The organism is Angustibacter peucedani (genome assembly GCF_054779595.1).
Window position 1 is genome coordinate 1 of record NZ_BAAGXY010000039.1, and the last position, 93,614, is coordinate 93,614.

Sequence of the window (93,614 nt, forward strand, 5' to 3'; positions counted from 1 at the left end):
GGTCGCGGCCGCCGCTGCTGCCGCGGTCGTCGTCGCCGGCACGGGCGTCGCCGTCGCCACGCGCGGCGGGCACCACGGCCCGCGCACCGCGGCCACCGCGAGCGTCGACGTGCAGCAGGTCGTGGCCCTGGCCCTCGCCAAGGACGGCCAGCTGACCGGCATCTCGCTGCTGGCGAGCGGCTCCGGCACCCCGCAGCAGGTGCTGGTGCCGAGCCGGCTCCTGCTCGACGTCCCGGGCGCCGGCCGCCTGCCCGTCGCCCAGTCGCTCGCCCCCGGTGCGTCCGCGCCCGGCGCCGCCGTGGCCGACGCGCTCGAGATCCGCGTCGCCGGCACCTGGGTGCTCGACTCGGCGTCCCTCGACACGCTGGTCGACAGCGTCGGCGGCATCACGGTGGACGTCGACGCCGACGTCCCGGCCTCGGCCGACCCGGGTGCCGCGATCGTCGTCACCGCCGGCGCCCACCAGAAGCTGAACGGCGCTCAGGCGGTGGCCTTCGCCCAGCTGCTCGTCGACGACGACCCCGAAGCCACGCGGCTGGCCCGCCAGGAGCAGGTCGTCACGGCGCTGCTCGCGGCGCTGCCGGCCGACCCCGCCCAGCGGCGCGCGTTCGTGGTCGGGCTGCCGGGTGCGCCGACGGGCGCCGTGCTCGACGCGGTGCTCGCCGTGACCGGTGACCTCAAGGAGCCGGCCGCGCAGGACGCGGTCGCCTCGACCGTCGTCCCGACCCACGACCTCGACACCGGCGGTGCCGTCACGGCCTACGGGCTCGACAGCGCGGCCGCCGCGACCATGGTGCACGCGCGGTTGGCCGGCGCCGAGATCGTCAGCCCGCCGGGTGGTCGGCTGCGGGTGCTCGTGCAGAACGGGGTCGGCTCGCCCGGCCTCGGCGACGGTGCGCGCTCCAAGCTCGTCGCCGCGGGGCTGCGCTACGTCGGCGGCGGCAACGTCGACGGCTTCGGCGTCACCGAGTCGCTCGTGCTGCTGCCCGACGGCAGCTCGGACAGCCGGGATCGCGGCCTCAGCGTCACCAAGGCGCTCGGGCTGCCCGACTCGGCGCTGCGGATCAGCGACAGCAGCCCGACCGTCGCCGACCTCGTCGTGGTGCTGGGCGCGGACTTCAAGGCCAGCTAGCGGGCGTGGGAGACTGGAGCGCCCCGGACGACCGGGGCGTCCGTCGTCCCCACCCTTCTCGAGGAGCACCCGTGCCAGCGTCCGACCGCGCCCGCGAGCTCGTGCTCGCCGCGGCGCACGCCGCGGCGGACAAGCTCGCCACCGACGTCGTCGCCATCGACGTCAGCGAGCAGCTCGTCATCACCGACGCCTTCGTGCTGGCCTCGGCCCCCAACGACCGGCAGGTCTCGGCCATCGTCGACGCCGTCGAGGACGCCCTGCGCCAGCACGACGCGAAGCCGCTGCGCCGCGAGGGCGAGCGCGACGGCCGCTGGGTGCTGCTCGACTACGCCGAGGTCGTCGTGCACGTGCAGCACGACGAGGAGCGCACCTACTACGCGCTCGAGCGGCTCTGGAAGGACTGCCCGCTGATCGAGCTGCCGGACGACGCGCGCGGGCGTCCGCGCTCGGCCGGCGACGCGTTCGGGCTGGGCTCGACCAGCGGCGGGGCCGGCGCGGAGCAGGCGTGAGGTACGGCCGCCAGGTGCTGCTGCTGCGGCACGGGCAGACGCAGTGGAACGCCGACGGCCGGTTCCAGGGCCAGACCGACATCGACCTGGACGACGTGGGCCGGCTGCAGGCCGAGCGCGCGGCGTCCGAGCTGGCCCGGCTCTCGCCGTCCGCGATCGTCTCGTCGGACCTGCGCCGCGCGCGCGACACCGCGTTCCCGCTCGGCCAGCTGACCGGCCTGCCGGTGACCACCGACGCGCGGCTGCGCGAGACGTACGCCGGGCAGTGGCAGGGCATGCTCGCCGCCGACATCCAGGAGGCGTTCCCCGACCTGCGGGCCGCCTGGCGGGCCGGCGAGGACGTGCGCCCCGGCGGTGACGGCGAGCGGCGCGTCGAGGTGGGTGCCCGCGTTGCCGCCGCGGTCGACGAGCACGCCGCGCAGCTCCCGGACGACGGCCTGTTGGTCGTGGTGACCCACGGCGGCTCGATCGCGACCGGCGTCCAGACGCTGCTCGGCGTCCCGCCCGAGTGCTGGCCGGTGGTCAGCGGCGTCGGCAACTGCCACTGGAGCGTGCTCACGGCGCAGCGGGCGGGCGGCTGGGTGCTCGAGGAGCACAACGCCTTCTCGCTGCCCGAGGAGGTCGTGGGCGACGAGTCGTGAGCCGGTGGGGGCCGACCCCGTTTGGACCGGACGGCGGCCGTCGGGCTAGACTTGCTCCGCTCCTTCGGGAGCAGCTGGGGCTGTGGCGCAGCTGGTAGCGCACTTCCATGGCATGGAAGGGGTCAGGGGTTCGAGTCCCCTCAGCTCCACCCGATCGACGAAGGGCCCGTCACCTGGTGACGGGCCCTTCGTCGTGCCCGGGCGCGGTGCGGTCGGCGGCGTGGTCGGCGGCGCGGTCGGCGGTGCGGTCGGCGGTGCGGTCGGTGGTGCGGTCGATCTCGGCGAGCAGCCAGTCGCACCAGGCCAGCACCTGCTCCTCGTGGCCGAGCCCCTGGCGCAGCGTCGCCCACGCGCCGAACGTCGGCGAGCCGATGCCGAGGGCCACCTCGTCCTGGTCGAAGGTCGCCCCCTCGGCCCGGTAGGTCTCGAGCGTCGCGGCGTGCTCGGCCCGCACCTGCTCGACGAACGCCCTCGCGCGGGCGGGCTCGACCATCCACAGCGACCGGACCCGCAGCATCAGCTCGGAGCGACCGGGCTGCGGCGGCACCGGGGTGTCGACCCAGGCGCGCAGGGCGGCCCGGCCGGCGGCGGTGATCCGGTACTGCTTGGTGTCGCGCGGGCCCGGGCCGTCGACGACGCGGTGCCGCACCAGGCCGTCGGCCTCGAGCCGGGCCAGCTGCGGGTAGATCTGGCTGTGCTGCGCGGTCCAGAAGTAGCCGATCGGCCGCTCCATCCGGCGGGCCAGCTGGTAGCCGGTGCGCGGCCCGTCGGCCAGCAGGCCGAGCAGCGCGTGGCCGAGGGTGCTCACGCGCGCTACGCTACCCGGCTATGTCACGGTTGACATACACCCTGGTGGTCGTGTCGCTGCTGGCCGCGTGCTCGGGTACGGCGGACGGGGGAGCGGCAGCCCGCTCGACGACGACCGCGACGGCGTCTCCGACCCCCAGCGCCACCCCCACCGCGTCGCCGACCGCCACCGAGGTGCGGTCGGTGCCGCCGCCCGAGCAGCCGTCGTCGGTCAGCGAGCGGTGCGGTGGACCGCAGGGACCCACCGCCCGCGACGTCGTGGTGCCCGGCCCCGCCGGAGCGCGGCTCGCCGCCTACGACGTGGGCACCGGGTCGACCGTCGCGGTGCTGCTGCACCAGACCGGTGCCGACAGCTGCGGCTGGTGGCCGTACGCCAGCTACCTCGCGTCGACGCAGCGCCTGCGGGCCGTCGCCGTGGACTTCTGCGGCTACGGGCGCAGCACCTGCCCGGCGGCGCTCGAGCGCGACCAGGTGCGCCAGGTGGCGCTAGTCGTGCGGTGGCTGCGAGCGCACGGCGGACGGCGCGTGGTGGTCGTCGGCGCGTCGATGGGCGGTGCGGTCGCGCTGGCCGCCGGCGCCACGGTGCCGGTCGAGGGCGTGGTCGACCTGTCCGGCCCCTCGCACTGGCCGGGCGTCGAGGTCGACCGGGTCGCGCCGCGGGTGCGGGTGCCCGTGCTGGTGGCGATCAGCCCGGTCACGGACGGCGTCGAGCACGACCTGGTGCAGCGGGCCTTCGCCCGGATCCCGGTGCGCGACAAGGAGTTCCTCAGCGCCGACGAGGGACACGGGTGGGGACTGGTCACCGGGGTCGTGGCCGGGAGCCCGGGGCTGCTGCCGCTGGCGCCGGTCGTGGCCGAGCGGGTGCGGGGTCACCGGGACGACGGCTGACCCACACCCGACCGAAAGATGCGCTTTGCCCTGTCTTGACCGATCCGTCGTTAGCGTGAGCCAGCCTTCACGGCACCCACACCGCTACGGACCGGAGACCCCGATGATCCTGGCCAGACGTCGCGCCGCCCTGCTCGCGACCACCGCCCTGCTGCTCGGCGCCGCGCCGACGGCCGCCCCCGCGGCCCTCGCCGCCTCGGCCCCCGCCTCGACCCGGACGACGACCGCCGCCGCGGCCGCACCCCTGACCGTCGCGCAGGCGCGGGCCACGCAGAACGGCTCGACCGCCACGGTGCGCGGCTACGTCGTCGGCCAGCCGACGTCGTCCACCACCGTGGTGACGTCCGGGTTCCCGAGCGACTACGCGATGGCGCTGGCCGACCGGGCCGGCGAGACCAGCACCGGCTCGATGCTCTACGTGCAGATCCCCTCGAGCTTCCGGGCGCAGTGGGGGCTGAAGAGCAACCCGTCGCTGATGGGCCGCCAGGTCGACGTCACCGGCGCGCTGGCCGCGTACTTCTCCCGGCCGGGCCTGACGTCGTCCAGCGCGTTCGCCGACGCGGGCGGCGGTTCGACCGACCCCGGTGGCGGCGGTGACCCCGGCACCGACCCGGGCACCTACTACGCGGCGGCCGCCGGCAAGAGCGGCAACGACCTGAAGGTCGCGCTGCACCAGATCATCTCGACCGGCGTCAGCAAGCTCACCTACGACCAGGTCTGGGACGCGCTGAAGGTCACCGACGAGGACCCGGACAACAGCGCGGACGTGATCGAGATCTACAGCGGCCGCTCGATCGCCAAGTCCAGCAACGGCGGCGGCGTCGACGACTGGAACCGCGAGCACGTGTGGGCCAAGTCGCACGGCGACTTCGGGACGGCGACCGGCCCCGGCACCGACGTGCACCACCTGCGGCCCGAGGACGTCAGCGTGAACTCGACGCGCGGCAACAAGGACTTCGACGAGGGCGGCAGCGCCGTCTCGCAGTGCTCGGGGTGCTTCAGCGACGCCGACTCGTTCGAGCCGCGCGACGCCGTCAAGGGCGACGTCGCAAGGATGATCTTCTACATGGCCGTGCGCTACTCCGGCGACGACGCCTGGCCCGACCTCGAGGTCAACGAGTCGACGTCGAACGGCTCGGCGCCGTACATCGGCAAGCTGTCGGTGCTCAAGCGCTGGAACGACGAGGACCCGCCGGACGCGTTCGAGCAGCGTCGCAACCAGGTCATCTACGACCAGTTCCAGCACAACCGCAACCCGTTCGTCGACCACCCGGAGTGGGTCGACTCGATCTTCTGACCGACCGCACCCGGCGTCGACCCGGCGCCGACACGGCGTCGACCGGGTGGCCCCCACGGCTCAAGGTGGGGGCCACCGGTGACGACACAGCACGGGTGACGGAACCGCTCTCCCGACCCGAGCGCAGCACCAGCGTCCCCGGGTGGACCTTCGACGCCGTGGCCGGCGTGCTCGCCGCCGCCGGCGCGGTCGGCGTCGGGCTGACCCTCGACCCGGCCTGGGCCGTGATCTGCGTCGTCGCCTGCGCGGTGGCGGCGCTCGGCTCGTCGCGGCTCGCGCAGCTGGCGGCCGTGCTGGCGCTGGGCGGCACGGGGTGGCTGGCCGGCTTCGGCCGCGACCTCGTCGAGACGTCCGACTGGTCGCTCGACCGGTCCGTCGGCTGGGGTCGCGCGCTGGGGGCGCTGCTCGTGGCCGGCGCGGTGGCGGTCGTGGTCCACCGGCGGTTCCACCGCAACGAGCAGGAGGTCGAGCAGGCGTTCGCGTTCGCGCAGGACGCGACCGTGCACGACCCGCTGACCGGCCTGGCCAACCGCAAGGGCCTGGCCATGCTCGGGGCGCAGATCCTCGAGACCGCCCGCCGTCGTGGCGACGCGGTCTACTGCATGTTCCTGGACGTCGACGGGCTGGCTCGCGTGAACGCCGAGCTCGGCCACTCGGCCGGCGACGACGTGCTGCTCACGGTGTCGGAGGCGCTCTCGCGCTCGACCCGCGCCACCGACGCCGTCGCGCGCTGGGGCGACGACGAGTTCGTGGTCGTGGGGCCCGGCACCGGCCTGGCGCCCCTGGAGATGGAGCGCCGCGTGCGGGCCCGCTGCCTCGAGAACTCGCCCGTGCCGCGCGAGCAGTGGGCGGCGCGGATCAGCGCGGGCGGTGCGGTGCTCGAGCCCTGGGACGACGGCGACGTCGACTCGTTGCTGCGCCAGGCCGACCGCGAGATGCACTTGCGCCGGGCGCTGCGCCGCGAGGCCGCCGCCCCGCCCTACCGGCCCGTGCGGCTGGACCCGAGCCCGCGGCCGCCGGACTCCCGTCGTCCCGCCGGCTGGCCGGACTGACCGGGCGCTGAACGTACCTGGCACGCCGCGCTAGCGTGCGGCGCGTGACCGGTCGGCTGCTCGTCCTCGGCGACTCGCTGACCTACCACGGGCCGTCCGGGCCGGTGCTCATCACCGACCCGCGGCTGTGGCCGCAGCGCGTCGGTTCGGCCCTCGGCCGCGACGTCGACCTGCTGGCCCGTCAGGGCTGGACGGCCCGCGACGCCTGGTGGGCGCTGACGAAGGACCCGGTCGCCTGGTCGGTGCTGCTGCCGCGCGCCGACGTGCTGGTGCTCGCCGTCGGCGGCATGGACGCGCTGCCCGCCAGCCTGCCGACGTACCTGCGCGAGGGCATCGCCTACCTGCGTCCGGCGCCGCTGCGCCGTCGGGCGCGGCGGTGGTACCGTGCGGCACACCCGGCCGTCGTGCGCGCGGTCGACGGCCGGTGGCGGACCCTGCCACAGACCGCGACCGACCACTACCTCTCGCGCGTGGTCACCGGCGCCCGGTACTACCGGCCGGGACTGCGCGTGCTGGCGCTGGCGCCGCCGCCGTGGCGCTCGCAGGACCACCCCTCGCAGCGCTCGCACGCGCCGTCGGTGCGGGCCGCGCGGGCGTGGGCGGCCCGCGAGGACGTCGCGCTGGTCGAGCTCGACCCGGTGGTCGGGCCGGCGCTCGCGGCGGGAGGCGGCAACCCCGACGGGCTGCACTGGGACTGGCCGACGCACGCCGCCGTGGCGGACGCGGTGCTCGCTCGCCTGCGCGCGGACGAGCACGGCACTGCGCTAACCTGAACGGGTGCGAGCCGTCCTGCTCCTTAGCCGGCCGCGCTGACCTCGAGAACGGGTGCGTCCCTGCCGGGCCCCGCACGACTCCGCGTCAGCGCGGCAGACCCCTCCTGCGCCCTCCTGCGCCCAGGGGTCTTCGTGTGTCTGGCAGGCGCACGCAGGTCCGGCACCGTGACGACGACAGGACCATCATGAGCGACACGACCGACACGAGCGCCGCCGGCACCACCTCCGCCGGCGAGGGCGCGGACGTCCCGGCCCACCGTTACACCGCGGCCCTGGCCGGGCGGATCGAGCAGGACTGGCAGGACCACTGGGAGTCCGAGGGCACCTTCGTGGCGCCGAACCCTGCCGGACCGTGGGCCGACCCCGAGGGGGTCGCCGGCCGCGAGAAGCTCTACATCCTGGACATGTTCCCGTACCCCTCGGGCAAGGGCCTGCACGTCGGGCACCCGCTGGGCTACATCGCGACGGACGTCTACGGGCGCTACCAGCGCATGTGCGGCAAGAACGTGCTGCACGCCCTGGGGTACGACGCGTTCGGCCTGCCGGCCGAGCAGTACGCGGTGCGCACCGGGCAGCACCCCCGCAAGACGACCGAGGACAACATCACCACCATGCGACGCCAGCTGCGCCGCCTGGGCCTGGCCCACGACCCGCGCCGCTCGCCCGCGACGACCGACGTCGAGTTCTACCGCTGGACCCAGTGGGTGTTCCTGCAGGTCTACAACGCGTGGTTCGACGCGGACGCCGACGGCGGCCGCGGCCGGGCCCGGCACGTCGACGACCTGGTGGCCGAGCTGGCCGCTGGCACCCGCCCGGTGCCCGGCGGCAAGCGGTGGTCGGAGCTGAGCCGGCGCGAGCAGCGCGAGGTCGTCGACGGCCACCGGCTGGCGTACGTCGCCGAGGCGCCGGTCAACTGGTGCCCCGGACTGGGCACGGTGCTGGCCAACGAGGAGGTCACCGCCGACGGTCGCAGCGACATCGGCAACTTCCCGGTCTTCAAGCGCGACATGCGCCAGTGGATGATGCGCATCACCGCCTACGGCGACCGGCTGCTGGACGACCTGGACCGGCTGGACTGGCCCGAGCCCGTGAAGCTGATGCAGCGCAACTGGATCGGCCGCAGCGAGGGCGCCCAGGTGCGCTTCGGCCTGGTCGGCCACGACGCCGGGATCGAGGTCTTCACCACCCGCCCGGACACGCTGTTCGGGGCGACGTTCATGGTGCTGGCGCCCGAGCACCCGATGGTCGGCGACCTGGTGCCGTCGACCTGGCCGGACGGCACCCGCGACGCCTGGACGGGAGGCGCGGCCACCCCGCGCGAGGCCGTCGACGCCTACCGGGCGCAGGCTGCCGCGAAGTCCGAGCTGGAGCGCCAGGCCGAGGGCCGCGACAAGACCGGCGTCTTCACCGGTGCCTTCGCGATCAACCCGGTCAACGACCAGCCGGTGCCCGTCTTCGTCGCCGACTACGTGCTGATGGGCTACGGCACGGGCGCGATCATGGCCGTACCGGCGCAGGACGAGCGCGACTGGGCCTTCGCCACGACCTACGAGCTGCCCGTGGTGCGCACCGTCCAGCCTCCGGAGGGCTGGGAGGGCGAGGCGTTCACCGGCGACGGGCCGGCGGTCAACTCGGCCAACGACGAGGTGTCGCTGGACGGCCTGCCCGTGGCCGAGGCCAAGCGCACCATCATCGAGTGGTTGCAGCGCAAGGGTTCTGGCGAGGGCACGGTCACCTACCGCCTGCGCGACTGGCTGTTCAGCCGGCAGCGCTACTGGGGCGAGCCGTTCCCCGTGGTGTACGACGACGACGGCCTGCCGGTGGCGCTGGCCGAGAGCATGCTGCCGGTCGAGCTGCCCGAGGTCGACGACTACAGCCCGCAGCAGCTGGACCCGGACGACGTCACCTCCGAGCCGGTGCCGCCGCTGGCCCGGGCGGGGGAGTGGGCCGAGGTCGAGCTGGACCTGGGGGACGGCCCGCGCACCTACCGCCGCGAGCTGAACGTCATGCCGCAGTGGGCGGGCTCGTGCTGGTACGAGCTGCGCTACCTGGACCCGGCCAACGAGAAGGCGTTCGTCGACCCCGAGAACGAGGCGTACTGGATGGGACCGCGGGGCCTGGCGCCCAACGGTGCTCCCGACACCGGTGGTGTCGACCTGTACGTCGGCGGCGTCGAGCACGCCGTGCTGCACCTGCTGTACTCGCGGTTCTGGCACAAGGTGCTGTTCGACCTGGGCCAGGTCAGCAGCGACGAGCCCTTCCGGCGGCTGTTCAACCAGGGGTACATCCAGGCCTACGCCTACCGGGACGAGCGCGGCCAGACCGTGCCGGCCGCCGAGGTCGAGGAGGTCGACGGCAGGTTCACCTGGCACGGCGAGAGCGTCACCCGTGAGTACGGGAAGATGGGCAAGTCGCTGAACAACATCGTCACGCCCGACGACATGTACGACGCCTACGGCGCCGACACGTTCCGGGTGTACGAGATGTCGACCGGCCCGCTGGACGCCTCGCGGCCGTGGGAGACGCGGGCCGTCGTCGGGTCGCTGCGCTTCTTGCAGCGCCTGTGGCGCAACGTCGTCGACGAGGACTCGGGCACGACGACGACCAGCGAGGACGCGCCGTCCGACGCCGACCTGCGGGTGCTGCACCGGACGATCGACGGCGTGGCGCACGACTACGCCGGGCTGCGGTTCAACACCGCGGTGGCCAAGCTCATCGAGCTGAACAACCACCTGACCCGGCTGGACGCCGTGCCGCGCGCCTTGGCCGAGCCCTTGGTGCTGATGACCGCCCCGCTGGCCCCGCACGTGGCCGAGGAGCTGTGGCGGCGGCTGGGGCACGGCGAGTCGCTGGCCCACGAGCCGTTCCCGCAGGCCGACCCGGCGCTGCTGGTCGACGAGACCGTGACGTGCGTCGTGCAGGTGCAGGGCAAGGTGCGCGAGCGCCTGGAGGTGCCGCCCGGCATCGACGACGACGCGCTGCGCGAGCTGGCGCTGGCGAGCGAGAAGGTGACGGCTGCGCTGGCCGGTCGCGCGGTGCGGACCGTCGTGGTGCGCGCGCCCAAGCTCGTGAACGTCGTCCCGGAGTAGGTCGTGGGCGTCGCCGTCGTCACCGACTCCACCGCGTACCTCGACCCCGAGGACGTGCAGCGGCACGGCGTGCGCGTCGTGCCGCTGCAGGTGGTGGTCGGGGGCACGGCGCACGACGAGGGCGTCGAGATCACGTCGGCCGAGGTCGCGGCGGCGCTGCGGTCGTGGACGCCGGTCTCGACGTCCCGGCCCAGCCCGCAGGCGTTCCTCGACGCGTACACGGCTGCGGCGGAGGACGGCGCGGACGCGGTCGTGTCGTTGCACATCTCCGCCGACATGTCGGGCACCTACGAGTCCGCCGTGCTCGCCGCGCGCGACGCCCCGGTGCCCACCACGGTGGTCGACTCGCGCTCGATGGGCATGGGCCTCGGCTTCCTGGTGCTGGACGCCGCGCGGGCGGCCGCCTCGGGTGCGGACGCCGAGCAGATCGCGCAGCAGGCGCGCGAGCGGGCGGCGCGGTCGAAGGCGTTCTTCTACGTCGCGACGCTCGAGCACCTGCGTCGCGGCGGGCGGATCGGCGCGGCCGCGGCCCTCGTCGGCTCCGCCCTCGCCATCAAGCCGTTGCTGGTGCTGGACGACGGGAGCATCTCGCCGCTGGAGAAGGTACGGACGTCGAGCCGTGCGCTGGCGCGGCTCGAGGAGCTCGCGGTGGCCGCGGTCGGCGACAACCGCGCGTCCGTCGCCGTGCAGCACCTGGACGCGGCCGAGCGCGCCGACGCCCTCGCCGCCCGGCTGCGCGAGCGGCTGCCCGACCTCCCCGACGTCGTGGTGGCCGAGGTCGGCGCGGTGGTCGGCGCTCACGTCGGACCCGGCATGGTGGCGGTCGTGGTGGTGCCGGGGTGAACGACCCCGCGCCGTGGGTGGTCGCCGCGCTGGTGGTCGGCGGCTACCTGCTGGGGGCGGTGAACCCGGCCGCGATCCTCGCGCGGGCGCGCGGCGTCGACCTGCGGGCCTTCGGGTCGGGCAACCCCGGTGCGACCAACGTGGCGCGGGTGCTCGGCCGGCGGTGGGGCGTCGTGGTCGGGCTGCTCGACGTCGCGAAGGGCGCGGGCCCGGCGCTCCTGGCGCTGGCGCTCGTCGGCCGGCCGTGGGCCTACGCGGTGGCGGCGGCGGCGGTGCTGGGTCACGTGACCTCTCCGTTCCTCAAGGGTCGTGGTGGCAAGGGCGTCGCGACGTCGCTCGGGGTGCTGCTCGCGCTCGGCTGGCTCTGGCTGGTGGCCGTGGTCGTCGTCTTCGTCGTGGTCGTGTCGGTGACCCGCTGGGTGGCGGGCGCCTCGGTGGCCGCGGCCATGGCGCTGCTGCCCGTCTGCCTCGTGCTGCCGCCGGTGTGGGGCGGTGAGGCGGACCGGTGGTCGCGGCTGTTCGGGGTGCTGCTGGTGCTGGTCGTCCTCGGTCGGCACCGCACCAACCTGCTGCTGCGCTGGATGGCTCGCAAGACACGCATCAGCACCTGAGGACGACCGCACCCTGGGTTGTCCACTGTGGACGACGGCTCGTCCCGTCATCCACAGACCCGCTGCGGCGCAACGGACCTGGTGGCGGCGACGACCTAGCGTCGCCGGCATGGACCTCGACACCGCAGCCCGCTCCTCCCGCGACGACGGGCCGGGTCGCCACCGCGTGCTGGCGCGGCTCGACGACGCGGCCGTGCGCGTTGCGGTGCGCACCGGGGTGTCGCCGCGCGCCGTCGTGGGGCTGCTCGTCGTCGCGCTGGCGGTCGCCGGGGTGCTGGGGGTGCGCGTGCTGCTGGCCCGTTCGCGGTCGGCTCCGGTGCCGATGGCGCCCGCCGGGGTGCAGACGCCGCTCGTCCCGGTCGCCGCCGTCCCGTCGGCGTCGGTGACGGCGACGGCGACGACCGCGTCGGCCGCGGGGGCGCGCGCCACGGCGGCTGCGCCCCTGGTGGTGCACGTCGTGGGTCGGGTCCGCCACGCGGGCGTGGTGCGCCTACCACCCGGTTCCCGAGTGGAGGACGCCGTCGAGGCCGCGGGTGGTGCCGCACCAGGTGCCGACCTGGCCGCGGTCAACCTGGCGCGGCTGGTGGTCGACGGCGAGCAGGTGGTGGTGCCGCGCCCGGGCGAGCCGGCCGTGGCAGCGGCCGGACCTGCCGCCCCGGCGGGAGGCGCGGCAGCGAGCAGCTCCGCGGGCGGGACACCGGGCGGCGCCGCCGGGGAGGTCGTCGACCTCAACACGGCGACGACCGACCAGCTCGACGTGCTGCCAGGCGTCGGCCCGGTGCTCGCCGGACGGATCGTCGAGTGGCGGACGACGCACGGCCGGTTCAGCACGGTCGACGAGCTGAGCGAGGTCAGCGGCATCGGCGACAAGGCGATGGAACGGCTGCGGCCGCTGGTCCGGGTATGAGCCCCGGCGACCTGCGGCTGCTCGTCCCGGCGGTCGTCGCCTGGGGCGTGGTCGCCGCGACGCTGGGGACGGCTCCCGGGCTGCGGGCGGTCCTGGCCGCGTGCGCCGCGCTCGTCGGTGGCCGCCTTGCCGTCCGGCTGCTGCGTGGTCCGCGCCGGCCCGGGCGGCACGCCTGGCACGTCGCCGGTGGGGGAGCGGCGGCCGTCGCCCTGGCGCTGGTGGCCTCGGCGATCGCGCTCGGCGCCGCCGGACTGCAGACCTGGCGGCGCGAGGCGGGCACGACCCGGTGGTTGGCCGACCAGGGGGCGGTGGTGCGGCTTCGGGCCACGGTCGCGAGCGACCCGCGGGCGGTGGCGCCGCAGCCCGGGTCGCGCGGGACGGCCGGGACGGTGCTGGTGCAGCTGTCCCTGCACGGGGTGGACGGCCGGGGGCTGCGGTCGGCGGTGCGGGCGCGGGTCCTGGTCTTCGGCACGCCGGACTGGCGCGGCCTCCACCTCGGCGAGCAGGTCGAGGCGACCGGACGGCTCGCGCCGGCGCGGCGCGGGGACGACGTGGTGGCGACCGTGACGGCTCGGGGGCCGCCGCAGGTGGTCGGTCGCGCGCCGCGGGTCGACCGGGTGGCCGAGCGGCTGCGGTCCGGGCTGCGACGCGCCTGCGCCGGGCTGCCCGCCGACGCGCGCGGCCTGCTGCCGGGGCTGGTGGTGGGCGACACCTCGCTGCAGCCGGCCGACCTCGGCGAGGCGATGCGGGCCACCGGGCTCACCCACCTGTCGGCCGTGAGCGGCACCAACACGACATTGGTCTGCCTCGTCGCGCTGGCCCTGGGGCGGGGCGCCGGCCTCGGGCACCGGGCCCGGCTGGTCGTCGCCGGGCTGGTGCTGGTCGGGTTCGTCGTCCTGGCCCGTCCCGAGCCCTCGGTGCTGCGCGCCGCCGTGATGGGCGCGCTCGGGCTGCTGTCGTTCGGCACCGCGCGCCGCCGGGCTGCGCTGCCCGTGCTCGCGGCGACCGTGCTGGCGCTGCTCGTCGCGGACCCGTGGCTGGCGAGGTCGTTCGGGTTCGCACTGTCGGTGCTGGCCACGCTGGGCCTGCTGCTCGTCGCGCAGCCGTGGACGGAGGCGCTGTCGCGCCGGCTGCCGCGCCCCCTGGCGGCCGCGGTGGCGGTGCCCTTGGCGGCGCAGGCGTTCTGCGGTCCGGTCGTCGTGCTGCTCTCAGGCCAGGTCAGCCTGGTCTCGGTGCCCGCGAACCTGCTGGCCGAGCCGTGCGTGGCGCCCGCCACCGTGCTCGGCCTGGCCGCGGCCGTCGCCTCCGTGACCGCACCTGGGCTGGCCGCGCTGCTCGCGCACGTGGCCGGGGTGGCGTGCTCGGCCATCGCGCTGGTGGCGCGCGCCGGTGCGAGGGTGCCCGGCGGGCAGTTGGGCTGGCCGGGGGGTGCAGGCGGCGCCGTGCTCCTCGCGGTCCTCACCGTGGCCGCTGCGGTCGGCGCGCCGCACCTGCGCCGCACCGCGCAGCGCCGGCCGCGAGCAGCCGCCCTGGCTGTCGGGGCCGTGCTGGCCCTCGTGCTGGCGGCGCGAGCGCCGGTGCCCGGCACGCGGGGATGGCCGCCGCCCGGGTGGGTGCTGGTGGTGTGCGACGTCGGGCAGGGCGACGCCCTGGTGCTGCGCACGGGCACCGGGCGGGCCGTGCTGGTCGACGCCGGTCCGGCGCCGGACGACGTCGACCGCTGCCTGCGCGAGCTCGACGTCCGCACGCTCGACCTCGTGGTGCTGACCCACTTCCACGCCGACCACGTCGACGGGCTGCCCGGCGCGCTGCGCGGACGGCGGGTCGGCCAGCTGGTCACCACGATCGTCGACGACCCGGCCGAGCAGGCGCGGCAGGTCCGGCGGCAGGCCGCGGCCGCCGGCGTCCCGGTGCGCACCGTCGTCGACGGCGAGCGGGTGCGGCTGGGCGACGTGTCGTGGCAGGTGCTGTGGCCGGCCCGCGTCGTCCACGACGGATCGGTGCCCAACAACGCCAGCATCGTGCTGCGCGTCGACGCGGGCGGCCTGCGGCTGCTGCTGCTCGGCGACGTCGAGCCCGCTGCCGCGCGCCAGGTCGCCGCCCGCGTGGCCGCGCTGCCCGGCGGTCCGCGGGTCGACGTCCTCAAGGTGGCGCACCACGGCTCGGCCCAGCAGGACCCGCAGCTGCTCGCCGAGACCGCGCCCCGGCTGGCGCTCGTGAGCGTCGGCGCCGACAACGACTACGGGCACCCGTCACCCGCGCTGCTGCGCCTGCTCGCCGGCCAAGGCGCCACCGTCGCCCGCACCGACCGGCAGGGCGACCTGGCCGTCGTGCGGCGCGCGGGCGGCCCCGCGCTGGTGGTGAGCGGACCGCGCCCGCACGCCGTCGGTCCTCGGCGATAGCGTCGGACCATGACGCCACCGCCCGCCAGCCGCCGTCCGCCTGCCGCGGCGGGCGAGGCCGACCCGAGCGGTCCGCTGCACCTGGTGACCGGGCCGGAGGACCTGCTCGGCGACCGCGCGGTCGACCGGGTCGTCGCCGCCGCCCGGGGCCGCGAGCCCGACGTCCAGGTGGTCGACGTCGACGCCGCCGGGTACACGGCCGGCGACCTGCAGGCGCACGCCAGCCCGTCGCTGTTCGGCGAGGGCACCGTGCTCGTCGTCCGGGGGCTCGAGGACGCGCCCGACGAGCTCGTGGTCGACGCCAAGGCGCTGGTCGAGCAGCCCGAGCCCGACGTCGTCCTGGTGCTGAGGCACCGCAGCGGCCAGCGCGGCAAGGCCGTGCTCGACGCCGCCAAGAAGGCCGGCGCGGCCGTGCACGACTGCCCCAAGATCACCTCGGACGCCGACAAGACCTCGTTCGTGACGCACGAGTTCCGCCAGGCCCGCCGGCACGTGACGCCGGACGCCGTCGCCGCCCTGGTCGAGGCGCTCGGCCAGGACGTGCGCGAGCTCGCCAGCGCCTGCGCCCAGCTCATGGCCGACACCACTGCGCCCGACGGCAAGGCCGAGGACGCGCCGTCCATCGACGCCGCCGTGGTCGAGCGGTACTACGGGGGCCGCGTCGAGGCCACGGGGTTCAAGGTCGCCGACGCGGCGATCGGCGGCCAGACCGACCAGGCGCTGGGGCTGCTGCGGCACGCCCTGCAGTCCGGCGTCGACCCGGTGCCGCTGGTGGCGGTCCTCGCGATGGGCCTGCGAGGGCTGGCCAAGGTCTCGAGCGCCGGGTCGATGCGCTCGGCGGACGTCGCGCGCGACCTCGGCATGGCGCCCTGGCAGGTCGACAAGGCGCGGCGGCAGCTGCGCGGCTGGTCGCCGCAGGGGCTCGCCGACGCCATCGAGGCGGTCGCGTCGGCCGACCTCGCGGTCAAGGGCGGCCTGCCGGTCAAGGGCAAGCGGGCCGGCGACCCGGTGTACGCCGTCGAGAAGGCGGTGCTGCAGATCGGCGCCGCGCGCCGGCACCGCGACTGACCCGCCAGCGCGACCGAGCCCCGACGTGAACACCGCAGGCCCCGGGACGACGACGGCGCCGGTCCCGTCACGGGACCGGCGCCGTCGTCGACGCGGGGGCTACCTCAGAGCGAGGCGGCCTTCGACGCGAGGGCGGACTTGCGGTTGGCCGCCTGGTTCTTGTGGATGACACCCTTGCTCGCGGCCTTGTCGAGCTTGCGCGACGCGGTGGCCACGGCGTCCTTGGCCTTGGCGGCGTCACCGGACTCGATGGCCTCGCGGGCGTTGCGGATGTGCGTGCGCAGCTCGCTCTTGACCGCCTTGTTGCGCTCGGTGCGCTTGGCGTTCGTGCGGATGCGCTTGATCTGGGACTTGATGTTCGCCACGGGTTGGACTCTCTCAGTCAGCTTCGATGTACAGGTCAGGTCGAGGGCGTCGAGCTGCTCCGGACCGGAGGTGGTGGGGACACCTGTGACGGGAGTCGCTCTGCGCACGCACGACACGGCGTGCACGCGACGACCAAATCTACCAGCGAGGACCCCTCGCGACCAAAGCGAGCCTCAGCGCCAGCCGTGCCGGGCGCGCAGCGCCGCGGCGACCTCGTCGAAGCGCGCCCGGTCCAGCCGCCCGCCCTCGCGCCGCACCGCGCCCTGCTCCACCCGCAGCACGCGGTCGACCCGCACCTCGCTCGGCCGCCCTCGGCTGTCCCAGGCCCCGCTGCCGAGGTCGAGCCACTCGCGCCCGTGCCGGGCCTCGTCGGCCGCGTCGCGGTCGTGGTCCTTGCTGGTCAGCATGAGCGCGAGCAGGTGGTGACCGTCGCGGCCGACCACCAGCACCGGCCGGTCCTTGCCCTGGGAGTGGTCCTCCTCGTAGGGCACCCAGGTCCAGACCACCTCGCCCGGGTCGGCGACGCCGTCGTCGTGCGGGTCGTAGGTGACGGTCGCGCGGCCCTCGAAGTCGCCCGCGTACCCGCCGTGCGGCGCGGCGGACGACGAGCGGCCGGCTGCACCGGCCCGGCCGCGTCGCGACGGCGCGCTGCGGCGTCCGGACGAGCGGGTGCGGCGACGCAGCTCGCGCTCGCCCTCGCGGGCGGCGGTGCGCGCGAGGGAGCGGCCGAGGCTCAGCAGGACGTCGCGCAGGGGCACCGGCCCAGCCTAGCCAGCCCCGGTCGGATCAGCGCTCGTCGTCGTGGCGCTGCACGTGCACCTTGCTCAGCCGCACGGTCTCGCCGTCCTGGCAGCGCACGACGTGCCGGCTGCTCGTGGCACCGCCGACCTCGACCAGCGTCGCGCGGTGCCCGCGGTGCGCGCCCGCGATCACCTGCACGTCGTCGCCGATCTCCAGCGTCTGGTCCGTCACGGCCATGCGTCCTCCTCGTCTCCTTCGTCATCGTGGTGCAGGCCCCGTCCGGTTGCACCCGCGAGAGGGGCCAATTCGTTGCAGCCGGCCTTGACCCCTGCGCGCGCCCTCGCGAGGCTGGCCCCGTGGCCGATCCCGAGCAGCTGCGCGAGCACGCCCTGGCCCAGCCGGGTGCCTGGCCGGACGAGCCGTGGGAGGGCGATACCGTGGCCAAGGTGGGCGAGAAGATCTTCGCCTTCCTGGGCCGGGAGACCATCGGCCTGAAATGCGGACGCACCCGCGACGAGGCCGACGAGTGGCTCGAGCGCTACCCCGGCGCCGCCAGCGTCATGCCCTACATCGGGCGCTACGGCTGGAACACCCTGCGCCTGGACGGCCCGATCCCGGACGACGAGCTGCTCGAGGCGCTGGACGCGAGCTACGCGGACGTCGTCGCGCGCCTGCCGAAGAAGCAGCGCCCGGGTGGCGGCAGCTCCTAGGCCAGAGCCGGGACCAGCGCCTCGACCAGCGGGCGCAGCCGGTCTGCCCGGGCGGCCTGCCACGGCCGGAAGGTCGGCAGACCGGAGTGCGCCGGCAGCAGGCTGTTGCGGCGCATCATGCCGGCCATCGCGACCGCGAAGCGCGAGGCGTCCGCCGGCAGAGGTGCCAGCAGCTCGAGGGCCGCGGCGACCGGGTCGGCCGCCGGGTCGTCGACCCCCGAGCCGACCACGTCGCACGCCAGCAGCGCGACGTCCAGCCACGCCGCCCCGGCGCACGCGAAGTTCCAGTCGACCAGGGTGGCCAGCCCGTCGTCGTCCACCAGCGCGTTGTCGCAGCGGCAGTCGTGGTGCACCAGAGCGTCGCCGACGGTCCAGCTCCGCCATCCCTCCACGAGCGCGGCGCACCGCGGGGCCAGGGCCTGGTCGCGCGGGTCGAGCGGTGCGGACGGGTCGTTCGCCAGCACCGCCCAGCCGTCCAGGTCGGGCAACCGGTCCAGGGCGGGGGGCAGGCCGGGCGGTGCCCGGTGCGCGGCGACCTGCTCGACCGCCCGGACGACGGGGGCGACGGCACCTGCTCGCCAGGGCGGGCCGGCCGATCGTCCCGGTGCCACGGTCAGCACCAACCCGATCCAGGGGCCGATCATGACCGTCCCCAGCAGCGTCGGGCGTGGAAGGGTCGTCAACGCCTCGATCGCCCGGTAGGCGGCGATCTCGTCGGCGTAGAGCTGGTACGACCGCTCGTTGACCTCCCGGGTGCTCACCTTGGCGAACACCTCGCGGCCGTCGTCCAGCGAGAGCACCGCGGCCGGGCCGGGCGACATCCCGCCGTGCACGTCCCGCGCCTGCCGGACGTCGGCGCGGACGACGTGCTGCACCGCGGCGACGACGGCAGCGGGCAGCTGCGCCCAGGGCAGGCGGGACGTGAAGCCGCTCACCCGACGTCCCAGCCACGGCGGGCGCCGAGCCAGTCGAGGAAGGTGCGGGCGTAGCGGCGCTGGTGCACCCGCACGAGCTCCGGACCTCCCGGCCAGAGCGGGTCGTCGGCGTGGGCGAGCATGTACGCCGCGATCGTCGCGAGCCAGGTGTCGACCGCGGCGGGGTCGACGTCACGGGTCAACGGGCTGCGCGCCAGCCAGCCCTCGGCGTCCAGGCCGTCGGCGCGCACCAGCGGCAGCAGCCCGACGAAGTCGGTCCAGGCGGCGCCACGCACCAGCCAGTTCCAGTCGACGAAGACCGCCCCGTAGGGGCCGACCAGCACGTTGTCGGCCCGCAGGTCGAAGTGGCACGCGGTGTCCCCGGTCAGGTGCTCGGGCACGGCGGCCACCAGCGCGTGCAGCTCCGCGTACCGCTGCGGCAGCCACGCGGGCTGGCCCCAGGTCAGCGCCAGCTCGCCCGAGGCGAGCCGCTCGAAGCAGCTGACGATCTCGGCGTCGCCGCTGAGGTCGTCCGCCAGCTCGGGCAGGTCCAGGTCGTCCGGCGCTGGCGTCAGCGCGTCGACGCTCGCCCGGCAGGCGGCGTGCACCGCCTCGAGGTCGGGCTCGGTCCAGGGCTGGGGGAGCCGGCCGTCGAGGGCCTCGGCGACGACCACCTGCCACTCGTGCTCGTCGGCGGTCCCGGCGTCCAGGTGGCCCTGGCCGACGTAGCGGGCTGCCGGCGCGCCGGACGGCAGGGCGGCGAGCACGCGGGCCTCCTGCGCGTAGGCCGCCACCAGGTGCGGGTTGCGCGACGAGCCCGCCTTGGCGAACACCCGCCGTCCGTCGGCGAGGTGGACGACGGCCGCGAAGCCGCCGGTGAAGCCGCTGCCGGGCGGGTCGTCGGCCCGCACGACGGGGGAGCCGGCCGCGGTGCCCACCAGCTGCTGCACCGGTGCCGGGAGCTCGGACCAGCGCGGTCGCTCGCAGGTGGCGGTGTAGTCGACGGTCGGTACGTCGTCCTGGATCCCCATGCGGCCCCATCCTCCCTGCCCGCCCCGTGCGGCGCACCGAGGTTTCCGCGCGGCGTGGGAGGATGGTCCGTCCGCACCTGCGCCGTCCGGCGCCGCGCCCCGAACCTGACGAGGTCCACCGCTCGTGTCCCCCATGGCCCGCACAGCGCTGCTCCCTGCCGCGACGCCACCGGACCTGATCCGGAACTTCTGCATCATCGCCCACATCGACCACGGAAAGTCGACGCTGGCCGACCGCATGCTGCAGATCACCGGCGTCGTCGACGCGCGCGCCATGCGGGCGCAGTACCTCGACCGCATGGACATCGAGCGCGAGCGCGGCATCACCATCAAGAGCCAGGCCGTGCGGATGCCCTGGGAGGTCGCGGGCCAGGCCTACGCGCTCAACATGATCGACACCCCGGGCCACGTCGACTTCACCTACGAGGTGTCGCGCTCGCTCGCCGCCTGCGAGGGCGCGGTGCTCCTCGTCGACGCCGCGCAGGGCATCGAGGCGCAGACGCTCGCCAACCTCTACCTGGCGATGGAGAACGACCTGGCCATCGTGCCGGTGCTCAACAAGATCGACCTGCCGGCGGCCCAGCCGGAGAAGTACGCCGACGAGCTGGCCCACCTGATCGGCTGCGAGCCGGACGACGTCCTGCGCGTCTCGGGCAAGACCGGTGAGGGGGTCGAGGTGCTGCTCGACCGCATCGTCGACGAGCTGCCCGCCCCGGTCGGCGACGCCGACGCCCCGGCCCGCGCCATGATCTTCGACTCGGTCTACGACACCTACCGCGGCGTCGTCACCTACGTGCGGGTGGTCGACGGCCACCTGAGCCCGCGCGAGCGGATCGTCATGCTCTCCACCAAGGCGCAGCACGAGCTGCTCGAGATCGGCGTCAGCTCGCCCGAGCCCGAGCCCACCAAGGGACTGGGCGTCGGCGAGGTGGGCTACCTCATCACCGGCGTGAAGGACGTGCGCCAGTCGCGGGTCGGCGACACCGTCACCAACGCCGCCAAGCCGGCGTCCGAGGCGCTGGGCGGCTACCGCGACCCCAAGCCGATGGTGTTCTCGGGCCTGTACCCGATCGACGGCTCGGACTACCCCGACCTGCGCGACGCGCTCGACCGGCTCAAGCTCAACGACGCCGCGCTGGTCTACGAGCCCGAGACGTCGGCGGCGCTCGGCTTCGGCTTCCGCGTCGGCTTCCTCGGCCTGCTGCACCTCGAGATCGTCCGCGAGCGGCTCGAGCGCGAGTTCGGCCTCGACCTGATCTCGACCGCGCCGAACGTCGTCTACGACGTCACGATGGACGACCGCACCGAGGTCGTGGTCACCAACCCGTCGGAGTACCCGGTGGGCAAGATCTCCGACGTCCGCGAGCCGGTGGTGCGCGCGACGATCCTGGCGCCGTCCGACTACGTCGGCGCGATCATGGAGCTGTGCCAGACCCGGCGCGGCACGTTGCGCGGCATGGACTACCTGTCCGAGGACCGCGTCGAGATGCGCTACACGCTGCCGCTGGCCGAGATCGTGTTCGACTTCTTCGACATCCTGAAGTCCAAGACGCGCGGGTACGCCTCGCTCGACTACGAGCCGGACGGCGACCAGTCGGCCGAGCTGGTCAAGGTCGACATCCTGCTGCAGGGCGAGCAGGTCGACGCCTTCAGCGCGATCGTGCACAAGGACAAGGCGTACGCCTACGGCGTGATGATGGCCGGCAAGCTGCGCGAGCTCATCCCGCGCCAGCAGTTCGAGGTGCCGATCCAGGCCGCCATCGGCTCGCGCGTCATCGCGCGCGAGACGATCCGCGCCATCCGCAAGGACGTGCTCGCCAAGTGCTACGGCGGTGACATCACCCGCAAGCGCAAGCTGCTCGAGAAGCAGAAGGAGGGCAAGAAGCGGATGAAGATGGTGGGCCGGGTCGAGGTGCCGCAGGAGGCCTTCATCGCCGCGCTGTCCAACGAGGCCGTGCCCGACAAGGCGAAGAAGTAGGTCAGGCGCCCTTCGGCCGGCCGGCCAGCTCGTAGGAGTCGGCCAGCAGCTCCTCGAGCTCGTCGGCGCCGACCCGCCCGAGCCGCACCAACACCAGGTCGGGGGAGCGCTCGTGGTGCGGCGTCCAGAAGTACGTCTGCGGGTCGGTGCCGTGCAGCGCGTCGCGCTCGCGGGTCTTGACGGTCAGCACGTCGTCGTCCCACATGCGCGCCATCAGCGTGCGCGCGAACCACGCGGGGCGCTGCCAGCTCGGCCGCTCGACCACGCCGGGCAGGTCCAGGCAGAGCCGCCGGACGTCGTCCTCGCTCGTCATGGCACCACCCTGGCGCACGCGCGCGCTCGTTGACAGGGGGCGGGGCCAGGACCACGCTCGTGCCACGCCGGACGCCGGGCCCGGCCGTGCGCGGGAGGCGACCGTGGCTGCAGGCGACCAGAACGAGCCGGACCCGACGACGAAGCCGCTGGACCACACCGTCACCGAGCTGCGGCTGGCGCTGGTCTGCTACGGCGGCGTCTCGCTCGCGATCTACATGCACGGCGTGGCCAAGGAGCTGCACAAGCTGGTCGTCGCCTCGCGGCGGTTCGACGAGCTCGGCCCGATGGCGGCCAACCCGTTCGACCCTGCCACCGAGAGCGAGCACGCCTACTTCGAGGCGCTGGGCGACCTGGCGCGCGACCAGGTGCTGCTGTCGGTCAACGTCGACATCGTCGCGGGCACCTCGGCGGGCGGCATCAACGGCGTCTGCCTCGCGAAAGTGCTGGCGCGCAACGGTTCTCAGGACGCCCTCAAGCGGCTGTGGATCGACGAGGGCGACCTCACCAAGCTGCTGCACGCGCCGCCCCTGCTCGGCTGGCGCACCCGCGCCGTGCTCGCGGCCGGGCGCACGCTGCGCCAGCTCGACAAGCCGGTGTCGCCGCTGCGGGGCGAGCGGATGTCGCAGCTGCTGTACGACGCGATCGCCGACATGGACCGCCCGGTCGACCCGGCCCGGCGCTCGCTGCTGCTGCCCAGCACGCCGCTCGACCTGTTCGTCACGACGACCGACCTCGACGGGTTCCCCGTGCTCGTGCCGAGCGGCACCGGCGGGGTGAGCCAGCGCGAGAGCGACCACAGCCAGGTCGTGCAGTTCCGGTCGGACGGCGCGGACGACGTCTTCGGCGCCGAGAGCGTGGGGGCGCTGTCGTTCGCCGCGCGCGCGACGTCGTCCTTCCCCGGGGCCTTCCCGCCGGTGAGCCTGACCAGCTTCGCCGACGAGCTCGCCGGCCGGGCGCTGGACGCCGAGGACGTGGCGCTGCGCTTCCGCCGTCGCTACCGCGACGAGGACGGCTCGTCGACCGGCACCTGGTTCGTCGACGGCGGCGTGCTCGACAACGCGCCGTTCGACCTGGTCGTGCAGGCCATCAGCGAGAAGCGCGCGCAGACCGAGGTCGTGCGCCGGCTGGTCTACATCCAGCCCGACCCCGGTCAGCGGCTCGGCACCAGCGAGCCCGACCAGCCCGAACGGCACGGCGCCCCCGGCTACCTCCCGGCGCTCGTGCGCGGCGTGGGCACGGTCAAGGGCAGCCACTCGATCCTGCGCGAGCTCGAGGCGCTGCGCGACCTCAACACCCGCATCGCCGAGCTCGGCGCCATCGCCGCGCTGCAGATGGACCAGGTGGGCGTCGCGATCGACCGCGCCTTCGCCGGGGCCACCGGCGCGCCGGCGCCCGACGCCGGCGCCGGGCCGAGCACCGAGGCCTGGAGCATCGACGACCCGGACGACGTCAAGAAGCTCGCCGACGAGATGTACGCCTCGGCGCCGGCCTTCGTGGGCGCCGGCTTCTCGACCTACTGCCGGCTCAAGGTCGAGGTGGCGGGCGACCGGCTGGCCGACGAGGTCGTCGCGCGGTTCGTCTACCCGCCGGGATCGAGCCGGTCGAGCTTCGTGCGGGCGGCGATCTCGGCCTGGGCGCGCGGCCACGTCGAGTGGCAGGACCCCGACCCGAGCCGGCTGATGGACCTGCTGGGCCCGGTCGACGTCCCGTACCGCGAGCGGCGGCTGATGTTCATCCTGGCGGGCCTCAACGGGCTGTACCCGAAGGTCGACCACGCGCCGCAGCCGCGCCGCGCCGACCTGGACGCCATGAAGGCCAAGGCCTGGGAGCTGCTGGCCCAGCTGCGGGACGCGCCGCGCGACGCCATCGGCGCGGTCACCGACTCGGTGGTGGCGTTCCTGGGCGCCGACCTCTCGGACGAGGCGGTGTTCAGCAACCCGGAGGCCTTCGCGGCCGAGCACGACGCCGACTTCACCCGGCTGTTCACCACCTACCGCGACAGCCTGGCCCAGACCCTCGCCGACAGCAGCGCGCCCATGTGGCAGGGCTTCGTCGAGCACACCGGGCAGTGGGACGCGGCCGACCGTCGCGGGCTGCTCTCGCGCTACCTCGGCTTCCCGCTGTGGGACGCGCTGATCTTCCCGACCGTCGCGCTGGCCCAGCTGCCGCAGTTCACGCCGATCACCGTCACGCAGTTCAGCCCGCTGACCGCCATGGCGCTGCCCACGCCGGACGGCGGCAAGCTCAGGGGCGTGAGCCTGCACCACTTCGGCGGCTTCGTCGACGCGTCGTGGCGCGAGAACGACTACCTGTGGGGACGCCTGGACGCCGCCGAGCTGCTGCTGCGAATGCTGCGGTCGAGCGCCCCGGGCCATGCGCAGCAGACCCCCAAGGACGCCGCCGAGGCCGCCGAGCTGGCCGGACCGCGGCTGCGCGGCGCGCTGCAGGCGGTGCTCGGCGCCGAGCAGGACCTTCACCGCGTGACCGACGCGCGCCAGACCCTCGCCGAGCGGGTCGCCGCCCTGCCCGCGCCCTCCTAGGTCACTCGCGCAGGGCGCGCTCGAGCAGGTCGCGGACGTCGGCCGGCAGCTGCTGCTCGGCCGCCCGGACGTCGAGCCCGCCCGGCCGGTGCGCCACGCGGTAGACGTAGCGGTCGGGCTGCGGCGCCTGCTCGACCAGGTCGTGGAGCAGGGGCGATGCCAGCAGGTGCCGCCAGCGCTCGGCGTCCGGCTCGGGCAACGCGGTGAGGTCGACGTCGCGCGCCACGGTGCGCCCGGCGAACCCGCCGCTGCGCTCGACCACCACGCGGTCACGGGGCGCCGCCGGGTCGGGCGCGGGCGTCGGACCGGCCGCCGGCCCCACGCCGACCTGCTCCCAGGCCTGCGCGACGGCCTGCGCCTGCGCCGAGCCCTCGCCGAACCGCGTGGTCGCCGCCGCGACGGTGGCCGCCGCGAAGCCCGCGAAGTCGACGTCCGCCGCCAGCGCCCCGCCGGTGAGCACGTCGTACCAGACCTGGCCGGCGCCCTCCCAGGCGCGACCGCCGATCGCCGAGGCGGCCAGGTAGAAGGCGTGGTTCGGGATGCCGGAGTTCAGGTGCACGCCGCCGTTGTCGTCCGTGGTCGTGACGTAGCCGTCCATCGTGGCCGGCTGCGGGTCCTTGCCCAGGGTGGGGTCGTCGTACGCCGTGCCAGGAGCCTTCAACGAGCGCAGGGCGACGCCCTTCACGTCGTCGGTGAACAGCCCGGCGCCGATCAGCCAGTCGGCGCTCGCCGCGTCCTGGCCCAGCGCCCGCTGCTTGACCAGGGAGCCGAACACGTCCGAGACGCTCTCGTTCAGCGCGCCGGACTGCCCCTGGTAGACCAGGCCCGCCGTCATCGAGGTGACGCCGTGCGTCAGCTCGTGGCCGATGACGTCGACCGCCACGGTGAAGCGCTGGAACGTCACGCCGTCCCCGTCGCCGAACACCATGCGCTCGCCGTCCCAGAACGCGTTGTCGTAGCGGTCGCCGTAGTGCACCGTGGCGTCGAGCGGCAGGCCGTTGCCGTCGAGCGAGTCGCGGCCGTAGACCTCGGAGTAGAGCGACCAGGTCAGCCCGAGGCCGTCGTAGGCCTCGTCCGCCGCGGCGTCCCCGGTGGCCGCGGCCCCCTCGGTGCGCACGACGTCGCCGGGCAGCGTGGTGCTGCCGTGCGCGTCGGACACGGTGCGCCGGGGCCCCGCTGTGGTGGTGGGGGCGGCCGCGCGGGGCCGGACGACGGCCGTGGCCAGCCGTTGCTGGCGGTGCCGGGTGTCGAGGGCCAGCGAGCTGCCCGCGCACCGGGCGGCGGGCTCGGAGCCGCTGCGGGCGAGCTGCTCGAGCAGGTACGGCGGCACGATGCCCTGGCAGCCGGCGGTGGATCGGTGCATGGCCCCTCCCTGGGTCGTCACCGACCCTAGGTGCGGGGTGCGACACCCACCAGGGCCGCGCCCGGACGGGGGAGCAGATGGTTGATTTCGTGCACAGGTCTTGACCGCTCCTTTACTGTTTCGGCCACACTGCTGACCACGTCATCGCCGACGGCCGGACCGGCGCGCGCGGTGGCGGTCCGAGATCCCACCGGAGAGGACGCCCCCGTGAGCACCACCGACGCCGCCGCCGGGCACGACCAGGACGCCGCGCAGCGCGAGACGCCGAGCGCGGGGCCGGCCGAGCAGGCCGAGTTCGAGCGGCTGAGCCGTGAGCTCCCGGCGACGCTCGGCGAGCTGTTCGCCTGGCGCGTCGCCGCCACGCCCGACCTCGAGGCCTTCCGGTCGCAGCGCGCCGACGGCGGCTGGACCACCATCACCTGGCGCGACGCCGCCGAGGTGGTCGACGAGGTCGCGGCCGGCCTGCTGGCGATCGGCCTCGAGCCGCAGCAGCCGGTGGCCATCGCGTCCTCGACGCGGATCGAGTGGGTCTGGGCCGACCTCGCGGTCATGCGGGCCGGTGGCGCTACCACCACCGTCTACCCCTCGACCACGCCCGACGACGTCCGGTTCATCCTGGCCGACTCCGGGTCGCGGGTCGTCGTCGCCGAGGACGCCGAGCAGCTGGCCAAGGTGCGCGACCACTGGACGTCCCTGCCCGACCTGCAGGCCGTCGTCGTGGTCGACCCCGACGCCGTCGGGCCGGACTCCGAGCACGCCGGCGACCAGCGCGTCATGACGCTCGACGCCCTGCGCGAGCGCGGACGACGGCTGCTGGCCGAGCGCCCGGACGCCGTCCGCGAGGCCTCGTCCGCCGTGCAGCCGCACCAGCTGGCCACCCTGGTCTACACGTCCGGCACCACCGGGCGGCCCAAGGGCGTGCGGCTGCTGCACTCCTCGTGGGTCTACGAGGGCGCGGCCACCTCGGCCACCGGGCTGCTGTCGCCCGACGACCTGCAGTACCTCTGGCTGCCGCTGTCGCACGTCTTCGGCAAGGTGCTGCTGACGACGCAGCTCGCCGTCGGCTTCGCCACGGCGGTGTGCGGCGACCTCGACAAGCTCGTCGACAACCTGGCCGTCGTGCGCCCGACCTTCATGGCCGGCGCGCCGCGCATCTTCGAGAAGGTGCACGCGCGGGTGCGCACGCAGATGGAGTCCGAGAGCCCGGCCAAGGCCAAGGTCGCGGCGTGGGCGATGGACGTCGGCCGGCAGGTCTCGCGGCGCCGCCAGGCGGGCCAGGAGCCGTCCAAGGTGCTGCTGCTCCAGCACGCGCTCGCCGACAAGCTGGTCTTCAGCAAGATCACGGCGCGCTTCGGCGGCCGGGTGCGCTACTTCGTCTCGGGGTCGGCGGCGCTCAGCCAGGACGTCGCCGAGTGGTTCCACGCGGCCGGCATCCTGGTGCTCGAGGGCTACGGCCTGACCGAGACCTCGGCGGCGTCGTTCATCAACCGGCCCGACCGGTTCGCGTTCGGCACCGTGGGCCAGCCGTTCGCCGGCACCGAGGTGCGGCTCGCGGCCGACGGCGAGGTGCTGCTGCGCGGCCCCGGCGTCATGGTCGGCTACCACCAGCAGCCCGAGGCCACGGCCGAGGTGCTCACCGACGACGGGTGGTTGCGCACCGGCGACATCGGCGAGTTCGTCGACGGCTGCCTGAAGATCACCGACCGCAAGAAGGACCTGATCAAGACCTCGGGCGGCAAGTACGTCGCGCCGCAGGGAATCGAGACGCGGTTCAAGGCGGTCTGCCCCTACGCCAGCCAGATCGTCGTTCACGGCGAGGGGCGCAACTACATCACGGCCCTGGTGACCCTCGACGCCGACGCCATGGCCACCTGGGCCCAGCACCACGGCATGGCGGGCGCTCCGTACGAGCAGGTCGTGGGCTCGCCCGAGGTGCGCGCCATGGTCGAGGGCTACGTCGCCGAGCTCAACGCCGGCCTCGGCCGCTGGGAGCAGATCAAGCGGTTCGAGGTGCTGCCCCGCGACCTCACGGTCGAGGACGGCGACCTCACCCCGTCGCTGAAGCTCAAGCGCCGCGCGGTCGAGCGCCGGTACGCCGAGGTGCTGGACTCGCTGTACCAGGCGTGACCCGGGCCGGGTGTGGTCCACTACCGGCATGGGCATGATCGAGGCCGTCTGCGTCGTCCACGAGGTGCACCCCGACGAGGGCGGTGACGTCGGCGAGACGGCCATCGACAAGCGCCCGGTGGTGGGCCGCGTGGCCGTCCGGCAGCTGGGCCTGCACGGCGACAAGCAGCTGGACGTCGCGCACCACGGCGGCCGCGACCAGGCCGTCTACGCCTACGCGGGCGAGGACGCGTCGTACTGGGCCGGCGAGCTCGACCGCGACATCAGCCCCGGCCTGTTCGGCGAGAACCTGCGCACCACCGGTGTCGCCGTCACCGGGGCCGTCATCGGCGAGCGCTGGCGGATCGGCGGCGAGGACGACGGCACCGTCGTCGAGGTGACCGCCCCGCGCACCCCCTGCGCCACGTTCCAGCGCTGGCTCGACGAGCCGCGCTGGGTCAAGCGCTTCACCGAGCACGGCGCCCCGGGCGCGTACCTGCGCGTCGTGCGCGAGGGCAGCGTCGGCGCCGGCGACCGGGTCGAGGTCGAGCACCGCCCGGCCCACGGCGTGACGATCGGCGAGTGCTTCCTGCGCTTCGAGCCGGACGTCGGGCGCCGCCTGCTCGACGCCGAGGCCGACGGCCAGGTCCAGCTGCACGAGACCCTGCGCCGGCGCTGCGAGCAGGCGGTCGCCCGGGCCTGAGGCCCGACGCCGCGACGACGGCTGAGAGGATCGGGGCGTGCCCAGCGCGCTGCCGGACGGCGACCCCGCCCCGCTCGACGGGTCGCTGCCGGCGTCCGCGCTCGAGGGGCTCGGCCGTCGTCCGTTCGGGGTCTACCTGCACGTGCCGTTCTGCGCGGTGCGGTGCGGGTACTGCGACTTCAACACGTACACCGCGACCGAGCTGGGCGGAGGGGCCAGCCAGGCGACGTTCGCCCGCACGGCCCTCGGCGAGCTGGCGCTGGCCGGGCGGGTGCTCGGCGACGGCGCACCCCCGGCGGCGACGGTCTTCGTCGGTGGCGGCACGCCGACGCTGCTAGCGGCCGACGACCTCGGGCTGCTGCTCGACGGGGTGCGCACGCGGTTCGGCCTGGCCGACGACGCCGAGGTGACGACCGAGGCGAACCCCGACTCTGTGACCCCGGAGTCGCTGAAGACGTTGCGCGACAACGGGTTCACCCGGGTGAGCTTCGGCATGCAGTCGGCCGTCCGGCACGTGCTCGCGACGCTCGACCGCACGCACGACCCCGAGCGCGTGCCGCAGGCGGTGGCCTGGGCGCGCGCGGCCGGCCTCGACGTCAGCCTCGACCTGATCTACGGGACGCCGGGGGAGTCGCTCGACGACTGGGAGACCAGCCTGCGCGCGGCGCTCGCCTGCGAGCCCGACCACGTGTCGGCGTACGCGCTCGTCGTGGAGGCCGGCACGCGGCTGGCGACCCGGGTGCGGCGTGGCGAGGTGAGGATGCCGGACGACGACGACGAGGCCGACAAGTACGAGCTCGCCGACGAGCTGCTCGGCGCCGCCGGGTTGCACTGGTACGAGGTCAGCAACTGGTCGACGTCCGAGGCCACCCGCTGCCGGCACAACGTCGGCTACTGGGCCGGCGGCGACTGGTGGGGCGTCGGCCCCGGGGCGCACAGCCACGTCGGCGGCGTGCGGTGGTGGAACGTCAAGCACCCCACCGCGTACGCGACCCGGCTGGCCGCGGGGGACAGCCCGGCGGCGGCGCGCGAGGTGCTGGACGACGAGCAGCGGCACGCCGAGCAGGTGCTGCTGCAGGTGCGGCTGCGCGAGGGGCTGGACCTCGACGTGGTCGACGCCGCGGGCCGCCGCGCCGTGGCCGGCCTGGTGGCCGACGGCCTGCTCGACGGCGTGGCGGCGGTGCGGGGCCGGGCCGCGCTCACCCGGCGCGGCCGGCTGCTGGCCGACACCGTCGTCCGCGCGCTGCTGCCCTGAGCTCGGACCTCAGCTGACCATCGTCGGGGTGAGCGGGTACCGGTAGTCCTCGCCGCGGTTGGCGGCCAGCGCGGCCACGACCTGCAGCACGATGGCGGCGACCGCGATCGCGATGGCGATCGGGACGACGACCAGGAACCCGATCCCCAGGGTGAGCACGCCGACGACGAGCGCCAGGAACAGCCCGACGACGCTCACCACCAGCAGCATGATCTGGAAGTTCAGCGCGGCCGCGGCGTGCCGGCGGACGAACGGCGAGCGGTCCTTGTACATGAGGTAGACCACCAGCGGGCCGAGCACCGGGAAGCCCACCACGCCGGCCAGGAACGGCGACAGGTGCGCGAGCGTGGCCCACAGCCGCTCGTCCTGCGGCGACACCGGCGCGCGGCCGGGCGGGTAGGGCTGGTAGCCCTGCGGCCAGGGTGCCTGCGGCGGGTACGGCTGCTGGTACGGCTGCTGCGCGTACGGCTGCGGCGGCTGGCCGTACTGCGGCTGCGGCGGCTGCGGCGGCTGCGGCTGCGGCGGCTGCGGCGGCTGGCCGTCCTGCGGTGGCTGGGTCATGCGGTCCCCCTGGTCGGGTGGACGCCAGGTGCCCCGGCCGCACGGGCCGGGGCACCTCGCGTCGTCAGGCGCTCGGCCTCACTTGATGAGGCGCAGCGCGAACGGGTAGCGGTACTGCTCGCCGCGCTGGGCGGCCAGGCCGGCCATGATCGCCAGCACCAGGCTGCCGATCCACAGCACCGGCAGCAGGATGATGCCGATCACGAGGAACGTCAGCACCCAGGCGATGACGTACCCGATGAGGATCGTGATCTGGAAGTTGAGCGCTTCCTTGCCCTGGTCGTCGACGAACGCCGAGCGCTCGCGGAAGATCAGCCAGGTGATGAGCGGCGCGATGAAGCCCAGGATGATGCCGCCGATGTGGCCGAGCATCGCCCACATCCGCTCGTCGCTCTGGCTCAGCGGGGCCTGGCCGGCACCGGGTGCGGCGTAGCCGGGCTGCGGCGGCGCGTAGCCGGGAGCGGGCGGCGGCGGGGGCGGCGTCTGCTCGGCCGCCGGGGGCGGCGGGGGCGGCGGCGGAGGAGTCGACGGCGCTCCCTCGGGCGCGCCGTCCCGCGGCGTCGGCGTCTCGGGCTGCTGCTCGGTCACTGGTCCTCCCGAAGTGGTGGTCGTGCGTGATGCGGGCCAGCGTAGGGCCAACGCGGGTCAGCGGTCCGCCACATCCGCGGTGACGAAGTCGATGAGCTCCTCGACCCGGGCGAGCAGCGCGGGCTCGAGGTCGGCGTACGACCGCACCGTGCCCAGCACCCGCTTCCAGCCGTGGGCGACGTCGGCCTGGCTGGCGTGCGGCCAGCCCAGGTGGGCGAGCACCCCGCGCTTCCACTCGACGTCCCGCGGCACCTGCGGCCAGGCGTCCATCCCGAGCCGCTCCGGGCGCACCGACTGCCAGACGTCGACGAACGGGTGGCCGACCACGAGCAGGTGCGGGGCGAGCTGGCGCTGGGCCGTCGCCTCGGCCACCAGCCGGGTCTCCTTCGAGCCCGGCACCAGGTGGTCGACCAGCACGCCGAGGCGGCGGCCGGGGGCGGGGGCGAAGTCGCGCACGGCCGCGGCGAGGTCGTCGACGCCGTCCAGCATCTCGACCACGACGCCCTCCACCCGCAGGTCGTCGCCCCAGACCTTCTCGACCAGCTCGGCGTCGTGCCGGCCCTCGACCCAGATCCGCGAGCCGCGCGCCTGGCGAGCCCGGTGGTCGCGCACGGACGTCGAGCCGCTGGCAGTGCGGGTGGTCGGCGCGGGGGCAGCCGCCGCCCGCGGTGCCAGCAGGACGACGGGTGCGCCGTCGAGCAGGAAGCCCGGCCCGAGCGGGAACCCGCGCGAGCGGCCGCGGCGGTCCTCCAGGTGCACCACGTGCACGCCGCCGGCCTTCTCGGTGCGGACGACGGCCCCGCACCAGCCGGTCTCGACGTCCTCGACCACCAGGCCGGTCTCGGCCACGACCTCGCGGGAGCGGCCGCGCGGCGGGGCGGCCTGGTCGCCGGAGAGCACGTCCGCGCCGTATCGGTCCACGGCGACGAGGGTACGAGCCGTTCCCCTACTCTTCGCCCATGTCGACGTCCCGGGCGTGGCACGCGGCGCTGGCGGTGGTCGGCGCCCTCAACGTCCTGCTGCAGGTCGTGCTGTCGGTGCAGTCCGACGTCGACACCGTCGGCGTCCGGATGGTGCGGCTGTTCAGCTTCTTCACGGTGCAGAGCAACCTGCTGGTGATCGCCGGCGCCGCCACGCTCGCCGTGCGGCCCGACCGCGACGGCCCGGTGTGGCGGGTGCTGCGCCTGGACGGCGTGGTCTGCATCGCCGTCACCGGGCTGGTGTACGCGGTCGTGCTGCGGCCGGTCGTGCACAACGAGGGCTGGGCGGTGCTCACCGACACGGTCTTCCACGTCGTCGTCCCGGTGGCGGCGGTCGTGGGCTGGCTGGCGTTCGGCCCCCGCCCGCGCGTCGACGTCCGGACGGTGGCGTGGTCGTTGCTCTTCCCGCTGCTCTGGCTCGGCTACACGCTGGTCCGCGGAGCGGCGGTGCACGAGTACCCGTACCCGTTCGTCGACGTCGACGACCTGGGGTACGCCCGGGTGCTGGTCAACTGCCTCGGCGTGACCGTGCTGCTCCTGCTGCTCGCCGCGGCCGCGCTGGCCCTGGACCGGCGGCTCCCGGCACGTCCGGCGCGGACGTCGTAGACTTGGCACTCGACGCAGCAGAGTGCCAGACCGACGGGCGAGGAGGTGGCCGATGAGCGACGAGCGCCGGCTCGCCGTCCTGCGCGCGATCGTCGAGGACTACGTCCAGACCCGCGAGCCGGTCGGCTCCAAGGCCCTGGTCGAGCGCCACCAGCTCGGCGTCTCGAGCGCGACGATCCGCAACGACATGGCCGCGCTCGAGGACGACGGGCTGATCGCCCAGCCGCACACCAGCGCCGGTCGCGTGCCCACCGAGGCCGGCTACCGGCTGTTCGTCGACCGGCTCACCGAGGTCAAGCCCATGTCGCCCGCCGAGCGCGCGGCGATCGCGGGGTTCCTCTCCGGCGCCGTCGACCTGGACGACGTGGTCGACCGCACCGTGCGGCTGCTGGCGCAGCTGACCCGGCAGGTCGCCGTCGTGCAGTACCCCTCGCTCACCCGCTCGACCGTGCGTCACGTCGAGCTCGTGCCGCTGGGCGACCAGCGGTTGCTCGTCGTGCTGATCGCCGGCACCGGGCGGGTCGAGCAGCGCGTGCTCGAGACCTCGCAGGTGCTCGACGACGCCGTGCTCGGCGAGCTGCGCGCCCGCATCAACGCCGAGTCGGCCGGCCGCCTGCTCACCGACGCCGCCAGCCGGCTGCAGTCGCTGCCCGACGACCTGCCGCCCGAGGACCGCGACCTGGCCCGCTCGGTGGTGCGGGCCCTCGACGACGCGCTGGTCGAGGAGCGCGAGGAGCGCGTGGTGCTGGCCGGCGCCGCCAACCTGGCCCGGTTCGGCCAGGACTTCCCCGAGAGCATCGGGCCGGTGCTCGACGCGCTCGAGGAGCACGTCGTGCTGATGCGGCTGCTGGGCGAGCTGTCGTCCGACCCGTCCGCCGTCGCCGTGCGCATCGGCAGCGAGCTGGCCCACGAGGGCCTGCGCTCGACGTCCGTCGTCACCAGCGGCTACGGCGGCAACCGGGACGTCGTCGCCAGCCTCGGCGTGCTCGGCCCGACCCGCATGGACTACCCGACCACGATGGCCACGGTCCGCGCCGTGGCCCGCTACGTCTCGCGGGTGCTGGACGGGTAAGCCGCCCGACCCACCCGCCGGGGCGGCGCCCGCGCCGCCCGCCTCCCGACCGTGTGAAGAGAAGGACCGTTGAGCGACCACTACGAGACCCTGGGCGTCGCCCGTGACGCGACGCCCGAGGAGATCAAGAAGGCCTACCGCAAGCTGGCCCGCCAGCTGCACCCCGACGTCAACCCCGGAGCCGAGGCCGAGGACCGGTTCAAGTCGGTCAGCGCGGCCTACGACGTGCTGAGCGACCCGGGCAAGCGGGCTGCGTACGACCGCGGCGGCGACGCGTTCGGCGGCGCGGCCGGCGGCTACGGCCAGGGCTTCTCGTTCACCGACATCATGGACGCGTTCTTCGGCGGCCAGGGCGGCGCGCAGAGCGGCCCGCGCTCGCGCCAGCGTCGCGGCCAGGACGCGCTGATCCGGGTGCAGATCGACCTGCGCGACGCGGTGTTCGGCACCGAGAAGGAGATCTCGGTCGACACCGCGGTCGGCTGCCCGACCTGCCACGGCGAGGGCGCGCAGCCCGGCACCGGCACCCGCACCTGCGACGTGTGCGGCGGCCGCGGCCAGGTGCAGCACGTGCAGCGCTCGTTCATGGGCAACGTCATGACCTCCCGTCCGTGCGCCACCTGCCAGGGCTACGGCACGGTCATCGCCCACCCCTGCGTGCAGTGCTCGGGCGAGGGGCGGGTGCGCTCGCGCCGCTCGATGACGATCCGGGTGCCGGCGGGCGTCGACACCGGAACGCGCATCCAGCTCGCCGGCGAGGGCGAGGTCGGCGCCGGCAACGGCCCGGCGGGCGACCTCTACGTCGAGATCGCGGTGGCCAACCACTCGACGTTCGTGCGCCGCGGCGACGACCTGCACGCCACCGTCGAGCTGCCCATGACCGCGGCAGCCCTCGGCACGACCATCACGCTCGACACCCTGGACGGCGAGCAGCAGCTCGACGTCGAGCCCGGCACGCAGTCCGGCCAGGTCACGACCCTGCGCGGCCTCGGCGTCACGCACCTGCGCGGCGTCGGCCGCGGCGACCTCGTCGTGCACGTCGACGTCGTCACGCCCAAGGGCCTGGACGACGAGCAGCGCGGCCTGCTGCAGCAGCTCGCGGCCCTGCGCGGCGAGGAGCGTCCCGAGGGACGGCTCGCCACGCACGGCTCCGGCCTGTTCGGCCGGCTCAAGGACGCGCTGAGCGGGCGCTAGGCGATGAGCGCACCCCTGTTCCTGCTCGACCCCGGCGCGCTGGACGACGTGCGGGCCGGCGGCACCGTCGTCCTCGACGGGCCCGAGGGCCGCCACGCCGCCACCGTGCGGCGGATCGGCGCCGGCGAACGGGTGGACGTCGCCGACGGGCTCGGCGCGCTCGCGCGCTGCACGGTCCGCTCGGCCGGTGGTGACCAGCTCGTGCTGGACGTCGACGAGCGGGTCGAGCTGCCCGAACCTGCGCCGCGCTTCGTGCTGGTGCAGGCGCTCGCCAAGGGCGACCGCGACGAGCTCGCGGTCGAGGCCGCCACCGAGCTCGGCGTCGACGAGGTCGTGCCCTGGCAGGCCGAGCGCAGCGTCGTCGTGTGGCGCGGCGAGCGCGGCGGGCGCTCGCGGCGCAAGTGGGAGCAGACCGTGCGGACGGCGGCCAAGCAGTCCCGCCGCCCGCGCGTGCCGGTGGTCGGCGACCTGGTCGGCCGGGCCCAGCTCGCCGAGCGGGTGCGCGACGCCGCGCTGACCGTCGTCCTGCACGAGGACGCGACCGAGCCGCTCGCGGGCGTGCAGGTGCCGTCGTCCGGCGAGGTCGTGCTGGTCGTCGGTCCCGAGGGCGGCATCGCCCCGACCGAGGTCGAGGCCCTGCAGGTAGCCGGCGCGCAGGTGTGCCGGATCGGGCGCGAGGTGCTGCGCTCGTCGACGGCCGGGCCGGCCGCGCTGTCGGTGCTCAGCGCGCTGACCCGCTGGCGCTGAAGGGTTCCCGCCGTCAGCGCACCGCGTTGAGCAGCTTCCACGTCTTGCCGCCGACGGTGCCCAGCCCCTGCAGCCCGTGGTGCTTCTGGAACGCCACCACGACCTTGAACGTGTCGTCGCCGAAGTCGCCGTCGACGTCCAGCGGCTTGCCCCCGAGCACCGCGTGCCGGCCGTGCGCGGCGAAGTTCAGCCGGGCCTGCACCCACCGCACGTGGTCGCGCTTGGGGCTGTTCCGCTCGATGTTGACGCCCGGGAACGGACGGTCGAGCACCCCGATGCCGGCTGGGTTGCGCTTGGACGTACGCCGCACGGCACCGCCGCGCGACAGGCCCGGGCGGAAGCCGAGCTTGCCCGACACCGACGACCACGTGCCCGTGCCGAACAGCCGCTGCGGCTTCTTGCCCAGGGCGCTCGCGATGATGCCGGAGACGAAGCCCGAGCAGTCGCCGCCGTGCGACGCGCTCGGCACGCTGGCCCACACGTAGGGCTGCCCGACGCAGCCGTCGGCGTACTGCTTGGCGCGGGCGGCTGCCTTGTCGGTCAGCAGCAGGTGGAATCGGTGGCGGAACAACGGGTTGGCCGCGCCGCGCGCCGCCGATCCCTTGATGCAGCCCGCGCTGCCCTTGGACTCGTAGTTCACGCCGCCGAGGGTGCAGGCGGTGTGGCCGATGCCGGTGCGGCTCTCGTGGGCCAGCATCACGCCGACTATCAGCAGCTTGGCCACCTCAGTTGCCCAGCGCGTCCAGCGGCGGCGAGCCCGGGTCCTGCTGGCTCGCGCGGATCGCCGCGACCTCCTCCGGCGACAGGTCGTCGCCCTCCGGCTCGTCGCCGGTGTCGACGTCCTCGCCGTCGAACAGCTCCACCGGTTCGCGTTCGTCCACCCTGCTCACCTCGCCCGCCGCGCACGGCGGCAGGGACTGCCGCCCCTGTGAGGCCATGGTGATCCGGCACCGCGGACCTGTCCACGGCTTTCGCCGAACTCGTCAGCGGACGACGAACGAGCGGGTGTCCTCGCGGTCGGGCCCCTGCCCGGACGCCGGGGACTCGAACGCGCGGAACGTGTAGCCGCCGGGCTCGAGCCGGCCGAGCGCCACCGACCACGAGCCGCGGCTCGGGCAGCCGCTGCTGGCGGTCGTGCTGCCGCTGTCGACGACCTGGCCGTCGCGCAGCAGCTGCCAGCCGACGTTGGCCTCGAACGTGCAGGCCGAGCCGCGGAGCGTGACCGGACCGCTCACCTGCTGGCCCTCGTCGGGTGCCTCGACCCACAGCGACCCGAGCACGTCGTAGGACGGCGACGCGCGGTGCACCACGTCGCCGACGGGCACCGAGCCGAACAGCCGGCCCGGCCGGCCGTCGACGAGCAGCCGCACGCCGAGGTCGGCGTCCTGCTGCACGGCGGTGACGGTCCAGACCAGCTGCTGGACGGCGAGCCGGGCCTGCTCGGCGGTGCGCCCGTGGGCCTCTCCCTCGTGCGCCGGGAGGTCGATCGTCACGACGCGGTCCGTCTGGTCGACCACGACCGCGGCGCGCGAGCCGAGCTGCCAGGGCGAGGCCAGGTCGGGGTCGAGCACCGCGGTCGGCTTCGTGGCCTCGCCGACGGCCAGCTGGAGCGGGCCCACCAGGTCGTAGATCGCGTTGTTCTGCCAGGCGCCGTCCCGCCAGACGTAGCCGCGGTCGGCCAGCTGCAACCGGTGGAACTCGCGGTAGAGCGCCAGCCGCTCGCCGTCCTGGCCCAAGTAGTACACGGGCAGCACGAAGGTCACGAGGTGCTGGCTGGTCGTGGGGGAGGGGGTCGAGCCGGACGCGCTGCCCGACGGGTTCGGCGTCGCCGCCGAGGTCACGCCGGTCGGGACGGCGGGGGCGGTCGGACCGGGGTCGCGGCCGAGCAGGCCGACGCCGACCGCGGTGCCGCCGGCCACCAGGGCGGCGCAGGCCGCGGCCAGCACCGGACGACGGCGCGCGTCGCGGTGGGTGCGCGCTCGCAGCTCGGCCAGCCGGTCCGACGGCTCCAGGGCCTCGGCGTCGTGGTCGAGCACGCGCACCAGCGCGGCCACCGTCGCCTCGTCCTCGGTCATCGCCCCTCCTCCTCGTCGGCCTGCGCCAGCGCGGCCCGCAACGCCGCGATCCCGCGGTGGGCGTGGCTCTTCACGGCGCCGCGGCTGATGTCGAGCGCCGCCGCGATCTCCGCCTCGGACAAGCCCGCGTGGTAGCGCAGCACCAGCACCTCGCGCTGCCGCGACGGCAGGGCGACGAGCGCGGCGTTGACGGTCGTCCGCTCGGCCTCCAGCAGCACGGCGTCCTCGGCGCTGGGTGCGGTGGCGGCGGCGCGCGGTGCGGGCTCGACGCGCGTCGGTCCGCCGGCCGCCGTCCAGCGCTGGCGCACCACGCGGCGGCGCAGCGCGCTGCGCGACCCGTTGACCACGGCGACCCGCAGGTACGCGAGCGCGCGGTCGTGGTCGGCGAGCCGGCGCCAGCGGCGGTGCACGTCGACGAAGGCGTCCTGCACGACCTCCTCGGCGAGCGCCTGCTCGCGCACCAGCAGGTACGACAGCCGCACCAACGAGCGCCAGTGGGCGGCATACAGCTGGGTGAGCGCCTCGTTGGCGGTCCAGCGCTCGGCGTCGACGTCGTCCGTGCGGCCGTCCGGGATCGTGGTCATGGCCACCTCCCGTCGCCGCGACGACAGCTCCGTCAGCCCCGTACCCATGGTGACGTGACGCGCGAGCGAGGGGAACGGTTGTCACGCACCCGCGTCGGACCCACGGGGTAGCCTCGCGCGGGTGAGCACCGAGAACACCCCCCGCGATCCCGAGTGCCTGTTCTGCCGCATCGTGTCCGGCGAGATCCCGGCCGACGTCGTAGCGCAGGACGAGCTCGCGGTGGCGTTCCGCGATCTCGAGCCGCAGGCCCCGCTGCACGTGCTGGTGGTGCCGCGCGCGCACCACCGCGACGTCGGTGCGCTGGCCCAGGCCGACCCGGACTCGCTCGTGGCCGTGGCCCGGCTGGCGGCGCAGGTCGCCGGCGACGAGAACGGCGGCCAGTTCCGGTTCGTCTTCAACAGCGGCGCCCAGGCCCACCAGAGCGTGTTCCACGTGCACGGCCACGTGCTCGGCGGCCGTGACATGACCTGGCCCCCGGGGTGAGCCCGCAGCCTGGTCCGGCGCCTCGTCCGCTGCCCGACGACCTCGCGGAGTCGTTGCGGCACAAGGTGTCTGCGGCGCAACGTGAGTGGCGCGCGCCGTCGGTCGTCGTCCGCGTCGTGCGGCGCGGCGAGGTGCAGCTCGACGCGTGGGCGGGCGCAGCCGACCTCGGCGACGACGGCACGGCCGACCCGCCGCTGCTCGAGCCCGGCCCCGACGTCCAGTACCGCATGGGGTCGGTCACCAAGACGTTCACCGCGGCCCTGGTGATGCAGGCACGCGACGACGGGCTGCTCGACCTCGACGACCGGCTCGACGCGCACCTCGACGTCCCGGCGCACGGCGGGCTGACGATCCGCCGCATGCTGAGCCACGTCTCGGGCCTGCAGCGCGAACCGGTCGGGGACGTGTGGGAGTCGCTGCACGGGCCTGACCTGCCGACGATGCTGCGCGACCTCGCGACCGCCGAGGCCGTGCTGGGCCCGAACGAGCGCTGGCACTACTCCAACCTGGCGTTCGCGCTGCTCGGGCAGGTCGTGGCCGAGCGCCGTGGCGGCACCTGGGCCGAGCTGGTGGCCGACCGGCTGCTCGCCCCGCTCGGCATGACCCGCACGACCACGGGCCCGACCGCACCGGTGGCCCGCGGGTACTTCGTCGACCCCTACGCCGACCGCCTGCTGCCCGAGCCGCTGTTCCCCGGCGACGCGTTCGCGCCGGCCGCCGAGCTCTGGACGACGACCGCCGACCTCGCGCGCTGGGCGTCGTTCTGGGCCGACCCCGACCCCGCGGTGCTCGCGCCGTCGACGGTCGCCGAGATGACGCACCTGCACGCCATGGCCGACCTGCAGCGCTGGACGCTCGGGTGGGGCCTCGGCCTGATGCTGCACCGCAGCGGCGAGCGGCTGCTGGTGGGCCACGACGGCGCCATGCCGGGCTTCCTGGCCAGCATGGTGGTCGAGCGCGACTCCGGCCTCGGCGTCGTGGCGCTCACCAGCACCAGCCGCGCGGCCGACCCGTTCGGCCTGGCCGTCGACCTTGCCACGACCGTGCTGGACGCCGTCCCCGACCTGCCCGAGCCGTGGCGGCCCGGCGCGGCGGTGCCGTCGGACGTCGAGGGGCTGCTCGGCACCTGGTGGACCGAGGGCGTCGAGTTCGCCGCCTCCTGGCGGGCGGGGGACGACCCCGACGTCGACGGCGACGAGGGCGGTCACCTCGAGCTGCGGGCCGCGGGGGCGCCGTCCTGGCGTCCGCCGGCCGTGCTGCGGCGCGACGGCACGGACCGGTGGCGCGTGGTGTCGGGTCGTGAGCAGGGCGAGCTGCTGCGCGTCGTCCGCGACGACGCCGGGGTCCCGACCCGGCTGTACTGGGCCACCTACCCGGTCACCCGCGCCCCGCTGCCCTTCGGGCGCTGAGGGGCAATTCGGGTGGGGCGCCGTCGGTGCTCGCGGCTAGGATGAGGACGTCCTGACACCGCAGCGAAGGGGCCCGCAGGCCACGAGGCCGCCCATGAGCGACACGAACAGCACCGGCGCCGACCGACCGGACGTCCGTCCCGACGACGCCGTGCCCGCCCCTGACTCACCCGAGGTCACCAACCCGGTGCCGCACACCATCGTCGTCGCCCCCGACGTCTCGATGGTGTCGCTGCTCGGCCCGGGTGACGAGCTGCTGCGCGCGATGGAGCGCGACTTCCCGCGCCTCGACATCCACGTGCGCGGCAACCAGATGACCGTCACCGGACCGCCCGCCGAGGTAGCGCTGCTCGAGCGGCTCGTCGACGAGCTGCTGCGCGTGCTCGCGGCCGGCCAGCCGCTCTCGCGCGACGCCGTCGACCGCTCGGTCGCCATGCTGCGCCAGCAGACCACCGAGCGCCCGGCCGACGTCCTGACGATGAACATCTTGTCCAACCGCGGCAAGAAGATCCGGCCCAAGACGCTCAACCAGAAGCGCTACGTCGACGCCATCGACGACAACACCGTCGTCTTCGGCATCGGTCCGGCCGGCACCGGCAAGACGTACCTCGCGATGGCCAAGGCCGTGCAGGCGTTGCAGGCCAAGAAGGTCAACCGGATCATCCTGACCCGGCCGGCGGTCGAGGCGGGCGAGCGGCTCGGCTTCCTGCCCGGCACCCTGACGGAGAAGATCGACCCCTACCTGCGGCCGCTGTACGACGCGCTGCACGACATGCTCGACCCCGACTCGATCCCGCGGCTGATGGCCGCCGGCACCATCGAGGTCGCACCGCTGGCTTTTATGCGTGGCCGCACGCTCAATGACGCGTTCGTCATCCTGGACGAGGCGCAGAACACCTCGGCCGAGCAGATGAAGATGTTCCTGACCCGTCTGGGCTTCGGCTCCAAGATCGTCGTCACCGGTGACGTCACGCAGGTCGACCTGCCGGCGGGGACGACGTCCGGGCTGCGCGTGGTGCAGGACATCCTGGACGGCCTCGACGACGTCCACTTCGCGATGCTCACCAGCCACGACGTCGTCCGGCACCGTCTCGTCGGCCAGATCGTCGACGCCTACGGCCGGTGGGACGCCGCGCGCTCGGGCGACGCCGCCGCCCTGGCCCCGGGCAACCGCGCCGCCCGGCGCGCGCGCCGGTGACCGCCGGCGGGCGGGCGCGATGAGCATCGAGGTCAACAACGAGACCGGGTTCGCCTGCGACGAGCACGAGCTGGTGCGCCTGTCGCGGCACGTGCTCGACGCCATGCGCGTGCACCCGCAGGCCGAGCTGTCCGTCGTCCTCGTCGACGAGGAGGCCATGGAGCGCCTGCACGTGCAGTGGATGGACCTGCCGGGACCCACCGACGTCATGAGCTTCCCCATGGACGAGCTGCGCCCCGGCTCGGACGACGAGGAGCCCGAGCCCGGGCTGCTCGGCGACGTCGTGCTGTGCCCGACCGTGGCCGCCGCGCAGGCCGCCGAGGCCGGGCACACGGCCGAGGAGGAGCTGCTGCTCCTCACGACGCACGGCATCTTGCACCTGCTCGGCTACGACCACGCCGAGCCGGACGAGGAGAAGGAGATGTTCGAGCTGCAGCGCCGGCTGCTGCTCACCTTCCTCGCCGGGCGCAGCTCGTCGTGAGCCTGCCCGAGGCCCGCCTGGCCCTGGTGGCCGTGCTGCTCGTCGTCCTGGCCGCGGTGCTCGCCGCCGCCGAGGCGTCGGTGTCGCGCGTGACCCGGCTGCGGGCCGAGCAGCTCGTCGAGGACGGACGGCGCGGCGCGGGCGCGCTGCTCACCGTGGCGACGTCCGCGCCGCCGTACCTGTCGGTGTCGACGTTCGTGCGCGTGGTCTGCGAGTCGTTCGCCGCGGTGCTCGTCACGATCACCTGCGTCGGGCTGCTCGACCGCTGGTGGGTGGCGCTGCTGGTGGCGGCGGGCGTCATGGTCGTGTCGTCGTTCGTGCTGGTGGGCGTCAGCCCGCGGACGCTCGGCCGCCAGCACGCCGAGGTGGTCGCGCTCGTCACCGCCCCGCTGCTGCTCTGGCTGGCGCGCCTGCTCGGGCCCCTGGCCCGGCTGCTCGTCGCGCTGGGCAACGCGGTCACGCCCGGCAAGGGCTTCCGCGACGGTCCGTTCTCGAACGAGGCCGAGCTGCGCGAGCTGCTCGACCTGGCGGGCGAGAACGCCGTGATCGAGGCGCAGGAGCAGGAGATGCTGCACTCGGTCTTCGAGCTCGGCGACACCGTCGTGCGCGAGGTGATGGTGCCGCGCACCGACATGGTGACCATCGACCACGACAAGAAGCTGCGGCAGGCGCTGTCGCTGTTCCTGCGCTCCGGCTTCTCCCGCATCCCGGTCGTCGACGACGGGCCGGACGACGTCCTGGGCGTCCTGTACCTCAAGGACGTCACGCGCCGCGTCTACAGCGACGCCACCGCCGAGCAGCAGGTCGCCGTGCGCGACGTGATGCGCCCGGTGCACTTCGTGCCCGAGAGCAAGCCGGTCGACGACCTCATGCGCGAGATGCAGCGCGAGCGCAACCACGTCGCCGTCGTGGTCGACGAGTACGGCGGCACCGCCGGGCTCGTGACGATCGAGGACGTGCTGGAGGAGATCGTCGGCGAGATCACCGACGAGTACGACCGCGAGGCGCCGTCGGTCGAGCGGCTGGACGACGGCACCGTGCGGGTGCTGTCGACGCTGCACGTCGACGAGCTGGGCGAGCTGTTCGACCTCGACCTCGACGACGAGGACGTCGACACCGTCGGCGGGCTGCTGTCGAAGGCGCTCGGCCGGGTGCCGATCCCCGGCGCGCAGGCCGTCGTCGAGGGCCTCGAGCTCACCGCGGAACGCCCGGCCGGACGACGGCACCGCATCGCCACGGTGATCGTGCGCGACGTCCGGGCCGAGCTCGAGGCGGCGGCCGACGAGCCCGACGGTGCGAGACTGGCGCCATGACCGGCCCGACCCACGGCACCCACCGCAGCGGCTTCGCGTCGATCGTCGGTCGGCCCAACGCCGGGAAGTCGACGCTGACCAACGCGCTCGTCGGCGAGAAGGTCGCCATCACGTCCAGCAAGCCGCAGACCACGCGGCACGCGATCCGCGGCGTGATCACGCGCCCGGACGCGCAGCTGGTGCTCGTCGACACCCCGGGGCTGCACCGCCCGCGGACGCTGCTCGGCCAGCGGCTGAACGACGTCGTGCGCGAGACGCTGACCGAGGTCGACGTCGTGGGGTTCTGCCTGCCGGCCGACCAGCGCGTCGGCCCGGGCGACCGGTTCATCGCGGCCGAGCTCGCGGCGATCCGGCGCGAGGGGCGGGGCACGCCGGTCGTCGCCATCGCCACCAAGACCGACACCGTCGACCGGCAGCGGCTGGCCGAGCACCTGGTGGCGGTCGACCGGCTGGGGCAGTGGGACGACATCGTGCCGGTGTCGGCCGTGCGCGGCGAGCAGGTCGACCTCGTGGCCGACCTCCTGGTGAAGCACCTGCCCGAGGGCCCGCCGATGTACCCCGAGGGGCACCTGACCGACGAGCCCGAGGCCGTCATGGTCGCCGAGCTGATCCGCGAGGCCGCGCTCGAGGGCGTGCGCGACGAGCTGCCGCACAGCCTGGCGGTCGTCGTCGACGAGATGCTGCCGCGCGAGGGGCGCCCCGACGACGACCCGCTGCTCGAGATCCGGGTCAACCTCTTCGTCGAGCGGTCCTCGCAGAAGGCGATCGTCATCGGCCGCGGCGGCGCCCGGCTCAAGGACGTCGGCACGCGGGCCCGGCAGGGGATCGAGCGGCTGCTCGGCCAGAAGGTCTACCTCGACCTGCACGTCAAGATCGCCAAGGACTGGCAGCGCGACCCCAAGCAGCTGCAGCGCCTCGGCTTCTGAGACGGCGCGACCGGCCGGCGCCCGGCTCGCCTACCCTGGAGCCATGCGCGTCGGAGTCTTCGGAGCCACTGGTCAGGTCGGCGGGGTCATGCGAGCCCTGCTGGCGGAGCGCTCGTTCCCGCTGGACGACGTCCGGTTCTTCGCGTCGGCCCGCTCGGCCGGCACGACGCTGCCCTGGGCGGACGGCGAGGTCACGGTCGAGGACTCGGCGACGGCCGACCTCGGCGGCCTCGACATCGCGCTGTTCAGCAACGGCAAGACCGCCTCGCTCGAGCTCGCGCCCCGCGTGGCCGCCGCCGGGGCGACGGTCGTCGACAACTCCAGCGCCTGGCGCATGCACCCGCAGGTGCCGCTCGTCGTCAGCGAGGTCAACCCGGCCGACCTCGACGACCTGCCGCTGGGCATCGTCGCCAACCCGAACTGCACCACGATGGCCGCGATGCCGGTGCTCAAGCCGCTCAGCGACGAGGCCGGCCTGATCCGGCTGTACGTCTCGTCGTACCAGGCGGTGTCGGGCAGCGGCGGCAAGGGCGTGGCCGAGCTCGACGAGCAGGTGCGCAAGGTCGCCGACCAGGCCTCTGCGCTGGCGTTCGACGGCCGCTCGGTCGAGATGCCCGAGCCGCACGCGTACGTGAAGCCGATCGCGTTCAACGTGCTGCCGATGGCCGGCTCGGTCGTCGACGACGGCAGCGGCGAGACCGACGAGGAGCAGAAGCTCCGCAACGAGAGCCGCAAGATCCTGCACCTGCCCGACCTCGCGGTGGCGGCCACCTGCGTGCGCGTGCCGGTCTTCACCGGGCACTCGCTGGCGATCCACGCCGCGTTCGAGCGGCCGCTGTCGCCCGAGCGGGCGCTGCAGCTGCTGGCCGGGGCCGAGGGCGTCGAGCTGGCCGACGTCCCGACGCCCCTGGACGCGGCCGGTCGCGACGTGAGCCTCGTCGGGCGCGTGCGCACCGACCCCGCGGTCGAGGGCGGCCGCGGCCTGACGCTGTTCGTGTCCGGCGACAACCTGCGCAAGGGCGCCGCCCTGAACGCCGTCCAGATCGCCGAGGCCCTGCTCACCCGCCGCACCTGACCCCGCCGTCCGGTCGCAGTTGATCACGTTGTGCAGGGCTAGCCCTGCTTTCCAAGGGCTGCAGCCCTTGGAGTGCGCCTCTAGCCCTGCACAACGTGATCAACTGGGCGCGGGGTCGCGGGGTCCCGGGGTCCCGGGATGTGGGACGACGGTCCGGGGCGTGGACGGCGTCGCGCGGCCGGGCGTACGGTGGTCGGCGTGCGGACGGCGCAGCTCCTCCTTCGTCGCCGCGGCGGGGCCTCGTAGCTGACCGGCTCCTCGTCGCGGGATGCTGGTGTGCCGGTCGCACCCCTCGAGCCGAAGGCCGCGCACCATGCCCTACGAGTCCACCCCCCAGCTCGCGTCCGTCATGCCGGTGCACAAGTACCGGCCGTACCACGAGACGTTCGAGGTCGACCTCCCCGACCGGCGCTGGCCCGAGCGCCACGTCGAGCGCGCGCCGCGGTGGTGCGCCGTCGACCTGCGGGACGGCAACCAGGCGCTGATCGACCCGATGAGCCCGGCCCGCAAGCTGGCGATGTTCCAGCTGCTGGTGCGCATGGGCTACAAGGAGATCGAGGTCGGCTTCCCCAGCGCGAGCCAGACCGACTTCGACTTCGTGCGCCAGCTCGTCGAGGGCGACCACGTGCCCGACGACGTGATGATCCAGGTGCTGACGCAGTGCCGCGAGCACCTGATCGAGCGCACCTTCGAGTCGTTGCGCGGCGCCAAGCAGGCGATCGTCCACTTCTACAACTCGACGTCCACGCTGCAGCGCAAGGTGGTCTTCGGCCTCGACCGGGACGGCATCACCGACATCGCGACGCAGGGTGCGCGGCTGGCGATGAAGTACGCCGAGATGATCACGCCCGACACCGACATCTACTACGAGTACTCGCCCGAGTCCTACACCGGCACGGAGCTCGAGTACGCGATCGAGGTGTGCAGCAAGGTGATCGAGGTCATCGACCCGACGCCGGAGCGGCCGCTGATCGTCAACCTGCCGGCCACGGTCGAGATGGCCACGCCGAACGTCTACGCCGACTCGATCGAGTGGATGCACCGGCACCTGCCCCGCCGCGACAGCGTCGTGCTGAGCCTGCACCCGCACAACGACCGCGGCACCGGCGTCGCGGCGGCCGAGCTCGGCTACCTCGCGGGCGCCGACCGGATCGAGGGCTGCCTGTTCGGCAACGGCGAGCGCACGGGCAACGTCTGCCTGGTGACGCTGGGGCTCAACCTGTTCAGCCAGGGGATCGACCCGCAGATCGACTTCGGCGACATCGACGACGTCCGCCGCACCGTCGAGTACTGCAACCAGCTGCCCGTGCCCGAGCGGCACCCGTACGGCGGCGACCTGGTCTACACCGCGTTCAGCGGCTCGCACCAGGACGCCATCAAGAAGGGCCTGGAGGCGATGGAGAAGGCCGCCGCCGACGAGGGCAAGGAGGTCGACGAGCTGGTCTGGGCCGTGCCCTACCTGCCGATCGACCCGCGCGACGTCGGCCGCACCTACGAGGCGGTCATCCGGGTCAACAGCCAGTCCGGCAAGGGCGGGGTCGCCTACCTGCTCAAGAGCGAGCGCAACCTCGACCTGCCCCGCCGGCTGCAGATCGAGTTCAGCGGCGTCGTGCAGCGCCAGACCGACAGCGAGGGCGGCGAGGTCTCGGCCGACGACCTGTGGCGCGCGTTCAGCGACGAGTACCTGCCCGACCCCGCCCACCCCTGGGGCCGGTTCGCGCTGCGCGGCACCCGGCTCTCGACGTCCGCGCAGGGTCTGGACCAGCTCTCGGTCGAGGTCGCGGACGACGGCGAGGTCGTCGCGCTCGAGGGCCAGGGCAACGGTCCGATCGCGGCGTTCACCGAGGCGCTCGCCGACCGCGGCGTCGACGTCCGGGTGCTCGACTACCACGAGCACGCCATGAGCGCGGGCGGCGACGCCACGGCCGCGGCGTACGTCGAGTGCGCCGTCGACGGCCGCGTCCTCTGGGGCGTGGGCATCGACCCCAACATCGTCACGGCCTCGCTCAAGGCCGTCGTGTCGGCGGTCAACCGCTCGGTGCGGGCGTCCGCCCAGGAGGACGCCGGCTAGGCCGGTCGAGGCGGACGCCGCAGGATGCGTCCGTCCTGGGGAGAAATCCCGGAAGATCTGTCGGGCCGACCCCGGCTCGGGCACACTGAGCCGGGGTCCCAGCAGGTCGGCAGAACGGGGTAGAGGTGACCGACGCAGTCGGTGGCGTGGTGGCAGCAGCCAGCGCCTTCGGTCCCCTGGACCTGCTCTCGGACTGGGCGCACGAGCACTACCTCGACGGCTTCTCGGCGCGCGCCGTCGTGGCGGCCCGTGAGGCCATGCCCGTCGCCGCCGGAGCCGGCGACCTGCGCACCCTGCGCTACCTGCACTACACGTGCGGCGTCGCGCTCATCGAGCAGCGCCGCTGGGACGACGCCATCGTGCAGGCGCACGAGCTGCTCGGGGTGATCGAGCCCGGGGACGACGCGTGGCGGGCCAAGGCGCTCTCGCTGCTCGGCGACGCCGGCCTGCGGCTGGGCCGGGCGTCGTCCGCCGTCGACGCGCTCGCCGAGGCGTACGCGCTGGTCGAGCACACCCCGCCGCAGCGGTACAACGACCTCAGCGCCGCCATGGCGGTGGCCGTGGTGCTCGGCCACGCGCAGCTGTTCCACCCGGCCGACGCGCTGTTCGCGCTGTGCCTGTCCTCGCCCGCCGTGCGCGGGGAGGGGCAGGCCACGCGCATCGCCCGGGTGCTGGTGCTGCAGGAGTCCTCGGTGCTGCACGCCACCTGGGGCACCGCGCTCGAGCTCGACGGCCGCGCCGCCGAGGCGCGCCAGCACTACCTGCGCGGCGGCGAGCTGGCGCTGCACATGATGGACCTCACGGCCGGCGACGACGACGAGATGCACGCGCGCGCCGAGCTGGTCGAGGCGTACGTGCAGCTGCGGCTCGGTCAGACCGAGCTCGCCCACGCCCGGTTGGTGCAGGCCATGGCGCGCTTCGAGCTGCGCCCCGAGCTGCCCGAGGTCCAGATCGGCCGGCTCGCGCTCGCCGTCTGCCTGCGCGAGGGCGGGCGGTACGCCGAGGCGCGCACCCAGCTCGAGCACGTGCTGGCCGGCGCCCGGCTCACCGACCGGGTGGTCTGGGAGCTCGCCGCGCTGTCGGCGATGGCGCTGGTCGAGGTGGCCGAGCACGGCGAGCACCCCTCGACGCCGTACTTCGAGCAGTCCCGCCAGGTCGCCTCGCACCGGCTCTGGGTCGAGCGCGAGAGCCGCTTCTTCGCCCTGCGCGACCGGATCAGCCTGCGGGCGCTCGCGGCCGAGGCCTCCCAGCTGGGGCGCGACGCGATGATCGACCCGCTCACCGGCCTGGGCAACCGGCGCATGCTCGACGCCGGCATCGCCGAGCAGCTCGGGGGAGCGGCGCTGTTCGTCGACGTCGACCTGTTCAAGGACGTCAACGACACGTTCTCGCACAGCGCCGGCGACGAGGTGCTGCGCCGCATCGCCGACATCCTGCGCGCGCACTGCCGCACCCACGACGTGGTGGTGCGCTTCGGCGGCGACGAGTTCGTCGTCCTGCTGCCCTCGACGTCGGGCGAGGAGGCCGCGGCGGTGGGCGAGCGGGTGCGCGCGGCGGTCGAGCGCGAGCCCTGGGACGACGTCCGGGAGGGGTTGCGGGTGAGCGTGTCGGTCGGCGTCGCGGCCTCGGACGCCTCGGCCGACCGCGTGCTGAAGGACGCCGATGCCGCGCTGTACGCGTCCAAGGAGTCGGGCCGCAACCGGGTCACGGTCTACTGACCGCCCGGCCGTCCCTGCGTGGCGGTGCCGCGACCGTCGGTGCCGCGTAGGACAATCGAGCGGTGAGCCTGTACCGCGACGAGGCCGTCGTCCTGCGCACCCACCAGCTGGGCGAGGCCGACCGCATCGTCACCCTGCTGACGCGCGAGCGCGGCAAGGTGCGCGCGGTCGCCAAGGGTGTGCGCCGCACCCGCAGCCGCTTCGGCGCCCGGCTCGAGCCGTTCATGATGACCGACGTCCAGCTCTACGAGGGGCGCTCGCTCGACACCGTCACCCAGGCCGAGACGATCCAGCCCTACGGCGAGCGCCTCGTCGCCGACTACCCGCGCTGGACCGCCGCCACCGCGATGGTCGAGACCGCCGACCGGCTCACCGAGGAGCGCGAGCCCGCCGTGCAGCAGTTCCTCCTGCTGGTGGGCGGCCTGCGCACGCTGGCCGAGGGCGTCCACGACTCGTCCCTGGTGCTCGACGCCTACCTGCTGCGCTCGTTGTCGGTGGCCGGCTGGGCGCCGAGCTTCGTCGACTGCTCGCGCTGCGGGGCCGCCGGGCCGCACCGCGCCTTCGCCGTGGCGTCGGGCGGCGTGGTCTGCTCGACCTGCCGCCCCGCGGGCTCGGTGGCGCCCGCCCCCGCCACGCTCGAGCTGCTGGCGGCGCTGCTCGCCGGCGACTGGGAGGTCGCCGACGCCAGCGACGTCAAGCACCGTCGCGAGGGCAGCGGGCTGGTCGCGGCCTACCTGCAGTGGCACCTCGAGCGCGGCGTGCGCGCGCTGCGCCTGGTCGAGCGGCTGTGAGGGCGCGTCGTCGGGCGGCCGCCACCGGCGCGGCCGCCGTCGCCCCGGTGCCGCCGCCGGCCCACCCCTCGGGAGCCCGGCCGCCCGTCGTCCCGGCCGACCTCGTGCCGAAGCACGTCGCGGTCGTCATGGACGGCAACGGCCGCTGGGCCAACGCGCGCGGGCTGTCGCGCACCGAGGGCCACGCGCGCGGCGAGGCGGTGCTGCTGGACGTCGTCGCCGGCGCCATCGAGATGGGCGTCACCCACCTGTCGGCGTACGCGTTCTCGACCGAGAACTGGCGGCGCTCGCCCGACGAGGTCCGCTGGCTGATGGGCTTCAACCGCGACGTGATCCGCCGGCGGCGCGACGAGATGCACGCGTGGGGGGTGCGCGTGCGCTGGGCCGGGCGCCGACCTCGCCTGTGGCGCAGCGTGATCCGCGAGCTCGAGGCGGCCGAGGAGCTCACCCGCGACAACTCGGTGCTGACCCTGACGATGTGCGTCAACTACGGCGGCCGGGCCGAGATCGCGGACGCCGCACGGGCCATCGCGCAGGACGTCGCGGCGGGCCGGTTGTCGGCCGACCGCGTGGACGAGCGCACCGTGGCGCGCTACCTCGACGAGCAGGACATGCCCGACGTCGACCTGTTCTGGCGCTCCTCGGGCGAGCAGCGCACCTCGAACTTCCTGCTGTGGCAGTCGGCCTACGCCGAGATGGTCTTCGACGACGTCCTGTGGCCGGACGTCGACCGCCGCGACCTGTGGCGCGCGATCGAGACCTACGCCCAGCGCGAGCGGCGCTACGGCGGCGCCGTCGACACCCCCGACGCCCCACCGGCCTGAGCCGCCGCCCTCGCCGACCCGCCGCGGTCAGTGGCGGTCGCAGGTGCCGAAGACCTCGAGGGTGTGCCGGACGTCGCGGAACCCGTGCTGCGCGGCGACCGTGCTGGCCCACCGCTCGACGGCCGGACCCTCGACCTCCACCGTGCGCCCGCACTCGCGGCAGACCAGGTGGTGGTGGTGCTGCTCGGACCGGCAGCGCCGGTAGACGACCTCGCCGTCGTCGGTGCGCAGCGCGTCGACGGCCTCGTCCTCGACCAGCCCCTGCAGCGCCCGGTACACGGTGGCCAGGCCGATGGTCGAGCCCTGCTCGCGCAGCCCGGCGTAGATCTGCTGCGCGCTGAGGAAGGTCGGGCCGTCGTCCAGGTAGGACGCCACCGCGTCGCGCTGCTTGGTCGAGCGCCGCACGGTGCCCGTCACCTCCCGGCCTCCTGCTCGGCCGCCGCGGGCTCGTGCGCGTGCTCGGAGTGCTCGTCGTAGTGACCGCCGTGCGGCGCGTGCCGGTGCCCGCCGTGCAGGTAGTCGACGTGGTCGTCGTGGACGACGGCCGGGTGACCGCAGTGCTCGCCGTGCTCGTGCGCGTGGTGGCCCTCGGCCACCTGGTGCCGCCGGCGCACGAACCGCTCGCGCGCGGACGTCGCCAGCGCGGTCAGCACGAACAGCGCCACCGCGAGGACGACGATCGTGCCGCCCGACGGGGTGCTGGTGTAGAAGCTCGTGCTGATGCCGGCCAGGCTCACCACGACGCCCACGACCACGGCGAGCGCCAGGCTGGCGCGGAAGCTGTGGCAGACCAGCTGCGCCACCGCGTTCGGCAGGATCATCAGGGCGCTGATCAGCAGCAGCCCCACGACCCGCATCGAGACCACGACGGTGACGGCGGTCAGCACCGCGAGCACCAGGTTGAGGCCCAGCACCGGCAGCCCGACCGCCCGGGCGTACTCGGGGTCGTTGGCCACCGCGAACAGCCGCGGCGCCAGGGCGGCCGTCACGAGCAGCACGGCGAGGGCGAGCACGGCGAAGGTGACGACGTCCGTGCCGCTCGTGGTGGTGATGGCGCCGAACAGGTAGGCGTTGAGGTTGGCCGGGGTGCCGTCCGGCGAGCGCGAGATGAGCACCACACCGGTGGCGATGCCGCCGTAGAACAGGACGGCGAGGGCGACGTCGCCGCTGGTCCGCCCGCGCGCCCGGATCAGCTCGATGGCCACGGCCGCGACGACGGCCGCGACGAGAGCGGTCCAGACCGGCGCCTGGCCGGTGACGACGCCGACGGCCACGCCGGCCAGCGCGACGTGCCCCATGCCGTCGCCGATCAGCGCCAGCCGTCGCTGCACCAGGAAGATGCCGACGACCGGGGCGGCCAGCCCGACGAGCAGTCCGGCGAGCAGGGCACGGCGCATGAAGTCGTACTGCAGCAGCTCGAGCACCGCCATCACGCACCTCCGAGCGGCTGGTCGAGCCAGCCGGGTCCGCGGCCGGGTCGCACCTCGTGCGGGTCGAGCGGGTCGTGCAGGTGGTGGTGGTCCGAGCCGACGCCCTCGCCGTGCCGGTGCCCGTCGAACGCGTGGGGGAGCGGTCCGTCGTAGGTGATGCGACCGTCGTCCACGACGATCGCGCGGGTCAGGACGTCGGCGAGCGGGCCGACCTCGTGCGTGACCACGACCATCGGCACCCCTCGGGCGGCGAGCGAGCGGATCGTGCCGGCGAGCGCGTGCTGGCTGGCCTGGTCGACGCCGGCGGTCGGCTCGTCCATGACGAGCACCTCGGGCTCGGCGGCCAGCGCGCGGGCGATGAGCACCCGGCGCTGCTGGCCGCCCGAGAGCTCGCCGACGTCCGTGCCCGCGAGGTCGCCGAGGTGGACGGCGTCGATGGCCTCCTGCACCACCTGCCGGTCGTGCGCGCGCTGGCGGCCGAGCAGTCCGAGGCGCGGCAGCCGGCCCGAGGCCACGACCTCGCGCACGGTCGAGGGGATGGCCCCGCCGACGGTGTGCCGCTGCGGCACGTACCCGATGCGGGCGCGGTCGCGCCGGGTGCGCTGGCTGCGGCCGAGCACCTCGATCTCGCCGTGCAGCACGGTGGCCAGCCCGAGCAGCCCGCGCACCAGGGTGGTCTTGCCCGACCCGTTGGCGCCCAGCACCGCCACGACCTCGCCGTCGCGGACGACGAGGTCGACGTCGCGCACCACGACGCGCTCGCCGTACCCGACCGAGACGCCGCGCAGCTCGACGACGACGCGCGCGGTCACCGGCAGCCCTGGCCGGCGCGCAGCGTGGCGAGGTTCGAGCGCATGACCTCACCGTAGGTGCTGCCGGCGGAGGCGTCGCTCAGCCCCTCGAGCGGGTCGAGCACCGCGGTGCGCGCCCCGGTCTCGGCGGCCACGGTGCGCGCGACCGCCGGGCTGACGAGCGTCTCGTAGTAGATGGTGCGGGTGCCGTGCTCGCGCACGAACGTCGCGACGTCGGCGAGCTGGCGCGGGCCGGGCTCGGCCTCCGGCGTCAGGCCGGTGATGCCGACCTGGTGCAGGCCGTACCGCCGCGCCAGGTAGCCGAAGGCGTTGTGGCTGGTCACGAGGTCGAGGTCGGCGCAGTGCGCCAGGCCCTCGCGGTAGCTGGTGTCGAGGTCGGACAGCTCGGCCTGCAGGCCGGCCAGGTTGCGCGCGAACGCCGGCGCGGAGGCCGGGCGCAGCTGCGCGAGCCGCTGCTCGAAGGCCGCCGCCACCGCCGAGAGCCGGGTGGGGTCGAGCCAGAAGTGCGGGTCGACGGCGCCGGCCTCGTCGGCGTGCTGCTCGCCCTCCTCGATCGGGGTGAAGGTCAGGTCGAGGTGCGCGGCGGGGGCGGCGTCCAGCACGTCCTTCGGGCCGGCGCTCGTGACCGCCTCGTCGACGGCGGGCTGGAAGCCGTGGACGTAGAGCACCAGGTCGGCGTCCTGCAGGCCGGCGACGTCGCGCGGCGTGAGCTCGAGGTCGTGCGGCTCGGCCCCCGGCTTGGTCAGCGACGTGACGTCGACCTGGTCGCCGCCGACGCGCTCGGCCACGTGCTGCAGGGGGTAGAAGCTCGTCGTCACGTGGATCTTGCCGTCGTCCGGCGTCCCGAGACCCGTGCTGCAGCCGGCCACGGCCGCCACCGCGGCGACGACGCACAGCGCGGCGAGCAGGCGGGGCGACATGACAATCATTCTCACGACAGGTGAGAACCGTTGTCAACTCCTCGGGCGCGCCCGCAGCGGCAGGCGCACGCGCACCACGGTCTCGCCGGGCTGCGAGGTGATCTCGATCGTGCCGCCGTGCCGCTCCACGACCGCGCGGCGGGCGATGTCGAGGCCCAGCCCGGTGCCGCGGCCGACGTCCTTGGTCGTGAAGAACGCCTCGAACGCCCGGGCCGCGACCTCGGGCGGCATGCCGGCGCCGGTGTCGGCGACCTCGACGACGACGTGGTCGCCGTCGGCGCGGGTCGTCAGCCGCAGCGTGCCCGAGCCGTCCATGGCGTCGACCGCGTTGTCGACGAGGTTGGTCCAGACCTGGTTGAGCTCGCCGGCGAACGCCTCGACCTCCGGGACGTCGGCGCCGTAGTCGCGCTCGACGGTGATCCCGCGCAGCTGGTGGCCCAGCATCACCAGGGTGCTCTCGATGCCCTCGGTGACGTCGATCCGTTGCACCGCACCGCGATCCATCTGCGAGTACGACCGGACGGCGTCGACGAGCTCGGACACGCGCCGGGTCGACTCCTTGACCTGGCCGAGCAGCTCGACTGCCGCGTACGTGCTGGCCACCCACCGGAGCCCGGCCTCGAGGGCGCCCTCCGGCAGCACCAGCGCCGCTCGCTCGCACCAGGCGACGTCGGCGCCGGCCTGCACGAGCACGGGCGCCAGCTGCCAGGGCTCGCGCACGGCGCGCCGCTCGAGCCAGGCCTGCAGCGCCTCCTCCTGGTCGATCCGGGCGAGCGGGTCGCGCGCGTCGTCCTGCCCGGTGCGCGGCACGACGTCGCGGCGCAGCGCGTCCAGCGCGGTGAACTGGTCGGCCGTGATGTCGCCCTGCGCCAGGTGGCCGAGCGACTCCAGCAACGTGCGGCAGGTGGCCTCGAGCGACGCGACGGCCCGGGTCGCGGCGGCGGCCGGGTTGTTCAGCTCGTGCGCGAGTCCCGCAGCCAGGGTGCCCAGCGTGACGAGCGCGTCGCGCTGGCGGGCGGTCTGCTCGATGGCGCGGGCGGTGCCGTACAGGCCCTCGACCAGGTGCGCCCCGAACGGGAACCACGCGGTCGACAGCTCGCGCAGGGCGGGGGAGGGCACGCGCAGCACCCGTCCCTCGTGCACGCCGCGGCCGGTGGCGAGGTAGACGCCGTGCTCGTCCCAGGCGCGGAAGCCGCCGGCCCAGCGCCCCGGGGTGTCCATGCGGCCCACGACCGCGCTCTCGGAGCCGGACCGCCGGGTCAGCTCGAGGGCGCCGTCCACGAGCACCCACCAGTCGTCCGCGTGCTCGCCCTCGTGGAAGAGGACGACGCCCGGCTCGACCCGCACCTCGGAGCCGCGCTCGAGCAGCTGGCCCAGCTGGTCGTCGTCCAGGCCGTCGAACAGCGCGATCCCGCGCAGGTCGGCGGCGCGCATCAGGTCGCCGCCAGGTAGCGGTGGACGAGGTAGACCGACATCGCGCCCTCGCCGACCGCGGAGGCCACGCGCTTCATCGAGTCCAGGCGCACGTCGCCGGCGGCGAACACGCCGGGCTCGCTGGTCTCGAGCGCGAACGGCGCCCGCGGCTGCGTCCACGTCCCGGCGTGGGCGGGCGCGAGCAGGTCCTGGCCCGTGACGACGAAGCCGCGCTCGTCGCGGACGACGCCCTCGCCCAGCCAGTCGGTGCGCGGCGAGGCCCCGATGAACACGAACAGCCAGCTCGCCGGCACGTCCTGGCGCTCGCCGGTGGCGCGGTCGGCCAGCGTCAGCTGCTCGAGGTGGCCGTCGCCGCGGCAGCCCACGACCTCGCAGCCCAGCCGCACCTCGACGTTCGGCGCGGCGCCGATCCGGTCGACCAGGTAGCTCGACATCGTCGCCTCGAGCGAGGGCCCGCGCACGACCAGCACCACGCGTGCGGCGAAGCGGGCGAGGTTCAGCGCGGCCTGGCCGGCCGAGTTCGCCGCCCCGACGACGTACACCTCGTCGCCCTGGCACTGCGGGGCGTCGCTGGCCGAGGCGCCGTAGTAGACGCCGCGGCCGGTCAGCTCCAGCAGGCCCTCGGCCTCCAGCCGCCGGTACGAGACGCCGGTGGCGACGACCACGGCGCGGGCCTCGACCTCGCCGGACCCCGAGCCCGAGCCGTCGCCGTCCAGCACCACCGCGTGCACCGGACCCCGTCGCTCCAACCGGACGACGTCGCGCGCCAGCACCATCTCGGCGCCGAACCGCGACGCCTGCGCCACCGCGCGCTGGGTCAGGTCCGAGCCGGTGAGCCCCTTGGGGAAGCCCAGGTAGTTCTCGATGGCGGCGCTCTGCGAGGCCTGGCCACCCGGCGCCTCGCGCTCCACCACGACCGTGCTCAGCCCCTCGGACGCCGCGTACACGGCGGCGGCGAGCCCGGCTGGCCCGGCACCGACGATGCACAGGTCGTACAGCGGCTGCTGCGCGCTCGTCCGCAGCCCGAGCGCACCGGCCAGGACGACGGACGTCGGCGAGCGCAAGGTCTCGCCGTCAGGCACCAGCACCAGCGGCAGCGCGTCGGCGTCCGCCGCAGCGAGGTCGCGCAGCCGCTGGCCCTCGGCGTCCAGCTCGACGTCGTACCAGCGGTACGGCACGTGGTTGCGGGCGAGGAACGTCTTGACCTCGTGGCTGCGCTCGGACCAGCGGTGGCCCACCACGCGGACGTCGGACGTGTGGTCGGGGTGGTTGCGGCGCCAGTCCTCGAGCAGGTCGTCGACCACCGGGTAGAGCCGCTCCTCGGGCGGGTCCCACGGCTTGAGCAGGTAGTGGTCCAGGCCGATCTCGTTGATCGCCTGGATCGCGACCCCGGTGTCGGCGTAGGCGGTGAGCAGCAGCAGCTTGGCGTCGGGTGCGTGCGTGCGGGATCTGGCGAGCAGCTCGACGCCGGTCATCTCGGGCATGCGCTGGTCGGCCGCGACGAGCGCGACGGGCTCGTCGCGCAGGGCGAGGGCGGCCAGGACGTCGAGCGCCTGGGCGGCCGAGGTCGCCTGCGCCACCCGGTAGTCGGCGCCGTAGCGCGAGCGCAGGTCGCGGGCCACCGCGGCCGAGACCTCGGGGTCGTCGTCGACCGTGAGGATCGTGGCTCTGCTCACCGCTCGGACGCTAGCGGCCCGCGGTGCCGCTCCACCGCGGTTCCGGGAAATGCCCGGTCAGCGCGGGAAGGCCTGCACGACGCACAGTGCCACGGCCACCGCGAGCACCGCGACGCGGCCGAGCTTCTCCGGCCCGGTCAGCCGCGGCCACGACAGGAACATCAACCAGGCGACGAACAGCACGACCAGCGCGGTGCACACCACGCCGACCGGTCCACCGACCAGGACGCCGACGACCAGCACCGCCAGCAGGACGAGGAACGGCACCGGCCGGGGCAGCGCCGTCAGCCGCAGCAGCAGCGGCCGGCTGGCCGCCTCGACGGACCGGCGCAGCCCGCCGGGAGCGCCGGGCTGGCCCGGGCGGGGTCCGGACGACGAGGGGTTGGTCACCGTGACATCCTCGCAGCATGCCGCTGGTGGTCGTGACGCGCTACGTCGTGCCCGAGGCCGAGGCCACGACGTTCCGCGAGCGCGGCCGCGAGGCGCTGGACGCGCTGCGCTCGCAGCCCGGCTGCCGCCGCGGGCACCTCGGCCGCTCGATCGACGAGCCCGGGCGCTGGCTGCTGCAGACCGAGTGGGAGACCACCGGCGCCTACCGCCGGGCGCTGTCGTCGTACGACGTGAAGCTGCGCGCCGTGCCGGTGATGTACCACGCGGTCGACGAGCCGAGCGCCTACGAGGCGCTGGCCGAGGCGTCGCCGGACGGCGTGGTCGACCACGCCAGCGACCGCGACCCGGGCGCCGGAACCGCGTCGCCCGGCCGCACGGCCGACCGGTAGCCTGGCTGCTCGCGCCGGCCGCTCTGGCCGCCTCGCGAGCCGACTCGTCGTCCGATCCCTGATGGAGTGATCCGCCCGTGGCCGCCAAGCCCGACTCCCGCATCGACACCGTCGTCAGCCTCGCCAAGCGGCGCGGTCTGGTGTACCCCTGCGGCGAGATCTACGGCGGCACCAAGTCGGCGTGGGACTACGGACCCCTCGGCGTCGAGCTGAAGGAGAACGTCAAGCGCCAGTGGTGGCGCTCGATGGTCACCAGCCGCGACGACGTCGTCGGCCTCGACTCCTCGGTGATCCTGCCCACCGCCACCTGGGTGGCGAGCGGCCACGTCGAGACGTTCACCGACCCGCTCACCGAGTGCCAGAGCTGCCACCGCCGCTTCCGCGCCGACCACCTGCAGGAGGCCGTCGCCGAGAAGAAGGGCCTGGAGAACCCGGACGACGTCGACATGGCCGAGGTCGCGTGCCCGAACTGCGGCACCCGCGGGGCCTGGACGCCGCCGCGCGCCTTCAGCGGCCTGCTGAAGACCTACCTCGGCGCGGTCGACGACGAGTCCGGCCTGCACTACCTGCGGCCCGAGACCGCCCAGGGCATCTTCCTGAACTTCCTCAACGTCATGACCTCGGCCCGCAAAAAGCCGCCGTTCGGCATCGCCCAGCAGGGCAAGAGCTTCCGCAACGAGATCACGCCCGGCAACTTCATCTTCCGCACGCGCGAGTTCGAGCAGATGGAGATGGAGTTCTTCGTCGAGCCGGGCACGGACGCCGAGTGGCACCAGACCTGGATCGACCTGCGCACGCAGTGGTACGTCGACCTCGGCATCGACCCCGACAACCTGCGCCACTACGAGCACCCGAAGGAGAAGCTCTCGCACTACTCGACGCGCACCGTCGACATCGAGTACCGCTTCCGCTTCGCCGGCTCGGAGTGGGGCGAGCTCGAGGGCATCGCCAACCGCACCGACTTCGACCTGACGACGCACAGCAAGCACTCCGGTGTCGACCTGTCGTACTTCGACCAGGGCAAGAACGAGCGCTGGACGCCGTACGTCATCGAGCCCGCCGCCGGTGTCGGCCGCTCGATGATGGCGTTCCTGCTCGACGCGTACGCCGAGGACGAGGCGCCGAACGCCAAGGGCGGCGTCGACAAGCGGGTCGTCCTCAAGCTCGACCCGCGGCTGTCGCCGATCAAGGCGGCCGTGCTGCCGCTGTCGCGCAACGCCGACCTGTCGCCGAAGGCGCGCGACCTCGCCGCGACGCTGCGCAAGAGCTGGAACATCGAGTTCGACGACGCCGGTGCTATCGGCCGCCGCTACCGCCGCCAGGACGAGATCGGCACGCCGTTCTGCCTCACGGTCGACTTCGACACCCTCGAGGACCACGCCGTGACCGTCCGGCACCGCGACTCGATGACCCAGGAGCGCGTGGCGCTCGACCAGGTCGAGGGCTACCTGGCGCAGCGCCTGCTCGGCTGCTGACGCTCAGCAGGAGCGGGCGGTCCACGCGTCGGCCGCGTCCGCGAGCCGTCGCAGCAGCAGGGCGACGAGCGGGTCGTCCTGCGACCCGGCCCGGACGGCCGCGTAGAAGTGCCGGGACGCGGGGGAGCCCAGCACCGGCACGACGGCCAGGCCCTCGACCGGCAGCGGCTGGGCCAGCCGCGGCACCAGGGCGACGCCCATGCCGGCGGCCACCAGCGCGCCGAGGGCGACCCAGTCGCCGACGTGGTGGCGGACGTCGGCCGTGAACCCCGCGTTGGTGCACACCGCGTCCGTGAGCTGGGCGCACGAGCCGCCGGGGTAGCCCGCGACCCAGGTCTGGTCGGCGAGGTCGACCAGGTGCACGCCGGCGGGGTCGGCCAGCGGGTGGTCGGCCGGCAGCACCGCGTCGAGCGGGTCCACCAGCAGGTCGACCCGGTGGTAGCGGGCGTCGGTGACCGGCGGGCTGGGCCGGTGGTGCACGGTGACGGCGACGTCGACGTCCCCGAGGTCGAGCGCGGTGAACAGGTCCGGCGGCTCGGACTCCTCGACGTTCCAGGTGATGCCAGGGTGGCTGTCCCGCAACGACTTCAGGGCTGGCGCGACGACCGCGGTGATGCCGGTCGAGAGCGAGGCGATGCTGAGGTGGCCGGCCTCGCCGGCGTCCCAGCTCGCGAGGTCGGCCCGCGCGGCCTGCAGCTGCTGCTCGATCACTGCGGCGTGGTCGAGCAGCCGGCGGGCGCGGCCGGTGAGCCGCACGCCGCGGCCGCGCTTCTCGAGCAGCTGCACGCCGGTCTCGCGCGACAGCCCGGCGATCTGCTGCGAGACGGCGGACGGCGTCAGGTGCAGCGCCGTGGCGGCGGCCGACACCGTGCCGTGCTGCTCGAGCACGCGCAGCACCCGCAGCCGGCGCAGGTCGATCGTGAAGTCGCGGCTTGACGTTGTCATGAAGAGATCGTAGATGGACTGAACGGTCGCGAGCCAGGACGATGGGGGCATGAGTCGTCGTGCCGCGCTGCTGTTCGTCGGGCTGTCGATCGCCTGGGGGATCCCGTACCTGCTGATCAAGGTGGCCGTCGAGGAGCTCAGCCCGCTGACCCTCGTCTTCGCCCGGACGGCACTCGGCGCCCTGCTGCTGCTGCCCGTGGCGCTCGCGAAGGGCTGGGTGCGTCCGGTACTGCGCCGCTGGCCCCAGCTGCTGGTGTTCACCGCGGTCGAGATCACCGTGCCGTGGCTGCTCCTGTCGCGCGCCGAGCAGCACCTCACCAGCTCGTTGACCGGCCTGCTCGTGGCGGCCGTGCCGCTCGTGGGCGTCGGGGTCGCGCTGGTGACCGGCCGGCACGAGGTGCTGGGCCGTCGCGGGGTGCTCGGCCTGGCTCTGGGCATCGCGGGTGTCGCGCTGCTCGTCGGCGTGGACGTCGGCGGCAGCCAGTGGTCGGCGGTCGGCGAGATGGCGGTCGTGGTCGTCGGCTACGCGTTCGGCGCCGCGCTGCTGGCCCGTTGGTTCTCCGACCTGCCGGGGCCCGGCGTCGTGGCGATGTCGCTGACCGCGGCGGCGCTCGGCTACCTGCCGTTCGCGCTGCCCGGCCTGCCGCACCAGCTGCCGTCGGCGAAGGTGAGCCTGTCGGTCGTGCTGCTGGCGGTGGTCTGCACGGCGGCCGCGTTCCTGCTGCTCGTGGCGCTGGTGGCCGAGATCGGGCCGGTGCGCGCCACGACCATCACCTACGTGAACCCGGCGGTCGCGGTCGCGGCCGGGGCGCTGCTGCTCGACGAGAAGGTGACCGGCTGGACGCTCGCCGGGTTCGCCGCGGTGATCCTGGGCTCGGTCCTGGTCAACCGCCGCCGCTCGCCGGCCGAGGTGCTCGACGACGCCGCTCCCTGCCCGGCGCCGGTGAACGCCGCGACCTGAGGGGAGCGGTGCGGGCACGACCGCACCAACCACGACCTGGACCCGTGACGGACGTCATGGGTGGGTCGTGACGGGCGCCGCAGGGACCGGAGCCGGCGTCCGGCCACGCTGGTCGTCATGAGCAGCAACTCCTCCCTGGCCACCGCGACCTCTGGGGCGACGTCCGGTGCGCGACCTGGTGCGTCGTCCCCCTCCAGCCCGGCGCTGCGCCTGCGCGACCTGCACCAGCACTTCGGTGCGGTGCAGGCGGTGCGGGGCATCGACCTCGAGATCCAGCGCGGCGAGGTCGTCGCGTTCCTCGGGCCGAACGGCGCCGGCAAGACCACGACCATCGACATGGTGCTGGGCCTGGCCCGGCCGACGTCCGGCACCGTCGAGGTGCTCGGCGGCTCCCCGCAGCAGGCCGTCGCCCGCGGCGAGATCGCCGCGGTCATGCAGACGGGCGGTCTGCTGAAGGACCTCACCGTGCGCGAGACCGTCCAGATGATGGCCGCGCTGTTCAGCTACTCGCGGCCGGTCGACGAGGTGCTGGCCCGCGCCGGCATCGCCGAGATCGCCGACCGCCGGGTCGGCAAGTGCTCGGGCGGGCAGCAGCAGCGGCTGCGGTTCGCGCTCGCGCTGGTCCCCGACCCCGAGCTGCTGGTGCTGGACGAGCCGACCACCGGCATGGACGTCGAGGGCCGGCGCGAGTTCTGGGCCGCGATCCGGGCCGACGCCGCCCGGGGCCGCACCGTCGTCTTCGCGACCCACTACCTCGACGAGGCCGACGCCTACGCCGACCGGATCGTGCTGGTCAGCCGGGGCAAGGTCGTCGCCGACGGCAGCGCTGCCCAGATCAAGAACCTCGCCTCGGGCCGCACGGTCAGCGCCACGCTGCCGGACGTCCCGGAGGTCGAGCTGGCCGCGCTGCCGGGCGTCGAGCGGGTCGAGCGCCGCGGCGACCGGGTGCTGCTGCGCTCGGCGGACTCCGACACCGTCGCCCGCCACCTGCTGACCGCCACCGCCGCGCGCGACGTCGAGATCACGTCGTCCGGGCTCGAGGACGCCTTCCTCGCGCTGACCGGCGACACCACCCCCGAGACCGGCACCACCGAGGAGGACCAGCGATGAGCGCGACGACCGTCACCGACGTCTGGGACGTGGACCGCACCCCGCGCGGGCGCGGAGGATTCAGCCTGACGTTCCTGAAGCTGGAGGTGCGGCGCCTGCTGCGCAACCGGCGCACGGTGTTCTTCACCCTCGTCATGCCGCCGGTGTTCCTGGCGATCTTCGGCACCAACGCCGAGTACAAGACCGAGCGCGCGGGTCTGGGCAACGTCACCGCCTACATCATGATCAGCATGGCCGTGTACGGCGCGATGCTGGCCACCACCAGCGGCGGCGCGATGGTGTCGGTCGAGCGGGCCGCGGGCTGGAGCCGCCAGCTGCGGCTGACCCCGTTGCGCCCGACCGCCTACATCGCCACCAAGCTCGTCACGGCCATGACCCTCGGCCTGATGTCGGTGCTCGTCGTGGGTGTCGTCGGCCGGCTGCTCGGCGCGCAGATCCCGTTGCACGTCTGGGTCGTCAGCGGGCTCGTCGCGTGGGTCGGGTCGGTGGTCTTCGCGGCCTTCGGGCTGTTCATGGGCTACCTGCTGCCGAGCGAGAACGTCATGCAGATCCTGGGCCCGGTGCTCGCGGTGCTGGCCTTCGCGGGCGGCCTGTTCGTCCCGCTGGACGACGGCTCGTGGTTCGCGACCGTCTCGAAGTTCACCCCCATGAACGGGCTCGCCTCGCTCAGCCGCGCGCCGCTCGGTGACACCGGCTGGGAGGCCACCGCGGTGCTCAACGTCGTGGTGTGGGCAGCCCTGTTCGCCGGTGGCGCGGCCTGGCGGTTCCGCCGCGACACCGCCCGGGTCTGAGCCTCTACGGTGGGCGCGTGAGCACCCGGACGACGGCCACCGCGGCCGGTGCGCGTCCTCTGGACGACGCGCCGGCCGCGGTGCCGGCGTCCGCGCTCACGGGCGTGGGACGGGCCCGGCCGGCGGTGTTCGCCGGCATCTGGCTCGTCTACCTGGTGCAGCCCGTGCTCGACGCGGTGCGCCGCGGCACGGCCTGGTCGCTCGTCGCGGTGGTGGCGCTGCTGGCGTTCGCCGGGCTGTTCGTGCTCGGGTCGCTGATGGTGCGGTCCGCCCGGCGCGAGCAGGGCGTGGCCGTCGTCCGGGTCGCGGTGCTCCTGGTCGTCATGCTCGGGCTGCTCGTGCTGGCGGCGCCGGGGGCCGGGGCGTCCGTCACCGGCGGGACGATCTACATCGGCGTGCTGTCGGTGATGGCCCTGCCGGGACGCGTGGCGCTGCCCGTGGTGGTGGCGCTGGCCGTCGCGTCGGAGGTCGTGCCGCGCGTCGTGCCCGGGTGGGACACCGACAGCTTCTTCGCCTTCCAGATCCTCATCGCCTGCTTCGCGGCCTGGGGCGTCACGCAGATCATCGCCCGCAACGCCGAGCTGCTCAAGGCGCGCGAGGAGATCGGCCGGCTGGCCGTCGCCGACGAGCGGGCCCGGCTCTCGCGCGACCTGCACGACATCCTCGGCCACTCCCTGACCGTCATCACGGTCAAGGCGGAGCTGGCCGGGCGGCTGGCCGAGGCCGAGGGCGCACCCGGCGCGCAGGCCGAGATCGGGGACGTCGAGCGGCTGGCGCGCGAGGCGCTGGCCGACGTCCGGGCCACCGTCGGGGGGATGCGCGGCGTGACGTTGGCGGGCGAGCTGGCCGGGGCGCGCACCGCCCTGGAGGCCGCGGGGATCGCCGCCCACCTGCCGTCGTCCGTCGACGACGTCCCGGCCGAGCGGCGCGAGCTGTTCGCCTGGGCGGTGCGCGAGGGCGTGACGAACGTGGTGCGGCACAGCCGGGCCGGGGCCTGCGTCGTGCGGCTGACCGCGTCGTCGGTCGAGGTGCAGGACGACGGGTGCGGGCCGTCGTCCGGCGGCGGCGGGCAGGGGCTGGCCGGGTTGCGCGACCGCGCGAGCGCGGCGGATGCGGCCATGACGGTGGGCTCGGCGCCCGGCGGCGGGTTCGTGCTGCGCGTGGCGGTCGCGTGAGCGAGCCGATCCGGCTGCTGCTCGCCGACGACCAGGCGCTCGTGCGCGGGGCGCTCGCGGCCCTGCTGCGGCTCGAGCCCGACCTCGAGGTCGTGGCCGAGGTGTCCTCGGGTGCCGAGGTGGTCGAGGCGGCCCGGGCGGCACAGCCGGACGTCGCGCTGCTCGACGTCGAGATGGGCGAGGTCGACGGCATCACGGCAGCGGGAGCGCTGCGGTCGGCGGTGCCCGGCTGCCGGGTGCTGATGGTGACGACGTTCGGGCGGCCGGGCTACCTGCGCCGGGCCATGGCGGCGGGCGCCAGCGGCTTCGTCGTCAAGGACACCCCGGCCCGCCAGCTCGCGGACGCGGTGCGGCGCGTGCACTCCGGGCTGCGGGTGGTCGACCCCTCGCTCGCGGCCGAGACGCTCGCGGTCGGCGACAGCCCGCTGACCCGGCGCGAGGAGGAGGTGCTGGCGGCGGCGCGCGGCGGCGGCACGGTCGCCGACATCGCGGCGTCGCTGCACCTGTCGGAGGGCACGGTGCGCAACCACCTGTCGGCCGCCATCGGCAAGACCGGTGCCCGCACCCGCGCCGAGGCCGTGCGCATCGCCGACACCCACGGCTGGCTGCTGGCCTGACGCGGGGCGCTCTGGCTCGTCCACCGGTGGACGACGCGAGTCCCGTCGTCCACAGGGCGCGGCTGCGTCGTCGTGCCGCCAGCGGTTGCCGGGCAGCGTGGTCGCCGGAGGTGGTCGTGTGGCCGCGAAGGACACGGTGGGGCGCTACGGCGAGGACGTCGCGGCGCGGCACCTGACCGAGCTCGGGTACCAGGTGCTGCACCGCAACTGGCGGTGCGACCTCGGTGAGATCGACATCGTCGCGCGCGACGGCGACTGCCTGGTCGTGTGCGAGGTGAAGACGCGTCGCGGTGCCGCGTTCGGGCATCCGGCCGAGGCGGTGACGGCCCGCAAGCTCGCCCGGCTGCGGCGGCTGGCCGCGCGCTGGCTGGCCGAGTCGGGGCTGCACCCGCCGGCGGTGCGGATCGACGTGGTCGCGGTGCACCGCCCGCCGTCGGGCGCGGCGCGGGTTGAGCACCTGCGGGCGGTGGCCTGATGGCGCTCGGGGTCACGCACTGCGTCGCGCTCAGCGGGCTGGACGGCCACGTGGTCGACGTCGAGGCCGACCTGGCCAACGGGCTGCCGGCGTTCACCATCACCGGACTGCCCGACACCTCACTCGGTGAGGCGCGCGACCGCGTGCGGGCGGCGTGCCACAACTCCGGTGTCGCGCTGCCGACGCGGCGCATCACGGTCAACCTCTCGCCCGCGTCGCTGCCCAAGGCGGGCACGGCCTTCGACGTCGCGATCGCCGTGGCGGTGCTGGTGGCCGGGGAGGTCGTGCCGGAGGAGGCAGCGCGCGGCGTCGTCCACCTGGGCGAGCTCGGGCTCGACGGCCGCGTCCGGGCGGTGCGGGGCGTGCTGCCCGCGGTGCTGGCGGCGGCCCGTCGCGGGATCGAGCGGGTCGTGGTGCCGGCGGCCAACGTGGCGGAGGCGTCGCTGGTGCCGGGGGTGCGCGTGCACGGAGCCCGGTCGCTGGCCGGGCTGGTCGCGGCCTACCGCGGCGAGGCGGGCGGCCCCGAGCCCGTCGACGACGACGACACCGGCCCGGACCTCGACGACGACCCGGCGCCCGCGCCCGACCTCGCCGACGTCGTCGGCCAGGACGAGGCCCGGCAGAGTCTCGAGGTCGCGGCGGCGGGCGGCCACCACCTCTTCCTCCTCGGTCCGCCAGGCGCGGGGAAGACCATGCTGGCCGCGCGGCTGCCGTCGCTGCTGCCCGACCTCGACGGGGCTGCTGCACTCGAGGTGACCGCCGTGCACTCGCTCGCCGGTGCGCTGCCGCCGGGCTCGGGGCTCGTGCTGCGCCCGCCTTTCGTCGACCCGCACCACACCGCCTCGGCCGCGTCGGTGGTCGGGGGAGGGGTCGGGGTCCCGCGCCCGGGTGCGGCGTCGCGGGCGCACCACGGCGTGCTGTTCCTGGACGAGGCCCCCGAGTTCGAGCGGCGGGTGCTCGACGCGCTGCGGCAGCCGCTCGAGGAGGGCGAGCTGGTGATCCACCGCTCGGCCGGGCACGCCCGGTACCCGGCGCGGTTCCAGCTCGTGCTCGCGGCCAACCCGTGCCCGTGCGGCCGGGCGAGCGGCAAGGGCACCGAGTGCACCTGCACGCCGATGGCCCGGCGGCGCTACCTGCACCGCCTGTCCGGACCGCTGCTCGACCGCGTCGACCTGCGGGTGCAGGTGCTGCCGGTGACGCGGGCGGCCCTGTCCACGGCCGGTCCGGGGGTCTCGTCGGCCACCGTCGCGGCCCGCGTGGCCGGGGCGAGGGCGGCGCAGCGCGAGCGGTGGCGCGGCACGCCGTGGCGGCTCAACGCCCACGTGCCGGGCCACGAGCTGCGGCGTGGACGCTGGCGGCTCCCGCCCGCCTCGACCAAGCCGATCGACCTCGGCATCGAGCGCGGCACGATCACGGTGCGCGGGTACGACCGGGTACTGCGCTCGGCGTGGACGCTCGCCGACCTCGGCGGTCGGTCCTCGCCGGTCGAGGCCGACGTCTCGCTCGCGTACGCGCTGCGCCAGGACGCGGCATGAGCGGCTCGCGGCGCCTGGCCCTTCGCTTCGACCCGGACGACGAGCTGCTGGCCCGTGTCGCCTGGTCGCGCCTCGCCGAGCCGGGCGACCCGAGGGTGTCGACGCTCGTCGAGCAGGTGGGGGCCGGCGGGGCGCTGGAGGCGCTGCTGACGCGCCAGGTCGAGTGGATGCTGCGCTACCGCGCGCGCCTCGGCGAGCTCGACCCGCAGCGCGACCTGCGCACCCTGCACTCCCTCGGCGGCCGGGTCGTGCTGCCGTCCTCGGCCGAGTGGCCCGAGGGCTTCGGGCGGCTCAGCGCCCCGCCGGTGTGCCTGTGGGTGCGCGGTCCGGTCGAGCTCGACGCGCTGGCCCGGCGCTCGGTCGCGGTGGTGGGGGCGCGGGCGTCGTCCGGCTACGGCGAGCACGTCACCGGCGAGATCGCGGCGGGCGTGGCCGAGCGCGGCTTCCTCGTGGTGAGCGGGCTGGCGTACGGCATCGACGCCAGCGCTCACCGGGCCGCCCTCGCGGCGGGGCGCACCGTCGCCTTCGTCGCCGGAGGCCTCGACCGCGCCTACCCGCAGGGCAACGACCAGCTGATGCAGGCGCTCGCGGACGACGGGGCCGTGGTGAGCGAGGTCCCGCCGGGATCGGCGCCCACGCGGTCGCGGTTCCTGCAGCGCAACCGGCTCATCGCCGCGGCGTCCGGCGGCACCGTCGTCGTGGAGGCCGCGCTGCGCAGCGGGGCGCTCAACACGGCGCGCACGGCGGCAGCGCTCGGTCGGCCGGTGGGCGCGGTGCCGGGGCCGGTGACGTCGGCGGCCTCGGCGGGCTGCCACGAGCTGGTGCGCGACGGCCGCGCCGTGCTGGTCACCGACGCGGCCGAGGTGGTCGACCTCGTGGGTCGGCTGGGCGAGGACTCGGCGGCACCTCGCGCGGGTCGCGCCGGGCCGGCGGACGACCTCGACCCCGTGACCCTGCGGGTGCTCGACGCGCTGCCGGTGCGGCAAGGGCGACCCCTCGACCGGTTGTGCGTGGCGGCGGGGCTCGACCCGTCGACGCTGCAGGCGGCGCTCGGGCGGCTCGCCCTGCTCGGGCTGGCCGAGCGCCACGGCGCGGGCTGGCGGGTCCTGCGGGTGGCTCCGTCGCGCGTCCCCGCGGACGAGCGGCAGGTGCGACGCGTCGTCCGCGACGACGTCCCGGAGGGCGCGTGAGCCGGCTGCTCCGTCCGGGTGCCCCGCGCGGTGCCGCCGCGCGTCGGGGCGCGACGAGCGGACGTCCGCCGTAGCGTGGCGGGGTGACGACGACCCCGACGTCCACCGCGACGTCCTCCGCGACGTCCAGCGGCCTGCCGCTGAGCGGCGAGGTCGAGGACGCCGTGGAGGAGTTCGGCCGTCACCTGCGCACCGAGCGCGGCCGGTCCGCGCACACCGAGCGGGCGTACGTCACCGACGTGCGGGCGCTGCTGGAGTTCGCGGCCGTGCGCGGGGCGACCACGCTCGACGCGCTGACCCTGCCGCTGCTGCGCTCGTGGCTGGCCTCGCTGACCGCCGCCGGCAAGGCGCGGTCGACCGTGGCCCGGCGCGCTGCGGCGGCCCGCGCGTTCTGCCGCTGGGCCACCCGCACGCAGCGCATGGCCAAGGACCCGTCGGTGCGTCTCGGCTCGCCCAAGCGCGAACGGCACCTGCCCGGCGTCCTGCGCCGCGAGCAGGCGGCCGGCCTGCTGGAGGTCGCCGGCGTCGCGGCCGACGACGGCGACCCGCTGCACCAGCGCGACCGGGCCGCGCTCGAGCTGCTGTACGCCAGCGGCATCCGGGTCGGCGAGCTCGTCGGCCTGGACGTCGACGACGTCGACCTCGACCGGCGCACCCTGCGTGTCGTCGGGAAGGGCGACAAGCAGCGCGTGGTTCCCTTCGGTGTGCCGGCAGCGCGAGCTCTCGTCGAGTGGCTGTCCGACGGCCGCCCGCGACTGGCGACCGCGGACAGCGGTCCCGCACTCCTGCTCGGCCGCCGCGGTCGGCGCGCCGACCAGCGCCAGGTGCGCTCGGCCGTGCACGAGCTGCTGCGCCACGTGCCGGACGCCGACGACCTCGGACCGCACGGTCTGCGGCACTCCGCCGCCACGCACCTGCTCGAGGGAGGAGCTGACCTGAGAGCCGTTCAAGAACTGCTCGGCCACGCTACGCTCGCCACGACGCAGATCTACACCCACGTATCCGTCGAGAGGCTGAAGACGACCTATGAGCAGGCGCACCCGCGAGCCTGAGGCAGAGGTCGCGGTGGACCCGCGGCGCGCCTCGGCAGATCCGGAGGCGTCCTCGCCGAGCAACCAGGGGGATGACATGTCGGCCTCAGAGACCGACGCCACGACGACTCCGGAGACGGACGACGACGTGGAGCTCGAGGAGTCGGACGACGTCGAGGTCGACGAGGTGGACGACCCGGTCGCGGCCAACGCGGCGGCCATCGCCGAGCTGTGGCACACCTACAAGTCCGAGGGCGACCCGGCCGTGCGCGAGAAGCTGATCCTGCACTACTCGCCCCTGGTCAAGTACGTGGCCGGTCGCGTCGGCGTGGGTCTGCCGCCGAACATCGAGCAGGCCGACCTCGTCAGCTACGGCATCTTCGGCCTGATCGACGCGATCGAGAAGTTCGACATCGAGCGCGCGATCAAGTTCGAGACCTACGCGATCTCGCGCGTGCGCGGCGCCATCATCGACGAGCTGCGCGCGATCGACTGGATCCCGCGCTCGGTGCGGCACAAGGCCCGCGAGGTCGAGCGCGCCTACGCCGAGCTCGAGGGCCAGCTGCACCGCACCCCCACCGAGGCCGAGGTGGCCGACCGGATGGGCATCAAGGTCGGCGACCTGCACCACATCTTCAGCCAGGTCTCGTACGTCAACGTCGTGGCGCTCGACGAGCTGCTCAGCGTCGGCGGCGAGAAGGGCGACTCGCTCACCCTCGGCGACACCCTCGAGGACAAGGGCGCCGAGGACCCGGTGCTCGCGTTCGAGGGCGAGGAGACGAAGTACCTGCTGGCGCGGGCCATCAACCAGCTGCCCGAGCGCGAGAAGATCGTCGTCACCCTCTACTACTACGAGGGCCTGACCCTGGCCGAGATCGGCCAGGTGCTCGGCGTCACCGAGTCGCGCATCTGCCAGATGCACACCAAGGCCGTGCTGCAGCTGCGCGGCAAGATCGCCGAGGTCACCGCCGGCTGAGCGGCCGCCTGCTCGCAGGCGCCGCCCGCAGCGGCCGCTCACCCGAGCGGCAGCAGCACCGGCGGTCCGCGCCCGACGAGGGTGAGCGGGTCGAGGTAGCGCGCGCCGTCCCGCAGGCCCCAGTGCACGCAGGCCGCGGGGGCGCAGTGGCCGAGCATCCCGGCGTCCGCGACCACCCCGAGGGGGTCGCCGGCGTGCACGGCCCGGCCGGTGGGCACCCGTCGTCCGAGCGGCTCGTAGCTGGTGCGCAGGCCGGCAGCGTGCGTCACGACGACGACGCCGCGCCCGGCCACCACGCCCGAGAAGGTCACGCGGCCGGCGCCGGCCGCCAGCACCGGCTGCCCGATGGCGGCGGCCAGGTCGACCCCGCGGTGGCCGGCGCCCCACGGCGTGGGGGGAGCGCGGAACGGCCGGACCACCGCGGGACGTGGTGCGAGCGGCCAGCCCCAGGAACGCACCGGTGCCGGCCGCAGCAGGGGACCGGCCACGGTCGGCGGTGCGCTCGGCACCGAGGGGGTGAACGCCGCCAGCGCGGCCAGGAGCATCGCTCGAACCATGCCGACGATCCTGCGACCGGACGTCGGTGCCGGCCGAGCGCCGTCGCGCGGCCTGTGGACGGCGGGACGACGGCCGTCCACCGGTGGACGGCGCGCGCTACCCGGCGCGCAGCCGGCTCAGCCGCTCGGCCGCCTCCTCCAGCACCGCAGGCTGCTTGCAGAACGCGAACCGCACGAGCGAGCGCCCGGCGTCCGGGTCGTCGTGGAAGACCCCGACCGGCACGCCGACGACCCCGGCCAGGCGCGGCAGGTCGCGGCACAGGGCCAGCCCGTCGGGGTAGCCCAGCTCGGCACCGTCGACGACCACGAAGTACGTGCCCGCCGGCACCAGCGGCGTGAACCCGGCCGAGCGCAACCCCTCGCACAGCAGGTCCCGCCCGCGCTGCAACGTCGCGGCGAGCCCGGTGAAGACGTCGTCCGGCAGCCGCAGCCCGTGCGCCACCGCCGGCTGGAACGGCCCGGACGCCACGAAGGTCACGAACTGCTTCACCGCGCGCACGGCGTCCACCAGCTCGGCCGGTCCGTGCACCCAGCCGACCTTCCACCCGGTCACCGAGAACGTCTTGCCGGCCGACGAGATGGTCAGCGTGCGCTCGGCCATGCCGGGCAGCGTCGCGACCGGCACGTGCCGACCGTCGGTCGGGCCGTCGGTGAAGAGCAGGTGCTCGTAGACCTCGTCGCTCACGACCACCGCGCCGTGCTCGCGCGCCAGCGAGGCGACCAGCGAGAGCTCGTCCGGCGTGAACACCTTGCCGGTCGGGTTGTGCGGTGAGTTCATCAGCACCACGCGCGTGCGGTCGCTGAACGCCGCGCGCAGCGCGGCCTCGTCGACCGCGAAGTCCGGCGCCCGCAGCACCACGGTGCGCCGCACCCCGCCGGCCAGGGCCACCGACGCCGCGTACGAGTCGTAGTAGGGCTCGAACATCACGACCTCGTCGCCCGGCTCGACCAACGCCAGCAGGCTGGCCGCGATCGCCTCGGTCGCTCCGGCCGTCACCAGCACCTGCGTGGCCGGGTCGACGTCCAGCCCGTAGAACCGCTGCTGGTGCTCGGCCACGGCCTCGCGCAGCTCGGGCACGCCGGGACCGGGCGGGTACTGGTTGCGTCCCGAGCGCACCGCCTCGACCGCCGCCTCCAGCACGGACGACGGCCCGTCGGTGTCGGGGAAGCCCTGCCCGAGGTTGATGGCGCCGGTCTGCTGGGCCAGCGCCGTCATCTCGGCGAAGATCGTCGTGCCGAACCCCCGCATCCGCTCGACGAGAAAAGGCGTGCGCGCGGGGAGGTCCATGCCGCGACACTACGACGGTGAGCACCACCCCGACCGCCGACCCGGCAGGCCTGCGCGGTCGGCTCGGGCCCTTCACCGAGCCGGTCTTCCGGCGCTACTGGTGCGGCCAGGCCGTCAGCCACCTCGGCGACCGCATGACGCCGGTGGCGCTCGCCTTCGCGGTGCTGCAGCTGACCGGCTCGGCCACCGACCTCGGCCTCGTCGTGGCAGCAGGAACGGTGCCGCTCGGCGTCCTGCTGCTGGTCGGGGGCGTGTGGGCCGACCGGCTGGAGCGCCGGGTCGTCATGCTCGTCGCGGACGTCGTCCGCGCCGTCGTCCAGGGGCTGCTGGCGACGCTGCTGCTCACCGGCACGGCGCGGGTCTGGCACCTCGCGGTGCTCGCTGCCGCGGCCGGTGCGGCGCAGGCGTTCTTCGAGCCCGCGGCGACCGGGATGCTCCCGCACGTCGTCTCCGACGCCCGGCTCGGCCAGGCCAACGCCCTGGTCGCCCTGAGCCACAACGCCGCGATGATCGTCGGCCCGCTGCTGGCCGGCGGGCTCGTCGCGGCGGCGAGCCCGGGCGCGGCCATCGCGGTCGACGCCGCGACGTTCGTGGTGAGCGCGGCGTTCCTGCTGCGCCTGCGACCGCGGCCGTTCGAGCCGGCCGAGCGCACCTCCTTCGTGCACGAGCTGGCCGGCGGGTTCCGCGAGGTGACGTCGCGGCCGTGGCTCGCGGCCATGGTGGTCGGCTTCACCGTCTACCACGCGGTCGTGCTGCCGGCCCTGCTCGTGCTGGGACCGGTGGTCAGCGACCGCCGGTACGACGGCGCCACGACCTGGGCGGTGGTCACGGCCGGCTTCGGCGTGGGCGCGGTGCTCGGGGCGGCGGCCGCGCTGCGGGCCCACCCCCGTCGTCCGATCGTCTGGTGCGCGGTGCTGCTGGTGGGCGGGTCGGTGCAGCCCCTGGTGGTCGGCACCGGCCTGACCACCTGGGCCATGACCGTGCTCATCGCGATCTCGGGCGCCAGCATCAGCGTGCTGTTCGTCGTCTGGGACACCACGCTGGCGCGCGAGGTGCCCGCGAGCGCCCTGAGCCGGGTCAGCTCCTTCGACTTCTTCGGGTCCACGGTCGGCATGCCGGTCGGGTTCGCGGTGATCGGGCCGGTCTCGGACGCCGTCGGGCTGACGCCCACGATGGTCGTGGCCAGCGCGGTAGGCGTGGCGTGGGCGCTGGTGACCGCCGCGCTGCCGTCCGTCCGGCGCCTGCGCGAGGACCCCGACCGGCGCACCTCGGCGGACGGCGGGCCGCTGACCGAGCACCGCACACCCCACCCGCCGACCGACCCGTCACCAGCACCGGTCGACCTGGCGTAGACTGGAGCCACGACCGGTCTCGACTGGTCGAATTCGCGCGTCCGCAGTCCGGCACCTCGTGCCGGGGCGCACACCCGGTCCGGGTCGGCCCACCAGGGTCAGCACGGTTCAGTGCGTCGCGGTCGCCAGGCGTGGCGGTCGACCGACCGACCACGGACAACCGAGCGACAAGGACTACCGGCATGGCCGTCGTCACCATGCGCCAGCTCCTCGAGAGCGGCGTCCACTTCGGGCACCAGACCCGACGCTGGAACCCCAAGATGAAGCGCTTCATCTTCACCGAGCGCAACGGCATCTACATCATCGACCTGCAGCAGTCGCTGACGTACATCGACAACGCGTACGACTTCGTCAAGGAGACCGTCGCCCACGGCGGCAGCATCCTGTTCGTCGGCACCAAGAAGCAGGCCCAGGAGCCCGTGGCCGAGCAGGCCACGCGCGTCGGGATGCCCTACGTCAACCAGCGCTGGCTGGGCGGCATGCTCACCAACTTCCAGACCGTGCACAAGCGCCTGCAGCGCCTCAAGGAGCTCGAGGTCATCGACTTCGAGGACGTCGCGGCCAGCGGCATGACCAAGAAGGAGCTGCTCGTCCTGCGTCGCGAGAAGGACAAGCTCGAGCGCACCCTCGGCGGCATCCGCGACATGGCCAAGGTGCCGAGCGCGGTGTGGATCGTCGACACCAAGAAGGAGCACCTGGCGGTCGACGAGGCCAAGAAGCTGGGCATCCCGATCGTCGCGATCCTCGACACCAACTGCGACCCCGACGAGGTCGACTACAAGATCCCCGGCAACGACGACGCGATCCGCTCGGTCACCCTGCTGACCCGCGTGGTGGCCGACGCCGTCGCCGACGGCCTGATGCAGCGCTCGCGCGGCTCCGAGGCCGGCGCGGCCGACTCCGGCCAGGTGGCCGGCGACGAGCCGCTCGCCGAGTGGGAGCGCGAGCTGCTCGAGGGCCAGGGCCAGTCGGGCGAGTCCGAGGGCACGCACGCCGCCGGCGACGCCGAGGCCACGAAGGCCGCCCAGGCCGCGGGCCAGGACGCCGAGGCCGCTGCCGAGGCCGTCGAGGCCCCGGCCGGCGACGCCGCCGAGGCCGACGCCCCGGCGGCCGAGGCCACCGAGTCGACCGACGCCCCGGCTGCGGACGACGCCGCCGCGGACGACGCGCCGAAGGCCTGAGCCACCACCTGACGACGTCGCAGGACGTCAGAGAAGGAGTACCACCCAGCATGGCGAACTACACGCTGGACGACATCAAGGCGCTGCGCGAGCAGACCGGTGCCGGGATGATGGACGTCAAGAAGGCGCTCGAGGAGGCCGAGGGCGACCGCACCAAGGCCGTCGAGATCCTGCGCATCAAGGGCCAGAAGGGCGTGGCCAAGCGCGAGAGCCGCGACGCCAGCAACGGCCTGGTGGCCGTGCAGGTCGCCGACGGCGTCGGCACCATGGTCGAGATCAACTGCGAGACCGACTTCGTGGCCAAGGGCGAGACCTTCCAGGCGCTCGCGCAGCAGGTCCTGCACCAGGCCGTGGCGGTGGGTGCGGCCGACGCCGAGAGCCTGCTGAACTCGCTGATCGGCGACCGGGCCGAGACGGTCCGCGAGCTGCTCGACAACGCCAACGCCACCATCGGCGAGAAGATCGAGGTGCGCCGGGTGGCGCGCGTCGAGGGCGCGTCGGTGGCGTCGTACCTGCACAAGACGAGCCCCGACCTGCCGCCGCAGGTCGGCGTGGTCTTCGCGACCGACGGCGACAGCCCGGTCGGCCGCGACGTCGCGATGCACATCGCGGCGTTCCCCGAGACCACGTACGTCTCGCGCGAGGACGTCCCGGCCGAGACGGTCGAGACCGAGCAGCGCGTCGCCCGCGAGACAGCGATCGAGGAGGGCAAGCCCGAGGGCGCCCTGCCCAAGATCGTCGAGGGTCGGGTCAACGGCTTCTTCAAGGAGAAGGTGCTGCTCGAGCAGGCCTTCGCCAAGGACAGCAAGAAGACCGTCGGCGCCGTGCTGGACGAGGCGGGCGTCAAGGCGCTCTCCTTCGCCCGGTTCCGCGTCGGCGCCTGAGCGCAGCCGTCCACGAGGCCCCGTCCACCGCTCGGTGGGCGGGGCCTCGTGCTGCGCCGTCACCCGAACGGCATTCGCCGCGCTACCCCTCGGTAGGGCACACTGCCGGGGACTGCCAGCACGCCCCGAGCCAGGGAGAACCCCCCGCGTGGAGAGCACCGTGAGCCAGACCGCCCCCGACCTCGAGCTGCGCCGTGACCCCGAGGACCTCGTGTACCAGCGGGTCCTGCTCAAGCTCAGCGGCGAGGCGTTCGGCGGCGGCAAGGTCGGCCTCGACCCTGACGTCGTCCGCGAGGTCGCGCGCGAGGTCGCCGCGGCGGTCAGCACCGGCGTCCAGGTCGGCATGGTCATCGGCGGCGGCAACTTCTTCCGCGGCTCCGAGCTGCAGCAGCGCGGCATGGACCGCGCCCGCGCCGACTACATGGGCATGCTCGGCATCGTCATGAACTGCCTGGCGCTGCAGGACTTCCTGGAGAAGGAGGGCGTCGAGACGCGCGTGCAGACCGCCATCACCATGGGCCAGGTCGCCGAGCCGTACATCCCGCGGCGCGCGATCCGGCACATGGAGAAGGGCCGCGTCGTGATCTTCGGCGCCGGCGCCGGGCTGCCGTTCTTCTCCACCGACACCGTCGCGGCCCAGCGGGCGCTGGAGACCAAGGCGGACGTCGTCCTGATGGGCAAGAACGGCGTCGACGGCGTCTACACCGCCGACCCGCGCAAGGACCCCGAGGCCACCAAGCTGGACTCGATCACCTACTCCGAGGCCCTGCGGCGCGGCCTGCGCGTCGCCGACGCCACCGCCTTCGCCCTGTGCATGGAGAACCGCATGCCCATGGTGGTCTTCGGCATGGAAGGCCCCGGCAACGTGAGCGCCGCCATCCAGGGTGAGAGGATCGGCACACGGGTCGACGTCGGCTGAGCTGAGCCGCCGCCGGGCCACGAGCCCGACCGACCGATGCCAGCACAACCGAGGAGCACCAGTGATCGACGAGACCCTCTTCGACGCCGAGGAGAAGATGACCAAGGCGGTCGAGGTCGCCAAGGAGGACTTCTCGGCGATCCGCACGGGGCGCGCCAACCCGGCGATGTTCACCAAGCTGACGGTGGACTACTACGGCACGCAGACCCCGCTGCAGCAGCTGGCGTCGTTCCAGACCCCCGAGGCCCGCACCATCCTCATCACGCCCTACGACAAGAGCGCGATGGGCGAGATCGAGAAGGTGCTGCGCGACAGCGACCTGGGTGCCAACCCGGCCAACGACGGCAACGTCATCCGGCTCGTGCTGCCCCAGCTCACCGAGGAGCGCCGCCGCGACTACATCAAGCTCGCGCGCGGCAAGGCCGAAGACGCCCGCGTCTCGATCCGCAACATCCGCCGCAAGGCCAAGGAGGAGCTCGACCGGCTCGTCAAGGACGGCGAGGTCGGCGAGGACGAGGGCTCGCGCGCCGAGAAGGAGCTCGAGGGCACGACCAAGAAGTACGTCGACACCGTCGACGACCTGCTCAAGCACAAGGAGGCCGAGCTGCTCGAGGTCTGAGCCGCTCGCCCCGCACCTGCCCACCACCACCTCCATGACCGACACCCCGGGCACCACCCAGCCGCCGGCCACCGACGCGACGCCGGTCCCTCCGGCGACCCGTGCGGCGGCCCGTGCCGCGCGCCAGCACGGCCGCGCCGGGCGCAACCTGCCGGCCGCCGTCGGGGTCGGGCTGGGCCTGGGAGCGGTGGTCATCGCCGGCCTGTTCATCCGGCGCGAGGCGTTCGTCGCCGTCGTCGCCGTGGCCGTCTGCCTCGCGCTGTGGGAGCTCACCCAGGCCCTGGCCGAGCGGCACATCGCCGTCCCCGTCGTGCCGGTGCTCGTCGGCGCCGTCGCCATGTCGGTCGCCGCCTACACCGCGGGCGGCCAGGCGCTGGCGGTCTGCTACGTCCTGACCGCGATCGGGGTCGTCGTCTGGCGGACGTCGGAGGGCCCGGACGGCGCCCTGCGGGACGTCGTCGGCGGCGTCTTCGCCGCGGCCTACCTGCCGCTGCTGGCCGGCTTCGTCGTGCTGATGCTCGCCGAGCCGGACGGCGCCCGCCGCGTGCTGACGTTCGTCGTCGTCACCATCGCGAGCGACATCGGCGGGTACGCCCTCGGCGTCGTCGCGGGCAAGCACCCGATGGCGCCGTCGGTGAGCCCGAAGAAGTCGTGGGAGGGCTTCGCGGGCTCGGTGATCGGCTGCGTGGTGGCCGGCCTGCTGCTGGTGCCGCTGCTGCTCGGCGGGCCCTGGTGGGGCGGCCCGCTCGTCGGCCTGGCCGTCGTCCTGGTGGCCACGCTCGGCGACCTCGCCGAGTCGATGATCAAGCGCGACCTCGGCATCAAGGACATGGGCTCGGTGCTCCCCGGCCACGGCGGCGTCATGGACCGGCTCGACTCCCTGGTCGTCGCCGCTCCCGTGGCGTGGTTGCTGCTGCGTCTGCTCGTGTGAGGGTGCGAGAATGAGCACGCCATGCCCACCGCCCAGCTGACCTTCACCGCACCCCGCCGCGCCAAGCCGCCGCGCCACCTCGCCGACCTCAGCTCGGCCGAGCGCGCCGACGCCGTCCGCGAGCTGGGCCACCCGGCGTTCCGCGCCAAGCAGCTTTCGACGCACTACTTCGACCGGCTGGTCAGCGACCCCGAGCAGATGACCGACCTGCCGGCCGCCCAGCGGGCCGAGCTCGTCGACGCGATGCTGCCCTCGTTGCTCACGCCGGTGAGCGTGCGCACCGCCGACGACGGCGCCACGGTCAAGACGCTGTGGCGGCTGTTCGACGGCGCGCTCGTCGAGAGCGTGCTGATGCGCTACCCCGGGCGGGTCACGATGTGCGTGTCGAGCCAGGCGGGGTGCGGCATGAACTGCCCGTTCTGCGCCACCGGCCAGGCCGGCCTGACCCGCAACATGTCGACCGCCGAGATCGTCGAGCAGGTCGTGGCCGGGGCGCGCGCGCTCGCGCACGGCGACGTCGCCGGCGGGCGCGAGGACGCGCCGCTGCGCGTCAGCAACGTCGTGTTCATGGGCATGGGCGAGGCGCTGGCCAACTACAAGGCCGCGATCGGCGCGATCCGCCGCCTCACCGACCCGGCGCCCGACGGCCTCGGCATGAGCGCGCGCGGCATCACGATGTCGACGGTCGGGCTGGTGCCCGCGGTCGACAAGCTGGCCGCCGAGGGCATCCCGGTGACGCTGGCGCTGAGCCTGCACGCGCCCGACGACGAGCTGCGCGACGAGCTGGTGCCGATCAACACGCGCTGGAAGGTCGGGGAGGCGCTGGACTCCGCGCGCCGCTACTTCGACGCCACCGGCCGCCGGGTCAGCATCGAGTACGCGCTGATCCGCGACGTCAACGACCAGGCCTGGCGCGGCGACCTCTTGGGCAAGCTGCTCAACGCGCGCGGCCGCGGGTGGGTGCACGTCAACCCCATCCCGTTGAACCCCACGCCGGGCAGCAGGTGGACGGCGAGCGACCCGAAGGTCGAGAAGGCGTTCGTCGCGGCCCTCGAGGCGCGCGGCATCCCCACGACGGTGCGCGACACCCGCGGCCGCGAGATCGACGGAGCGTGCGGCCAGCTGGCCGCCAGCGAGACACCAGGGAGTGGTGCATGACGGTCGCGATGCGCTTCCGCCGGGTCGGTGCCCTGGCGCGCGGCTACGACACCGGGCAGGTCGACGCCTTCATGGCGCGGGCCATGGGTGGGGCGGTGCCGGCGGCCGAGATCCGCAGCATCGGCTTCGACCTCAAGCTCGGCGGCTACGACGTGGGCGCGGTCGACGCCGCGCTCGACCACCTCGAGGACGAGGCCGTCGGTGCCGAGCGCGGCGCCGAGCGGCGCGGTCTGGGCGAGCGCGCCTTCGTCAAGGAGGTCACCTCGCAGGCCCAGGTGCTGCGCGCGCGGCTGGCCCGCCCGCACGGCGACCGCTTCGCGCGCGGCTCGGTCTGGGAGCGCTCGTACGACGTCGAGCAGGTCGACATCTTGTGCGACGACGTCGCCGAGTACTTCGACGGCGCGAGCTCGCTGTCGGTCGACGACCTGCGCTCGGCGGTGTTCGCGAGCCGTCGCGGCTCGCGGGGCTACAGCGAGCGGGCCGTCGACCGGTTCCTCGACCGCGTCGTGGCGGTCATCGGCCGCGTCAGCTGAGACGCTTCGCGCGCAGCAGCGCGGCCGCCGCGTGGACGTCGTCCACCAGGTGCACCGAGCCCGCCATCGAGCGCCCCTCGGCCAGCGCCGTGAGCAGCGGCCAGACCGGCAGGGTCGTCGTCCAGTGCTCGACGCCGACGAGGACGACGGGCGGCACGTCCGCCCCGGCCGCGGCGTAGAACGCCGGCGTCGCCGCCTGGAACACCTCCTGCACGGTGCCCGCGGCCCCCGGCAGGACGACGAGCCCGCCGCCCGAGCGGGCCAGCAGCACGTCCTCGCGCTGGGCGTTGGAGAAGAACTTCGCGACGGCGCCGGCGAAGACGTTCGAGGGCTCGTGGCCGTAGAACCAGGTGGGGATGCCGATGCTGCTGGGCTGCTCGGCGTCCGGGCCGTCGTGCGGGTCGGCGAGGTCGTCGCGCACGGCGAAACCGGCGCGCGCCCAGGCGGCGACGTCCGGCCGGAACGACGGCACGGCGGCCAGCCGCTCGCACGCGGTGCGGACGTCGGATAGCGGACGTTGGCGCAGCGCCGCCCCGAGGCTGGCCGCCTCCATGGCGCCGGGCCCGCCGCCGGTGAGCACCAGCGAGCCGTCGGCCGCGAGCAGGTGGCCGAGCACCGCGGTGTCGAGGAAGGTCGGGGTGCCGCGCTCGACCGCGTGACCGCCGAGCACGCCGACGACGTGCCGGCCGAGCAGCGCCTCGTGCAGCGCGTCGCCGATGCTGTCGTCGTGCACGGCGCGCAGCATCGTGGCCAGGACGTCGTCGCGCGTGCGCGGGTCGAGCCACCAGCGGTAGGCGCGGGCGTCCGGCGTCGCGGCGTAGCCGTCGTCCAGGCCGGCGTACAGCTCGTCGGGGGAGTACAGCCTCGAGCGGTAGGGGTCGACCGGGACGTCCGTGACCGCCGGGAACACGATCGCCCCGCCGGCGCGCAGGTGCGCCTCGAGCCGGTCGGTGACCGTGCCGCCGAGCACCACGGCACCGCGCGGGTCGAGGGCCAGCAGCCGCTGCTCGCGCTCGGCCAGGTCGAGTCCCTGCAGCCGCAGGCCGTGCAGGCCGTGGCCGGCGTCGAGCCACGCGTCGAGCTCGGCGAGCGACTCGACCTCCATCAGAGCAGGCCGGTGACGCGGTCGACCGCGACCTCGAGCACGACGCGGGCGGGGTTCTCGCGAGGCACCCGGTAGCGACGGGCGTAGCGCTCCTCGGCGTCGCGGACCGCGGCCGGGTGAACGAGCACCGACGCCTCGCCCTCGACGGTCAGCCAGCGCCGGCCGTCGACCTGGCACAGCGCGGCGCGCCCGCCGCGCAGCGCGTTGCGGGCCTTCTGGCTGTCGCCGCTGGTGATGACGCGCGCGACCGGCTGGTCGTCGTCCCAGGTGAAGCCGACGGGCACGACGTGCGGCGTGCCGTCGGAGCGCAGCGTGGTCAGCGTGGCCAGGTGTCGCTCGCGCAGGAAGGCGAGGACGTCGGCGGGCAGGTGCTGGGGGTCGAACCTCACGGGGTCAGCCTCTCAGGTCAGCAGCTCGCCGAGGGCCGCGACCACGCGGTCGACGTCGTCGGTGCAGGAGTAGGGCGCCAGCCCGAGCCGGAGGCCGCCGGTGTCGCCGAGCCCGAGCCAGCGCGCGGCCTCGACGGCGTAGAAGTGGCCGGCCGGCGCGTTGATGCCGCGCTCGGCCAGCGCCCGGTACACGTCGGCCGGTGCGAGGTCGTCGAACGTGAGCAGCAGGGTCGGCGTCCGGTGGGCCGCGCGCGAGCGTTGCGTCACGCCGGCCAGACCGGACAGCCCGGCCTCGAGGCGCTCGCGCAAGGCGTCCTCGTGCGCCTCGACGGCGGCCATGGCCGTGACCAACCGGGTCCGCCGGTCAGGCCCGTCGCCCAGCGCGGCCAGCACGTCGACGGCTGCTGTCGTGCCGGCGAGCAGCTCGTACGGCAGCGTCCCCAGCTCGAACCGCTCGGGCACCGCGTCGGACGACGGCAGCAGCTTGGCGGGGTGCAGGCCTTCCAGCAGCGACGGATCGGCCGCGAGCGCGCCGCAGTGCGGGCCCAGGAACTTGTAGGGCGAGCAGACCAGGGTGTCGGCGCCGAGCGCGTCCAGGTCGACCGCGGCGTGCGCGGCCAGGTGCACCGCGTCCACGTGGACGTGCGCGCCGACGGCGTGCGCGACGTCCGCGATCTCGCGCACGGGCGGGCGGGTGCCGACCAGGTTGGAGGCGCCGGTGACGGCGACGACGCGGGTGCGCGGGCCGACGACGGCCGCGACGTCGACCGCTGCGAGCTCGGTGGTCTGCGGGTCGAAGGCGGCCCACCGCACGGTCGCGCCGACCGCCTCGGCGGCCTGCACCCACGGCCGGACGTTGGCGTCGTGGTCGAGCCGCGTGACGACGACCTCGTCGTCCGGGCCCCAGCCGGCCGAGAGCGTGCGGGCGAGGTCGTAGGTGAGCTGGGTGGCGCTGCGGCCGAAGACGACGCCGCCCGGGTCGCCCGCCACCAGGTCGGCGACGGCGGACCGGGCCGCCAGCACCACGTCGTCCGCCGCGCGCTCGGCGGCTGTGACCCGGCCGCGGTTGGAGATCGGGCCGAGCAGCGTCGTCGCCACCGCCCGCGCGACCGGCTCGGGCGTCTGCGAGCCACCCGGTCCGTCGAAGTGCGCCGTGCCGGAGGCCAGCGATGGGAACAGCGCCCGGAAGGCGTCGACGTCGAAGCTCATGGCCCGATCCTCGACCACGACCGACCGCTCGGCGCGGCCGCCCTGGCGGGGGGCTGGTCGCGCGGGCAGGATGCGGGCATGAGTCCCGACGAGACCGGCACCGGCACGGGCGCGTGGCGGGCGGCGCACGAGCGCAGCACCAGCGACCCCGAGGGCTTCTGGGGCGAGGCGGCCCGGTTGGTCGACTGGATCACCCCACCGACGCGGGTGCTGGACGACGACCGGCCGCCGTTCTACCGCTGGTACACCGGCGGTGTCCTCAACACCTGCTACAACGCGCTCGACCGCCACGTGATCGGCGGGCGCGCCGACCAAGCGGCCCTGGTGCACGTCTCGCCGGTCACCGGCACGACCACCAGCTACACCTACGCCCAGCTGCTGGACCTCGTCGCCCGGTTCGGCGGGGTGCTGCGAGCGCTGGGCGTCGGCCCGGGCGACCGCGTCGTCATCTACATGCCGATGGTGCCCGAGGCCGTCATCGCGATGCTGGCGTGCGCGCGCATCGGTGCCGTGCACTCGGTGGTGTTCGGCGGCTTCGCCCCCGCCGAGCTGGCCGCGCGCATCGACGACGCGCAGCCGACCGTGGTCGTCTCGGCGTCCTGCGGCATCGAGCCCTCGCGCGTCGTCGAGTACAAACCGATGCTGGACGCCGCGATCGAGCGCGCGCAGCACACGCCGTCCGCGGTGGTGGTGCTGCAGCGCCCGCAGGCCGTCGCCGAGCTGGGGGAGCGGGACGTCGATTGGGCGACCGCGATGCGCCCCGGTGCGGTGCCGCCGTCCGAGTGCCTGCCGGTGGCTGCCACCGACCCCCTCTACGTGCTCTACACCAGCGGCACCACCGGCAAGCCCAAGGGCATCGTGCGCGACAACGGCGGCCATGCCGTCGCGCTGCGCTGGTCGCTCGAGAACGTGTTCGGCGTCAGGCCCGGCGAGACGTGGTTCACGGCCAGCGACGTGGGCTGGGTCGTCGGCCACTCGTACATCGTGTACGCGCCGCTGCTCGCCGGCTGCACGACGGTGCTGTACGAGGGCAAACCCGTGGGTACGCCTGACGCCTCGGCGTTCTGGAGGGTCGTCGCCGATCACCGGGTGAGCGCGATGTTCACCGCCCCCACGGCGATCCGCGCCATCAAGAAGGAGGACCCGGACGGCGAGCTGCTCCGCGACCTGGACGTGTCGTCGCTGCGCACGCTCTTCCTGGCCGGGGAGCGGCTCGACCCCGACACCTGGCAGTGGGCGAGCGACCGGCTCGGCGTCCCGGTCGTCGACAACTGGTGGCAGACGGAGACCGGCTGGCCGATCTGCGCCAACCCGGTGGGGCTGGACCCGTTGCCGCTCAAGGCGGGGTCGCCGTCCGTGCCGATGCCGGGCTACGACGTCCAGGTGCTCGACCCGGGCGGCCACCCGGTGCCGGCGGGGGCGGAGGGCGCGATCTGCCTGAAGCTGCCGATGCCGCCGGGCACGCTGCCGACGCTGTGGGGCGACGACGACCGGTACGTGCAGTCGTACCTGTCGGCGTTCCCCGGCTACTACCTCACCGGCGACGGCGGGTACGTCGACGAGGACGGGTACGTGTTCGTGATGGGGCGCACCGACGACGTCCTGAACGTCGCGGGGCACCGGCTCTCGACCGGGGCGCTCGAGGCGGCGCTCGCCGGTCACCCGGCGGTGGCGGAGTGCGCGGTGATCGGGGTGGCCGACGCGCTGAAGGGCCAGGTGCCCCGCGGGCTGGTGGTGCTGAAGGGCGGCGCGGACGTCGACCCGGTGACGGTCGCCGCCGAGTGCGTCCAGCGGGTGCGCGACGAGGTGGGGGCGGTCGCCGCGCTGAGGCAGGTGGACGTCGTCGCGGCGCTGCCCAAGACGCGCAGCGGCAAGATCCTGCGCAAGACGATGCGCGAGATCGCCGACGGCAAGCAGCCGCCAGTGCCCTCGACCATCGAGGACGCCTCGGTGCTCGACACCCTCACCCCGGTGCTTCGTGGTGATGCCTGAGCCAGATTGGTCCAACCTCTTGAGGAGTTGACCTCGGCTCTGGCATCCTCGGGAGATGCCTCCGGTCGACTTCACGCCTGTCGCGCGCCAGTCGGTGAGCGACACCGTCTTCGTGCAGCTGCGCGACGCGATCCTCGGCGACGGCTACGCCGCGGGCGACCAGCTGCCGCCCGAGCGCGAGCTCGCGCAGGCCTTCGCGGTCAACCGGCACGCCGTCCGCGAGGCCGTGAAGCGGCTGCAGGAGGCCGGTTTCGTGCAGGTCGTGCACGGCGGCGGCACCCGGGTGCTCGACGTCCGCCGCACGGCCGGGCTCGACCTGCTCGGCCACCTGGCGCGGGCGCAGGACGGCGCGGTCGACCGCCTCGTGCGCGACGGCCTCGAGATGCGGCGCTGCCTCGGGGTCGACGCCGCGCGCCGCGCGGCCGAGCGGGCCGACGACGGGCAGCGCGCCGCGATCCTCGCCGCCGCCGGTCGCTACGCCGACCTCGACGACGAGCACGCCGACCGCGACTTCTGGGCGCTGGTCGTCGACGCGAGCGACAACCTCGCCTTCCGCCTCGCCCTCAACAGCCTGGTCGAGTCGATCGACGCCCAGCCCGAGCTGATGGACCACCTGCTGGCGGCCGACCGGGGCGACGACGTCCCGCACGCCGACCTCGCGCAGGCGATCGCGGACGGCGATCCCCACCGTGCGGCCGAGGTGGCCGACGCGGTGCTGGCCCAGGCCCTGCAGCGGCACACGACCGAGCAGCGGCGCCGCGACCGGCGTCCGGGACGGAGCGCCTGATGGTCGACATCATCGTCTACGCGATCCCCTTCTTCGTGCTCTTCATCGCGGTCGAGGTCGCCTCGCTGTGGTTCGCGCCGGACGACGACGAGCTCGGCTACGAGCTGCGCGACTCGGCCACCAGCATCTCGATGGGGCTGGGCAACCTCGTGGTCGGCATCGGCTACAAGGCCGTGGCACTGCTGGTGTACGCCGCGCTCTACGAGCTGACGCCGCTGCGGCTCGACCCCTCGCTGTGGTGGGTCTGGGTCGTCGTGTTCTTCGCCGACGACCTCGCCTACTACTGGTTCCACCGCGCCCACCACGAGGTGCGGCTGCTGTGGGCGAGCCACGTCGTGCACCACTCGAGCCAGTTCTTCAACTTCTCGACCGCGCTGCGCCAGACCTGGACGCCGTTCGGCAGCCTGCCGTTCTGGGCGCCGCTCGCGCTGGTCGGCGTGCCGCCGTGGGCCATCTTCCTGCAGCAGTCGGTGAGCCTGCTCTACCAGTTCTTCCTGCACACCGAGCGCGTCGAGAAGCTGCCGCGCCCGGTCGAGTGGGTCATGAACACGCCGTCGCACCACCGCGTGCACCACGGCAACAACGGCGCCTACATCGACCGCAACTACGGCGGCATCCTGGTGATCTGGGACCGTCTGTTCCGCACGTTCGAGCCCGAGGGGGAGCGCGTCGTGTACGGCCTGACGACGCAGCTGCGCACCCACAACCCGCTCGTCGTGGCGACCCACGAGTACCTGTCGATCTGGCGGGACGTCAGGGGTGCGCGACGCTGGCGCGACCGGCTCGGGCACGTCCTGCGCGGGCCGGGCTGGACGCCCGCGAGCTAGTCCTCCGCGGGTTGGTCAGCCGCGGGCTCGTCGTCCGTCGACCCGTCGTCCGGTCCTGCCTTCGGGCGCACGATGCGCGCGGTGCCGGCGTCCAGGTCGATCCCGAAGGGCGGTCCGGCGCTCTCGGGGATCTGCGCCTCGATCCGCTTGCGGTCGCGCTCCTCGCGCAGGTGCTTGTGGCCGGGGTTGAAGATCTCGATGAAGTCGTCGAACGACACGGGTACCCCTCAGTGCCCGGTCAACGCTCTCAGCACGCCGCCCAGCGGCGACGGGCGCCCGCTGCGCGCCTCCTGCGCGTCGGCCAGCTCGGCGACGCGCAGCCCGGCGTTGACCCCCAGCCACCGCAACGGTTCTGGCTCCCAGCGGCGCGACCGATGACCCACCCACGGCAGGCGGGTCAGGGGGCTGCGCGAGCCGGTGAGCAGGTCGGCGAGCGTCCGCCCGGCCAGGTTGGTCGTGGCCACGCCGTCGCCGACGTAGCCGCCGGCCGAGGCCAGCCCGGACGTCGGGTCGTACCGCACGCTCGCGTGCCAGTCGCGCGCGATCCCCAGGGGCCCGCCCCAGCGGTGGGTGATCGCGGCGTCCCGAGCGGCCGGGAACAAGTCCACCAGCGCGTGCTGGAGCACCTCGAACACCCGCGGCTCGAGGTCGTGCTCGGGCTGGATCGTCGAGCCGTAGTGGTACGGCGCGCCCCGGCCGCCGAACACCAGCCGGTCGTCGGCGGTGCGCTGGCCGTAGACGATGACGTGCCGGTGCTCGCTGAACGTCTCGCCCTGCGCCAGACCGGCGGTGTCCCAGAACGACTGCGGCAGAGGCTCGGTGGCGATCATCAGCGAGTACACCGGGACGACGTCGCGGGCGTGCCCGGGCAGCGTCGGGGTCCAGGCCTCGGTCGCGCGCACGACCTGCTTGGCGTGCACCACCCCGCGGTCGGTGACGACCTCGCCCTTGCCGTACCGCAGCACGCGGGTTCCCTCGGCGATGCGCACGCCGCGGCGCTCGACGACGTCCGCGAGTCCCTGCACCAGCCGGGCGGGGTGCACCCGCGCGCAGTGCGGCGTGTACGTCGCGCCGAGCGCGTCGTGCACCCCGACCCGCTCGCGTGTGGCCCCGGCGTCGAGCAGCTCGAGGCCGTCGACGCCGTCCCACTCCTGGTCGTGCGCCACCTCCGCGCGGGCGCGAGCCAGCTGGGCCTCGTTGCGCGCGACCACGACGGTGCCCCCACGGGCGAGGTCGCAGTCGATGCCCTCGGACGCGACGACGTCCGCGACCTCGCCGACCGTCGCCGTCATGGCGCGGCGCATGTCGAGCGCGGCGTCGCGGCCGTGACGCCGTGCCATCGCCGAGACCCCTTGGGGCAGCAGGGCCGAGCACCAGCCGCCGTTGCGCCCGCTCGCGCCGAAGCCGACCGACTCCGCCTCGACCACCAGGACGTCGAGCCAGGGGTTGCGCTTGCTGAGGTAGTACGCGGTCCAGAGCCCGGTGTAGCCGGCGCCGATGATGCACACGTCAGCGGTGGCGTCGCCGTCCAGCGGCGGGCGCGGCGGACGCGGACTCGACTGCTCGACCTGCCACTGCCACAACGTGTCCAGCGGTGCGCCCACGGTCAGGCCCGCCCCTGCGGCCACGTGGCCACGTACTCCGGCACGGCGTGCTCGCCGCGCAGGTCCGGTGCGGGGACCGGCTCTCCGAACCGGTGCTCGACCGGCACGACGCCGGCCCACACCGGGCGGTCGAGGTCGTCGTCGGCGTCGTCCGGCGGGCTGTCCGACACCTTCAACGACCACTCGGTGAGCGGCAGCTCGAGGACCGTGGTGGCCGCGAGCTCCTTGGCCGACGCGGGGCGTGCGTCGGCCCCGCGACCGGGCATCAGACGCTCGGTCAGCGTCGCCAGGGCCTGCGCCTTGGCCTCGCCCTGCAACGGCGTGCAGGTGCCGAGCACCATGGCGCTGCGGTAGTGCATCGACGACTCGAACTGGCTGCGCGCCAGCACGAGCCCGTCGACGAGGGTCACGGTCAAGCACGTCGGGGCCCCGGCCGAGAGCGACCGGAACAGCCGGGAGGCGTTGCTGCCGTGGATGATCAGCCGGTCGCCGTCGCGTGCGAAGCCCACGGGGAGAACGTACGGCTGCCCGGCGTCGTCCACCACCGCGACGTGCGCGACGAGCGCGACGTCGAGCAGCTGGTGCAGCTGCTCGACGTCGCCCCGCTGCTTCTCCGGCAACCGGCGCACCTGCGTGCGGGGCGCCGGCCGCCGGGCCGTCACAACCGCGACCACGCCTCCGTCAGCACGCCGCGCAGCCGCTGCTCGATGTCGTCGAACTCGGTCTGGCCGATGATGATCGGCGGCGCGAGCTGGATGACCGGGTCGCCTCGGTCGTCCGCGCGGCAGTAGAGGCCGGCGTCGAACAGGGCCTTGGACAGGAAGCCGCGCAGAAGGCGCTCGGCCTCGTCGTCGTCGAAGGTCTCGCGGGTCTGCTTGTCCTTGACCAGCTCGATCCCGTAGAAGAAGCCCTCGCCGCGGACGTCGCCGACGATCGGCAGGTCGTTGAGCTTCTCGAGCGTCGAGCGGAACGCCGGGGCGTTGTCGTGCACGTGCTGCACCAGGCCCTCGCGCTCGAAGATGTCGAGGTTGGCCATGGCGACCGCGGCCGACACCGGGTGCCCGCCGAACGTGTAGCCGTGCAGGAACGACGTCGTGCCCTTCTTGAACGGCTCGAACAGCCGCTCGCTGGCGATCATCGCGCCGATGGGGGAGTAGCCCGAGGTCATGCCCTTGGCGCACGTGATGATGTCGGGCGTGTAGCCGAAGTCGTTGCAGGCGAAGATCTCGCCGATCCGGCCGAACGCGCAGATCGTCTCGTCGCTGACCAGCAGGACGTCGTACTCGTCGCAGATCTCGCGCACGCGCTCGAAGTACCCGGGCGGCGGCGGGAAGCAACCGCCGGAGTTCTGCACCGGCTCGAGGAAGACCGCCGCGACCGAGTCGGGACCCTCGAACTCGATGGCCTCCGCGATGCGGTCGGCGGCCCAGCGGCCGAACGCCTTGGTGTCGTCGCGCAGGTGCTCGGGGGCGCGGTAGAGGTTGGTGTTCGGCACCTTGTGCGCGCCGGGCACCAGCGGCTCGAAGGGCACCTTGGCGTCCGGGATGCCGGTGATCGACAGCGCGCCCTGCGGCGTGCCGTGGTACGCCACGTTGCGGCTGATCACCTTGTGCTTGGTGGGCTTGCCGACGAGCTTGAAGTACTGCTTCGCCAGCTTCCACGCGGTCTCGACGGCCTCGCCGCCACCGGTGGTGAAGAAGACGCGGTTCAGGTCGCCAGGCGCCTCGTGCGCGAGCCGCTCGGCGAGGTCGATGGCCGCGGGGTGCGCGTACGACCACAGCGGGAAGAACGCCAGCTGCTCGGCCTGCTTGCGGGCGGCCTCGGCCAGCTCGGTGCGGCCGTGCCCGGCCTGCACGGTGAAGAGCCCGGCCAGGCCGTCGATGTACTCGCGCCCGGCGTCGTCCCAGATGCGCGCGCCCTCGCCACGGACGATGACGGGGACCTGCCCGCCGTTCTCGTACGTCGAGTGCCGCGTGAAGTGCATCCACAGGTGGTCGCGCGCGGCGTCGGCGCGGGCGGTGCCGCGCGGGGTGGTCGTGGTGGCAGGCGTCGAGACGTCCTGCGGCGTGCTGGTCATCGAGTTCCCCAGTTGTAGAGCTGCTTGCGCAGCTTCAGGTAGACGAACGTCTCGGTGCTGCGGACGCCCGTGATGGTGCGGATCCTGGTGCTGATCAGCTCGAGGAGCGCGTCGTCGTCCTCGCAGACCGCCTCGACCAGCAGGTCGAAGCTGCCGGCGGTGACGACGACGTAGTCGACCTCGGGCATCTCGGCCAGCCGGTCGGCGACGGCCCCGAGGTCGCCCTCGGCGCGGACGCCGATCATGGCCTGGCGGCTGAAGCCCACCTGGAGCGGGTCGGTGACGGCGACGATCTGCATGACCCCGGCGTCCAGCAGGCGCTGGACCCGCTGGCGCACCGCCGCCTCCGACAGGCCCACGGCCTTGCCGATCGCGGCGTAGGGACGGCGACCGTCCTCCTGCAGCTGCTCGATGATGCGCTTGGACACGTCGTCCAGGACGTAGCCGTTGCCGCTGCGGGAGGTCACCGGGCGATCCTCCCGCACGGTCGAGGGCTAAAGCAAGTGATTCCGTCGCTGAGCACGCCTTGCGCCACTGATTCCCCCTGTCGAAGCCGCCTGGACTGTCGATACCGGCGTTGGCCCGCTAGGGTCGGGCTGTCCGGCCTGACCCTGGTCGGTCGTGACCGCCGTGTCCGTCGTGCCTCGAACCAGGAGCAGCCGTGAGCGACCCCAGCACCTCCGCCCCCCGCCGACTGCGCAACTTCGTGGGCGGCGAGCACGTCGACGCCGACACCGGCGCCACCACCGACCTGGTCAACCCCTCCACCGGGCAGGTCGTCGCGCAGGCGCCCGTCTCGAGCGCGCAGGACGTCGACCGGGCCTACTCGGCCGCCGCGAAGGCGTTCGAGACGTGGGGCCAGACCACGCCGAGCGAGCGGCAGCAGGCGCTGCTGAAGATCGCCGACGCGATCGAGGCCCGCGCCGACGAGCTGGTGCACCTGGAGGCCGAGAACACCGGCAAGCCCTTCGCGCTCACGACGAGCGAGGAGATCCCGCCGATGGTCGACCAGATCCGGTTCTTCGCCGGCGCGGCGCGCGTCCTCGAGGGCCGCGCGAGCGCTGAGTACATGGCCGGCCACACCTCGTGGATCCGCCGCGAGCCCATCGGCGTCATCGGCCAGGTCACGCCCTGGAACTACCCGATGATGATGGCGGTCTGGAAGTTCGCGCCGGCCCTGGCCGCCGGCAACACGGTGGTGCTCAAGCCCAGCGACACCACGCCCGAGACCACGCTGCTGATGGCCGAGATCGCGGCCGAGTTCCTCCCGCCGGGCGTGCTGAACGTCGTGACGGGAGACCGCGACACCGGCCGCGCGCTGGTCGAGCACAAGACGCCGGCCATGGTGTCGATCACCGGCTCGGTGCGCGCCGGCATGCAGGTCGCCGAGGCGGCCTCGCGCGACGTCAAGCGCGTGCACCTCGAGCTGGGTGGCAAGGCGCCCGTCGTGGTCTTCGACGACGCCGACCTCGAGGCCGCGGCCGAGGCGATCGCGATCGCCGGCTACTTCAACGCCGGCCAGGACTGCACGGCCGCGACGCGCGTGCTGGCCGCACCCGGCATCCACGACGACTTCGTCGCGGCGCTGTCGGAGCAGGCGCGCTCGGCCAAGGTCGGTCTGCCGGACGACGAGGACGCGCTGCTCGGCCCGGTCAACAACGCCCACCAGCTGCAGCACGTCGGCGGGTTCATCGACCGCCTGCCCGACCACGCGACGGTCGGTGCGGGCGGCGCGCGGGTCGAGGGCCTCGGCGACGGCTACTTCTGGCAGCCCACCGTGGTGTCGGGGCTGCAGCAGGACGACGAGGCGATCCAGAACGAGATCTTCGGGCCGGTCATCACGGTCCAGCGCTTCAGCGACGAGGCCCAGGCGATCGCGTGGGCCAACGGCGTCGAGTACGGGCTCGCGTCGTCCGTGTGGACCAAGGACTTCGGCAAGGCCATGCGCATGAGCAAGGCCCTCGACTTCGGCTGCGTCTGGATCAACACCCACATCCCGCTGGTGGCCGAGATGCCGCACGGCGGCTTCAAGCACAGCGGCTACGGCAAGGACCTGTCCATGTACGGGTTCGAGGACTACACGCGGGTCAAGCACGTGATGGCCAACCTGGACTCCTGAGGTGCCGCCTGCCACGAGCCCGCTCTCGCGACTACCGCTCTCGCGGCGCACCGTCCTGGGTGCCGCAGGCCTGACGGCGCTGCTGTCGGCCTGCGGCACCAAGGGCACCGCCCGGTCGTCGGGACCGGCGTCCGTGGCCGACCGGTCGACGTCCGAGAAGGTCGTCGACTTCTCGAACTGGCCGCAGTACGTCGACACCGGCGAGGACGACGAGTCGCAGCGCCCGACGATCGACGCCTTCACGAAGGCCACCGGGATCGAGGTGCGCTACACCGAGGACGTCAACGACAACGAGGAGTTCTTCGCCAAGATCCGGCCGGCCGCGGTCGACGGCCAGCCGATCGGGCGCGACCTGTTCGTCGTCAGCGACTGGATGTCGGCGCGGATGATGCGTCAGCACTGGGTCACCGAGTTCGACCACGCGGCGATGCCCAACGTGAGCGCCAACCTGCTGCCCGAGCTGCGTGACGTCGCGTTCGACCCCGGACGTCGGTTCAGCATCCCGTGGGCGTCGGGCATGACGGGGATCGCCTACAACCGCAAGCTCGTCGGCCGCGAGCTGCGCGACGTGAAGGACCTGTTCGCCGACGACCTGCACGGCAAGATCTCGATGTTCAGCGGCATGAAGGAGACCATGCCGCTGCTGATGATGGGGCTGGGCATCGACATCGCGACCTTCACCGAGGCCGACTTCGGCCGCGCGCTGGACACGTTGCGAGACCTGGTGTCCAAGGGCCAGGTGCGCTCGTTCACCGGCAACGAGTACACGGCCGCGCTGGCCAAGGGGCAGCTCGCCGCGTGCTTCGCCTGGAGCGGCGACGTGCTGCAGCTCGCGCTCGACGACCCGGACCTCGAGTTCGTCATCCCCGAGAGCGGCGCCGAGCTGTGGTCCGACAACTGCATGATGCCGGCGCCCGTGCCGCACCGCGCCAACGCGCAGCAGCTGGTCGACTGGTACTACCGCCCCGAGGTCGCGGCGGCGCTGGCCGCCTGGGTCCAGTACGTGCCGCCGGTGAAGGGCGCCCAGGAGGCGATGCGGGAGCTCGACCCCGAGCTCGCCGACAACCCGCTGATGTTCCCGGACGACGCGACGAAGCAGCGGCTGAAGGTGCAGCGCGACCTCACCGACGCCGAGGACACGCGGTTCACGAGCGAGTTCACGGCGGTCGTGGAGACCTGACCTCGTGGTCGGGGGCATCACGGGTTCGTATGGCGCGTCGTCCACAGATCCGTTGCGGGGCAACGGTTCTGTCGGTGGTCGTCGATAGGTTGTGATGTATGACGACGGCGACGTGGCAGCTCGCGGGCGATGCCCTGGGTGCTGAGCTGCGCCGTCACGACCACGCCGAGCGGCTGGCGCACGTCGCCAAGATCCAGCTCGCGGCAGAAGCCATGCAGCGTGGCCTGCCGCGGCAGACCGGGTGTCGCGACCTGGCGGCGTGGCTGCGCCGCGAGCTGCCCACGGTGAGTCCGGGCGAGGCGGCGCGGATCGCCGCACGGGCAGAGGCGTTCTACCGATCGCCCGCCGCACCCGAGCTGGAGCCGACCCGCGACGCGTTGCTGGCGGGGGTGATCAGCGGGGAGCAGGCCGACGTCGTCGCCACCACCGTGACCTCGCTCCTGCCACCGCACGTGCCGGCTGGCGTGATCCCGGTTGAGGCGGTCGCGGCCACCCAGGCAGTGCTGCTGGGCGAGGTCGACCGGCTCGATCCGAAAGCCTTGGCGAAGCTGGCCGCGAAGCTGAAGGCCACGCTCGACCCGGACGCCGACGACCGGCTCGCGCGGGACGAGACGCGCCAGGACGCCGTCCGCGGCGTGACGATGGCTCCGCTGAGCTCGGGGATGTGGCACCTGGAGGGACTGCTGACCAAGCGGGCCGGCGCCGCGCTCAAGGCCGCGGTCGACGCCTGGTCCGCACCCCAGCCCGCGGCCGACGGCGCCGCGGACCCCCGCACCGGTGCGCAGCGTCGCCACGACGGCCTGCAGCGCCTGGCCGAAGAAGCCGTCGCCCGACCT

93 protein-coding genes and 1 tRNA gene are annotated in these 93,614 nt (G+C 74.3%); 61 read left to right on the forward strand and 33 right to left on the reverse strand.

The genetic code is table 11. The annotated features are described in order from the left end of the window. From ACYVJ4_RS08575 to ACYVJ4_RS08590, 4 genes are all read left to right on the forward strand, one after another. The coding region (locus ACYVJ4_RS08575; protein ID WP_460459704.1) for an LCP family protein at positions 1-1,132 on the forward strand (1,132 nt) is incomplete at its 5' end. 71 nt (positions 1,133-1,203) lie between these two features. Then, a complete protein-coding gene (gene rsfS / locus ACYVJ4_RS08580) occupies positions 1,204-1,641 on the forward strand; it encodes a ribosome silencing factor (RefSeq protein WP_460459705.1) in 438 nt (145 codons plus the stop codon). Continuing rightward, entirely contained in the window at positions 1,638-2,282 is a 645-nt protein-coding gene (locus tag ACYVJ4_RS08585; protein ID WP_460459706.1) for a histidine phosphatase family protein, read from the forward strand. The genes rsfS and ACYVJ4_RS08585 overlap by 4 nt, the downstream gene beginning before the upstream one ends. Positions 2,283-2,358: 76 nt before the next feature. Then, positions 2,359-2,431 (forward strand) — tRNA-Ala (locus ACYVJ4_RS08590). Between the two features lie 20 nt (positions 2,432-2,451). Here ACYVJ4_RS08590 and ACYVJ4_RS08595 read toward each other — a convergent pair. Next, positions 2,452-3,090 (reverse strand): PadR family transcriptional regulator, encoded by a 639-nt coding sequence (locus tag ACYVJ4_RS08595; protein ID WP_460459707.1) that lies wholly within the window; start codon positions 3,088-3,090, stop codon positions 2,452-2,454. A gap of 20 nt (positions 3,091-3,110) precedes the next feature. Between ACYVJ4_RS08595 and ACYVJ4_RS08600 the strand changes: the two genes are divergently transcribed. The 10 genes from ACYVJ4_RS08600 to holA all read left to right on the forward strand — a co-directional run bounded on the left by ACYVJ4_RS08600 (position 3,111) and on the right by holA (position 16,019). Then, positions 3,111-3,977, forward strand: coding sequence for an alpha/beta fold hydrolase (locus ACYVJ4_RS08600; RefSeq protein ID WP_460459708.1), 867 nt, complete (start codon positions 3,111-3,113; stop codon positions 3,975-3,977). 103 nt (positions 3,978-4,080) lie between these two features. After that, positions 4,081-5,274 (forward strand): endonuclease, encoded by a 1,194-nt coding sequence (locus ACYVJ4_RS08605; RefSeq protein WP_460459709.1) that lies wholly within the window; start codon positions 4,081-4,083, stop codon positions 5,272-5,274. A 95-nt stretch (positions 5,275-5,369) separates the two neighbouring features. Next, positions 5,370-6,326, forward strand: coding sequence for a GGDEF domain-containing protein (locus tag ACYVJ4_RS08610; protein WP_460459710.1), 957 nt, complete (start codon positions 5,370-5,372; stop codon positions 6,324-6,326). Positions 6,327-6,370: 44 nt separating this feature from the next. After that, on the forward strand, positions 6,371-7,099 hold the full coding sequence (locus tag ACYVJ4_RS08615; RefSeq protein WP_460459711.1) for a GDSL-type esterase/lipase family protein: 729 nt from the start codon (positions 6,371-6,373) through the stop codon (positions 7,097-7,099). Between the two features lie 185 nt (positions 7,100-7,284). Next, entirely contained in the window at positions 7,285-10,188 is a 2,904-nt protein-coding gene (gene leuS, locus ACYVJ4_RS08620) for a leucine--tRNA ligase (protein ID WP_460459712.1), read from the forward strand. A 3-nt stretch (positions 10,189-10,191) separates the two neighbouring features. Beyond that, entirely contained in the window at positions 10,192-11,031 is an 840-nt protein-coding gene (locus ACYVJ4_RS08625; RefSeq protein WP_460459713.1) for a DegV family protein, read from the forward strand. After that, positions 11,028-11,642 carry a glycerol-3-phosphate 1-O-acyltransferase PlsY gene (plsY, locus tag ACYVJ4_RS08630; RefSeq protein WP_460459714.1) on the forward strand — a complete coding sequence of 205 codons (615 nt, stop codon included), beginning with the start codon at positions 11,028-11,030 and terminating at the stop codon, positions 11,640-11,642. Before ACYVJ4_RS08625 ends, plsY begins: the two co-directional genes overlap by 4 nt. 109 nt (positions 11,643-11,751) lie before the next feature. Next, positions 11,752-12,549 (forward strand): helix-hairpin-helix domain-containing protein, encoded by a 798-nt coding sequence (locus tag ACYVJ4_RS08635; RefSeq protein WP_460459715.1) that lies wholly within the window; start codon positions 11,752-11,754, stop codon positions 12,547-12,549. Next, a complete protein-coding gene (locus ACYVJ4_RS08640; RefSeq protein WP_460459716.1) occupies positions 12,546-14,951 on the forward strand; it encodes a ComEC/Rec2 family competence protein in 2,406 nt (801 codons plus the stop codon). The genes ACYVJ4_RS08635 and ACYVJ4_RS08640 overlap by 4 nt, the downstream gene beginning before the upstream one ends. Before the next feature lie 9 nt (positions 14,952-14,960). Continuing rightward, on the forward strand, positions 14,961-16,019 hold the full coding sequence (holA, locus tag ACYVJ4_RS08645) for a DNA polymerase III subunit delta (RefSeq protein WP_460459717.1): 1,059 nt from the start codon (positions 14,961-14,963) through the stop codon (positions 16,017-16,019). A gap of 104 nt (positions 16,020-16,123) precedes the next feature. Here holA and rpsT read toward each other — a convergent pair whose 3' ends face one another. The 3 genes from rpsT to ACYVJ4_RS08660 all read right to left on the reverse strand — a co-directional run bounded on the left by rpsT (position 16,124) and on the right by ACYVJ4_RS08660 (position 17,363). After that, the gene (gene rpsT / locus ACYVJ4_RS08650) at positions 16,124-16,384 is read right to left on the reverse strand and encodes a 30S ribosomal protein S20 (protein WP_460459718.1); all 261 of its coding nucleotides are present in this window, start codon (positions 16,382-16,384) and stop codon (positions 16,124-16,126) included. Between the two features lie 174 nt (positions 16,385-16,558). Then, the gene (locus tag ACYVJ4_RS08655) at positions 16,559-17,143 is read right to left on the reverse strand and encodes a type II toxin-antitoxin system PemK/MazF family toxin (protein WP_460459719.1); all 585 of its coding nucleotides are present in this window, start codon (positions 17,141-17,143) and stop codon (positions 16,559-16,561) included. A 28-nt stretch (positions 17,144-17,171) separates the two neighbouring features. Then, positions 17,172-17,363 carry a KOW domain-containing RNA-binding protein gene (locus ACYVJ4_RS08660; protein WP_460459720.1) on the reverse strand — a complete coding sequence of 64 codons (192 nt, stop codon included), beginning with the start codon at positions 17,361-17,363 and terminating at the stop codon, positions 17,172-17,174. A gap of 119 nt (positions 17,364-17,482) precedes the next feature. Here ACYVJ4_RS08660 and ACYVJ4_RS08665 point away from each other — a divergent pair, with 119 nt between their 5' ends. Next, on the forward strand, positions 17,483-17,836 hold the full coding sequence (locus tag ACYVJ4_RS08665) for an MmcQ/YjbR family DNA-binding protein (protein WP_460459721.1): 354 nt from the start codon (positions 17,483-17,485) through the stop codon (positions 17,834-17,836). On the opposite strand, the gene ACYVJ4_RS08670 is transcribed toward ACYVJ4_RS08665, so the two are convergent. Both ACYVJ4_RS08670 and ACYVJ4_RS08675 read right to left on the reverse strand, forming a co-directional pair. Next, positions 17,833-18,771 carry a phosphotransferase gene (locus tag ACYVJ4_RS08670; protein WP_460459722.1) on the reverse strand — a complete coding sequence of 313 codons (939 nt, stop codon included), beginning with the start codon at positions 18,769-18,771 and terminating at the stop codon, positions 17,833-17,835. The two genes, ACYVJ4_RS08665 and ACYVJ4_RS08670, sit on opposite strands and share 4 nt — an antisense overlap. Further along, positions 18,768-19,781: a phosphotransferase family protein gene (locus tag ACYVJ4_RS08675; protein ID WP_460459723.1), complete on the reverse strand. Its 1,014-nt coding sequence runs from the start codon at positions 19,779-19,781 to the stop codon at positions 18,768-18,770. Before ACYVJ4_RS08675 ends, ACYVJ4_RS08670 begins: the two co-directional genes overlap by 4 nt. Positions 19,782-19,914: 133 nt before the next feature. Between ACYVJ4_RS08675 and lepA the strand changes: the two genes are divergently transcribed. Further along, complete coding sequence (lepA, locus tag ACYVJ4_RS08680) at positions 19,915-21,759, forward strand: translation elongation factor 4 (protein WP_460459724.1); 1,845 nt, start codon at positions 19,915-19,917, stop codon at positions 21,757-21,759. Position 21,760: 1 nt separating this feature from the next. Here lepA and ACYVJ4_RS08685 read toward each other — a convergent pair whose 3' ends face one another. Next, positions 21,761-22,072 carry an MmcQ/YjbR family DNA-binding protein gene (locus ACYVJ4_RS08685; protein ID WP_460459725.1) on the reverse strand — a complete coding sequence of 104 codons (312 nt, stop codon included), beginning with the start codon at positions 22,070-22,072 and terminating at the stop codon, positions 21,761-21,763. Positions 22,073-22,175: 103 nt separating this feature from the next. On the opposite strand from ACYVJ4_RS08685, the gene ACYVJ4_RS08690 reads away from it, so the two are divergent. After that, positions 22,176-24,614 carry a patatin-like protein gene (locus ACYVJ4_RS08690; protein ID WP_460459726.1) on the forward strand — a complete coding sequence of 813 codons (2,439 nt, stop codon included), beginning with the start codon at positions 22,176-22,178 and terminating at the stop codon, positions 24,612-24,614. Position 24,615: 1 nt separating this feature from the next. On the opposite strand, the gene ACYVJ4_RS08695 is transcribed toward ACYVJ4_RS08690, so the two are convergent. After that, on the reverse strand, positions 24,616-25,977 hold the full coding sequence (locus ACYVJ4_RS08695; protein WP_460459727.1) for a protealysin inhibitor emfourin: 1,362 nt from the start codon (positions 25,975-25,977) through the stop codon (positions 24,616-24,618). A 207-nt stretch (positions 25,978-26,184) separates the two neighbouring features. Between ACYVJ4_RS08695 and ACYVJ4_RS08700 the strand changes: the two genes are divergently transcribed. Genes ACYVJ4_RS08700 through hemW form a run of 3 tightly spaced genes read left to right on the forward strand, consistent with a single transcriptional unit; the run spans position 26,185 to position 30,041 of the window. Then, positions 26,185-28,104 carry an AMP-dependent synthetase/ligase gene (locus ACYVJ4_RS08700; protein WP_460459728.1) on the forward strand — a complete coding sequence of 640 codons (1,920 nt, stop codon included), beginning with the start codon at positions 26,185-26,187 and terminating at the stop codon, positions 28,102-28,104. A gap of 28 nt (positions 28,105-28,132) precedes the next feature. After that, positions 28,133-28,786 (forward strand): MOSC domain-containing protein, encoded by a 654-nt coding sequence (locus ACYVJ4_RS08705; protein WP_460459729.1) that lies wholly within the window; start codon positions 28,133-28,135, stop codon positions 28,784-28,786. Positions 28,787-28,823: 37 nt separating this feature from the next. Beyond that, the gene (gene hemW, locus ACYVJ4_RS08710; RefSeq protein ID WP_460459730.1) at positions 28,824-30,041 is read left to right on the forward strand and encodes a radical SAM family heme chaperone HemW; all 1,218 of its coding nucleotides are present in this window, start codon (positions 28,824-28,826) and stop codon (positions 30,039-30,041) included. Between the two features lie 9 nt (positions 30,042-30,050). Here the strand turns inward: hemW and ACYVJ4_RS08715 are convergent, their stop codons facing one another. The 3 genes from ACYVJ4_RS08715 to ACYVJ4_RS08725 all read right to left on the reverse strand — a co-directional run bounded on the left by ACYVJ4_RS08715 (position 30,051) and on the right by ACYVJ4_RS08725 (position 32,111). Continuing rightward, entirely contained in the window at positions 30,051-30,602 is a 552-nt protein-coding gene (locus ACYVJ4_RS08715) for a DUF4870 domain-containing protein (protein ID WP_460459731.1), read from the reverse strand. A 78-nt stretch (positions 30,603-30,680) separates the two neighbouring features. Next, positions 30,681-31,190 carry a DUF4870 domain-containing protein gene (locus ACYVJ4_RS08720; RefSeq protein ID WP_460459732.1) on the reverse strand — a complete coding sequence of 170 codons (510 nt, stop codon included), beginning with the start codon at positions 31,188-31,190 and terminating at the stop codon, positions 30,681-30,683. Positions 31,191-31,247: 57 nt separating this feature from the next. Next, on the reverse strand, positions 31,248-32,111 hold the full coding sequence (locus tag ACYVJ4_RS08725) for a DUF3097 domain-containing protein (RefSeq protein WP_460459733.1): 864 nt from the start codon (positions 32,109-32,111) through the stop codon (positions 31,248-31,250). A 38-nt stretch (positions 32,112-32,149) separates the two neighbouring features. On the opposite strand from ACYVJ4_RS08725, the gene ACYVJ4_RS08730 reads away from it, so the two are divergent. The 4 genes from ACYVJ4_RS08730 (at position 32,150) to ACYVJ4_RS08745 (ending at position 35,786) form a co-directional block, all read left to right on the forward strand. Continuing rightward, on the forward strand, positions 32,150-32,776 hold the full coding sequence (locus ACYVJ4_RS08730) for a Pr6Pr family membrane protein (protein WP_460459734.1): 627 nt from the start codon (positions 32,150-32,152) through the stop codon (positions 32,774-32,776). Positions 32,777-32,828: 52 nt separating this feature from the next. Then, a complete protein-coding gene (hrcA, locus tag ACYVJ4_RS08735) occupies positions 32,829-33,848 on the forward strand; it encodes a heat-inducible transcriptional repressor HrcA (protein ID WP_460459735.1) in 1,020 nt (339 codons plus the stop codon). Positions 33,849-33,917: 69 nt separating this feature from the next. Next, positions 33,918-35,039 (forward strand): molecular chaperone DnaJ, encoded by a 1,122-nt coding sequence (gene dnaJ, locus ACYVJ4_RS08740; protein WP_460459736.1) that lies wholly within the window; start codon positions 33,918-33,920, stop codon positions 35,037-35,039. Between the two features lie 3 nt (positions 35,040-35,042). Beyond that, positions 35,043-35,786: a 16S rRNA (uracil(1498)-N(3))-methyltransferase gene (locus ACYVJ4_RS08745; RefSeq protein ID WP_460459737.1), complete on the forward strand. Its 744-nt coding sequence runs from the start codon at positions 35,043-35,045 to the stop codon at positions 35,784-35,786. Between the two features lie 13 nt (positions 35,787-35,799). Here the strand turns inward: ACYVJ4_RS08745 and ACYVJ4_RS08750 are convergent, their stop codons facing one another. From ACYVJ4_RS08750 to ACYVJ4_RS08765, 4 genes are all read right to left on the reverse strand, one after another. Then, positions 35,800-36,510 (reverse strand): peptidoglycan-binding domain-containing protein, encoded by a 711-nt coding sequence (locus tag ACYVJ4_RS08750; protein ID WP_460459738.1) that lies wholly within the window; start codon positions 36,508-36,510, stop codon positions 35,800-35,802. Between the two features lies 1 nt (position 36,511). Further along, positions 36,512-36,667, reverse strand: a complete 156-nt coding sequence (locus ACYVJ4_RS08755; RefSeq protein WP_460459739.1) for a hypothetical protein — start codon at positions 36,665-36,667, stop codon at positions 36,512-36,514. A 102-nt stretch (positions 36,668-36,769) separates the two neighbouring features. Continuing rightward, positions 36,770-37,861 (reverse strand): Gmad2 immunoglobulin-like domain-containing protein, encoded by a 1,092-nt coding sequence (locus tag ACYVJ4_RS08760; protein ID WP_460459740.1) that lies wholly within the window; start codon positions 37,859-37,861, stop codon positions 36,770-36,772. Next, the gene (locus ACYVJ4_RS08765) at positions 37,858-38,445 is read right to left on the reverse strand and encodes a SigE family RNA polymerase sigma factor (RefSeq protein WP_460459741.1); all 588 of its coding nucleotides are present in this window, start codon (positions 38,443-38,445) and stop codon (positions 37,858-37,860) included. Before ACYVJ4_RS08765 ends, ACYVJ4_RS08760 begins: the two co-directional genes overlap by 4 nt. Before the next feature lie 121 nt (positions 38,446-38,566). Here ACYVJ4_RS08765 and ACYVJ4_RS08770 point away from each other — a divergent pair, with 121 nt between their 5' ends. The 11 genes from ACYVJ4_RS08770 to ACYVJ4_RS08820 all read left to right on the forward strand — a co-directional run bounded on the left by ACYVJ4_RS08770 (position 38,567) and on the right by ACYVJ4_RS08820 (position 50,735). Continuing rightward, complete coding sequence (locus ACYVJ4_RS08770; protein WP_460459742.1) at positions 38,567-38,929, forward strand: HIT domain-containing protein; 363 nt, start codon at positions 38,567-38,569, stop codon at positions 38,927-38,929. Continuing rightward, positions 38,926-40,338, forward strand: a complete 1,413-nt coding sequence (locus tag ACYVJ4_RS08775) for a serine hydrolase domain-containing protein (RefSeq protein WP_460459743.1) — start codon at positions 38,926-38,928, stop codon at positions 40,336-40,338. The genes ACYVJ4_RS08770 and ACYVJ4_RS08775 overlap by 4 nt, the downstream gene beginning before the upstream one ends. Before the next feature lie 94 nt (positions 40,339-40,432). Then, the gene (locus ACYVJ4_RS08780) at positions 40,433-41,536 is read left to right on the forward strand and encodes a PhoH family protein (RefSeq protein WP_460459744.1); all 1,104 of its coding nucleotides are present in this window, start codon (positions 40,433-40,435) and stop codon (positions 41,534-41,536) included. Between the two features lie 19 nt (positions 41,537-41,555). Then, positions 41,556-42,017 carry an rRNA maturation RNase YbeY gene (gene ybeY, locus ACYVJ4_RS08785; protein WP_460459745.1) on the forward strand — a complete coding sequence of 154 codons (462 nt, stop codon included), beginning with the start codon at positions 41,556-41,558 and terminating at the stop codon, positions 42,015-42,017. Next, a complete protein-coding gene (locus ACYVJ4_RS08790) occupies positions 42,014-43,330 on the forward strand; it encodes a hemolysin family protein (protein ID WP_460459746.1) in 1,317 nt (438 codons plus the stop codon). The genes ybeY and ACYVJ4_RS08790 overlap by 4 nt, the downstream gene beginning before the upstream one ends. Next, positions 43,327-44,256, forward strand: a complete 930-nt coding sequence (gene era, locus ACYVJ4_RS08795) for a GTPase Era (protein ID WP_460459747.1) — start codon at positions 43,327-43,329, stop codon at positions 44,254-44,256. The genes ACYVJ4_RS08790 and era overlap by 4 nt, the downstream gene beginning before the upstream one ends. A gap of 43 nt (positions 44,257-44,299) precedes the next feature. Further along, positions 44,300-45,331: an aspartate-semialdehyde dehydrogenase gene (locus ACYVJ4_RS08800; protein ID WP_460459748.1), complete on the forward strand. Its 1,032-nt coding sequence runs from the start codon at positions 44,300-44,302 to the stop codon at positions 45,329-45,331. Positions 45,332-45,644: 313 nt separating this feature from the next. Next, a complete protein-coding gene (leuA, locus tag ACYVJ4_RS08805; protein WP_460459749.1) occupies positions 45,645-47,402 on the forward strand; it encodes a 2-isopropylmalate synthase in 1,758 nt (585 codons plus the stop codon). A gap of 125 nt (positions 47,403-47,527) precedes the next feature. Beyond that, positions 47,528-49,120, forward strand: coding sequence for a GGDEF domain-containing protein (locus ACYVJ4_RS08810; RefSeq protein ID WP_460459750.1), 1,593 nt, complete (start codon positions 47,528-47,530; stop codon positions 49,118-49,120). Between the two features lie 62 nt (positions 49,121-49,182). Next, positions 49,183-49,911 (forward strand): DNA repair protein RecO, encoded by a 729-nt coding sequence (recO, locus tag ACYVJ4_RS08815; RefSeq protein WP_460459751.1) that lies wholly within the window; start codon positions 49,183-49,185, stop codon positions 49,909-49,911. After that, complete coding sequence (locus ACYVJ4_RS08820) at positions 49,908-50,735, forward strand: isoprenyl transferase (protein WP_460459752.1); 828 nt, start codon at positions 49,908-49,910, stop codon at positions 50,733-50,735. Before recO ends, ACYVJ4_RS08820 begins: the two co-directional genes overlap by 4 nt. Positions 50,736-50,762: 27 nt before the next feature. Here the strand turns inward: ACYVJ4_RS08820 and ACYVJ4_RS08825 are convergent, their stop codons facing one another. Genes ACYVJ4_RS08825 through ACYVJ4_RS08855 form a run of 7 tightly spaced genes read right to left on the reverse strand, consistent with a single transcriptional unit; the run spans position 50,763 to position 57,397 of the window. Beyond that, positions 50,763-51,152, reverse strand: coding sequence for a Fur family transcriptional regulator (locus ACYVJ4_RS08825; protein WP_460459753.1), 390 nt, complete (start codon positions 51,150-51,152; stop codon positions 50,763-50,765). After that, positions 51,149-52,165 carry a metal ABC transporter permease gene (locus ACYVJ4_RS08830; RefSeq protein ID WP_460459754.1) on the reverse strand — a complete coding sequence of 339 codons (1,017 nt, stop codon included), beginning with the start codon at positions 52,163-52,165 and terminating at the stop codon, positions 51,149-51,151. The genes ACYVJ4_RS08825 and ACYVJ4_RS08830 overlap by 4 nt, the downstream gene beginning before the upstream one ends. Beyond that, positions 52,165-52,977: a metal ABC transporter ATP-binding protein gene (locus ACYVJ4_RS08835; RefSeq protein ID WP_460459755.1), complete on the reverse strand. Its 813-nt coding sequence runs from the start codon at positions 52,975-52,977 to the stop codon at positions 52,165-52,167. The genes ACYVJ4_RS08830 and ACYVJ4_RS08835 overlap by 1 nt, the downstream gene beginning before the upstream one ends. Next, entirely contained in the window at positions 52,974-53,897 is a 924-nt protein-coding gene (locus ACYVJ4_RS08840; RefSeq protein ID WP_460459756.1) for a metal ABC transporter substrate-binding protein, read from the reverse strand. The genes ACYVJ4_RS08835 and ACYVJ4_RS08840 overlap by 4 nt, the downstream gene beginning before the upstream one ends. 33 nt (positions 53,898-53,930) lie before the next feature. After that, positions 53,931-55,331, reverse strand: coding sequence for an ATP-binding protein (locus tag ACYVJ4_RS08845; protein ID WP_460459757.1), 1,401 nt, complete (start codon positions 55,329-55,331; stop codon positions 53,931-53,933). Then, positions 55,331-57,007, reverse strand: coding sequence for an NAD(P)/FAD-dependent oxidoreductase (locus ACYVJ4_RS08850; RefSeq protein ID WP_460459758.1), 1,677 nt, complete (start codon positions 57,005-57,007; stop codon positions 55,331-55,333). Before ACYVJ4_RS08850 ends, ACYVJ4_RS08845 begins: the two co-directional genes overlap by 1 nt. Before the next feature lie 57 nt (positions 57,008-57,064). Then, positions 57,065-57,397: a DUF6703 family protein gene (locus ACYVJ4_RS08855; RefSeq protein WP_460459759.1), complete on the reverse strand. Its 333-nt coding sequence runs from the start codon at positions 57,395-57,397 to the stop codon at positions 57,065-57,067. A gap of 23 nt (positions 57,398-57,420) precedes the next feature. Between ACYVJ4_RS08855 and ACYVJ4_RS08860 the strand changes: the two genes are divergently transcribed. Then, complete coding sequence (locus tag ACYVJ4_RS08860; RefSeq protein WP_460459794.1) at positions 57,421-57,786, forward strand: antibiotic biosynthesis monooxygenase family protein; 366 nt, start codon at positions 57,421-57,423, stop codon at positions 57,784-57,786. A gap of 77 nt (positions 57,787-57,863) precedes the next feature. Next, entirely contained in the window at positions 57,864-59,261 is a 1,398-nt protein-coding gene (locus ACYVJ4_RS08865) for a glycine--tRNA ligase (protein ID WP_460459760.1), read from the forward strand. A gap of 3 nt (positions 59,262-59,264) precedes the next feature. Here ACYVJ4_RS08865 and ACYVJ4_RS08870 read toward each other — a convergent pair whose 3' ends face one another. Beyond that, entirely contained in the window at positions 59,265-60,206 is a 942-nt protein-coding gene (locus tag ACYVJ4_RS08870) for a LysR family transcriptional regulator (protein WP_460459761.1), read from the reverse strand. Between the two features lie 49 nt (positions 60,207-60,255). Between ACYVJ4_RS08870 and ACYVJ4_RS08875 the strand changes: the two genes are divergently transcribed. The 10 genes from ACYVJ4_RS08875 to whiG all read left to right on the forward strand — a co-directional run bounded on the left by ACYVJ4_RS08875 (position 60,256) and on the right by whiG (position 70,067). Continuing rightward, positions 60,256-61,167, forward strand: a complete 912-nt coding sequence (locus tag ACYVJ4_RS08875; protein ID WP_460459762.1) for a DMT family transporter — start codon at positions 60,256-60,258, stop codon at positions 61,165-61,167. A 117-nt stretch (positions 61,168-61,284) separates the two neighbouring features. Continuing rightward, positions 61,285-62,277, forward strand: coding sequence for an ABC transporter ATP-binding protein (locus ACYVJ4_RS08880; RefSeq protein WP_460459763.1), 993 nt, complete (start codon positions 61,285-61,287; stop codon positions 62,275-62,277). Continuing rightward, on the forward strand, positions 62,274-63,068 hold the full coding sequence (locus ACYVJ4_RS08885; protein ID WP_460459764.1) for an ABC transporter permease: 795 nt from the start codon (positions 62,274-62,276) through the stop codon (positions 63,066-63,068). Before ACYVJ4_RS08880 ends, ACYVJ4_RS08885 begins: the two co-directional genes overlap by 4 nt. Before the next feature lie 17 nt (positions 63,069-63,085). Further along, the gene (locus ACYVJ4_RS08890) at positions 63,086-64,243 is read left to right on the forward strand and encodes a histidine kinase (RefSeq protein WP_460459765.1); all 1,158 of its coding nucleotides are present in this window, start codon (positions 63,086-63,088) and stop codon (positions 64,241-64,243) included. After that, complete coding sequence (locus tag ACYVJ4_RS08895; RefSeq protein WP_460459766.1) at positions 64,240-64,860, forward strand: response regulator transcription factor; 621 nt, start codon at positions 64,240-64,242, stop codon at positions 64,858-64,860. Before ACYVJ4_RS08890 ends, ACYVJ4_RS08895 begins: the two co-directional genes overlap by 4 nt. 118 nt (positions 64,861-64,978) lie before the next feature. Then, positions 64,979-65,335, forward strand: coding sequence for a YraN family protein (locus ACYVJ4_RS08900; RefSeq protein ID WP_460459767.1), 357 nt, complete (start codon positions 64,979-64,981; stop codon positions 65,333-65,335). Further along, positions 65,335-66,870 carry a YifB family Mg chelatase-like AAA ATPase gene (locus tag ACYVJ4_RS08905; protein WP_460459768.1) on the forward strand — a complete coding sequence of 512 codons (1,536 nt, stop codon included), beginning with the start codon at positions 65,335-65,337 and terminating at the stop codon, positions 66,868-66,870. The genes ACYVJ4_RS08900 and ACYVJ4_RS08905 overlap by 1 nt, the downstream gene beginning before the upstream one ends. Next, complete coding sequence (dprA, locus tag ACYVJ4_RS08910; protein WP_460459769.1) at positions 66,867-68,060, forward strand: DNA-processing protein DprA; 1,194 nt, start codon at positions 66,867-66,869, stop codon at positions 68,058-68,060. Before ACYVJ4_RS08905 ends, dprA begins: the two co-directional genes overlap by 4 nt. 134 nt (positions 68,061-68,194) lie before the next feature. Next, a complete protein-coding gene (locus ACYVJ4_RS08915) occupies positions 68,195-69,112 on the forward strand; it encodes a tyrosine recombinase (RefSeq protein ID WP_460459795.1) in 918 nt (305 codons plus the stop codon). A gap of 76 nt (positions 69,113-69,188) precedes the next feature. After that, complete coding sequence (gene whiG / locus ACYVJ4_RS08920) at positions 69,189-70,067, forward strand: RNA polymerase sigma factor WhiG (protein WP_460459770.1); 879 nt, start codon at positions 69,189-69,191, stop codon at positions 70,065-70,067. A 38-nt stretch (positions 70,068-70,105) separates the two neighbouring features. On the opposite strand, the gene ACYVJ4_RS08925 is transcribed toward whiG, so the two are convergent. Next, positions 70,106-70,624 (reverse strand): M23 family metallopeptidase, encoded by a 519-nt coding sequence (locus ACYVJ4_RS08925; protein WP_460459771.1) that lies wholly within the window; start codon positions 70,622-70,624, stop codon positions 70,106-70,108. A gap of 97 nt (positions 70,625-70,721) precedes the next feature. After that, positions 70,722-71,912: a pyridoxal phosphate-dependent aminotransferase gene (locus tag ACYVJ4_RS08930; RefSeq protein ID WP_460459772.1), complete on the reverse strand. Its 1,191-nt coding sequence runs from the start codon at positions 71,910-71,912 to the stop codon at positions 70,722-70,724. A 17-nt stretch (positions 71,913-71,929) separates the two neighbouring features. Between ACYVJ4_RS08930 and ACYVJ4_RS08935 the strand changes: the two genes are divergently transcribed. The 8 genes from ACYVJ4_RS08935 to ACYVJ4_RS08970 all read left to right on the forward strand — a co-directional run bounded on the left by ACYVJ4_RS08935 (position 71,930) and on the right by ACYVJ4_RS08970 (position 79,489). After that, positions 71,930-73,264, forward strand: a complete 1,335-nt coding sequence (locus ACYVJ4_RS08935) for an MFS transporter (protein ID WP_460459773.1) — start codon at positions 71,930-71,932, stop codon at positions 73,262-73,264. A gap of 182 nt (positions 73,265-73,446) precedes the next feature. Further along, the gene (rpsB, locus tag ACYVJ4_RS08940; protein ID WP_460459774.1) at positions 73,447-74,445 is read left to right on the forward strand and encodes a 30S ribosomal protein S2; all 999 of its coding nucleotides are present in this window, start codon (positions 73,447-73,449) and stop codon (positions 74,443-74,445) included. Positions 74,446-74,495: 50 nt separating this feature from the next. Then, positions 74,496-75,329, forward strand: a complete 834-nt coding sequence (gene tsf, locus ACYVJ4_RS08945) for a translation elongation factor Ts (RefSeq protein ID WP_460459775.1) — start codon at positions 74,496-74,498, stop codon at positions 75,327-75,329. A 160-nt stretch (positions 75,330-75,489) separates the two neighbouring features. Continuing rightward, the gene (pyrH, locus tag ACYVJ4_RS08950; RefSeq protein WP_460459776.1) at positions 75,490-76,248 is read left to right on the forward strand and encodes a UMP kinase; all 759 of its coding nucleotides are present in this window, start codon (positions 75,490-75,492) and stop codon (positions 76,246-76,248) included. Between the two features lie 61 nt (positions 76,249-76,309). Further along, positions 76,310-76,867 (forward strand): ribosome recycling factor, encoded by a 558-nt coding sequence (gene frr / locus ACYVJ4_RS08955; RefSeq protein ID WP_460459777.1) that lies wholly within the window; start codon positions 76,310-76,312, stop codon positions 76,865-76,867. 34 nt (positions 76,868-76,901) lie between these two features. Continuing rightward, on the forward strand, positions 76,902-77,798 hold the full coding sequence (locus ACYVJ4_RS08960) for a phosphatidate cytidylyltransferase (protein WP_460459778.1): 897 nt from the start codon (positions 76,902-76,904) through the stop codon (positions 77,796-77,798). 21 nt (positions 77,799-77,819) lie between these two features. Continuing rightward, positions 77,820-78,956, forward strand: a complete 1,137-nt coding sequence (rlmN, locus tag ACYVJ4_RS08965) for a dual-specificity RNA methyltransferase RlmN (RefSeq protein ID WP_460459779.1) — start codon at positions 77,820-77,822, stop codon at positions 78,954-78,956. Further along, positions 78,953-79,489 (forward strand): DivIVA domain-containing protein, encoded by a 537-nt coding sequence (locus ACYVJ4_RS08970; protein WP_460459780.1) that lies wholly within the window; start codon positions 78,953-78,955, stop codon positions 79,487-79,489. Before rlmN ends, ACYVJ4_RS08970 begins: the two co-directional genes overlap by 4 nt. Here ACYVJ4_RS08970 and ACYVJ4_RS08975 read toward each other — a convergent pair. From ACYVJ4_RS08975 to ACYVJ4_RS08985, 3 genes are read right to left on the reverse strand one after another with little or no spacing between them, the layout of a single operon-like run. Continuing rightward, complete coding sequence (locus ACYVJ4_RS08975; protein ID WP_460459781.1) at positions 79,482-80,594, reverse strand: LOG family protein; 1,113 nt, start codon at positions 80,592-80,594, stop codon at positions 79,482-79,484. The two genes, ACYVJ4_RS08970 and ACYVJ4_RS08975, sit on opposite strands and share 8 nt — an antisense overlap. Beyond that, positions 80,594-80,983, reverse strand: coding sequence for a pyridoxamine 5'-phosphate oxidase family protein (locus ACYVJ4_RS08980; RefSeq protein WP_460459782.1), 390 nt, complete (start codon positions 80,981-80,983; stop codon positions 80,594-80,596). Before ACYVJ4_RS08980 ends, ACYVJ4_RS08975 begins: the two co-directional genes overlap by 1 nt. A 12-nt stretch (positions 80,984-80,995) precedes the next feature. Further along, positions 80,996-82,192, reverse strand: a complete 1,197-nt coding sequence (locus ACYVJ4_RS08985) for a cysteine desulfurase-like protein (RefSeq protein ID WP_460459783.1) — start codon at positions 82,190-82,192, stop codon at positions 80,996-80,998. Between the two features lie 78 nt (positions 82,193-82,270). Here ACYVJ4_RS08985 and ACYVJ4_RS08990 point away from each other — a divergent pair, with 78 nt between their 5' ends. The 3 genes from ACYVJ4_RS08990 to ACYVJ4_RS09000 are packed head-to-tail and all read left to right on the forward strand — an operon-like array spanning position 82,271 to position 85,798. Then, entirely contained in the window at positions 82,271-84,184 is a 1,914-nt protein-coding gene (locus ACYVJ4_RS08990) for a propionyl-CoA synthetase (protein WP_460459784.1), read from the forward strand. Between the two features lie 55 nt (positions 84,185-84,239). Next, positions 84,240-84,971 (forward strand): FadR/GntR family transcriptional regulator, encoded by a 732-nt coding sequence (locus ACYVJ4_RS08995; RefSeq protein WP_460459785.1) that lies wholly within the window; start codon positions 84,240-84,242, stop codon positions 84,969-84,971. After that, positions 84,971-85,798, forward strand: a complete 828-nt coding sequence (locus ACYVJ4_RS09000) for a sterol desaturase family protein (RefSeq protein ID WP_460459786.1) — start codon at positions 84,971-84,973, stop codon at positions 85,796-85,798. The genes ACYVJ4_RS08995 and ACYVJ4_RS09000 overlap by 1 nt, the downstream gene beginning before the upstream one ends. Here the strand turns inward: ACYVJ4_RS09000 and ACYVJ4_RS09005 are convergent. Genes ACYVJ4_RS09005 through ACYVJ4_RS09025 form a run of 5 tightly spaced genes read right to left on the reverse strand, consistent with a single transcriptional unit; the run spans position 85,795 to position 89,946 of the window. Then, the gene (locus ACYVJ4_RS09005; RefSeq protein ID WP_460459787.1) at positions 85,795-86,016 is read right to left on the reverse strand and encodes a DUF6191 domain-containing protein; all 222 of its coding nucleotides are present in this window, start codon (positions 86,014-86,016) and stop codon (positions 85,795-85,797) included. The genes ACYVJ4_RS09000 and ACYVJ4_RS09005 overlap by 4 nt on opposite strands. Before the next feature lie 9 nt (positions 86,017-86,025). After that, positions 86,026-87,426, reverse strand: coding sequence for an NAD(P)/FAD-dependent oxidoreductase (locus ACYVJ4_RS09010; RefSeq protein WP_460459788.1), 1,401 nt, complete (start codon positions 87,424-87,426; stop codon positions 86,026-86,028). Then, positions 87,405-88,031 (reverse strand): pyridoxamine 5'-phosphate oxidase family protein, encoded by a 627-nt coding sequence (locus tag ACYVJ4_RS09015; protein WP_460459796.1) that lies wholly within the window; start codon positions 88,029-88,031, stop codon positions 87,405-87,407. The genes ACYVJ4_RS09010 and ACYVJ4_RS09015 overlap by 22 nt, the downstream gene beginning before the upstream one ends. 29 nt (positions 88,032-88,060) lie before the next feature. After that, on the reverse strand, positions 88,061-89,479 hold the full coding sequence (locus ACYVJ4_RS09020; RefSeq protein ID WP_460459789.1) for an aspartate aminotransferase family protein: 1,419 nt from the start codon (positions 89,477-89,479) through the stop codon (positions 88,061-88,063). Continuing rightward, positions 89,476-89,946 (reverse strand): Lrp/AsnC family transcriptional regulator, encoded by a 471-nt coding sequence (locus ACYVJ4_RS09025; protein ID WP_460459790.1) that lies wholly within the window; start codon positions 89,944-89,946, stop codon positions 89,476-89,478. Before ACYVJ4_RS09025 ends, ACYVJ4_RS09020 begins: the two co-directional genes overlap by 4 nt. Positions 89,947-90,140: 194 nt before the next feature. Between ACYVJ4_RS09025 and ACYVJ4_RS09030 the strand changes: the two genes are divergently transcribed. The 3 genes from ACYVJ4_RS09030 to ACYVJ4_RS09040 form a co-directional block, all read left to right on the forward strand. Then, the gene (locus tag ACYVJ4_RS09030) at positions 90,141-91,598 is read left to right on the forward strand and encodes a gamma-aminobutyraldehyde dehydrogenase (protein WP_460459791.1); all 1,458 of its coding nucleotides are present in this window, start codon (positions 90,141-90,143) and stop codon (positions 91,596-91,598) included. 1 nt (position 91,599) lies between these two features. Continuing rightward, positions 91,600-92,778, forward strand: a complete 1,179-nt coding sequence (locus tag ACYVJ4_RS09035; protein WP_460459792.1) for an ABC transporter substrate-binding protein — start codon at positions 91,600-91,602, stop codon at positions 92,776-92,778. Between the two features lie 98 nt (positions 92,779-92,876). After that, positions 92,877-93,614, forward strand: a 738-nt coding sequence (locus tag ACYVJ4_RS09040) for a DUF222 domain-containing protein (RefSeq protein WP_460459793.1), incomplete at its 3' end; no start/stop codon positions are given.

Bases quoted from the DNA above. Each gene is read 5' to 3' on its own strand.
- ACYVJ4_RS08600 (WP_460459708.1), top strand. From the start codon at position 3,111: ATGTCACGGTTGACATACACCCTGGTGGTCGTGTCGCTGCTGGCCGCG.
- ACYVJ4_RS08605 (WP_460459709.1), top strand. From the start codon at position 4,081: ATGATCCTGGCCAGACGTCGCGCCGCCCTGCTCGCGACCACCGCCCTG.
- leuS (WP_460459712.1), top strand. From the start codon at position 7,285: ATGAGCGACACGACCGACACGAGCGCCGCCGGCACCACCTCCGCCGGC.
- ACYVJ4_RS08635 (WP_460459715.1), top strand. From the start codon at position 11,752: ATGGACCTCGACACCGCAGCCCGCTCCTCCCGCGACGACGGGCCGGGT.
- ACYVJ4_RS08640 (WP_460459716.1), top strand. From the start codon at position 12,546: ATGAGCCCCGGCGACCTGCGGCTGCTCGTCCCGGCGGTCGTCGCCTGG.
- holA (WP_460459717.1), top strand. From the start codon at position 14,961: ATGACGCCACCGCCCGCCAGCCGCCGTCCGCCTGCCGCGGCGGGCGAG.
- ACYVJ4_RS08660 (WP_460459720.1), bottom strand. From the start codon at position 17,363: ATGGCCGTGACGGACCAGACGCTGGAGATCGGCGACGACGTGCAGGTG.
- ACYVJ4_RS08675 (WP_460459723.1), bottom strand. From the start codon at position 19,781: ATGGGGATCCAGGACGACGTACCGACCGTCGACTACACCGCCACCTGC.
- lepA (WP_460459724.1), top strand. From the start codon at position 19,915: ATGGCCCGCACAGCGCTGCTCCCTGCCGCGACGCCACCGGACCTGATC.
- ACYVJ4_RS08685 (WP_460459725.1), bottom strand. From the start codon at position 22,072: ATGACGAGCGAGGACGACGTCCGGCGGCTCTGCCTGGACCTGCCCGGC.
- ACYVJ4_RS08695 (WP_460459727.1), bottom strand. From the start codon at position 25,977: ATGCACCGATCCACCGCCGGCTGCCAGGGCATCGTGCCGCCGTACCTG.
- ACYVJ4_RS08705 (WP_460459729.1), top strand. From the start codon at position 28,133: ATGGGCATGATCGAGGCCGTCTGCGTCGTCCACGAGGTGCACCCCGAC.
- ACYVJ4_RS08715 (WP_460459731.1), bottom strand. From the start codon at position 30,602: ATGACCCAGCCACCGCAGGACGGCCAGCCGCCGCAGCCGCCGCAGCCG.
- ACYVJ4_RS08730 (WP_460459734.1), top strand. From the start codon at position 32,150: ATGTCGACGTCCCGGGCGTGGCACGCGGCGCTGGCGGTGGTCGGCGCC.
- hrcA (WP_460459735.1), top strand. From the start codon at position 32,829: ATGAGCGACGAGCGCCGGCTCGCCGTCCTGCGCGCGATCGTCGAGGAC.
- ACYVJ4_RS08745 (WP_460459737.1), top strand. From the start codon at position 35,043: ATGAGCGCACCCCTGTTCCTGCTCGACCCCGGCGCGCTGGACGACGTG.
- ACYVJ4_RS08760 (WP_460459740.1), bottom strand. From the start codon at position 37,861: ATGACCGAGGACGAGGCGACGGTGGCCGCGCTGGTGCGCGTGCTCGAC.
- ACYVJ4_RS08765 (WP_460459741.1), bottom strand. From the start codon at position 38,445: ATGACCACGATCCCGGACGGCCGCACGGACGACGTCGACGCCGAGCGC.
- ACYVJ4_RS08780 (WP_460459744.1), top strand. From the start codon at position 40,433: ATGAGCGACACGAACAGCACCGGCGCCGACCGACCGGACGTCCGTCCC.
- ybeY (WP_460459745.1), top strand. From the start codon at position 41,556: ATGAGCATCGAGGTCAACAACGAGACCGGGTTCGCCTGCGACGAGCAC.
- era (WP_460459747.1), top strand. From the start codon at position 43,327: ATGACCGGCCCGACCCACGGCACCCACCGCAGCGGCTTCGCGTCGATC.
- ACYVJ4_RS08800 (WP_460459748.1), top strand. From the start codon at position 44,300: ATGCGCGTCGGAGTCTTCGGAGCCACTGGTCAGGTCGGCGGGGTCATG.
- leuA (WP_460459749.1), top strand. From the start codon at position 45,645: ATGCCCTACGAGTCCACCCCCCAGCTCGCGTCCGTCATGCCGGTGCAC.
- ACYVJ4_RS08830 (WP_460459754.1), bottom strand. From the start codon at position 52,165: ATGGCGGTGCTCGAGCTGCTGCAGTACGACTTCATGCGCCGTGCCCTG.
- ACYVJ4_RS08840 (WP_460459756.1), bottom strand. From the start codon at position 53,897: ATGTCGCCCCGCCTGCTCGCCGCGCTGTGCGTCGTCGCCGCGGTGGCG.
- ACYVJ4_RS08845 (WP_460459757.1), bottom strand. From the start codon at position 55,331: ATGCGCGCCGCCGACCTGCGCGGGATCGCGCTGTTCGACGGCCTGGAC.
- ACYVJ4_RS08870 (WP_460459761.1), bottom strand. From the start codon at position 60,206: ATGACAACGTCAAGCCGCGACTTCACGATCGACCTGCGCCGGCTGCGG.
- ACYVJ4_RS08875 (WP_460459762.1), top strand. From the start codon at position 60,256: ATGAGTCGTCGTGCCGCGCTGCTGTTCGTCGGGCTGTCGATCGCCTGG.
- ACYVJ4_RS08880 (WP_460459763.1), top strand. From the start codon at position 61,285: ATGAGCAGCAACTCCTCCCTGGCCACCGCGACCTCTGGGGCGACGTCC.
- ACYVJ4_RS08885 (WP_460459764.1), top strand. From the start codon at position 62,274: ATGAGCGCGACGACCGTCACCGACGTCTGGGACGTGGACCGCACCCCG.
- ACYVJ4_RS08905 (WP_460459768.1), top strand. From the start codon at position 65,335: ATGGCGCTCGGGGTCACGCACTGCGTCGCGCTCAGCGGGCTGGACGGC.
- dprA (WP_460459769.1), top strand. From the start codon at position 66,867: ATGAGCGGCTCGCGGCGCCTGGCCCTTCGCTTCGACCCGGACGACGAG.
- whiG (WP_460459770.1), top strand. From the start codon at position 69,189: ATGTCGGCCTCAGAGACCGACGCCACGACGACTCCGGAGACGGACGAC.
- ACYVJ4_RS08925 (WP_460459771.1), bottom strand. From the start codon at position 70,624: ATGGTTCGAGCGATGCTCCTGGCCGCGCTGGCGGCGTTCACCCCCTCG.
- ACYVJ4_RS08930 (WP_460459772.1), bottom strand. From the start codon at position 71,912: ATGGACCTCCCCGCGCGCACGCCTTTTCTCGTCGAGCGGATGCGGGGG.
- rpsB (WP_460459774.1), top strand. From the start codon at position 73,447: ATGGCCGTCGTCACCATGCGCCAGCTCCTCGAGAGCGGCGTCCACTTC.
- tsf (WP_460459775.1), top strand. From the start codon at position 74,496: ATGGCGAACTACACGCTGGACGACATCAAGGCGCTGCGCGAGCAGACC.
- ACYVJ4_RS08960 (WP_460459778.1), top strand. From the start codon at position 76,902: ATGACCGACACCCCGGGCACCACCCAGCCGCCGGCCACCGACGCGACG.
- rlmN (WP_460459779.1), top strand. From the start codon at position 77,820: ATGCCCACCGCCCAGCTGACCTTCACCGCACCCCGCCGCGCCAAGCCG.
- ACYVJ4_RS08970 (WP_460459780.1), top strand. From the start codon at position 78,953: ATGACGGTCGCGATGCGCTTCCGCCGGGTCGGTGCCCTGGCGCGCGGC.
- ACYVJ4_RS08975 (WP_460459781.1), bottom strand. From the start codon at position 80,594: ATGGAGGTCGAGTCGCTCGCCGAGCTCGACGCGTGGCTCGACGCCGGC.
- ACYVJ4_RS08985 (WP_460459783.1), bottom strand. From the start codon at position 82,192: ATGAGCTTCGACGTCGACGCCTTCCGGGCGCTGTTCCCATCGCTGGCC.
- ACYVJ4_RS08990 (WP_460459784.1), top strand. From the start codon at position 82,271: ATGAGTCCCGACGAGACCGGCACCGGCACGGGCGCGTGGCGGGCGGCG.
- ACYVJ4_RS08995 (WP_460459785.1), top strand. From the start codon at position 84,240: ATGCCTCCGGTCGACTTCACGCCTGTCGCGCGCCAGTCGGTGAGCGAC.
- ACYVJ4_RS09000 (WP_460459786.1), top strand. From the start codon at position 84,971: ATGGTCGACATCATCGTCTACGCGATCCCCTTCTTCGTGCTCTTCATC.
- ACYVJ4_RS09020 (WP_460459789.1), bottom strand. From the start codon at position 89,479: ATGACCAGCACGCCGCAGGACGTCTCGACGCCTGCCACCACGACCACC.